Origin of the sequence: Pseudomonas sp. NY15437 (genome assembly GCF_048068435.1) — a bacterium.
Classification (GTDB): domain Bacteria; phylum Pseudomonadota; class Gammaproteobacteria; order Pseudomonadales; family Pseudomonadaceae; genus Pseudomonas; species Pseudomonas nitroreducens_B.
In genome coordinates, this window is the sequence record NZ_JBLUQC010000012.1 from 1 (window position 1) to 110751 (window position 110751).

The window sequence follows — 110751 nt, forward strand, 5'->3', positions numbered from 1 at the left end:
GGAGAGGTCCTGCTGCGGCAGGTAGGCGCGCGTGGTGACGAAGCCGCGGCTCAGGTAGTTGTCGGTGATGCGCTTGAGCAGCTCGTTGAGCTGGTTCACGCCCAGGCACTGGCCTATGTAGGACGCGACGATCTCCCGGCGCGCGTTGGCAGGCAGGTTATCGGCACCACCAATGACGATGGAGTGAATGGTGAAACAACGGCTATCCGGTGCTGTCTGCGGGGTCGCTTCAGAGGGTGCCTTGCCGCGTAGTTGCTGGAGCTCCTCTAGGCGCTGGCGCTGTTCGCGCAGCAATTGTTCCTGGCGCTGGCGCTGAAGGTCGTTGTCACCCGGCGTGGCCAAGGGCGCAGCCAGCGCATCGTTTGCCAGCAGGGCCAGACAGGCAGGCAGCCAGTAATAGCGGAGATGGTGCATCCTTTCGTCTCCCGGATTGGCCTGCGGCCTGGTTTTTGGGGGCGAAATTTGAGCACGGGGGGTAGCAATGGCTTGCAGGAATGCAGCGCCAACTACCGGCGGATAATTCCCAATAATTACGAGAAAATGCGGCAACAAGGGCCACTGCATGGCCTACTGATAGGATCGATCCTAGCCAGGGGAACAGGGCGATGTATTGCTGGAAACACTGGCATGGCGCGCCACTGGGGCCGAAATCTACTGCCTCGACTCTCCCGTTTATTTGCCCACACCCCCCGTCTCTGCTAGTGTCGCGGGGTTTCCGAATACCCCCGCCGAGATGTCCACATGGCCCGCAAGAAAGCTTCCCTCGACTTCGAACAGTCCCTCGCCGAGCTGCAAACGCTGGTGGAGCGCCTGGAAAGCGGCGAGCTGTCGCTGGAGGACTCGCTGGGGGCCTTCGAGCAGGGCATCCGCCTGACCCGCGACTGCCAGGCGGCGCTGACCCAGGCGGAGCAGAAGGTGCAGATCCTGCTGGAGCGCGACGGCGAACTGAGCGAAGCGCCCTTCGATCCGGAAGGCGAAGAGGCATGATCTCGGCCTACCAGGCGCGCTGCCAGGCGCGTGTCGATGCTGCGCTGGAAAAACTCTTCGTCGCCCCCCGTGAAGAACTCACCCGCATCTACGCCGCCATGCGCTACAGCGTGGTCAACGGCGGCAAGCGCGTGCGCCCACTGCTGGCCTATGCAGCCTGCGAAGCCCTCGGCGGTGAGGCCGAGCGCGCCGACGGCGCGGCCTGCGCGGTGGAGCTGATCCACGCCTATTCCCTGGTCCACGACGACCTGCCGGCGATGGACGACGACGCCCTGCGCCGCGGCCAGCCGACCACCCACATCGCGTTCGACGAAGCCTGCGCCATCCTCGCCGGCGACGGCCTGCAGGCGCTGGCCTTCGAGGTGATCGGTAACGCCCAGCTCAACCCGCAGGATGCCCAGACCCGCCTGGACATGCTGCTCGCCCTGACCCGCGCCTCCGGCTCGGCCGGCATGGTCGGCGGCCAGGCCATCGACCTCGAATCGGTGGGCCGCACGATCGACCAGGCGGCGCTGGAAACCATGCACCGGCACAAGACCGGCGCGTTGATCGAAGCCAGCGTGCAGCTCGGCGCACTGGCCAGCGGCCGCGCCGACGCCGCCTCCCTGGAGGCCCTGCGCCGCTATGCCCAGGCCATCGGCCTGGCGTTCCAGGTGCAAGACGACATCCTCGACGTGGAAAGCGATACCGCCACCCTGGGCAAGACCCAGGGCAAGGACCAGGCCCACGACAAGCCGACCTACCCCGCCCTGCTCGGCCTCGACGCCGCCAAGGCCTATGCCCTGACCCTGCGCGACCAGGCGCTGGCGGCGCTGGAACCGTTTGGCGACAGCGCCGAACCGCTGCGCGCCCTGGCCCGTTACATCGTCGAACGCCGCAACTGATTTCCCGGCACGCGCATTGCGTGTGCAACGCCTGCGGTTGCTCCTTTTGCGATGACGCCTTGGCAGTGCTTCACTGCATCGCAGGGATTTCGTATACCATATTCGACAACCCTTCCCTGATCGGACTGCATCGTGCCGCTACGCAACGCCCCCAACCTGGGTATCGTCCCTTCCGCCTCCGAGACCATCGCCAAGCACCTGCGCGAGGCGATCATTTCCGGGCAGATGGCGGAAAACGAGCCGATCCGCCAGGACGACATCGCGCAGATCTTCAACGTCAGCAAGATCCCCGTGCGCGAGGCGCTCAAGCGTCTGGAGGCCGAGGGGCTGGTGGAGTTCCAGCGCAACAAGGGCGCACTGGTCACGAAGATTTCCGAGCCAGAACTGGCGCAGATGTTCGAGGTGCGCGTGGTCCTGGAGGTCCAGGCGCTGCGTTTGGCGATCCCCAACATGAACGCGGAAACCTTCGCCCGGGCCGAGCGCATCTGTGCCGAGTTCGTCGGCGAGGATGACATTGGCCGCTGGGCCGAGCTGAACTGGCAATTGCACGCCTGCCTCTACGAGCCGGCGCAGCGGCCGTACCTGGTCGGGCTGATCCGCTCGATCCACGACAAGGTGGAGCGTTACCTGCGCCTGCAGATGAGCATGTCCGACGGCAAGGAGCGCGCCGACCACGAGCACCACGACATCCTCGACGCCTGCCGCGCCGGTGATGCCGAGCGCGCCGCGCGCCTGCTGGAAGAGCACATCAACGGCGTCTGCCGCACGCTCTACGAGCACCTGCCGAATCGCCTCACGCCCAGTTAAGCGACGTGCCGCGCTGTGCCGATTTCATCATCGGCCCGGCGGAAAACCCTCAAGCTGCAATCCCTGTCCCGCGCCACCCTAGGGTCTACAACAAGACACCCCAGGGGGCAGCATGAAACGCATCCAGGTTCTCGATTCCCACACCGGCGGCGAACCCACGCGCCTGGTGCTCGACGGCTTTCCCGATCTGGGCAAGGGCAGCATGGCCGAGCGCCGCGCGCGGCTGGCGGAGCAGCACGACGACTGGCGCGCGGCGACCGTGCTGGAGCCGCGCGGCAGCGACGTGCTGGTCGGCGCGCTGCTCTGCGAGCCGGTGGACCCGAGCGCCTGTGCCGGGGTGATCTTCTTCAACAACACCGGCTACCTGGGCATGTGCGGCCACGGCACCATCGGCCTGGTGGTCTCGCTGGCACACCTGGGGCGCATCGGCCCCGGCACGCACAGGATCGAGACGCCGGTAGGCACCGTCGAAGCGACCCTGCACGACGACCGCTCGGTGAGCGTGCGCAACGTTTCTTCCTACCGCTACCGCAAGCAGGTGCCGGTGCACGTGCCCGGCCATGGGCGGGTGCACGGCGACATCGCCTGGGGCGGCAACTGGTTCTTCCTGATTGCCGATCACGGCCTGCGCGTGGCCGGCGATAACCTCGACGCGCTGACTGCTTACACCGTCGCCGTGCAGAAGGCGCTGGAAGACCAGGGCATCCGTGGCGAGGACGGCGGGCTGATCGACCACATCGAACTGTTCGCCGACGATCCCGAGGCGGACAGCCGCAACTACGTGCTGTGCCCCGGCAAGGCCTACGACCGCTCGCCCTGCGGCACCGGCACCAGCGCCAAGCTGGCGTGCCTGGCCGCCGACGGCAAGCTCGCCGCCGGCGAGGTCTGGCGCCAGGCCAGCGTGATCGGCAGCCAGTTCGAAGGCCGCTTCGAGTGGGCCGGCGAGCCGTCCGCGGGGCGTATCGTCCCGACCATCCGCGGACGCGCCAATATCAGCGCCGAGGCCACCCTGCTGCTGGAAGAGGACGATCCCTTCGCCTGGGGCATCCGCCCGTGAGCGATGCCGACATCATCGTCATCGGCGCCGGCATCGTCGGCGCCGCCTGCGCCCACGCCCTCGCCCGCCGCGGCCTGGACGTGCTGGTGCTGGACGCGCGCCTGCCCGGCGCCACCGCGGTCGGCATGGGCCACCTGCTGGTGCTCGACGACAACGCTGCCGAGCTGGCGCTGAGTGACTATTCGCTGCAGCGCTGGCGCGAGTGGGGCCACGACATGCCCGCCGAGTGCGCCTACCGCAGCAACGGTACGCTGTGGCTGGCCGCCAACGACGAGGAGATGGCCGAGGCCGAGCGCAAGTTCGCCGTCTTGCGCGAGCACGGCGTAGGCGCGAAGCTGCTGAACAGCGCCGAGCTGCTGCGTGAAGAACCCGAGCTGCGCAAGGACCTGCACGGCGGGCTGGAAATCACCGGCGACGGCATTCTCTACGCGCCGCGGGCCGCCGCCTGGCTGCTGGAATCGGCGCCCAAGCCGATCCGCCAGCGTCAGGCGAAAGTCGTGGAAATCGACGAGCCCCGCGTGCGCCTTGACAACGGCCAATGGCTGAGCGCCAGCGCCGTGGTGCTGGCCAACGGCATCCAGGCCGGCGAGCTGTGCCCCGGCCTGCCCATCGCGCCGAAGAAGGGCCACCTGCTGATCACCGACCGCTACCCCGGCAAGGTGCAACGCACCCTGGTCGAGCTGGGCTACGTGACCAGCGCGCACAACGCCAGCGGCCCATCGGTGGCCTGCAACATCCAGCCGCGCCCCACCGGCCAACTGTTCATCGGCGCCTCGCGGCAGTTCGGCACCACCGACCCGCAGGTGGAAGGCTGGATGCTGGCGAAGATGCTGCGCCGCGCCGTGGATTACATGCCGGGCCTGGCCAACCTCAACGTGATCCGCAGCTGGGCGGGCTTTCGCGCCGCCAGCCCCGACGGCCTGCCACTGGTTGGCGAACATCCGCAGCGCCCCGGCCTGTGGCTCGCGGTCGGCCACGAAGGGCTGGGCGTGACCACCGCCCCCGGCACCGCCGACCTGCTCGCCGCGCAGCTGTGCGATGAGCCGCTGCCGCTGCCGGCCGAAGCCTATTCCCCGCACCGCTTCCTTGGAGCCCATGCCCATGCCTGAGCTGATCCTCGACGGCCGCCCGCTGCGCGTCGCCGCCGGCACCACGGTCGCCGCCGCGCTCGCCCTGGGCGGCGACGGCACCACGCGCACCTCGGTCAGCGGCCAGCGCCGCGCGCCGCTGTGCGGCATGGGCATCTGCCAGGAGTGCCGGGTGACCATCGATGGCCAGCGCCGCCTGGCCTGCCAGACCCTGTGCCACGACGGCATGCAGGTGGAGACCCGCCCATGAACGCCGCGGCCGATATCGTCATCATCGGCGCCGGCCCGGCCGGGCTGTCCGCCGCCCTCGCCGCCGCGCCGAGCGGCGCCAGTATCGTCATCCTCGACGACAATCCGCGGCCGGGCGGGCAGATCTGGCGCGACGGCCCCAACGCGCACCTGCCACGTGCTGCTCTCGAGCTGCGCGAGCGAGTAGCCGCCTGCACCAACATCCAGACTCACAACGGCACGCGCGTGGTCGCCCTGGCCGGCGAGCGCGGCCTGTTGCTGGAAGATGTCGACCGCGGCTGGCGGCTGGATTACCGCACGCTGATCCTCTGCACCGGCGCCCGCGAATTGCTGCTGCCCTTCCCCGGCTGGACGCTGCCCGGCGTCACCGGCGCGGGCGGATTGCAGGCGCTGATCAAAGGCGGCATGCCGGTCGATGGGCAACGCGTGGTGATCGCCGGCAGCGGCCCGCTGCTGCTCGCCAGCGCCGCCACCGCCCGCGCCCATGGCGCGAAGATCGTGCGTATTGCCGAACAAACTTCCTGGCCGGCCCTCGCGCGTTTTGCCCTGAAACTGCCGCGCTGGCCGAACAAGCTGCTGCAGTCCTTCGGCCTGTACGACCCGGCCTACCGCGCCGACAGCCATGTAGTCGCCGCCCTGGGCAGCGGGCACCTGGAAGGCGTGCGCATCCGCCAGGGCGGCAGGCTCACGGAAATCGCCTGCGACCGGCTGGCTTGCGGCTTCGGCCTGGTCTCCAACGTACAGCTCGGCCAGGCGCTGGGCTGCACCGTGGACGACGGTGCGATCCGTGTCGATGCCTGGCAGGCGACCAGCCGCGCGGGTGTCTACGCGGCGGGCGAATGCACGGGTTTCGGCGGGTCGGAAAAGGCCCAGGTGGAAGGCCGCATCGCCGGCCACGCGGCAGTGGGCGAGCATGACCGCGCCCGCGCGCTGTGGCCGCAGCGCCAGCGTTGGCAGGGTTTCGCCGACGCCTTGCGGCGCGACTTCGCCCTCGACCCGCGCCTGAACCAACTGGCCCAGCCGGACACCCTCGTCTGCCGCTGCGAAGACGTGCCCTATTCCGCGCTCGCCGGCAAACCGGACTGGACCGCCGCCAAGCTCGCCAGCCGCTGCGGCATGGGCGCCTGCCAGGGCCGCGTGTGCGGCGCGGCGGCAAGGCAGCTGTTCGGCTGGCAACCGCCGGCACCGCGCCCACCGTTCAGCCCGGCACGGGTGGAAACCCTGTTGCAGCTGGCCGACGACTGACGGATGGCGGATAACGCTTGAGGCGTTATGCGCCCTACGTCTGCCTCACACATCCCCCAAAGCGGCACGCTTTATCCGCCGTATTTGCCGGCGCGTATTGACGATGACGGATAACACCCGAGGCGTCATTCGCCCTACCACGAAAGCCCTTCGCCCCGTATTCTCCATGTTCCGACAGCCGACCTCCTTCCCGATGCACGACCTGATCCCCCAGGGCGCCCGCGACCTGGACAGCCTGCTGCAGACGTTCCGGCAGATCGCCCCGCTGCTCGACGCCATGCCCGGCGTGGTGTTCTTCATCAAGGACACCGCGGCGCGCTACGTGCTGGTCAACCAGACCCTGGCGCGGCGCTGCGGCGTGAAGGATGCCAGCGAGCTGCTCGGGCGCACCGCCGAAGAGGTCTTCCCCTCGCGCTTCGGGCCGATCTACACCGAGCAGGATCGCCGCGTGCTGGAAACCGGCGGCCAACTCAGCGACCAGCTGGAGCTGCATCTCTACCCAGGCCGCCTGCCCGGCTGGTGCCTGACCCACAAGCTGGCGCTGCGCGATGCGAACGGCGCGGTGATCGGCATGGCGGGCATTTCCAGCGACCTGCAGGCGGCGCAGTCCACGCACCCGGCGTACCAGCGCCTGGCGGCGGTGGACGCCTACATCCGCGAGCACTACGACAAGCCGATCAACCTCGGCGAGCTGACCGAGCTGGCCGGGCTGTCGGTCGCCCAGCTGGAGCGCCACTGCAAGCGCATCTTCCAGCTCACTCCGCGGCAGATGATTCACAAGGCGCGCCTCGGCGCGGCCACCCGGCTGCTGGCCGAAGACCTGCCGATCACCGAGATCGCCCTGCGCTGCGGCTACACCGACCACAGCGCCTTCAGCCGGCAGTTCCGCGCGCTCACCGGGCTGTCGCCGACGCAGTACCGCGAATCGCAAGCGGCCTCCGGCTGACGAGCCATCCGTAGGGCGCATGGCGAACCTGGCGTAGGAGCGGACTGCGTCCGCGATCGGTATGGGCCGCCAAAGAGCATCGCGGATGAATCCGCTCCTACGGGGCATGACGGTCCTGCTCCAGCCCAACTCACCGTATAGAAGCGCGCATGCGCGCGATCGCGGGCATGGCCCGCTCCTACAGGAACGGCGGACAGCCAGGGCTAGGCGCTCCCTCGGCCCTACGAAAGCCGGCTCCCTGTAGGAGCGAGCTTGCTCGCGAACGCTCTTCAACCCCAATCAGCAAACACCCGCCAAGTGCTCCCATAAGGGGCAGCGAAACACGCTGGTGCTTCATTCGGTAACAGCATCCGGAACACGCCTACGACTGTTCCGGAAGGCTTCGGATAACCAATCCCCGCAACACCGGGCCCCTGCGACCCATAGGTCACGCACCGAGGCGTTCTGGCACATGCCTTGCTCTAAGAAATATCGTATACGAAATCCATAATACAAAAAACTGCTGCACAACACTGACTCAGAGAGGCCCCCATGAAATTCACCCGAATTGCTCTAGCCCTCACCGCTGTGTTCCTCGCCAGCCAGGCCCAGGCCGACAAGCTCGACGACATCATCGAATCCGGCAAGCTGCGCTGCGCCGTGACGCTGGACTTCCCGCCCATGGGTTCGCGCGATGCGCAGAACAACCCGGTGGGCTTCGACGTGGACTACTGCAACGACCTGGCGAAAGTGCTGGGCGTGACCGCCGAAGTCGTCGAGACCCCGTTCCCGGATCGTATCCCCGCGCTGGTTTCCGGCCGCGCCGACGTGATCGTCGCTTCCACCTCCGACACCCTGGAGCGCGCCAAGACGGTCGCCATGACCATCCCCTACTTCGCCTTCCAGATGGTGGTGCTGACCCGCGAGGACACCGGCATCACGAAATACGACGACCTCAAGGACCGCCCGGTGGGCAACACCAGCGGCACCTATGAAGCCATCGCCCTGGAAAAGGACGTGAAGAAGTGGGCCGGCAAGGGCAGCTTCCGCGCCTACCAGAGCCAGAACGACACCATCCTCGCCGTCGCCCAGGGCCACATCGATGCCACCGTGGTGACCAACACCGTCGCCGCCTCCACCCTCAAGTCCGGCAAGTACAAGGGCCTGAAGGTCGTGGGCAACGCGCCCTACGTGATCGACTACGTCTCGCTGGCGGCCGCGCGCAACGAGTACGGCCTGATCCACTACCTCAACCTCTTCGTCAACCAGCAGGTCCGTACCGGTCGCTATGCCGAGCTGTACGAGAAGTGGGTCGGCGGCACCCCGGTCGATCTCACTGTTCCCCACGTGTACTACTGACGGCGGGGGCGACATGTCTTCGATGCAGGCTTCACGGGTGCGGGACTCACGCCTCACAGGGCGGGTCCTGATAGGGGGCAGCGCCGAAGGGGCGCTGCTGCCCGCCGCCACCGGGCTGAGCTTCTGGGGAGGCGTCGAGCCCTCCAGCGGCGAAATCATCGACCGTCACCACCCGTTGTCGGGCAGCTTCCTGCCCGGCCGGGTGCTGGCGATTCCCAGCGGCCGCGGCTCCTGTACCGGCAGCAGCGTGATGCTGGAACTGCTGCTCAACGGCCACGCGCCGGCAGCCCTGCTGCTGGCCGAGCCGGACGAAATCCTCACCCTCGGCGTGCTGGTGGCGCAGGTGCTGTTCGGCCGCGCCATCCCGGTGCTGTGCCTGGGACGCGAGGGCTTCGAGCAGGTGGCCGCGGGCGGCTGGGCCCGCATCGAAGACGGTCAGGTCACACTCAGCGCCGAGCGCCCTGCCGATGGCTGGCAGGGCGTGATGGCCGCCGATGCCGGCCCGTTGCCGGAAGGCCTGGCACTGACTGCCGGCGACCACGCGCTGCTCGATGGCAAGCACGGCAAGGCCGCCCAGGCGGCGATGCAGATCGTCCTGCGCATGGCCGCGCTGCAAGGCGCGAAAGACCTGCTCGATGTCGCTCAGGCGCACATCGACGGCTGCATCTACACCGGCCCCGCGAGCCTGCGCTTCGCCCGCCAGCTGGCGGACTGGGGCGGCCAGGTGAAGGTGCCGACGACCCTCAACTCCATCTCCGTGGACCACCGCCGCTGGCGCGAGCTGGGCGTCGACACGGCGTTCGGCGAACCCGCCGCCGCGCTGGGCGATGCCTACATGGCGATGGGCGCGCAGCTGAGCTACACCTGCGCGCCCTACCTGCTGCACAGCAAGCCGCGCCTGGGCGAACAGGTGGTGTGGGCCGAGTCCAACGCCGTGGTGTACGCCAACAGCGTGCTCGGCGCGCGCACGCTGAAATACCCGGATTACCTCGACATCTGCATCGCCCTCACCGGCCGCGCCCCGAACGTCGGCAGCCACCGCGACGAAGGCCGGCTGGCCACGCTGCGCATCGATGTCGAGTTGCCGGCCGAACACGACGATTCGCTTTTCCCGCTGCTCGGCTACCACATCGGCGCACTGTGCGGCTCGCGCATCCCGGTGGTCGATGGCCTGCAGCCGCTGGCGCCGGACAGCGACGCGCTGAAAGCCTTCGGCGCGGCCTTTGCCACCACGTCCGCCGCGCCGATGTTCCACATCGCCGGCGTCACCCCGGAAGCGCCGGACGCAGCCACTGCCCTGGGCCGCCAGTTGCCGCTGCAACACCTGCGCGTCACCCCGGCGGACCTCATCGCCTCCTGGCGCGAGCTGGACCACGCCAGCGAACCGACCGTGCAGCTGGTCTCGCTGGGCAACCCGCACTTCTCCGCCAGCGAATGCGCGGACCTGGCGAAACTGGTCGCCGGGCGCCGCAAGCATCCGGATGTTGCGCTGGTCATCGCGCTGGGCCGCGCCGTGCAGGAGAAGGCCCGCGCCGCCGGTGACGTGAAGGTGCTGGAAGACTTTGGCGCGCAACTGCTCAACGACACCTGCTGGTGCATGATCGGCGAACCGGTGATTCCGCCCCACTGCACCACGCTGATGACCAACTCGGCGAAGTACGCCCACTACGGCCCGGGCCTGGCCGGGCGCCAGGTGCATTTCGGCAGCCTTGCCGCGTGCGTCGAGGCGGCCTGCAGCGGCCGAGGCGACGGTGGCGTGCCGCGCTGGCTGAGCGAGGGGGTACGCTGATGTTCAACTACAGCTTCCACTGGCGTTCCGCGTTCAAGGCCCTGCCGGACATGCTCGGCGGCGCCTGGGTGACCCTGGAGACGGCTGCGCTGTCGATGATCCTCGGCGTGCTCATCGCGCTGCTGCTGACCGTCATGCGGCAGATGAAGAACCCGCTGCTCAAGGGCTTCGCCGACACCTGGGTATCCATCGCACGCAACACCCCGTCGCTGTTCCAGATATACATCCTCTACTTCGGCCTGGGCTCCTTCGGCCTGCACGTCAGCTCCTGGGTGGCGCTGCTGGCGGGGATCACCTTCAACAACGCCGGCTACCTCGCGGAGAACTTCCGTGGCGGACTCAAGGCCGTGCCGGACACCCAGATGCGCGCCGCGCGCTCGCTGGGCATGAGCGCATTCCAGGCGTACCGGATGATCATCGTTCCGCAGCTCTTGCGCATCGTCTATTACCCGTTGACGAACCAGATGGTCTGGGCGGTGCTGATGACTTCGCTGGGCGTGGTGGTAGGCCTGAACAACGACCTCACCGGCGTGACCCAAGACTTCAACGTGCGCACCTTCCGCACCTTCGAGTACTTCGCCCTGGCCGCGGTGCTCTATTACCTCATCGCCAAGGTCATCGTGGCGGTCGCCCGCCTGTTGAGCTGGCGGCTGTTCCGCTACTAGGAGAAGCGCGCATGTTTACCACGAGCTTCACCGCAAACGACCTGCTGTTCCTGCTGCAAGGGGCCTGGGTCACCGTCAAGCTGACCCTCGGCGCCATGCTCATCGGCACCCTCGCCGGCATCGTGCTGGGCTGGCTGCGCGCCGCCCTGCCCCGGGCGACCATGCCGGTCGGCTGGTTCCTCGACATCTTCAGAAGCGTGCCGCTGCTGATCCAGTTCGTGCTGTTCAACTCGCTGAAAAGCATCGTCGGCCTGAACTGGAGCGCCTTCACCGTCGGCTGCCTGGTGCTGGGCGTGTACGCGGCGGCGTTCTGCACCGAGATCATCCGCAGCGGCATCCTCGCCGTCGGCCCGAACATCCGCCGCGCCAGCCGCTCGCTGGGCCTGACCTACTGGCAGGACCTGCGTTACATCGTGCTGCCGCTGGCGGCGCGGGTGGCCTTCCCCGGCTGGCTGAACCTGGTGCTGGGGGTGATGAAGGACACCGCGCTGGTCATGTGGATCGGCATCGTCGAACTGCTCCGCGCCTCGCAGACCATCGTGACGCGCATCCAGGAACCCCTGCTGGTGCTGTGCATCGCCGGGGTCATCTATTACCTCATGAGTTGGGTCGTGGCACGCCTCGGCGCCCGGCTGGAACAAAGGTGGCAGGAAAATGATTGAAATCGACAACGTGCACAAAGCCTATGGCGACCTGGAAGTGGTCAAGGGCGTGAGCCTGACCGTGAAGAAAGGCGAAGTGGTCTCGATCATCGGCGGCTCGGGGTCGGGCAAGTCCACCCTGCTGATGTGCATCAACGGCCTGGAGCCGATCCAGCGCGGCAAGATCCGCGTCGACGGCATCGAGGTCCACGCCAGGACCACCGACCTGAACAAGCTGCGGCAGAAGATCGGCATCGTCTTCCAGCAGTGGAACGCCTTCCCGCACCTCACCGTGCTGGAGAACGTCATGCTCGCCCCGCGCAAGGTCCTCGGCCTGTCCAAGGAAGAGGCCGAGGCGATGGCGGTGAAGCAGCTCAGGCACGTCGGCCTGGGCGACAAGCTCAAGGTGTTCCCGCAGAAGCTCTCCGGCGGGCAGCAGCAGCGCATGGCGATCGCCCGTGCGCTGGCCATGTCGCCGGACTACATGCTGTTCGACGAAGCCACCTCGGCGCTCGACCCGCAACTGGTGGGCGAGGTGCTCGACACCATGCGCCTGCTCGCCGAAGAGGGCATGACCATGGTCCTGGTGACCCACGAGATCCGCTTCGCCCGCGACGTGTCCGACCGCGTGGCGTTCTTCCGCGAAGGGTTGGTGCACGAGATCGGCACGCCGGAGCAGGTGATCGGCAACCCGCAGCGGGCGGAGACGGCGGAGTTCCTTCGCTCGGTGAACTGACAGACAAGAGCCCCTCCCCTAACCCTCTCCCGCACGCGGGAGAGGGGCTGATCGGAGCAGGATGAAACCACAGCGTCAGCCGGCACGACCTGCCCCCTCTCCCTCTGGGAGAGGGCTGGGGTGAGGGAAGGCAGGCGGCACAGATCGAGGAGACAGCAATGCGTTCAAGCAAGATCATCCACGTCGTCAGCTGCCATGCCGAGGGCGAGGTCGGCGACGTCATCGTCGGCGGCGTCGCCCCACCGCCGGGCGACACCGTGTGGGCGCAGTCGCGCTTCATCGCCAGCGACAACGTGCTGCGCAACTTCGTCCTCAACGAACCGCGCGGCGGCGTGTTCCGCCACGTGAACCTGCTGGTGCCGCCCAAGGACCCGCGCGCGCAGATGGCCTGGATCATCATGGAGCCGGCCGACGTGCCGCCCATGTCCGGCTCCAACTCGCTGTGCGTCAGCACCGTGCTGCTGGACAGCGGCATCCTGCCGATGCAGGAACCGCAGACCCGCCTGACCCTGGAAGCGCCGGGTGGGCTGATCGAAGTCGTGGCCGACTGCAAGGACGGCAAGGTGCAGCGCGTGGAAGTGCGCAACCTGCCCTCCTTCGCCGACAAGCTCGACGCCTGGATCGAGGTGGAAGGCCTGGGTTCGCTGCAGGTGGATACCGCCTACGGCGGCGACAGCTTCGTCCTTGCCGACGCCCACGCGCTGGGCTTCACCCTGCACGCCTCGGAGGCTGCCGACCTGGTCGCCACGGGCCTGAAGATCACCCAGGCGGCGAACCAGCAGCTGGGCTTCCGCCACCCGGAAAACCACGACTGGGCGCACATCTCCTTCTGCCAGCTGACCGCGCCGGTGGAGCGCATCGACGGCGTGCTGCACGGCCGCAACGCGGTGGTCATCCGCCCCGGCAAGATCGACCGTTCGCCCTGCGGCACCGGCTGCTCGGCGCGCATGGCGGTACTGCACGCCAAGGGCCAGCTGAAGGACGGCGAACGCTTCGTCGGCCACTCGATCATCAACTCCCAGTTCCACTGCCGCATCGACGGGCTCACCCACGTCGGCGACAAGGCGGCGATCCACCCGTGCATCTCCGGTCGGGCCTGGATCACCGGCACCCACCAGCACCTGCTCGACCCGAGCGATCCGTGGCCCGAAGGCTACCGGCTCTCGGATACCTGGCCGAACGGTTACTGACTTCCCCCTGCAACCCTGATTCGCCGCGTAGCGGCACCCGACGACGAAATTTCCCCCGGAAGTTTCGTATACGAAATACGACAATGGAGACAACCATGAGCAAGAAGGTCAATTGGAGTGGCGTTTTCCCCGCGGTGACCACGCAGTTCAACGCCGATTTCTCGGTCAACCTGGAAGCCACCCACCAGGTGATTTCCAACCTGGTGCGCGACGGCGTCTCGGGCCTGGTGGTGTGCGGCAGCGTCGGCGAGAACACCTCGCTGTCCATCGAAGAGAAGATGGCCGTCACCGAAGTCGCCAAGGACGCCTCCGGCGGCCGCGTGCCGGTGATCTGCGGCATCGCCGAGTTCACCAGCCACGGCGCCTCCCAGGTGGCCAAGGCGGTGCAGAAGGTCGGCGTCGACGGCATCATGGTGATGCCCGCGCTGGTCTACTCCTCCAAGCCCCACGAGACCGCCGCGCACTTCCGCAGCGTGGCCACCAGCACCGACCTGCCGGTGATGGTCTACAACAACCCGCCGATCTACAAGAACGACGTCACCCCGGACATCCTCATCTCCCTGGCCGACTGCGAGAACATCGTCTGCTTCAAGGACAGCTCCGGCGACACCCGCCGCTTCATCGACGTGCGCAACGAAGTGGGCGACCGCTTCATCCTCTTCGCCGGCCTCGACGACGTGGTCTTGGAAAGCATTGCGGTGGGCGCCGAAGGCTGGATTTCCGGCATGTCCAACGTCTTCCCGCAGGAAGGCGAGACCATCTTCCGCCTGTGCAAGGCCGGCCGCTTCGCCGAAGCCATGCCGATCTACGAATGGCTGATGCCGATCCTCCACCTCGACGCCCGCCCGGACCTGGTGCAGTGCATCAAGCTCTGCGAAGAGATCGCCGGCCGCGGCACCGCCCTCACCCGCCCGCCGCGCCTGGCGCTGCAGGGGGCTGATAGAGAGCACGTCGAGACGATCATGGCCAAGGCGCTGGCCAATCGGCCGAAGCTGCCGGAGGTGGGGCTCTGAGTCGCCGCCCGTGAGAGGAGCGAACGTCCGTGCGAGGCGAAGCTTCATGATTCGCCTGCACGCTCGCCTCCCTCTCCCTAACCCTGGCTACGCGCCCCGCTCCGAAGGGAGAGGGGACGGGTTCGGCGTGAAGAGGCAACGCGCACTCCACCTGATGCCACCCATGAAGGAGAGCACAGCCGTCCGAGCCACTCGAACACGTCTTTTCCCTTCAAAAAGAGAGGACTGGTTCGGCGCAACGGGAAACAACGTGCTCAGCCTGCCACCCAGGCATCAGGAGAGCACGGCAGCCCGCGCCACTCGGACACTCCCTCTCCCTTCAGGGAGAGGGCTGGGGAGAGGGGCTCTTCGCCGCACCGACATCCAGCACCAGAGAACCCGCCCATGACCATCGCCCAGAACTTCATCGCCGGCCAGCGCGTCGGCTCCGGCACCGTCCGCCTGCAGAGCCTCGACGCCAGCACCGGCGACGCCCTGCCCCGTGAATTCCTCCAGGCCACCGACGCCGAAGTGGACGCCGCCGCGCGCGCCGCCGAAGCCGCCTTCCCGGCCTACAACGCGCTGCCGCCGGAGCGCCGCGCGCAGTTCCTCGACGCCATCGCCGGGGAACTCGAACGCCTCGGTAACGACTTCATCGCCACCGTCTGCCGCGAGACCGCCCTGCCCGCCGCGCGCATCCAGGGCGAGCGCGGTCGCACCGCTAATCAAATGCGCCTGTTCGCCAGGGTCCTGCGCCGGGGCGACTTCCTCGGTGCGCGCATCGACCGCGCGCTTCCCGAGCGCCAACCATTGCCCCGCCCGGACCTGCGCCAGTACCGCACCGGCGTCGGCCCGGTGGCCGTGTTCGGCGCCAGCAACTTCCCGCTGGCCTTCTCCACCGCCGGCGGCGACACCGCCGCCGCGCTGGCCGCCGGCTGCCCGGTGGTGGTCAAGGCCCACAGCGGCCACATGGCCACCGCCGAACTCGTCGGCGAGGCGATCATTCGCGCGGCCGAGTCCACCGGCATGCCGGCCGGGGTGTTCAACATGATCTACGGCGCCGGCGTGGGCGAGCCGCTGGTGAAGCATCCGGCGATCCAGGCGGTCGGCTTCACCGGCTCGCTCAAGGGCGGCCGTGCGCTGTGCGATATCGCCGCCGCGCGCCCGCAGCCGATCCCGGTATTCGCCGAGATGAGCAGCATCAACCCGGTGCTGGTACTGCCCGCCGCCCTGCACGCCCGCGGCGAGACGATCGCCCGTGAGCTGGTGGACTCCGTGGTCCTGGGCTGCGGCCAGTTCTGCACCAACCCCGGCCTGGTGATCGGCATTGCTTCGCCGGCGTTCAGCCTGTTCGTCGCCAACCTGATCGCCGAGATCGGCCAGCGCCCGGCGCAGACCATGCTCAACGCCGGCACCCTGAAGAGCTACGAAAAAGGCGTCGCACGCCTGCTCGCGCATCCCGCCGTACGCCACCTCGCCGGCCAGGCGCAGGAAGGTAGCCAGGCGCTGCCGCAGCTGTTCCAGGCCAATGCCCGCCTGCTGCTGGAGGGCGAGGAGCTGCTGCAGGAAGAAGTCTTCGGGCCGACCACTATCGTCGTCGAAGTGGCCGACGACGCCGAGCTGCGCCGCGCCCTGGACGGCCTGCACGGCCAGCTCACCGCCACGCTGATCGCCGAGCCCGACGACCTGACACGCTTCGCCGCGCTGATGCCGGTGCTGGAGCGCAAGGCCGGGCGCCTGCTGGTCAACGGCTACCCGACCGGCGTGGAAGTCTGCGATGCCATGGTCCACGGCGGCCCCTACCCGGCCACCTCGGATGCGCGCGGCACCTCGGTGGGCAGCCTGGCCATCGACCGCTTCCTGCGCCCGGTGTGCTACCAGAACTACCCCGACGCCCTGCTGCCCGAGGCGCTGAAGGACGCTAACCCTTTGGGCATCGCGCGTCTGGTGGATGGCGAGACGACGCGCAACGCGCTGACCCGCTGAGGGTTCGTCGGCGCGGGGCTGCACTGTCGGCCAGCCCCACGCCGCTGCTCCGCCCCGGCCTTGCGCCGGGGCTTTTTTATGCGCCGCGTTTGCTCTTCGTAGGAGCGAGCTTGCTCGCGAACCGCCCAAGTAGCGGAGCCAAGCTGTTCGCGAGCAAGCTCGCTCCTACGAGGGCGTCTCGCTATTCCAGCAGCCTGCGCAGGTCGGCATGCAACGAATCGCTGATCTCCACGCCTTCGGCGAGGCTGCGCCGGCGGGCCGCGAAGCGCCGCTGGGAGGGCAGGCGCGCGCCCATGTCGACGATGGATTCGAACAGCGTCTCGGCCCGCGCCAGGTGCTGCGCCGCGTCCGCCCCCAGAAAGCGCGTCGGGTCGAGCGCCAGCAGCAACTCGCCATGGTAGGGCGAGGACTTGGTCCCCTCGTCGAACACCGACGACTCGGCACTGGTCAGGTCGCCGATCAGGGGGCCGGCGATCAACTCCACCATGGTCGCCAGCGCCGAGCCCTTGTGCCCGCCGAAGGTCAGCATGGCGCCGTCGAGCACGGCGCTCGGGTCGGTGCTCGGGTTGCCCTGGGCATCGATGCCCCAGCCCAGCGGAATCGCCTTGCCCTCGCGCTCGTGCAGCTGGATTTCCCCGCGCGCCACCACGGTGGTGGCGAAGTCGAACACATAGGGATCCTTGCCCTCACGCGGCCAGCCGAAGGCGATGGGGTTGGTGCCGAACAAGGGCCGGGTGCCGCCGGCCGGCGCCACGTAGGCCTGGGCCGGGGTGACCGCCAGCGCCACCAGACCCTGGGCGGTGATCCGCTCGATCTCCACCCACAGCGCCGAAAAATGCACGCAATGGTTGATCGCCAGTGCCGCCAGGCCCTGGCTGCGTGCCTTCGCCACCAGTGCCGGCAGGCCCAGGTCGAAGGCGCACTGGGAAAAGCCGCCCCGGGCATCCACCCGCACGATGGCCGGGGCCGGCTCGGACAATTCCGGCACGGCGTCGCGAACCACCTTGCCGGCGCACACGGTGTGGATGCAGCCCAGCAGCCGCCACACGCCGTGGGACGTGCAGCCGTCGCGCTCGCCGGCCAGCACGGTGTCGGTCACCGCCTGCACGTGGGGTTCGCTGAAGCCGTGGTGGCGCAGGATCGCCACCGACAGTTCGCGCAGTTCATCCAGGCTCAGTCGGGCCACGCCATTCTCCTCAGGTTGCTGCGAATGCCTGCGGCAAACCGCCGCCGGTCGGTAGTGCCGTCTACCATGGCGTCTCGCGCCGGCGACCGCTTGCGCGCAATCGCCAGTGCCGACGACGATTTCGGCACAGCCCGTGGGCCATTTCCCGACTATCCGGTCGTCCGAAGGATTGGCCCTACGTTGCTTGGGCCATTCCAGCGCATCAGGTAAACTTCCGCATCTTTGCCTTCTCATAACGATCAGCCTGATGCCCACGACGTTTCACGAGATTCCCCGCGAGCGCCCTGCCACGCCCCTGCTCGACCGCGCCAGCACGCCGGTCGAGCTGCGTCGCCTGGGCGAAGCGGAGCTGCTGACCCTCGCTGACGAACTGCGCCAGTACCTGCTGTACAGCGTCGGCCAGACCGGCGGCCACTTCGGTGCAGGCCTGGGCGTGATCGAACTGACGGTCGCCCTGCACTACGTCTTCGATACTCCGGACGACCGTCTGGTGTGGGACGTGGGCCACCAGGCCTACCCGCACAAGATCCTCACCGGCCGCCGCGAGCGCATGGCCAGCCTGCGCCAGAAGGACGGCCTGGCCGCCTTCCCGCGCCGCTCCGAGAGCGAGTACGACACCTTTGGCGTCGGTCACTCCAGCACCTCCATCAGCGCCGCCCTGGGGATGGCCATCGCCGCCCGCATGCAGGGCTCCAGCCGCAAGTCGGTGGCGGTGATCGGCGACGGCGCACTGACCGCCGGCATGGCCTTCGAGGCGCTCAACCACGCGTCGGAGGTCAAGGCCGACATGCTGGTGATCCTCAACGACAACGACATGTCGATCTCCAACAACGTCGGCGGCCTGTCCAACTACCTGGCCAAGATCCTCTCCAGCCGCACCTACAGCAGCATGCGCGAAGGCAGCAAGAAGGTGCTCTCGCGCCTGCCCGGCGCCTGGGAGATCGCCCGCCGCACCGAGGAATACGCCAAGGGCATGCTGGTCCCCGGCACGCTCTTCGAGGAGCTGGGCTGGAACTACATCGGCCCCATCGACGGCCACGACCTGCCGACCCTGATCGCCACCCTGCGCAACATGCGCGACCTCAAGGGCCCGCAGTTCCTCCACGTGGTGACCAAGAAGGGCAAGGGCTTCGCCCCCGCGGAAATCGACCCCATCGGCTACCACGCCATCACCAAGCTCGAACCCGAGGGCGCGCCGGCCCACGCCGTGCCGAAGAAGGCCGGCGGGCCTAAGTACTCCAGCGTGTTCGGCCAGTGGCTGTGCGACATGGCCGCGCAAGACCCGCGCCTGGTCGGCATCACCCCGGCGATGAAGGAAGGCTCCGACCTGGTCGCCTTCGCCGACAAGTTCCCGGACCGCTACTTCGATGTCGCCATCGCCGAGCAGCACGCCGTGACCCTGGCGGCCGGCATGGCCTGCGATGGCGCCAAGCCCGTGGTGGCGATCTACTCCACCTTCCTGCAGCGCGGCTACGACCAGCTGATCCATGACGTCGCGGTGCAGAACCTCGACGTGCTGTTCGCCATCGACCGCGCCGGCCTGGTGGGCGAAGACGGCCCGACCCACGCCGGCAGCTTCGACCTCTCCTACCTGCGCTGCATCCCCGGCATGCTGGTGATGACCCCCAGCGACGAGAACGAACTGCGCAAGCTGCTCACCACCGGCCATCACTTCGAAGGCCCGGCGGCGGTGCGCTACCCGCGCGGCACCGGCCCCAACGCCACCATCGAGGCGGCGCTGGAACCGGTCGAGATCGGCAAGGGCGTGGTGCGCCGCGAAGGCAAGGCCGGCAAGGTCGCCTTCCTGGTGTTCGGCGTGCAGCTGGCCGACGCGCTGAAAGTCGCCGAGCAGTTCGACGCGACGGTCGCCGACATGCGCTTCGTCAAGCCGCTGGACGAGGACCTGGTGCGCCAGCTGGCCGCCAGCCACGAGCTGCTGGTGACCGTCGAGGAGAACGCGGTGATGGGTGGCGCCGGCGCCGCCGTCAGCGAATTCCTCGCCCGCGAGAACCTCCAGCAGCCGATCCTGCACCTGGGCCTGCCGGACTACTACGTCGAGCACGCCAAGCCGGCGCAGATGCTCGCCGAGTGCGGGCTGGACGCCGCCGGCATCGAAGCGGCGGTGAAGGCGCGCCTGGAGGCGCTGGGCAAGCGCTGAGACCGATCGGCGCATCCCTCCCCCGGAGTATTGCCAGTGACGGGCGCACCGACTAAGGTGCGCCCGTTTTCGTTCGAGGTAACGGGAAGCAGGTGAGAGACCTGCGCTGCCCCCGCAACGGTAACCGACGCGCCCCTCGCGGAGCGCAGCATCGCCATGAGCCACTGCACGATTGCGGGAAGGCGGCGATGTGACGTCGGCAGCCCGGAGACCGCCCTCGACACGCCCCGACAGGTGTTGCGGAGGGCCGCACCGTCAAGTGCGGCCCGCCGCCCTTGCCACGCCCTCCTCGAAAGTCATCCGACCGCTTTTGAGGACGCTCCATGAAACTGACCCGACTCGCCCTGGCCACCAGCCTGCTGCCCGGCATGGCCTTCGCCGCTGGCGACATCTACACGCTCTCCGACCAGGTGATCACCTCCGCCCGCCAGGCCCAGCCGCGCGCCGAAGCCACCTCGGCCAACAGCGTGTTCACCCGCGCCGACATCGAACGCCTGCAGGTGCGCAGCGTCCCCGCCCTGCTCGCCCGCGTGCCCGGCGTGCAGATGGGCAGCTCCGGCGGCGTGGTTTCCTACTCTGTGCGCGGCGCCAGCACCGCGCAGACCCTGGTGCTGGTGGACGGCCAGCGCATCGCCTCGGCCAGCAGCGGCATCGCCCGCCTGGACTATCTGAGCATCGACAGCATCGAGCGCGTCGAAGTGACCCGTGGCCCGCGCTCCGCGCTGTACGGCGCCGACGCCATTGGCGGGGTCATCCAGATCTTCACCCGCCGCGGCGAAGCCGGCCTGCACCCGGAAGTACGCTTGGCCGCCGGCAGCCACGGCACCGTCGAACGCAGCCTGAGCCTGTCCGGCGGCGACGAGCAGACCCGCTACAACCTCGGTGGCAGCCTCGACGAAAGCCAGGGCTGGGACCGCACCAGCGACAACGTCGGCGCCGACCGCGACGACGACGCCCAGCGCAACAAGGCCGTGCACCTGAACCTGGATCACCGTTTCAGCGAAGACTGGAAGGCCGGCCTGAACCTCAACGACCAGCGCGGCAAGAACGAATACGACGACGCCTACAACTTCGAACCGGGCTCACCCCGCGACGAATTCCGCGTCAGCAGCTACAGCGCCTACCTCGACGGGCAGATCACGGCGAGGTGGAACAGCCGCCTGGAGCTGGGCCGCAGCTTCGACCGCAACAAGGCCGTGGGCGCCGCCGACAGCTGGAACAACGGCCTGCTGGAAACCACCCGCCACTCGGCGAGCTGGATCAACCGCCTGCAACTGGACGACGCCAACCAGCTGGCCCTGGGCACCGACTGGTACGAGGACAAGGTCGACGGCAGCACCGCTTTCGCCGACGACCAGCGCAGCAACCGCGCCTTCTTCGCACAGCACAGCTTCAAGGGCGAGCGCTTCGGCACCGAACTGGGCATCCGCCACGACAACAACCAGGCCTATGGCAGCCAGAACAGCTGGAACGCCGCCTTCAGCCTGCCGGTGGGCGACAGCCAGACCTGGATCGCCAGCTACGGCGAAGGCTTCCGCGCGCCGACCTTCAGCGACCTTTACTACCCCGGCGCGAGCAACCCGGACCTCAAGGCCGAGACCTCGAAGACCTACGAGCTGCAATGGCGCGGCGACATCGAAGGCACGCACCTGGAGGCCTCGCTGTACCGCACCGAGATCGACGACCTGATCGCCTGGGACAGCACCCGCAACCAGCCGGAGAACATCAACAAGGCGCGCATCGACGGCTTCGAGGCCAGCGTCGCCCGCGACGTCCTGGGCTGGCAGGCCGCGCTCGGCCTGAGCCTGATCGACCCGCGCGACCGCGACACCGGCCACACCCTGCCCTACCGCGCGCGGCGCACCCTGAGCCTGGACCTGGACCGCCAGTTCGGCGCCTTCGGCGTCGGCGGCACCTGGCGCGCGGTCAGCCAGCGCTACGACGACGCGGCCAACACCCGCGAGCTGTCCGGCTATGGCGTACTCGACCTGCGCACCAGCTGGCTGGCCAGCAACGAGATCCGCTTCGACCTGAAGCTGGATAACGCCCTGGACCGCGACTACACCCTGGGCGACTACCTGCGCCCGACCAGCCCGACGGACTACGTCGGCGAAGCCCGCCCGTACCGCGAGCCCGGCCGCACCGCGCTGCTGGCGGTGACCTGGACGCCGGAGCTGTAAGGAAGCGGCCTGACGGCCCCCTCACCCTAACCCTCTCCCGGAGGGAGAGGGGACCGTTCGGCGCAGGATGAAACGACAGCGTCAGCCGGCACAATCTGCTCCCTCTCCCTCGGAAGCGGGGCGCGCAGCCAGGGCTGGGGTGAGGGGGAAACGTCGGCGCAGACTTGCCGGAAAGCAGACAGTTGCTCCTACAGGGAGCCCCGAAGCCCGGAGCCGTTCGCGAGCAAGCTCGCTCCTACGAAGAGCCACGTGGCCAGTGCCGGAATATCGGTGCAGATCGAACCTGTAGGAGCGGGCCATGCCCGCGATCGCGCCTATGGGGCGCTACTACAGGGAGCCCCGAAGCCCGGGGCCGTTCGCGAGCAAGCTCGCTCCTACGAAGAGCCGCGCGGCCAGTGCAGGACTATCGGTGTACAGCGAACCTGTAGGAGCGGGCCATGCCCGCGAACGCGCCTACGGGGCGCTACTACAGGGAGCCCCGAAGCCCGGCGCCGTTCGCGAGCAAGCTCGCCCCTACGAAGAACCGCGCGGCCAGTGCCGGACTGTAGGAGCGAGCTTGCTCGCGAACCCGCACGGCACGGCAGCGGCCTCAGAGCACTCCCGCCAGCCGCCCCAGCTCCGCGCAATCGCGCGCGTGCCAGTCGGTCAGCTCCGGCCAGGGGTTCTCCTGCAGATGGTCCGCCAGGTTCACCAGCGCGCTGTGCGCCCCCGCGGCACGGGCGCACTCGAGGTCGAAACGGTAATCGCCCACCATCAGCATCCGCTGCGGCGCCACGTCCCAGCGCGCGGCCAGGCGTAGCAGGCCGTCCGGGCTGGGCTTGGGATCGGCCTCGCCGCGGCCGAGGACATCCTCGGTGAGGAAGCAATCGTCGATGCCAATCGCCGCCAGCGTGATCAGCGCCAGCTCATGGGCGTTGCGGGTGAGGATACCCAGCCGGTAGCCGGCGCCATGCAGCGCGCGCACCAGCGCCACGGCGCCCGGCGCGGCGGTGGAGGCCACCGCCAGCTCGCGTTCGTGCTCCAGCAGCCAGGCGTGCTTGGCCGCCGCCTCGTCCTCCGGCAGCGCAGCCAGGTGGCTGAGGATGTCGTGCTCCTGGGGAATCCCCAGGGCCCGCTTGATCGCCGGGAAGTCGTGCACCGCCAGGGTCAGGGTGCCGTCCATGTCGAACACCCAATGACGGATCTCGCCCAGGCTCATGGCGGGTGTCATGCCCAGTCCTCGCGGCGGCGGATCAGGCCCTCCTGGGTCGAGGAGGCGACCAACTGGCCGTCACGGTTGAAGATGCTGCCGCGCACGAAGCCGCGGCCGTTGCCGGCCCACGGGCTGTCGATGGCGTAGAGCAGCCACTCGTCCGCGCGCAGGTCGCGGTGGAACCACACGGAATGGTCGATGGTGGCGACCTGCATGTCCTTCTGCCACACCGAGCGGCCGTGGGGCAGCAGCGAGGTGGTGAGGAAGCCGAAGTCCGAGGCGTAGGCGAGGATGTACTTGTGCAGCGCCGGGATGTCCGGCAGCTTGCCGTCGGCGCGCAGCCAGAGGTACTTGATCGGCTCGCCGACGGTGGGTTCGTAAGGGTCGTTCTGGGTGACCGGGCGAATCTCGATGGGCTTGGGGTAGAGCAGCTTGTCGCGGATGCGCTCGGGGAATTTCTCCGCGCCGGCCTTCTTCAGTTCGAGGTCGGTGGGCAGGTTTTCCGGGCCGACCACGTCGGGCATGGCGATCTGGTGCTCGAAGCCTTCCTCGTCGGTCTGGAAGGAGGTGCTCAGGGCGAAGATCGGCTGGCCCTTCTGGATCGCGGTGACGCGGCGGGTGCTGAAGGTGCCGCCGTCGCGCACGCGGTCGACCTGGTAGACGACAGGCTTGCTGGCGTCACCCGGGCGCAGGAAGTAGCCGTGCATCGAGTGCACGTGGCGCTCCGGGTCCACCGTCTGGCTGGCCGCCGACAGCGCCTGGCCGAGCACCTGCCCGCCGTACAGCTGGCGGAACCCGAGGTCCTGGCTCATGCCGCGGAACAGGTTCTCTTCGATCTGTTCCAGGCTCAGCAGAGCCACCAGGTTGTCCAGGATCTGGGTCATGCGCGTTGTTTCCTCAATTGCGGTCTTGCTGAAGTGGGAGTCGGCGTGGCGACGGATAGGCGGGAAGGCTGCTGAGGCGTTCGTCCCACACGGCGCGGCCGATGGTGAAATGATAGAGGCTGACCGGGCAGTCCGGACCGCCGCCGAGCAATTCGTCCAGTGCCGGGTCGAAATAGCAGCCGATGCCGGTGCCCGACAGGCCCGCCGCTTCGGCTTCCAGGTAGAGCAGTTGGCCGACCTGCCCGGCTTCCCAGTACAGGCGCGGATAGGTCCAGGCGCCCTCGCCGAGCGCGGCGTCGAGATCGGCGAGCATGGCGAAGGCCACGCAGCCATCGCTGGCGATGTCCTGCCCGCAGGAGAGGAACGCCGAGAGCCCGCGCGCATCGCCAGCCAGCAGGCGGTAGAGCGGCACGCCGCTGTCCGCCACGCGCTGCCACAGGTAGTCCTCGCGCAACCCGCCCGCCTCGCGGCCGCTGCGGCCGAGCCAGTACAAACCCGGCTCCAGGCCCTGGACGCGGTGGACGAACAGCAGCAGATCGAGGCGCGCCGGCTCGCCGGTGCAGGCGAAGGGCACCGGCGAGTGCTGCGGCATCAGGCGGCGCAGCCAGGCATAGAGCAACTCGGCGTGAATGCCGCTGCGGCCATCCATGGATTGCGCGCTGCGCCGGCGATGGAGGATCGGGCGCAGCGGCAGGCCGGGGTTATCCACAGCCGTCTCGGCTTTCGGTGCCGACCCGTCACGAGCCGGCAACACGGGCGCGCGGCACAGCGAGTGGACACGTTCCAGCTCCGGCCAGTGGCGATAGTCCCGCGACAGGCGATTGGGCGTGCCGGCCAGCGGCAGCTCGGCGAGGCCCTTGAGCAGCGCGTCGGGCAAGGGGACTTCAGTGGGCTGCGGCGGCCCGATCCAGAGCAGCGCGTCGGCAAACTCGTGCTCGCTGAAGCCCTCCCGGTCGAGACCGATCAGCGTATCCAGTCGCGCTTCGGCCACACCCCGCAGCAGGCGCACCTCCCAACCCTGGATCGCCGCGGCGATGCCGAGGCAGGCCAGCGCGTGGCCCGCGTCGTGGTTGCAATAACGGTAGGCACGCTCGCCGTACTTCCAGGCCTCGCGCCAGGGAATGCTGGCCAGCGCCAGCAGGAAGCCGCCGGCGGGCAGTGCGTCGCGGAGCTGTTCGGCCAACGGCGCGGGCAGCTCGGCGCGCACCTCCAGCACGTGCTCGTCCGCGCTGTAGTGCGCCAGCAGCGCTGCGTTATCCACAGCCCCGGCGGGCAGCAGCAGGTAGGCCTCGGTGGGGTGCAGGTTGCCGCTGGAAGGGTTGACTCGCAGCGCCCAGCGGCTGCCGCCGGCGTCTTTCCAGGCCGACAGCGCCAGGCTGTCGTAGAGCAGCTGCGAGACGCTGGCGAGGCTCAGCGGCGCAGGCGCGCCGAGCGGACCCGCGAACACCTCGTCATACCCCGGCGATTCCTCCTGCGGCCGGTGCAGCAGCTCGATGCAGCGCGCCCCGGCATAACGGCGAAAGGCGGCCGGCTGGGTCGCCCAGTCGAGCTGGCCGGGGCCGGGAGCGAAGCGCTCCGGGCGGTGGCTGCTCAGCGCGTGATAGGCGCGCACGCCCTCGATCGGCGTCATGGCCGGCGGATCCGGTAGAGCACGTGGCGGCGCAGCGGATGACCTTGCGGCAGGCGCGGATGCTCGAAGTCGCCAGCCTCGTCACGCTGCATGCCCAGGCGCTGCATCAGCCCCTGGGACGGCAGGTTGGCCGGCACGGTGAAGGCCACCACCTCCTCCAGCTGCAACTGCTCGAAGGCAAAGGTCAGCGCCGCGCGGGCGGCCTCCAGCGCATAGCCCTGGCGCCAGTAGGCGACGTTGAAGCGCCAGCCGATTTCCACCGCCGGGGTGAACGGCGCGTCGAAGGACACGCGGGCCAACCCGAGCACGCCGATGAACGCGTTGTCCTCGCGGCGCTCGACCACCCACTGGCCGAAGCCGTGCTCGTCGAAATGCTGGAGGATGCGCGCGGCCAGCAGGTCGCTGTCCTCGCGGCTCAGGCAGGCGGGGAAGTGCTCCATCACCCGGGCATCGGCATTGAGCGCGGCGAAGGGCGCCAGGTCGTCATGGCGCCACGGTCGCAGCAGCAGGCGCTCGGTGGTCAGGCTGGGAAAATCCATGGGAATCTTCGTAGGTCCTCAAAGGTCACCATGATACCCGGCGACGGGCCTGTAGGAGGCAATCCGTCAGACGAGGCGCAATCGATTCAGCACAGAAGCGCCTTCATCTGGTATTTTTCGCCTACCTTCGCTGTCGGTCACTGCCTTGACCGTGCTCACGCAGACAGCCGCGCCGCCCGGGCGCACTCAAAAAAGACCAAGGAACCTCCATGACCACCTCCACCACCGGACTGCCCCGCAGTACGGCCCTGGTGCTTTTCGCTTTGGCTGTCGGCGGCTTCGCCATCGGCACCACCGAATTCGCCACCATGAGCCTGCTGCCCTACTTCGCCCCGGCGCTGGGCATCGACGCCCCCACCGCCGGCCATGTGATCAGCGCCTACGCCCTCGGCGTGGTGGTCGGTGCGCCGCTGCTGGCGGTGCTCGGCGCACGCCTGCCCAGGCGCACCCTGCTGGTGCTGCTGATGGCGCTGTTCGCCCTGGGCAACGGCCTCAGCGCCCTGGCGCCGACCTACCACTGGATGCTGCTGTTCCGCTTCATCAGCGGCCTGCCCCACGGCGCGTATTTCGGCATCGCCGCGCTGGTCGCCGCGTCCATCGTGCCGCCGCACCGGCGCACCGTGGCGGTCGGGCGGATGTTCCTCGGCCTCACCGTCGCCACCATCATCGGCGTGCCGCTGGCCAACTGGCTGAGCCAGGCGGTGGGCTGGCGCTGGAGCTTCGCCCTGGTGGCAGCGCTGGGCGTACTGACCATGGTCTGCGTGCGCCTGCTGGCGCCCCATTCGCCGGCCGAGCCGGACTCCAGCCCGCTGCGCGAACTGGGTGCGCTCACCCGCGGCCAGGTCTGGCTGACCCTGGGCATCGGCGCCATCGGCTTCGGCGGCCTGTTCGCGGTGTACACCTACCTCGCGGACATCCTCGGCGCGGTGACCCACGTCTCGCCGAGCATCGTGCCGCTGGTGATGGCGGTGTTCGGCATCGGCATGACCCTGGGCAACCTGTTCATCCCGGTGCTCGCCGACCGCGCCGTGATGCCCACCGCCGGCGGCCTGCTGGTGTGGAGCGCGGTGGTGCTGGCGATCTTCCCGTTCACCGCGGGGAACATCTGGACCATCTCCCTCTGCGTGTTCTTCATCGGCTTCGGCGGCGCCCTGGGCACCGTGCTGCAGACCCGCCTGATGGACGTCGCCGAAGACGCCCAGGGCCTGGCCGCAGCGCTCAACCACTCGGCATTCAACTTCGCCAACGCCCTGGGCCCCTACCTCGGCGGCCTGGCCCTGGCGGCCGGCTATGGCTGGACCTCGCCCGGCTGGGTCGGCAGCCTGCTGGCCATCGGCGGCTTCGTGCTGTGGTCCATCTCGCTGGCCACCAGCCGCAGCGCGCGCCGCAACGCCGCCCTGTCCAACGACGGCTGAGTCGGCGGTTACCCTGAGAACGGCCGGCGCACTGCCGGCCCTTTCGTTCATGCACGACCTCGGCGTACCCTGACCCCATGCCACTGCCCCTGGTCTACCACGACGACTACAGTCCGCCCTTCCCGGACAACCACCGTTTCCCCATGGAGAAGTTCCGCCTGCTGCGCGACCACCTGGTGGACAGCGGCCTGGTGGAGGACGCGCAACTGCTGCGCCCGGAACTCTGCCCCACGGACATCCTCGCCCTGGCCCACGACCGCGACTACATCGAGCGCTACTGCAGCGGCGAGATGAGCCGCGAGGAACTGCGCCGCCTCGGCCTGCCCTGGAGCGAAGCCCTGGCACGGCGCACGGTGCGCGCGGTGGGCGGCTCGCTGCTGACCGCGGAGCAGGCCCTGCGGCACGGCCTGGCCTGCCACCTCGCCGGCGGCACGCACCACGCGCACCACGACCATGCCTCGGGCTTCTGCATCTTCAACGACCTGGCGGTGATCAGCCTCTACCTGCTGGAAAGCGGCAAGGCCAATCGGGTGCTGATCTTCGACTGCGACGTGCACCAGGGCGACGGCACCGCGCGCATCCTGGAGAACGTGCCGGACGCGGTGACCGTGTCACTGCATTGCGAGAAGAACTTCCCCGCCCGCAAGGCGCACAGCGACTGGGACATTCCCCTGCCGCTGCACCTGGGCGATGTGGAGTACCTGAAGGTGGTGCAGCAGGCGCTGGACTACCTGCTGCCGCTGTACCAGCCGGACATCGTGCTCTACGACGCCGGCGTGGACGTGCACAAGGACGACGCCCTGGGCTACCTGCAACTCACCGACGCGGGGCTGGCGGCGCGTGACGAGCACGTGATCCGCCGCTGCCTGGCCAGCGACATTCCGGTGGTCGGCGTGATCGGCGGCGGCTACGACAAGGACCGCCTCGCCCTGGCGCGCCGCCATGGCATCCTCCACCACAGCGCCGCGCGGGTGGCGGCGGAGTTTCAGTTGGCGCGGTAGCGCGAGTTGTTGGTATCCATGCGCGACGGCAGGCGCTGCTGTTCCCAACGCATCATCTCGTGCTCGGAGAAACCCAGCAGCGCGGCGGCACGGGACCGGTAGTCCGCCGCGTAGTGCTTCTCGCAGAAGCGCGTCACCTGCTCCGGCACGTGGTGCTGCAGCAGTTCCTGGGCGCGCAGCGGCCCCGCGTACTGCAGGTAGCGCGGCAGCAGGCGGCTCCAGTTGGTGAACACGTAGAGGTTGTGCAGCGCGATCTGGATCGACAGCAACTCCAGCACCCGCTGCTCGAACTTCACCTTCGAACCGGTGAGGTTCTTGTTCAGGCGCACCACCATGTGGGCCACTGCCTCGTTGAGCAGCGTGCGGATTTCCTCGCTGGGGAGGCTGCGAATGACAATATCGAGGCCATTCACCCGGACACGGGTGTCGCTGCCTTCCCCCCAAAGGTGGGCCTCGTGGGAGCGCAGGTAATCACGGACTTTCATCGACAGTTGGACCGGAGTTGCAAGAGGCCCGCATGCTGATGGATTCACAAAAGCACCAACATCGGCGGAATCTCGATCCGCTGTAAGAATTATCGCATCCCCCGGCTGGCGAGGGCTTCAGACGTGGCCTGCGCGCCAGAGGCGAACCATCGCGGCGACCCCGAAGTTGTCCACCCTGGGCTGGAACGGCCTGTGGATAAGCCGCGGGCGAGCGCCTGTCGTCCCCGGCAACCCGCCCGCCGCACCCGGGACGGAAAATCAGCAACCGGCGCCAGGCGCCGCTGCGCTAGAATTGCGCCCTTTCCGCACTCCTTCGCCTGGCCTTTCGCATGACCGACTCCCGCCCGCTCGCCTCCCGCACCGCCATCGTCATCGGCGGCGGCCCCGCCGGCCTGATGGCGGCCGACGTACTGGCCGGCGCCGGCGTGCAGGTGCAACTGTTCGATGCCATGCCCTCGGTGGGGCGCAAGTTCCTGCTGGCCGGCGTGGGCGGGATGAACATCACCCATTCCGAGCCGCGCGCGCCGTTCCTCGCGCGCTACGGCCAGCGCGCGCACACCCTCGCGCCGCTGATCGACGCCTTCGACAACCAGGCGTTGTGCGCCTGGATTCACGGCCTGGGCATCCAGACCTTCGTCGGCACCTCCGGCCGCGTGTTCCCCACCGACATGAAGGCGGCGCCGCTGCTGCGCGCCTGGCTCAAGCGCCTGCGCGAGGCCGGCGTGGTCATCCACACCCGCCACCGCTGGCAGGGCTGGGACGACCAGGGCGCGCTGCTCATCGACGGGCCGGACGGCCAGCGCCGCCTCGTCGCCGACACCAACGTGCTGGCCCTGGGCGGCGGCAGCTGGCAGCGCCTGGGCTCGGACGGCGCCTGGGTGCCGCTGCTGGCCGAACGCGCGGTGGCTGTCTCGCCGCTGCGCCCGGCCAACTGCGGCTTCGAGGTGGCGGGTTGGAGCGAGTTCTTCCGCGACAAGTTCGCCGGCGCGCCGGTCAAGCCGGTGGCGCTCTCGCTGGCCGGCTGCACGCCGCGCCAGGGCGAGTTCGTCGTTACCGCCGGCGGCATCGAAGGCAGCCTGGTCTATGCGCTGTCCGCCGCCATTCGCGAACGCATCGAGCAGACCGGCAGCGCCACGGTGCTCCTGGACCTGCTGCCCAACCGCAGCCTTGAGCAGGTCGCCAAGGCCCTCGCCCAGCCGCGCGGCTCCAAATCCATGGCCAACCACCTGCGCGGTCGCCTGGGGCTGGACGGCGTGCGCGCCGGGCTGCTCCGCGAGTTATCCACTGCCGCCGACTATGCCGACCCGCAGCGTCTGGCCCAGCTGATCAAGGCGTTGCCGCTGACCGTGGTGCGTACCCGCCCACTGGACGAAGCCATCAGCAGCGCCGGCGGCGTGACCTTCGAGGCGCTGGACGCCCAGCTGATGCTCAAGGCCCTGCCGGGGGTGTTCTGCGCCGGCGAAATGCTCGACTGGGAAGCGCCCACCGGCGGCTACCTGCTCACCGCCTGCTTCGCCAGCGGTCGCGCCGCCGGGCTTGGCGCACTGAAGTGGCTGCAAGCGCAACGCTGACCACTGCTTTTTATGGAACCATGGTGCTAGATTGCCGATTCCCACCCAGGAGTCGCCTGCATGCCGCTGACCTTCCGCCGTGCCCGCCCCGCCGATGTCGATGCCGCCGTCCCGCTGATCTACAGCTCCGGCCCCGACGCCTTCGACTACGCCTTCGCCCGCCCCGGCCGCAACAGCGCCCAGGACTTCCTGCGCTACGCCTTTCTCCAGGGTGGCGGCCAGTTCGGCTGGCGCCAGCACTGGGTCGGCGAGCACGACGGCCAGGTCGTCGCGGCCGGCACGGTCTTCGGCGGCGAAGCGAACCTGGGCTACCTGCTGGCGGCCACGCGGCAGATTCTTGGCTTCTTCGGGCTCGGGGCAGTCGGCGTGATGCGCCGCGGCCTGCAACTGGAACGGATCATCTGCCCGCCGCCGCGCAAGACCCTGTACCTGGCGCACCTGGGCGTGGCGCCGACGCTGCGCGGCGAGGGGCTGGGCAGCCAGTTGATCGATCACTTCCTGCAGCTTGGCCGCAGCAGCGGCCTGCCCATGGCGGCGCTGGATGTCTCCACGGCCAACCCCAAGGCCCAGGCGCTGTATGAACGACTGGGCTTCAGCGTGCAGGTGGAACGCCGCTCGACGCTGCCGGGCGTCGCCGGCAGTCGCTACATGCAGCGCCAGCTCTGAGGTAGACTCGCGGCCAGCCGCCCGGCAGAGGCGGCCTGCCGTTTGCCGTCGTGAATGCCTGCTCACGCACGAACCAGGAAGGTTGCCCATGAGCACTGCCAGCATCGAACTGAAAGTCTTCGTCCCCGCCCGCGATTTCGCGCTCTCCCAGCAGTTCTACAAGGACCTGGGGTTTCTCAGCCCCTGGCAGTCCGAGGAGCTTGCCTACTTCCGTCATGGCGAGCACTGCGCCTTTTTGCTGCAGAACTACTACGTCAAGGAATTCGCCGAGAACCTGATGCTGCACCTGCTGGTGGAAGACGCCGACGCCTGGTACGCCCGGGTGCGCGAGGCTGGAATGGCCGAGCGCTACGGCGTGCGCCTCGGCGCGCCGCAAGACCAGCCATGGAAGATGCGCGACTTCACCCTGCACGACCCCAGCGGTGTGCTCTGGCGGATCGGGCATAACCTCGATTGAGGCGCTCGCTCAGGTGGTTCGTGTAAGAGCGGATTCATCCGCGATCCGGCCGCGAAGCCGGCCGGTAACCATCGCGGACGAAGTCCGCTCCTACACCACGGGAGATACAGGTGCCGACCTGTCGAGCGCGCCAGGCGCGCGGTCGCGGGCATGGCCCGCTCCTACAACGCAAGCTCGCCGCCCCGCAGGGGCGGACCTTGTCCGCGAAATCCGAGTCTGGCCTGACCTGTAGGAGCGAGCTTGCTCGCGAACAGGGGTGGCACGGCGCGGCCTGAAACGCCGCTCGTTCCTACCCTAACGGCCGCATTGCTTATTTCAGGTACCAGCCCCACGGCTGGTCCGAGATGTACTCGGTCACCTGCTTCACCTCCAGGTAGTTCTCCAGCCCCCACACGCCCAGTTCGCGGCCGATGCCGCTGTGCTTCATGCCGCCCCAGGGCGCCTGGGTGAAGGTCGGCTGCGAGCAGTTGACCCAGACGATGCCCGCGCGCAGCCCATCGGCCACCCGCGCGGCGCGCTGCGGGTCGCCGGACATCACCGCGCCGGCCAGGCCGAAGCGGCTGTCGTTGGCCAGGCGCAGGGCCTCGGCCTCGGTCTTGAAGCGCTTTACGCAGAGCACCGGGCCGAAGATCTCCTCGCGCCAGATCAGCGCGTCCTCGGCGGGCTCGTCGAAGATCGCCGGCTCGATGAACCAGCCCTCCTCCCGCCCCGCCGGCCGCTTGCCGCCAGTGAGCAGCCGCGCACCGCCAGCCCGGCCACGCTCGACGAAGCCGAGCACCTTCTCATGCTGCCCCTGGCTGACCAGCGGCCCGAGCAGCACGCCCGGCTCCAGGCCATTGCCGATGGTGATGGCGCGGGTCGCCTCCACCAGCCGCTCGATCAGGCGCGGGGCGATGCCCTCCTGCACCAGCAGGCGCGAGGTGGCGCTGCACACCTGGCCCTGGTTCCAGAAGATGCCGAAGAGGATCCACTCCACCGCCGCCTCCACGTCGCTGTCGTCGAAGACGATGAAGGCCGACTTGCCGCCCAGCTCCAGGCTGACGTTCTTGATGTCCTGGGCCGCCGCCGACATGATCCGCGAGCCGGTCGGCACGCTGCCGGTGAAGGCCAGCTTGTCCACGCCCGGATGCTGGCTCAGCGGCCCGCCGGCCTCCGCACCGAGGCCGGGCAGCACGTTGAGCACGCCGGCGGGCAGGCCGATGGCGTCCGCCGCGGCAGCCAGCTCCAGCGCACTCAGCGGCGTCAGCTCGGAGGGCTTGAGCACACAGGTGGCGCCCGCCGCCAGGGCCGGCGCGACCTTCCACGCGGCCATTAGCAGCGGGTAGTTCCAGGGGATGATCTGCCCGGCCACGCCCACCGGCTCCTGGCGGATGCGGCAGCGGAAACGCTCGTCGGGCAGCGGCAGCACCTGGTCCTGGCGCTCGTCCAGCTCCCGCGCCAGGTCAGCGTAATAGCGGAAGCAGCCGATGGCGTCGGCCACGTCCCACTGCGCCTCGGGCAGCGGCTTGCCGTTGTCACGCACTTCCAGTTCGGCAAGGGCGTCCTGGTTGCGCTCCAGTTCGCCGGCCAGCGCCACCAGCCATTCGGCGCGCTCGGCGCCGCGGCTCTGCCCCCAGCCGCGATTGAACGCGGTGCGCGCCGCGCGCACCGCATGGTCGACGTCTTCCTCGGTGGCCGCCGGCACCTCGCGCAGGGGCTGGCCGGTGGCCGGGTCGAAGCTGGTGAAGCGGCCGCCCAGGTCCGGCCTGACCCACTGCCCGTTGATGTAGAGCTGGTCGCGCATCCTTCAGTCTCCTTGAAGTCGGCCCTCAGGCGGCCTGAACGCCGGTGCGGCGGTTCTGCAGGTAGCGGGAGGTGAACAGCAGCGCCAGCGAGGCGCAGATGATCACCGTGGAGATGGCGTTGATCTCCGGCGTGATGCCCCGGCGGATCGACGAGAAGATGTAGATCGGCAGCGTGGTCTCGGAGCCGGCGACGAAGAAGGCGATGATGAAATCGTCGAAGCTGAAGGTGAACGCCAGCAGGAAGCCGGCGAGGATGGCCGGGGCGATTTGCGGCAGGGTCACGCGCCAGAAGGTATCCAGGGGCGGTGCGTAGAGGTCGGCGGACGCCTCCAGCAGCGACTTGTCCATGGCCTCGACGCGGGTGCGGACGATCACCATCACCAGCGCCATGGTGAACAGCGAATGCGCCGCCACCACGGTGCCGAAGCCCATGTTGAGTTTCGGCAGGCCAATGTCCAGCAGCGCCAGCAACGGGTTGAGCACGTCGAACAGGGTGATGAAGGCGATCAGTGTGGCGATGCCGATGACGATCCCCGGCACGATGATCGCGCAGTAGGTCAGCGCGTCAAACAGCAGGCGCACGCGCTTGCCAACCCGCTGCAGGCCGAACACCGCGAGGGTGCCGAACAGCGTGGCGATCAGCGCCGAGGACAACGCGATCAGCGCGCTGTTGCCCAGCGCCTCCATGATGAACGGGTTGTCGAAGGCGCGGCCGAACCATTGCACCGAGCAGCACTGGAAGCTCAGCCCGCTGCGCCCGGCGTTGAAGGCGAAGAGCATGATCAGCGCGATGGGCGCGTAGAGGAACAGGTAGACCGAGGTGGAGTAACTGCGCAGCCACATGTCAGAGCACTCCGTCGTTGCGCGAGCCGCCGTAGCGGGCCACGAGTTTCAGGTAGACGCCGATGATCGCCAGCATCATCGCCACCAGGGTCATCGCCACCGCGCTGCCGAACGCCCAGTTGCGCGATTGCAGGAACAGGTCGACCAGCGCGTTGCCGACGAAGAACACCTTGCCGCCGCCGAGGATCGCCGGGATCAGGAACTCGCCCATGAGCAGGATGAACACCAGCATCACGCCGGTGATCACCCCCGGGGCGGACAGCGGCAGGGTGACCCGGCGGAAGGTCTCGAAGGCGCTCGCGCCGAGGTCGCCGGAAGCCTCCAGCAGGCGTTTGTCGAGCTTCTCCAGGGTCACGTAGATGGGGAACACCATCAGCGGCAGGTAGCCGTAGACGATGCCGATCAGCACCGCGTAGGGCGTGTTGATCAGGCGCACGTCGGCGATGCCGAAGGTCTCCAGCAGCGCCGGGATGCCGCGGCCGCTGAGCAGGAAGATCCAGGCGTAGGTGCGGATCAGGAAGCTGGTCCAGAACGGCACGATGACCAGCGTGAGCAGCAGCGACTTGTTGCGCCGCACCTTCACCGCGAGGAAGTAGGCCAGCGGGTAAGCCGCCAGCAGGCACGCCAGGGTGCCCAGCGGCGCGAGGGTCAGGGTGTTCCAGAAGGCCTGGGCGCGGGAGCCGAGGTTCAGGTAGTTCGCAAGCGTCAGCCCGCCGCCGTAGCCGCCGACGGCGCTGCGCTCGCCGACGCTGAAGACCAGGATGATCACCAGCGGCATCAACAGCAGCAGCAGGAACCACAGGGTGGACGGCAACAGCAGCAGAAGCGTGACGCGCCGGCCGAGGCTTTTCGCGCGCGAGGGTGCCGGCGTTGCCTGGGTCTGCGGCAACGGGGCGCTGACAGCGATGTTCATGTTCGATTCCCTACGCATGGGATGGCACGGACCTGTAGGAGCGAGCTTGCTCGCGAATGAGTTTCCCGGCAGCTCGGGAGCTGGACGGGTTCGCGAGCAAGCTCGCTCCTACACGAAGACCCGATCAGGCGGCCTTGAAGCGCGCCATCAGTTCGGCGCGCGCCGGGCTGGTGAGGGTCGCCGCGGCGCCGAACTCCAGCGGCGACAGGCGCTCGGCTGCCGGGTACATGATCGGGTCGTCGAGCATTTCCTTGGAGAGCAGCGCATCGACGCGCTTGTCCCCGCTCGGGTAGCCGTGGGAGAGCACCTCCAGCTTGTTGTGCTGCGGGTCGAGCAGATAGTTGATGAACGCATAGGCGGCATCGCGGTGCTCGGCGCTCTTGGGAATGGCGAAGAAGTCGCTCCAGATCTCGCCGCCTTCCTTGCCCAGCACGAAGGTCATGTCCGGGTTGTCGCGGTGCAGCTGGGAGGCGTCGCCGGTCCAGGCCATGGCCATCCAGGCGTCGCCGTTGCGCAGCGAGGGCTGGATGTCGGAGTTGATCGCAAACAGGTGCGGCTTGGCCTGGATCAGCAGCTTCTCGGCCTCGGCCAGCTCCTTCGGGTCCAGCGAGTTGAAGCTGTAGCCATAGTACTTGAGGGCGTTGCCGATGGCGGTGAGCTGGTAGTCGTGGACGATGGTGCGACCCGAGGCGCTGGTGAGGGTCAGGTCCCAGAACTGCTTCCAGGAATCCGGGCTGCCCTTCACGCGGCTGGCGTCATAGACGATGCCGGTGGTGCCCCAGTTCTTCGGCACCGCGTAGACCTTGCCGTCCACGGTGCCCTGGGCCATGAAGCGCTCCTCGAAGGCCTTGGGGTCGAAGTTGGGGATGCGCGAGAGGTCCAGCGGTTCGATCAGGCCGAGCTGCACGTAGGTGCTGATGGTGTAGTTGGTCGGCACGAAGACGTCCCAGCCGCTGCCACCAGCCTGCAGCTTGGCGAGCATCTCCTCGTTGGAGCCGAACACGTTCATCTGCACCCGCGCGCCGGTGGCCTTGGCGAAGGCGTCGAAGTTCTCCTGGCTGTGGTAGTTCGGCCAGGTGGCCAGGGCCAGACGATCGCCGATGTTGCTGCCTTCGGCCGCGTAGGCCTTGCCGCTGAGCAGGCCGGGAGTGTTGGCGGCGACCACTGCCATCGCCAGCCCGAGACCGGTCTTGCCGAGAAAGTCGCGCCGCGTGATGGAGCCGTTTTCCCAGCTGCGCATCGTCTTGATGAAACTCTTCTTGTCCATCGTCACTCCCCGCCTGTGTGCTGATTTTTCTGGTTAGGGTTGGATCGTTTTCACAGCGCCATCGCCAGGCCGCTGGCCTGGTTCCAGCCGACCTGCACCGGCGCGCCATGCTCGAAGCCCTGGTCGGTGCCGCCGGCCTGGCGCGGCACGCGCACGCAGACGATGCCGAAGGCGTCGGTGCGCACGCGGTATTCGGTGAGGTTGCCCAGGTAGATGCGGTCTTCCACGCGGCCCTTCAGGCGGACCTCGCGCGGCAGCTCCGTATCGGCGGCGGCGATGCCGACCAGCTCGGGGCGCACCGCGATGCAGCCCTCGGCCTGGGGCGCCAGCGCGGGGCCGGTGGGCGTCGGCGGGCTGCTCAGTTCCAGCCCGGCCGGGGTGCCCAGCACCACGCGGCCGGAGTCGAGACGGCGCACGGTGCCGGAGAACAGGTTGGATTCGCCGATGAAGTCGGCCACGTAGCGGCTCGCCGGGGTCTCGTAGAGCGCTTCGGGGGTGGCGGTCTGGATGATCAGGCCGTCCTTCATGATGCTGATGCTGTCGCTCATCGACAGCGCTTCTTCCTGGTCGTGGGTGACCAGCACGAAGGTGATGCCGACCTCGCGCTGCAGGCGCAGCAGTTCCGACTGCATCTCCTTGCGCAGCTTGCGGTCGAGCGCGGCCAGCGGCTCGTCGAGCAGCAGCACGGTGGGCTTGTTGACCAAGGCGCGGGCCAGCGCCACGCGCTGCTGCTGGCCGCCGGAAAGCTCGTGGGGCTTGCGCGTGCCGAAGCCGGACAGGCGCACCATCTCCAGCGCCTCGTCGGCCATGCGGCGCTGCTGCGCGCGGTCCGGACGCGGCGTGCGGTAGCGCAGGCCGTAGGCGATGTTCTCGGCCACGCTCAGGTGCGGGAACAGCGCGTAATGCTGGAACACCATGTTCACCGGGCGCTGGTGCGCCGGCACCCCGGCCACCGCCTGGCCGGCCAGCAGCACCTCGCCTTCGCTGGGCTGCTCGAAGCCGGCGATCATCCGCAGGGTGGTGGTCTTGCCGCAGCCGGAGCTGCCAAGGAAGGAATGGAAGGCGCCGCGCTTCACCTTGAAACTCAGCCCATTGACCGCCGGCACGCTGCCGTAGCGCTTGACCACGTTACGGAATTCGATATCGAAGTCCTGACCGCTCTCCATCACCGCGCGCTCCCGCTTTGTTCTTGTTGGGACTTACGCTAGCAACGGGGCTTTCGGGGTGTATATATCCCTCGGGGGATAGATGCCGGGATTGGGGTTCCACATGATCGGGAGCCCCTCTGCCTTTGCAGAAGGAAAAGACAGCAGCACGGACCTGTAGGAGCGGGCCATGCCCGCGATCGCGGACAAAGTCCGCTCCTACACGGGGCGCCGGAGCCGGGGGACTGTAGGAGCGAGCTTGCTCGCGAACAGCGTTACCCGGCGACTCCGGCGTTGGGCAGTTCGCGAGCAAGCTCGCTCCTACGAATAGCCGACGTTACAGGTCGAAACCATGCATCAGCCGGGACGGACTGGCTGCATGCGGGACGTCGTGTGACTCACGCCCGCGATGACGGCGCTCCCTGTAGGAGCGGGCCATGCCCGCGATCGCGGACAAAGTCCGCTCCTACAATGGGCCCCGGAGCTGAGGGGGATGGTAGGAGCGAGCTTGCTCGCGAACAGAATTCCCCGGCGACTCCAGCGCTGGGCGGTTCGCGAGCAAGCTCGCCCCTGCGAATAGCCGACGTTACAGGTCGAACCATGCCTCAGCCGGGACGGACTGGCTGCATGCGAGACGCCGTGTGACTCACGCCCGGGATGGCGGCGCCCCCTGTAGGAGCGCGCCATGCGCGCGATCGCGGGCATGGCCCGCTCCTACAATGGGTACCCGGAGCTGAGGGTGATGGTAGGAGCGAGCTTGCTCGCGAACAGAATTCCCCGGCGGCTCCAGCGTTGGGCGGTTCGCGAGCAAGCTCGCTCCTACGAACAGCCCGCAGCCATCAGCCGGCTGCGCGCATTCCGCCCGTGCCGTCGCGCCCCGCCAGTTCGCGGATGAACAGGCCGAGCAACTCCGACTGGCTGCCGATGCCGAGCTTGGCGTAGAGATTCTTGCGGTGGATCTTCACCGTGCCGGGGCTGATGTCCAATTGCTCGGCCACCGAGGCGCTGGAGTGGCCGCGCAGCAGCAGCTGGACGATCTCCTGCTCGCGGGGCGTGAGCAACTGCGCACCGAACTGGTCGAAGGCCTCGCGGATCTGGTAGTCCAGGTCCTGCGCCGGTCGCGGTTGCCCGCGGCGCAGCTCCCAGGCCTCGCGCACCACCTGCTCGACCACTGGCCGGGCGCACTCCAGCAACTGCATCTCGTCGCGACTGAAGGCCGGGCTGGATGTCTTGCGCATCAGCGACAGCACGGCGGTGGCGCCATCGGCGAGGTCGATGAAGAAGGCGATTTCCTCGGTCAGGCCGGTCTGCTGGTAATAGGTCTGGTAGTACTCGCCCAGGTAGAAGTGGTCCGGCGCGAACTGCCGCAGGCGCCACAAGCCCGGCGCCTGTTGGCGGGTGCAGGCGAGGTAGAAGGGATCGAGCAGATAGGGACCGACCTGGTAGTCCTCCACGTAGACATGGCGGATGTCGGCCGGAAAGGTGTCGAACAGGTCCAGCGGGCGGTGGTTGCCCTCGTAGACGAAGAGCACGAAGTTATCCACCGAGCAGATCTGCTGCAGCCACTGGCTGAGGCCGAGCAGGCGCGGGCGACCGGGGGCCAGCGGGAGCAGATGGGCGACTCCGCCGGTCCAGGCTTTGAGTTCCTTGTGGCGCATGGGCTGTCGTTCTTGTTGTGTGCGCAATGGACACACTATAGGCGTTCGGGATTCCACACGGAAATGCAGCTTTTGCGCCACACCCCGCCAGACCCCGTCGCGCCTGGGGACAGCCGCCGATTCAGCCTCCGGCGCGCACCGCGATGAGGCAGGCGCGCGCCTTAACGGCTCAGGGGCGCCGGCCGCCCTTGCCGCCCGGCTTACCGGCTGGCTTGCCCGCAGGCTTGCCACCCATCGGTTTGCCGCCCAGGCCAAAGCCCGGCGCCTTGCGCACCGCCTTGACCTGCGGCGTGTCGTCCAGCAGCGAGCCGAGGTGCACCTTGCCCGGCTTGCCTTCCGGCACCTTGGGTTGCTTGGGCTTCTTCGGCTTCTTCAGCACCTGGCCACCGGCCGTGGTGGCAGGCACCCGGTGCTCCGCCTCGAAACCGTCTTCTTCCTTGCGCTGCAGGGTCTGGCCGATCAGCGTCTCGATGGCCGCCAGTTGCTGCACCTCGTCGGCGCAGACCAGCGAGATCGCCTGGCCGCTGGCGCCGGCACGGCCGGTGCGGCCGATGCGGTGCACGTAGTCCTCGGGAACGATGGGCAGGTCGAAGTTGACGACCAGGGGCATCTCCTCGATGTCCAGGCCGCGCGCGGCGACGTCGGTGGCGACGAGGAAGTCCACCTCGCCGGCCTTGAACCGCGCCAGGGCGCGCAGGCGCGCGGGCTGCGGCTTGTCGCCGTGGATCGAGTCGGCGCGGATGCCTTCGTGCTGCAGCAGCCCGACCAGTTCATCGACGCCCTTGCGGGTCTTGGCGAACACCAGCGCCTGGCCCCAGCCCTGCTCGCGCAGCAGGTGCAGGAAGAGTTCGGCCTTGCGCTTCTTGTCCACGGTCACTAGGTGCTGCTTCACCGATTTCGCCGCCGTGTTGCGCGGCGCGACGTCGATGGTCAGCGGGTCGCGCAGCAGGCCGCGGGCCATCTGGCGGATGGCGTCGGAGAAGGTCGCGGAGAACAGCAGCGTCTGCCGGCGTTTGGGCAGCGCCGCGAAGACCTCGTCCAGCTCGCGGGCAAAGCCCAGGTCGAGCATGCGGTCGGCCTCGTCCAGCACCAGGACCTGCAGCTGGGTGAACTTCAGCGCGTTCTGCCGATACAGGTCGAGCAGGCGGCCCGGGGTGGCCACCAGCACGTCGACGCCCTTGCGCAGCTTCATCATCTGCGGGTTGATGCTGACCCCGCCGTACGCCACGGCAGTGCGCAGCGGCACGTGCTGGCCGTAGGCGCGAAAGCTCTCGTGCACCTGCTCGGCCAGCTCGCGGGTCGGCACCAGCACCAGCGCGCGGATGGAGTTGGCGGCCACCTGCGGGCCTTCCTGCAGCAGCCGCTGCAGCAGCGGCAGGGCGAAGCCGGCGGTCTTGCCGGTGCCGGTCTGGGCAGCGGCGAGCAGGTCGCGGCCCTTGAGCACCGCCGGGATGGCCTGGGCCTGGACCGCCGTCGGGTTCTGGTAGCCAAGCCCGTCGAGGGCGCGCAGGAGGGGATCGATCAGGCCAAGGGTGGCGAAAGTCATGGAGCGCTCGCGAAAACGGATCGGAATGGGCGGCATTGTAGCCGCAAGGGTCAGGAACGCAGCAGCAGCGCGCCTTCGATGGGCACGTAGCGGCTGGCCGCGCGGATCAGCGCCTGGGCGGTGAGGCCCGGCACGCCGTAGGCGGTGGCATCGGTGCCGCCGGCGCGGACGCGGTCGAGCAGCAGGTCGAAATCGCCATCGCCGGAGGCCAGGACGATCTCGTCCACCTGGGGCGCGGCATCGAGGATGTCGATGGTGATGCCGACGTCCCAGTCACCCTTGGCCGAACCGTCGGCGCGCTGGATGTAGGGCTTGAGCTTCACGGTGAAGCCCAGCTTGCGCAGGATCTGCTGGAACTGCTGCTGCTTCGCGTCGCCCCGGTCGATGGCGTAGGCATAGGCCTGGACGATCGTGCCCTGGGCGCTCAGCTCGGCCCACAGGGCGGCATAGTTGAAGTGGCAGCCGTAGGCCTGACGCACGGTGTAGTAGAGGTTCTGCACGTCGGCGAACAGGGCGATGGTCTTCAACGAATACTCCGGGACACGAACAGCGGGGGCGCATTATCGGCACAGCGCGCAGCCCCCGCCAGCCCCGGCGGACGGGATGACCTGATGCCGGGCTCAGCTGAACAGGTCGCTGTCGTCGTCGCCGAAGAAGCTCGAATCGTCGCCGAAGCTGTTGCTGTCGTCGTAACTCGTATCGGCAAAGCCATTGTCGGCGTAGCGATCGCCGCCCAGGGAGTCATCGCCGTGCCCGTCATCGAAGCTCGACGGCTCCGGTTGCAGCGGCTGCTCCTGGATTACCTCGACGATCTCCTGCGGCTGGCTGTGGTGGAACATGCTGGTCAGCAGGTCCGCCACCATCACCCCGCCGGCCACGCCAGCGGCCGTCTGCAGGGCCCCGCGCATGAAGCCGCCGCCCTGGGGCGCGGCAGGCGCCGCCTGTGCCGGGCGGAAGTCGTTCGGGTTGCTGGCGCCGGGGTTGTTGGCGTAGGCCGCGCCGCCAGGCTGCGAGAAGCGCGTCTGGCCCCAGCCGTCGGGGCGCTGCTGCGCTGGCGCCGGGCGCGGCTCCTGGCTCTGCCCGCCGCCGAACAGCCCGGCGAGGAAGCCGCCGCTGCTGGGACGCTGCTCCTGCGCCCGCGCCTGCTCCGCCTCCAGCTCCTTGACGCGCTGGTCCAGGCGCTTGATCGCCGCTTCCTGGATCAGCATCGCCTGGGCCATGTAGTATGGCGCGGCCGGCTGCTGCACCAGGTGCTTGTTGATCTGCGCCTCGGCCTGGGCATCGCGCGGCGCGGTCTGCGCCTCGGCGTCGCGCAGGCGGGTGAACAGACCATCGATCAGGGATTGCTCTTCGGAATTCATGACAGGCCTCGGATGGATCGCTGCGGGTGGATCATTGCTGACTGAGATTGGAACGAGTCGGAAAAAAACAAGTTCCACGCGCAGAATTCTGGCGCCTTCAGCTGAGGGTTTGCTTAAGTTAGAGTCGAAGCCCTCGGACAGTATCGGGTTACTGATGAATCCCCTTTCCATCCTCCGCGACACCTGGTTTTTCTTCTCCCGTCATCTGGGCACCCTGGTGCCGCTGTGCCTGCCCTGGATCGTCATCGAGACGCTGGTGCAGCAGCAGATCAACGTCGCCGCCGGCTCGCAGAACTTCGCCCCCTGGGGCATGGCTGCCGGCCTGGTGTTCTACCCGATCTACACCGCCAGCCTGATCCTGTTCATGATCGACGCCGGCGAGGGCGTGGAGCGCGGCGTGCGCGAACTGTGGAGCGCCGCCCTGCGCCTGTGGCCGGCCTTCGCCCTGCTCTCGGCGATCACCTCGCTGCTGATCGTGCTCGGCCTGTCGCTAATGGTGCTGCCGGGCATCTTCGTGATGATCAAGCTGGCCTTCGCCGAATTCCTCCTGGTGCAGCGCGGCCGCGCGCCCATCGACGCGATGCGCGAGAGCTTCGCCCTGACCACCGGGCATTTCTTCCTGCTGCTGATGACCTCCCTGGCGATTCTCGCCCCGGTGTGGATCGCCGAGGGCTGGATCACCGAGGCCGGCCAGGATGCGCCGGTGCTCAGCGTCGCGCTGCATTCGCTGAGCGGGTTCTTCCAGCTGCTGCTGACGGTGGCGGCCTACCGCATCTTCATCCTGCTGGAGCGCCAGACCGCCTGAGCGGCATCACGTCGCAACACATCCCCCGGCACGACCCGCGCCGGGGTTCTACGCTGGAGTCTCCTATTTCGAGTATGGAGACTCGCCATGAACGACTTCCCGCCCAGCTGCCTGTCGCACATTTCCATCGGCACCAACGACTTCCCGCGCGCCCAGGCGTTCTACGACGCGGTGCTGCCGACCCTGGGTTGCCAGCCGATCATGCAACACCCCGGCGCGGTGGCCTATGGGCGCCTGTTCCCCGAGTTCTGGGTGCAAACGCCCATCGACGGGCGCCCGGCCAACGTCGGCAATGGCACGCACATCGGCTTCCTGGCCAATTCCCGCGAGGAAGTGGACGCCTTCTACCGCGCCGCGATTGCCGCCGGCGCGACCGACGAGGGCGCACCGGGGCCGCGCCCGCAGTATGGCGAGCCTTACTACGGCTGCTTCGTCCGCGACCTGGACGGGCACAAGATCGAGGCATCGTTCTGGGACATGGCGCTGGCCGGCGGTGGGTTCGATACGCACTCGCACTAACCTCGACCTGTAGGAGCGGGCCATGCCCGCGATCTGCAAGAGCGACGTGAGCGCCGCTCACGGGTCGCGGGCATGGCCCGCTACCACCTGAAAAATCGCAGCGGGGCGCGCCCTCTCCCCCGCCCTCTCCCTGAAGGGAGAGGGAGCCATCCGAGCCGGCTGACGCCACAGTTTTAGCCGGCGCCGATCCAGTCCCCTCTCCCTTCAGGGAGAGGGTTAGGGAGAGGGAAATCGCCGCTACGGAGGTTCAGTTAAAGACAGTTGCTCCTACAATTGTCCCGAGTTTTACCTCGGGCCGGCTCAGTGCCCCGGCCTGAGCCCCGACATCTTCGGCACCAGCAGCTTCTCGAACAGCCGCGGGAAGAAGCGCGCCAGTATCCGCGCCCGCCAGTTGACGTTGGACAGCACCAGCAAGCGCCGACGCTTCAGCGCGCCCTGGTAGATCGCCTCCGCCACGTCCCGCGGCGACGCCACTTCCGCCCCCAGCACCACGGCCGGCTGGCGGATCACCGAGCCATCGCCCACCAGCGCATTCTTGCGCAGGTCGGTGGCGGTGAAGCCCGGGCACGCCAGGGTGATGGCCACGCCGGTGCCGTCCAGCTCCATGCGCAGCGTGTCGAACAAGCCGTGCAACGCATGCTTGCTGGCGTTGTACGCGCTGCGATAGAGCAGCGGGGCGAAACCGGTGAGCGAGCTGAGCACGACGATCTGCCCGTGCCGCGCCAGCAGGCTGGGCAACGCCGCCTGGGTGCAATGCAGCGCGCCGTAGAAGTTCACCGCCATCACCCGCCGGAAAACCGCCAGCTCGGTCTCGATGAACAGGCTGCGATGGGTGATGCCGGCGTTGTTCACCAGCACGTCGATGCCGCCGAAGCGCTCGATGGCCAGCGCCACCGCGCGCTGCACCGCCTCCGCCTCGGCGATGTCGCAGCGCAGGCCCAGCGCCTCGACATTCAGGTGCTCGCGCAGGTGCTGCACCAGGCTGTCCAGCGCCGCCTGGTCCAGATCGAGGATCACCGGATGGGCACCGGCCCGGGCGAAGCGCAGCACCAGGGCACGACCAATACCGGAACAACCGCCGCTGACCAGCACCACCTTGTGGCGGTAGGTCGACGGAGAGAACGGAGTGCGGGGCATGACGGTCTCCTGAGGCACGCAGGGCGTGATGTCGACGTCTTGCGAACTACATCTCACATGGTTTCAGGATAATTCCCACAACAAACACGGAGGTGAAATACAAAGTCGCAGCCACTATCCTCTGGACCAACAAGCATAGCCCCTGGTCACCCATGAGCCTCTCGCTTCGCCGCCGCGTCCTGTTCCTGCTGTTCATCGTCCTGCTGCTCGCCGTCACCGCTGCCGCCTGGCTGCTGGCCTGGCACCCCGCCGAGCGCGAGGCCGTCACCGCCCAGTGCCGTGGCCCGGCGCCGCAATTGCAGCCTGGGCAGGCGCTGAAGGTGATGACCTGGAACGTCCAGTACCTGGCCGGCAAACGCTACATCTTCTGGGACGACCTGCCGGACACCACCGGCCCGGACGACAGCCCCAGCCCCGAGGACATCGCCTACAGCCTCGACGAAGTGGTGCGGGTGATCCGCGACGAAGCGCCGGACGTCGTGCTGCTGCAGGAGGTGGACGACGGCGCCGCTGCCACCGGCAAGCAGGACCAGCAGGCGCTGATCGGCGACCGCCTCACCGACCTCTACCCCTGCTCCACCGCCGCCTTCGACTGGAAGGCACGCTTCGATCCCAACCCCCACGTCTTTGGTAGCGCCGGGCGCAAGCTGGTGACCTTCAGCCGCTTCCAGATCACCCGTGGCGAGCGCATCGCACTGCCGCAGCGCTCCTCCATCCCGCTGCTGCACCTGTTCGCCCCGCAGCCGGCGATGCTGCAGAGCGATTTGCCGATACGCGGAGGCGGCCAGCTCAGCGTGATCAATACCCGCCTGGAACGGCCCAACGGCGATGACACCCCGCAGCGCCAGGTGGAAGCGCTCGAAGCCCACCTCAACGCCCTGCAGGCGTCCGGCCGCCCCTGGCTGCTGGGCGGCGACCTCGGCCTGCTGCCGCTGGGCCAGTACCCCTACCTGCCGGAGGTGCTGCGCGCACCGTACCGCGCCAACAGCGAGTTGAACCTGCTGGCGGCGCGCTTCCCGGTCATCCCGGCGGTGGAGGAGTCCAGCGGCGCCGACCAGGCCACCTGGTACACCCACTTCCCCAACGACCCGCGCGTGCACAAGCCCGACCGCACCCTCGACTACCTGTTCCACAGCCCCAGCCTCAACCGTCTGCAGGCCGGCGTGCGCAGTCATGACACGCTGCGCATCTCCAACCACCTGCCGCTGTCCGCGCGCCTGCTGCTGCCCCACTGAGCGCTGCGGCACATCGCCGCCGGGCCACGCTGGACAAGCACGGCGCGGCGGCCCCATGCTCGGCCGGCGCCGCATAACAACGACAACATGCCCCCGGTTCTCCATGCACTTTCGCCGCCTGATCGGATTGATCGTCGCCCTGCTCTGCCTCAACGCGCTCGCCGTCGACCGGCCCACACTGGCCGACCGGCTACCGCATCCGCTGCCGACGCTGAGCGTGGGGTATTATGAATTCCCGCCCTACACCTACACCGCCGCGGACGGCACCGCCCAGGGCAGCGGCACCGAGATGGTCCGGCTGATCCTGCGCAAGGCCGGCTACCGCGCGGACTTCCGCCCGCTGCCCAGCGCCCGTTTGTACCTCGGCCTGCAGGACGGCAGCGTGCAACTCTGGGCCGGCGCGCCGGGCAAGCCCGAACTGGCGGGCAGCACACTGGAATGCGAGCGCGTACTCGGCCACGTGGAGCTGAACCTCTATCGCCTGGCCTCGCGCCCCTCCCCGTCCCTGCCCGCGGGGCTGGCCGGCAGCCGGGTGATCCTGATCAGCGGCTACAGCTACTGGCGGCCGATCACGCAGATGCTCGAGGACCCGCGGCTGAAGCTGGAAGTGCACCGCACCAGCACCCACACGGCCGCCCTGCAGATGCTCGAACGCGGCCGCGGCGATTACCTGATCGACTACCAGACGCCGGTGGAACAGGCGCGCCGCGAGCTGAACATGCCGCCGCTGGCCTTCGACAACCTGTACAGCGTACCGACCAAGCTCATCGTCTCCCGCCACGCCCCCGACGCCGAAGGCCTGCGCGCACGGCTGGACCACGCCTACGACGAACTGCAGGCGGCCGGCTACGAGATGAAATTGCCCTGAGCGACAGGGCCGGGTCGCCCCCCCTGTAGGAGCGAGCAAGCTCGCTCCTACGAAAAGCGGTCGCCCTTCGAAACCGTGCGGAGCCTGATCCAGGGGTAGGAGCGGACTCTGTCCGCGATTGGCCACCTGCCACTCCCGACCATCACGGATGAATCGCTCTTACAGAATCGCCACCCGTTTCTCCCACTGAGGGCCGGCTCCACCTGTAGGAGCGCGCCATGCGCGCGATCGCGGGCATGGCCCGCTCCTACAGGAGGAACACCACTTCCTCCGCCGGTACGATCTCCCCTCCCCGCGCCAAACTATCCCTTGCGCGGCTTCGCCCGCGCCGTCGGCTCGGCGATCAGCGGGTCGTCCGGCCAGTAGTGCTTGGGGTAGCGGCCCTTCAGGTCCTTTTTCACCTCGGCGTAGGTGCTGCGCCAGAAGTTCGCCAGGTCCTGGGTCACCTGTACCGGGCGCTGGGCCGGGGACAGCAGGTGCAGCTTCACCGCCACCCGCCCACCGGCGATGCGCGGCGTATCGGCCAGGCCGAACAGTTCCTGCAGGCGCACGGCCAGTACCGGCGGAAACTCGCTGTAGTCCAGGCGGATATTCGAGCCAGAGGGCACCTGCAACGTGCGCGGCGCCAGCTCGTCCAGGCGTTGCGGCAGCGGCCAGGGGAGCAGCCCGTGGAGAATCCCGCTCAACTCCAGGTTGGCGAAGTGCGACAGCCGCGACACCTTGCCCAGGTAGGGCAGCAGCCAATCCTCCAGCGAAGCCAGCAGCGCGGCGTCACTGACGTCCGGCCACTCGCTGGTGCCCTTGCTTTCGCTCTCCAACCGGCGCAGCAAGGCGATGCGCGCCTGCCATTGGCGCAGCTCCGGCGTCCACGGCAGCAGCTCCAGGCCCTTGCGCCGCACCAGCCCGAGCAGCGCACGACTGCGGGCCTCGGCGTCGAGGTTGGGCAGCGCCTCGGTGGACAGCACCAGCTCGCCGACCTTGCGCTGACGCTCGGCACGCAGCACGCCCTCGCGTTCATCCCATTCCAGCTCGTCGTGGACGCTGACCTGCTCGGCCAGGATGCTGTCGAACAGCGTCGGCTCCAGCGCCGCCGCCAGGTAGATGCGCTCCTCGCGCTGGCCCTGGCGGCTGCCCAGGTCGGCGATCACCAGCCAGGCTTCCTTCATCAGGGCGTCCGGCTCGCCGAACAGCGCGGCGCGGCCGTTGGCCAGGCGGTATTCACCGCCGCCGGCGCGTCGCTGGCGGGCGATGCGGTCCGGGTAGGCGAAGGCCAGCAGGCCGCCCAGCCAGCGCGGATGATCCGGGTCGGCGACCGGCTCGCGGGCCGGGCCGCGCAGGTAGCCCTTGAACTGCCGCGCCAGCTGGCGCACCCGCTGTACCGCGCCGCGACTGGCCCGCGGGCCGCCCTGCTCACCGGCCAGCAAGGCGATGCGGTGATGCAGATCGGCGTCGTTGCCGCGCAGGATGTCGCGCTCGCCGAGCAAGGCGGCCAGGTCACAGGCCAGCGGCCCCAGCCCCAGCGCATGACCCCGCAGCAGCAGGTGGGCGATGCGCGGGTGCGCCGGCACCTCGGCCATGGCCTGGCCGTGGGGCGTGAGGCTGCCGCCACCAGCACGGGAGGCCAACGCGCCGAGGCGTTCCAGCAGGTCCTGGGCCTGTGCATACGCGGCAGCGGGCGGAAGGTCGAGCCACGCCAGCTCCTGCGGGGCGACGCCCCAGCGCGCCAGTTGCAGGGCCAGCCCGGCGAGGTCGGCCTGGAGGATTTCCGCCGCACCATAGGCCGGCAACTGGTCGTGCTGCGCCTCCGACCACAGGCGGTAGCAGGCGCCCGGCTCCAGGCGCCCGGCACGGCCGGCGCGCTGGGTGGCGGAGGCGCGGGAGATGCGCTGGGTTTCCAGGCGCGTCATGCCGCTGCCCGGGTCGAAGCGCGGCACCCGCGCCAGCCCCGCGTCCACCACCACGCGCACGCCGTCGATGGTCAGGCTGGTCTCGGCGATGTTGGTCGCCAGCACCACCTTGCGCGTGCCCGTCGGCGCGGGTTCGATGGCGGCGCGCTGGGCGTCGAGGTCGAGTTCGCCGTGCAGCGGGCACACAAGAATGTCCGAACGGCCGGCCAGCGCCTCGCCCAGTTGCTCGGCCACCCGGCGAATCTCCGCCTGGCCGGGCAGGAATACCAGCAGGCTGCCGGGTTCGTCGGCCAGCGCCTGCTGCACTGCCTGCACCACGCGGGGTTCGATGAACTCGCCGGCCTGCCAGGGCCGGCCCCAGCGGATATCCACCGGGAACATGCGCCCCTCGCTGCGCACCACCGGCGCATCGTCCAGCAGCGCGGAAAGCCGCTCGCCCTCCAGCGTCGCCGACATCACCAGCACCTTCAGCGGCGGTTCGTCGCGCAGCAGCGCGCGGCCGTTGAGGGTCAGCGCCAGCGCCAGGTCGGCATCGAGGCTGCGCTCGTGGAACTCGTCGAAGATCACCAGGCCCACGCCATCCAGCGCCGGGTCGTCCTGCAGGCGGCGGGCGAGAATGCCCTCGGTGACCACTTCGATGCGCGTCGCGGGGCCGAGCCGGCTGTCGAGGCGGATGCGGTAGCCGACGGTTTCGCCGACCTTCTCGCCCAACTCCGCCGCCAGCCGCTCGGCAGCGGCGCGGGCGGCGAGCCGGCGCGGCTCCAGCATCAGGATCGTCTGCCCGGCCAGCCACGGCTCCTCCAGCAGCGCCAGCGGCACGCGGGTGGTCTTGCCGGCGCCGGGGGGCGCCTCCAGCACCACTTCGTGGCGCGCAGCCAGTGCCTGGCGCAGGGCGGGAAGGACGCTGTCGATGGGAAGGGCGTTCATGCCGGCTCCTGGAACTCGAATGTCGATGGCGGTCACCCGGTCTTCACGGGGGGCGGCGATTATAGCGGGCGAACCGCAATGCCAACCGGACGGTCATAGGAGCAACGAGCGCGCTGCCTAATGCGAAACTGCCAGCAGCGGTTCAGAACTCGTTGTTATAGTTATCCGCATCGTCCTCCCGGAGGTTATTTCATGCGTCTTGCCACCCGAGTCTCCTGTGCAGTTCTGAGCGCCGCCCTGTTCAGCCAGCTGACGGCTTGCGGCACCCTGTTCTACCCCGACCGCCGCGGCCAGATCGACGGCCGCGTCGACCCGGCCATCGTGGCCTTCGACGCCATCGGTCTGTTGTTCTACATCATCCCGGGGCTGATCGCCTTCGGCGTAGACTTCGCCACCGGCGCGATCTACCTGCCCGACGCGAAATACTCGGTCGCCCCGGAAAAACTCAAGGATGCGGTGAGTGAAGACGGCAGCGTCGACAAGGCTAAACTCAAGGCGATCCTCGAGCGTGAAACCGGCCGCAGCCTGCCCCTGGACGACCCGCGTCTGATCCAGCGCAGCGGCAGCCTCCAACAACTCGCCAGCCTGGGCCTGCGCCCGGAGGCCTGACATGCACGGCGCTCTCGCTTCACACCTTCAGCAACTCCTGGCGTACCACCAGTGGGCCTATGCGCGCATCCTGGAGGCCGTCGCGCCCCTGGATGAAGAGGCCTACCGCGCACCGCGCGGGCTGTTCTTCGGCAGCCTGCACGGCACGCTCAACCACCTTGCGGTGGTCGACCGCATATGGTTCGCCCGTGTGCAGCGAGAGCCCTGGCAATTCGAACGACTCGACACCGAGGCCGCGCCGGATCGCGCCGGCCTCGCCGACTTCCTCAATGACGGCGTCGGTGCCTGGCGCCTGTGGCTGAGCAAGCAGAGCGACGCCACCCTCGGCACCCAGCTGGACTACCGCAACATGGCCGGGCAGGAACATCGCCAGAGCCTGGCGAACATCGTCCAGCACCTGGTCAACCACGGCACCCACCACCGCGGGCAGATGAGCGCCGCGCTCACCGCGCTGGGCCAGAAGGCGCCGCTGCTGGACTACATCTACTTCCTGCCCGATCGCCTGGATACCTGATGCTCAAATATGCCAGCCACGCCCACTTGATGAGGCTGGCGACGTTCGCCTCGCTCGGCGTGGCCACCACCCTGATCGTGGCCAAGGCCATCGCCTGGTGGCTCAGCGGCTCGGTCAGCCTGCTGGCCGGCCTCACCGACTCCCTGCTCGACGGCGCCGCCTCCTTCCTCAACCTGCTGGCGGTGCATTACGCCATCCGCCCCGCGGACGACGATCACCGCTACGGCCACGGCAAGGCGGAATCCCTGTCGGGGCTGGCGCAGGCGCTGTTCATCGCGGTCAGTGCGCTGCTGGTGGGCGCGCAGGCCTTCGACCGCCTGCAACACCCGGCGCCCGTAGAAGCGGTCGGCTGGGGTATCGGGGTGATGATCCTGTCGCTGGTGCTCACCGCCGGCCTGCTGGTGCTGCAAGGCCACGTGGTGAAGATCACCGGTTCCAACGCCATCCGCGCCGACTCCCTGCATTACCGCTCGGACATGCTGCTCAACAGCAGCATCCTCGTGGCCCTGCTGCTGGCAGAGTTCGGCTGGCAGCAGATGGACGCCCTGTTCGGTCTGGGCATCGCACTGTACATCCTCTGGAGCTCCTTCCAGATCGCCCGCGAATCCGTCGCCGTGCTGATGGACGAGGAACTGCCGGCGGACGTCAGCACGCGCATGCTCGAACTGGTGAAGGAGGTGCCCGGCGTGCTCGGCGCCCACGACCTGCGCACGCGGATTTCCGGCACCCACTGGTTCGTCCAGCTGCACCTGGAGCTGCCCGGCGAGCTGCCCTTGTCGAAGGCGCATCAGCTGTGCGACGAGGCGGTGCTGGCGATCCACAAGGAATTCCCGCGGGCCGAGGTGCTGGTGCACGCCGACCCGCAGGAAGTGGTGGGCAAGGAAACGATCAGTTGACGCTGTAGCCGCGCCCGCTCAGGCAGGCGCCCAGCGCGCGGCGGTAGTTGTCGGCGACGTAGGCCGGCGGCGCATAGCTCGCCAGCGCCGGGTCGAAGCCGCTCTGGTCGGCCGCCCAGCGGTGGCACTCGTAGCGGTCGCGGTTCTGCTGGTCCGGGCCCTGGTTGTACATCGGGTAGGCCATCACGTCGTAGGCCGACTGCGCCACCGCGACCGGCGCCTGCTGCGGCGGCTCCACCACCTGGTAATCCTGGGTGCTGGCCTGCCACAGGTAGTAGGTACCGGCAGCCAGGAAATAGCCGATGCTGCCGATCCACACCTGCTCGGCATAGGACGGCAGGTAGCGCACGCGTACGCCGTAGGGCGGCGTCACCACCACGTAGCGCGAGCCATACGGGCGATACCAGTAGCCGTCATTGAAGTAGTAGTCGCTGCCGCGGTACGGCACGCGGTAGTGCCCGCTCGGCATGCTGTCCACCACATAGCCTGGCCGCCAGTAGGACGGATGGGGGCCCCAGTTGCCGTGGGAAGCCGGCGGGCGACCCTGCCAGCCCGCCGACGGGGGACGCGCGCCGCCCTGCCAACCGGGGCTGCCGTGGTCATTGCCCGGCTGGCGGCCCTGCCATTGCCCGGCATTGCCGCCCTGCCACTGGCCAGACGTACTGCCCGGCGGGCGACCCTGCCATTGGCCGCCGTCATTGCCCTGGGGACGGCCTTGCCATTGCCCATTGGCGTTGCCCTGCGGACGATCATGCTCCTGGCCGCCGTTGTTTCCCTGCGGACGACCCTGCCATTGCCCGCCATTGCTACCTTGCGGACGGCCCTGCCACTGCCCGCCGTTGTTGCCTTGCGGATGCCCCTGCCACTGGCCGCCAGCATTGCCCTGCGGGCGACCGTGCTCCTGCCCGCCATTGTTGCCCTGCGGGCGCCCCTGGGGCTGACCGCCACCACCGTTCGCCGGCGGGCGGCCTTGCGGATCGGGGCCATCGGCCGCCAGCGCCTGGACCGCGACGGCCAGTGAAAGCACAACGAACGAGGCGCACCGCGCGAAACCCGACTTCATGGAATCCTCACTTCGGCGACGGCCGAAAACAGTGATGTGACATTGCCATAGACCACGCTGCAAAGCCGGCATTGCGGGGCGCTGGGTAAAGTCAGGGTAAAGATGGCGGGGTAAATCACAGGCAAGAAAAAAGGGAGGCTCGTCAGCCTCCCTTCCGGAATCTCGTCCTGCTCGTCGCTGTTGGCGCCGGCTCACCTCGCTCCGCCTTCTGGGCAGTGCGTAGCCCGGTGGCCGGCGCGATCCTGTAGGGTCGGCGGGCCGCGAAGCGCCTGATTGGGCGGATCGCAGGGGGACGTTATGTCCGGGCTGTGAATCTGGAAGAAATAGTACGGCGACAGAGCGGGGAAATGATTGCTAAGATTGCTCATACAGGCACAACCTGAGCAATAACTCACTAAAAATTACGCCACAAGCGCAATTCACTCGAAATACGAGGATTTCATGGACAAGCTGGACCGTTACGATCTGCGAATTCTCGCCGAACTGCAGCGCGATGCTCGCATCTCCAATCAGGAGTTGGCCGAACGCATCGGCCTGTCGCCTTCGCCCTGCTCGCGGCGGGTCAAGCAGCTCGAGGACGACGGCTACATCGTCCGCCAGGTCGCCCTGCTGGACAGCCGCAAGCTCGGCCTGAGCCTCACCGCCTTCGTGCTGATCGGCATGGACCGCCACACGCCGGAGCGGTTCGAGCACTTCCAGCAGATCATCGGCAAATGCCCCGAGGTGCTGGAGTGCAGCCTGGTGACCGGCATGGACGCGGACTACCAGCTCAAGGTGATGGTGCCGGACATGGACCATTACCAGCAGTTCCTGCTGGGTACCGTGACTCGCATCGAGGGCGTCACCAGCGTGCGGTCGAGCTTCGTGCTGCGCAACGTGCTGGCGAGCACCGAGCTGCCGCTGGATCACCTGCGGGTCTGAGCCGGGAGTTTTTTTTGTAGGAGCGGAGCTTCTCCGCGATGCTTTTGGCTTGGGTGTTATGCGCCGCTTCGGCGTCCGCGCGGACTCCGTGTTTCACCCCCTCGGGCGACCTCCTTTGGCAAACGCCCCAAAGGAGGCAAAAGTCTCGCCCCTGCCATCCGGCTTTTCGCTTCGCGAAAAGTACCCTCGGTTCTTCGGAGTTCCAGGGGCCCGCCGCGACATCCATGTCGCTCAACCCCTGAAACTCCGATCACCTTCGGCCTCCTGAAAGGAGCACTCCGGAGCGTGCGGATATTTCCCTGGAAGACCTCAAAGCACAGCGTCAAAGCCGGCAGCGTGCGTAGGACGCATACCCCGGAACGGGTTATCCGCCGATATCTCGACGACAGATAACGCCGGCGCCTTATGCGCCCAACGAACTGTTCGCGAGCAAGCTCGCTCCTACAGTCCAGTCAAACTCCGGAGCGCTTTTCGTAGGAGCGAGCTTGCTCGCGAACCGCTTCACACCGAACTCCCTCGCCGGAACGGGCCACGCCCACCGTCCGCCGGACAAGCCGCCCCTGCGACACAGCACCGCACCCCGCCTCCCGCAGAATCAAATCAATACCGCAGATTTCCCCACCAGCCGCGCCAGGGTGGGGAATTGCCCGGCATTCCACCCGTCCCACAGCAGGAACTGATCATTTTATGAACGGCTCTGAACACCAAAGCGCCGCATGCGTATAATGCGCGCCTTCTTCACCACCACCGTGCCCCGGCGTCCCTCGGACACCTTCCGCACCGGGCAGGAGCTGCAATGAACGAAAGTTTCGAAGACTGGATGATGTATGGCCTGGTGACCGGCCTGATCCTGTTCATGGCCTTCATCGTCTGGGACCTCGCCAAGAAGTCCAAGGCCGGCCGCATGGGCACCATGGTGCTGTTCTTCGCCCTGGGCCTGGGCGTGCTTGGCTTCCTGATCAAGTCCGTGGTCGTCGCCGGCCTCGAAGGCGGCTTCTGACGCGCGCCTCGCCCTGAGCCTCACAGCTCGGGGCTGACTTCCCGCCACTGTCCCGGCTGCAGCCCTTCCAGCTGCCACGGCCCGATGCGCACGCGCACCAGGCGCAGGGTGGGCAGGCCGACCGCCGCCGTCATCCGCCGCACCTGGCGGTTGCGTCCCTCGCGGATCACCAGTTCCAGCCAGGCGGTGGGCACCGACTTGCGGAAACGCACCGGCGGGTCGCGCTCCCACAGCTGCGGCTCTTCCAGGCGCCGCGCCTCGGCCGGCAGGGTCGGGCCATCGTTGAGCTGCACGCCCTGGCGCAACTGGTCGAGCTGCTCGTCGCTCGGCTCGCCCTCCACCTGCACCCAATACGTCTTCGGCAGCTTGTGCCTGGGGTCGGCGATGCGCGCCTGCAGGCGGCCGTCATTGGTCAGCAGCAACAGGCCTTCGCTGTCGCGGTCCAGGCGCCCGGCGGGGTAGACGCCCGGTACATCGACGAAATCCTTCAGCGTCGCGCGGCCTTCGCTGTCGTTGAATTGCGTCAGCACGTCGAACGGTTTGTTCAGCAGGATCAGCTTGGGCTGCGCCGGCGGCGCCTTGGCCACGCGGCGAGGCGCGGGACGGGCGGCGGGACGGCGATTGGCAGGGCGCGGAGCACGGGGCATGGCGAAAAGACTGGTAACCGAGGTAGGCGTACGGCGAATTCCCGGCATGCTAGGTTGTGCCGAGTCCCCACTGCAATAGCAGGCACGAGCACGCCCATGAGCCACCCCACCTGGCTGATCACCTTGCAGAACCTCAGCGGCCGTCTCGGCGCACGCTATCGCGGCCCGCGCAGCGCGCACTTCGACGGGCAGCGCTTCCACAACCTCGACCGCCAGCCGCACCACGGCTTGCGCGCCTTCCTCAAGTGGCAGCGCGAGCGCGGCCGCCAGGCGGCGTGGGTCGTCCAGCCCGGCCCGCAGACCCGCCCGGAAACCCCGGCGCGCGTCGAAGGCGACGAACTGCGCGTCACCTACATCAACCACGCCACCCTGCTGATCCAGCACCGCGGCCTGAACATCCTCACCGACCCGCTGTGGTGCGAGCGCACCAGCCCGTTCAGCTTCGCCGGGCCCAAGCGCGTGCATCCGCCGGGCCTGGCGCTGGACGAGCTGCCGCCGATCAACCTGATCCTGGTCAGCCACAACCACTACGACCACCTGGATATCCACAGCCTGCGCGAGCTGGCCCGGCGTTTTCCGGCGGCCAGGGTCGTGACCGGCCTGGGCAACGGCGAACTGATCCGCGCGTGCGGCTTCCATGACGTGGCGGAGCTGGACTGGTGGCAGAGCCTGCCGATGCCCGAGGGCCTGCTGCTCACCGGCGTGCCGGCGCAACACTGGTCGGCGCGGTCGCGGCGCGACACCAACCGCACGCTATGGATGGGCTTCGTGCTGGAGTCGCCGGACGGCCCGCTGCTGTTCCCCGGCGATACCGGGCTGGGCGAGGAATTCCGGCTGATGCACGAGCGCTTCGGCCCCATGCGCTTCGCCGCCCTGCCCATCGGCGCCTACGAGCCGCGCTGGTTCATGCGCCACCACCATATGAACCCGGACGACGCGGTGCAGGCGCACCAGCACCTCGATTCGCAATGCAGCATGGCCATTCACTTCGGCACCTTCCGCCTCAGCGACGAAGGCCAGTTCACGCCGGTCAGCGACCTGGCGGCGGCCCTGCAGCAACGCGGCGTGGCGCCGGAGCGCTTCCGCGCGCCGAAGCCGGGTGAGCAGTGGCTCGTTCCCCCGATGCCGGATGCGTCACTGTAGGAGCGCGCCAGGCGCGCGATCGCGGGCGTGGCCCGCTCCTACAAGGAAACACCAGCGCTTGCCGGCTGGCGTAGGAGCGGACTCCGTCCGCGATAGATTGCCGGCAGCGCTGAGCCGGCCCGTGGCACATCGCGGACAAACTGCGCTCCTGCCTGAAATATCGCGCCACTGCCTGCCCTCTGCCTCCCCCCTGACTGCGCTCCCCGCTCCGAATGGAGAGGCAGTTGTCGGTGCCGGCTGACACTTCGGCTCCAACTTGCACCAAACAGTCCCCTCTCCCTTCAGGGAGAGGGTTAGGGAGAGGGGAGGCCCTCGCGCAGGAGTTCCGGACGGCGCTTCAAGAGATCGCGAGCAAGCTCGCTCCTACGACGAGCAGCCTCAGTTCTCCCGTACCCGTCGGCTGCAGCAATTGCGATAGCGCTTGCCGCTGTGGCACGGGCACGGCTTGTCGCCCCGGCCGCCCAGCTCCAGCCAGCTTTCCAGGCGCTGGCGCATGGACTCGCGGACCTCCCGACGCTCGTCGTCCAGGTGCGGCTTGCCCAGCTCGCGACTGAGCCACAGGTAGTCCTCCAGCAGCTCGTCCCGCGCCAGGGCGTGCAGTTGCTCGGCCAGCGGCACACCTTCGTAGCGGCGCGCCGGGTCGGGCAGGAAGGCAATCGCCTCGCCACCCGGCAGCACGTTCCACAGGCGGCCCTGGCCGTCGCGCCAGCAGGCGCTGAAGCGCGCGCGCAAGGCCAGCCCCGGCCACTCCTCCAGGCACCAGCCATCCACCCGTTCCCCGCCCAGGCCCTCCACCGCCTTGCCCACGGAGAACCAGGGTTCGCCAGCGATGCTATCGGGCAGCGGGAGCGGCGCGGCGACTTCCGGCGTGGCGTTTTCCACCAGGCGACGGGCGAAGCGACGCAGCGGGTTGGTGAGGTGCGAGGGGGCGCGGAACGGCATCGGATCACCAGCGGAAGAGGTCGGCGAAGGTCCGACCGGAGGGACGCGCCACGGTTCCCCGTGGCGCGAAAGGCGAGCATTCTAGGCCCGCGGGGAGCGGCGTCAACGCGGGCCGATCAATAGTCCCGCGTGGAGACCGGCCGCGCCTGCCCGCTGAGCTCGCGCAGCAGATCGTCGAGCAGTGCGGACGCCCCGAAACGCAGGTGTTCCGGCTGGATCCAGCCCGCGCCGAAGCGCTCTTCCACCAGCGTCACATAGACCTGCGCGTCGGCCAGCGTGCGCAGGCCGCCGGAGACTTTCAGGCCGACCTTGCCGCCCGCCTCCGCAAGGCATTCGAGCATGACCTTCACGGCCTCCGGCGTGGCATTCAGCGTCGCCTTGCCGGTGCTGGTCTTGAGAAAGTCGGCGCCGCCGGCGATGGCTTCGCGGCAGGCCGTGCGGATCAGTTCGGGGGCGGCCAGCTCGCCGGCTTCGAGGATCACCTTGAGCCGGTGATACGGCCCGCACAGCGTCTTGCAGGTGCGGATCAAGTCCACCGCGCCGGTCGCACGGCCGGCCCTGAGCGCGCGCCAGGGGTACACCAGGTCGATCTCGTCGGCGCCCTCGGCGAGGGTCTTGCGCACCTCCTCCACCACCTCGGCCAGCGGCGCATCGCCGGCGGGGAAGTTGCACACACTGGCAACCCGCACACCGCGCCCGCCCAGGGTATTGAGCGTGCGCCGGGCCACATGCACCAGCTTGGGCGACACGCACACCGCCGCCACTTCGCCGTAGGGCGTCAAGGCCCGGCGGCAGAGGTCCACGGTGCTTTGCAGGTCATCGCCGGGGTTCAGCGACGTCAGGTCCAGCAGGGCGAGCACGCGGCCCGCCGGGGTCTTGCGAGGATCGGTCATCGGCAACGCTCTCCATCGGCTCTTTTCCGCACCGCAGGGCGCACAACCTGAAACGGGTTATCCGCCGCGACCTGCACGGCGGATAACGCTGGCGCGTGACGTCCTGCGCTGCGTCCTTGATGCAGCTGAGGCGACCACCATCGCTCCGGAGGCCACCCCGTGTGCTGCCGCAGATCAGCGGAACGGCGGCTCGTCGAAGCTGCGCAGCTTGCGCGAGTGCAACGAGTTGAGCTGGGTGCGCAGCAGGTCCACGGCCGCGATGCCAATGGACAGATGCTGGCTCACCGCGCGCTGGTAAAAGGCCGTCGCGGCGCCGGGCAGCTTGATCTCGCTGTGCAGCGGCTTGTCCGACACGCACAGCAGCGTGCCGTAGGGCACCCGCAGGCGGTAGCCCTGGGCGGCGATGGTGCCGCTTTCCATGTCCACCGCAATCGCCCGCGCCAGGTTGATCAACGGGCGCTCCTGGGCCCAGTGCAGCTCCCAGTTGCGGTCGTCGTAGGTGAGCACGGTGCCGGTGCGCAAGCGGCGCTTGAGCTGGTCGCCGCGTTCGCCGGTCACCAGCGCGGCGGCCTCCTGCAGCGCCAGTTGCACTTCGGCCAGCGCCGGAATCGGGATGTGCGGCGGCAGCACGCGGTCGAGGATGCCATCGCGGCGCATGTAGGCGTGGGCCAGCACGTAGTCGCCGATGGTCTGGGACTGGCGCAGGCCGCCGCAGTGGCCGACCATCAGCCAGCAGTGCGGGCGCAGCACGGCCAGGTGGTCGGTGATGTTCTTCGCATTGGACGGGCCGACGCCGATGTTCACCAGGGTCACGCCGTCGCCGTCTTCGGCGATCAGGTGATAGGCCGGCATCTGGAAGCGGTGCCACTCGACGCTGGCGACGATGGCGTTGGCCTCGCCTTCGTCCGTGCCGCGTTCGATGATCACGTTGCCCGGCAGCACCATGCGCACGAAGCGCGGGTCATCGCGCAGGCGCTCCAGGCCCAGGTGGATGAACTGGTCGACGTAGCGGTGGTAGTTGGTCAGCAGGATCCACGGCTGCACATGGCGCCAGTCGCTGCCGGTGTAATGCACCATGCGGCGCAGGGAGAAGTCGGTCCGCGCGGCGTCGAACAGCGCCAGCGGCATCGGGTCGGCGTTCTCCCATTCGTACAGGCCGTCCGCCACGCCGTCGGAGGTCGCCGACAGATCGGTGCTGGGGAACACCCGCGCCAGCTCGGCGGCGGTCACGCCAGAGCCGCCCAGCTCGTCGCCGCCTTCCACCACGTAGGGGTAGGGAATGTTCTGCTGGCTGACGCCGACCTCCACCCGCACAGTGAAGTCTTCCATCAGCGGTCGCAGCTGCTCCAGCAGGTATTTGCGGAAGGCCTTGGGCTGGGTGATGGTCACCGCGTAGGTGCCGGGCACCTGGACCTTGGCGTAGGCGCGGGTCGTGGAGGGCACTTCGCCCTGGCACAGGTAGGTCACCCGCAGCAGCGGGTAGCGGAATTGTTCGCGCTGCTGCGCGTCGGGGACTTCGCGGTCCTTGAGGTATCGCTTGAGCGCCTGGTTCAGGGCGCCGGTGGCGCGCTCGTGAAGCAAGGCCAGTTGATCGACGGCCTCCTCGGCCGTCTGCGCGACGAAGAACTCGTCGCCAGTCGTAAGACTCATGGTGGGCATCCTGTCTGAACGATCAGCTCCATCTTGCCTGCTTCCGGCGCGGAAAGGGATGACAGATTTCGCCCTTGATCTTCAGCCTGACCAGCGACACCATAGGCAAATCGGACTTTATAAAGTCTTTATTCGATCCTCACCACAGGTGGTCATCGTGCGCTATTCCAGCCAGGTCAAACCCATCAGCTACCTGAAATCCAACGCCGCCGAAGTGCTCAAGCAACTGGCCGAACAACAGGAGCCCCTGATCATCACCCAGAATGGCGAAGCCAAAGCGGTGATTCAGGACGTGCGGTCCTATGAGGAAACCCAGGAAACGCTGGCGCTCCTGAAAATTCTCGCGTTGGGTAATCAGGAAATTGCCACTGGCCAGACCAGCACGCTAGGTGATGTCACGGAGCGCTTGCGCAAGCGTCGCCTGCAACCGTGAGCGACGTGACCTATGAGGTTCTGATCACGCGCGGCGCAGAGCGGGACCTGGAAGGGATCTATGACTACATCGCCGATTTCGACTGCCGCGAGAACGCCGACTACGTGCTCGACCAATTGCTGCGAACCATTGCCGAACTGGTCCAACAACCCCAGCGCGGCGGTCACCTGCGGGAATTGATGAAGCTGGGCATCCAGGAGTACCGCCAGGTCTTCTTCAAGCCATACCGTGTCATCTACCGGATCAGCGACAAGACCGTCCATGTCCATCTGGTCATCGATGGGCGGCGCGATTTCCAGCAATTGCTGAGCAAACGCCTGCTCAGCTGAAAGCGGGGCAACATCGCCCCGCTCTCCCACCTCACGCCAGATGCGGCGTCGCCCGCGCCACCAGCGCTTCCACATCCACCCCGCGCGGCAGGGTGCCGTAGACGCGGCCGCCGTCGTCCAGGCGGCTGGCGATGAAGGCGTCGGAGACCACTGAGTTGCCCGCCTCCAGCAGCAGCTTGGCCTGCAGGGCGATGGCGACGTTCTCGGTGAGCTGGCGGGCGCGGTACTGGATGTCCTGGGTGTCGGCGAAGGAGGCCTTGAGGTTGCCGATGAACGAGGCCAGGCGCGCGTCCCCGTGGCCGTCGCCCAGTTCGGTGAACAGCGCGTCGAGCACGCCCGGCTCCTTCGACAGCGCGCGCAACACGTCCAGGCACTGGACGTTGCCCGAGCCTTCCCAGGTGGAGTTCACCGGCGCCTCGCGGTACAGGCGTGGGAGAATGGTGTCCTCGACGTAGCCAGCGCCACCCAGGCATTCGGCGGCTTCGTTGATCATCGCGGGGGCGCGTTTGCAGATCCAGTACTTGCCCACGGCGGTGACCAGGCGGGCGAACTTGTCCTCCTGCTCATCGTGCAGGTGATCCAGCGCGCGGCCCATGCGCATCGTCAGCGCCAGCGCGGCTTCGCTTTCCAGCGCGAGGTCGGCCAGGACGTTCTGCATCAGCGGCTGCTCGGCCAGCACGCGGCCGCCGACCTGGCGGTAGGCGCAGTGGTGCGCGGCCTGGGTCAGTGCCTGGCGCATCAGCGAGCTGGAGCCGACCATGCAGTCGAAGCGGGTCATGGCGACCATCTCGATGATGGTGGGCACGCCGCGGCCTTCTTCACCGACCATCCAGGCCAGCGCGCCGCGGTATTCCACCTCGCTGGAGGCGTTGGACCAGTTGCCCAGCTTGTTCTTCAGGCGCTGGATGTAGAACTCGTTGCGACTGCCGTCCGGCCGGTGGCGCGGCAGCAGGAAGCAGGTCAGGCCCTTGTCGGTGTAGGCCAGGGTGAGGAAGGCGTCGCACATCGGCGCCGAGCAGAACCACTTGTGGCCGACCAGTTCGTAGGCCTGTCCCGGTCCCGGAATGCCCACCGGGTAGGCGCGGGTGGTGTTGGCCCGTACATCGGTGCCGCCCTGCTTCTCGGTCATGGCCATGCCGATGGTGGCGCCGGCCTTCTGCCCGATGGGCAGGTTGCGCGGGTCGTATTCGGTGGAGAGGATCTTCGGCAGCCACTGCTCGGCGAGGTCCGGTTGCAGGCGCAGGGCCGGCACACTGGCGAAGGTCATGGTCAGCGGGCAGCCGCTGCCGGCCTCGGCCTGGCTGTGCAGGTAGCTCATCCCGGCGCGGGCGACGTGGGCGCCGGCGCGCGGGTCGGTCCAGGGCATGGACGGGAGGCCGGCTTCGATGGCCGCGCGCATCAGCTCATGGTAGGCCGGGTGGAATTCCACCAGGTCGACGCGGTGGCCGAAGCGGTCGTGGGACTTGAACACCGGCTTGTTCTCGTTGGCGAGGAAGCCCGCCGCCATCAGCGGCCCGCCGGCCAGCGCACCATAGGCATCGAGCTTCTGCTCGGCCCAGCCGCCGCCGTAGCGGCGTACCCATTCCTGCAACGGGACGTCGACGCGATAGAGGTTGGCGCCGTCCAGCGGCGGTACCTGGTTGGTCACTTCGTGGGTTTCGGCGTACTGGTGCGGGATCATGGCGGGCCCTCCGTAACAGGCGTGGCAGACGTGTGCGCCCCGACGGCGCGCAGGCAGAAGCTGGCGAGGGCGTCGCTGACGTCCTCCAGGGATGCGCTGGGTTGCCCGGCATCCCGCGCGGCGCGGGCCGGCGGCGATAGCGGGCCAACAAGGGCCTCGGCGATAGCGCCCACCAGGCAGGCGGCGGTGAGTTGCACCGGCTGGGGCTGGAACTCGCCGGCGGCGATGCCCTGCTCCAGCAGGGTGACGAACAGCGCGGCGTAGGCTTCGCGGTAGATCAGGCGCTGCTCGTCCACTTCCGGGTCGACCGGTTCGGCAATCAGGGCAAAGGCCAGCCGGCGGCTGCCCCAGGCGCGCGCGGCGAACTGGTGCAGGCCGCGCCGCAGGCGCTCGGCGGGGCTGCCGGGCGCCTGCAGGAGCGCTCCGAGGGTATCGACCTCGCGCTGGCTGGCGCGGGCGAAGACCTCGGCAGCCAGCTCGCCCTTGCCGCTGAAGTGCCGGTAAAGGCTGCCGGTGGCGATGCCGGCGTCGTCGGCCAGGCTCTGCATGGTCAGCGCGGCGAAACCACCGTCGGCCACCCGTGCCAGCGCCAGCCTGAGGATGCGCTCGCGCAGTTCGCCGTCCTTCTGCAACCGCGCCGGGGAATGTCGGTAGGCCATGGTCTGAATCCGAATTCACTGCATGAAAATCAGTGAATCATGCTTCAGACCTTGGCTAAAAGGGGCAAAAGCGCCAGCGGCAGGGCCAATCAGGACAACGCGGCGCACCACCCGCGGGCGCGTGTCGCTCGTTTCTCCAGACGACTGATGGCAGCGATATTCGCAGGCAGGCCCCACAGCCGCGAATATCGCCGGTATCATGGCAAGTCTTGATGGAGTCCTGGCGGTGACCATCCCGCGGAGAACGCCGTTCCCGCCGCGCCACCCAATCGCTAGTCGATTCGGGCAGCCCGCCGCCAGAGCCCGCCAAACCCTCTGCCCGGATGCTCGCCTGCCTTGCTCGGCGCGCGGCAACCGCAGGTAATCCCATTGAATTGAGGCAACCATGGAACAGAAAGACATCGATTGGGGCACGCTCGGATTCGATTACATCAAGACCGACTTCCGTTACATCTCCCACTGGCGCGATGGTCTGTGGGACGACGGCAAGCTGACCGAAGACAACACCCTGCACATCAGTGAGGGCTCCTCGGCCCTGCACTACGGCCAGCAGTGCTTCGAAGGCCTGAAGGCCTACCGCTGCAAGGACGGCTCGATCAACCTGTTCCGCCCGGACCAGAACGCCGCGCGCATGGCCCGCAGCTGCGCCCGCGTGCTGATGCCGCAGGTGTCCGAACAGCAGTTCATCGATGCCTGCAAGCAGGTCGTGCGCGCCAACGAGCGCTTCATTCCGCCGTACGGCTCCGGCGGCGCGCTGTACCTGCGCCCGTTCGTGATCGGCGTCGGCGACAACATCGGCGTGCGCCCGGCCCCGGAGTTCATCTTCTCGGTGTTCTGCATCCCGGTCGGCGCCTACTTCAAGGGCGGCATGAAGCCCCATGACTTCGTGATTTCCACCTACGACCGCGCCGCGCCCAACGGCACCGGCGCCGCCAAGGTCGGCGGCAACTACGCCGCCAGCCTGATGCCGGGCGCCCAGGCCAAGAAAGACGGCTTCGCCGACTGCATCTACCTCGACCCGGCCACCCACAGCCGCATCGAGGAAGTGGGCTCGGCCAACTTCTTCGCCATCACGCACGACAACGAGTTCGTCACCCCGCGCTCCAGTTCCGTGCTGCCGGGCATCACCCGCCTGTCGCTGATGCAACTGGCCGAGCAGCGCCTGGGCCTGAAGGTGATCGAAGGCGACGTGCAGATCGACGACCTGGCCCGCTTCAAGGAGGCCGGCGCCTGCGGCACCGCGGCGGTGATCACGCCGATCGGCGGCATCCAGTACAAGGACAACCTGCACGTGTTCTTCAGCCGCGAAGACGTCGGCCCCGTGACCCGTCGCCTGTACGAAGAGCTGACCGGCATCCAGAAGGGCGATGTGGAAGGCCCGGAAGGCTGGGTGGTCAAGGTCGACTGAGACTGACAGCCCGCTCAGAGAAACGCCGCGCTACCGCAAGGTACCGCGGCGTTTTTCATGGGCTCACAGCCGTAGGAGCGAACTTCGCCGGTGATGGTGTCCAGCGCGCAGCGTGGCCAAGCGCGGACAGAGTCCACTCCTGCGACTCGGCAGGCGTGGTGCAACACTGTGGGAGCGCGCCATGCGCGCGATCGCGGGCATGGCCCGCTCCTACAGGGGTAAGCCGCTGCCGCCTGCCGGCCCTAAGACCTGTTCGCGAGCAAGCTCGCTCCTACAGGTCTGCTCCGGCGCGCTCTTCGTAGGAGCGAGCTTGCTCGCGAACAGAACGGCATGGATTCCGCGGCACATGCAGGCGGCCTGGCGCGTTTCCGGTCAGGCCTGGCTCGGCAACGCCGGCTGGCACAGCAGCCAGTCGTGCAGCAGCGTCTGCAGCTCCTCGAACTTCACCGGCTTGGCCATGTAGTCGCTCATCCCGGCGGCCAGGCAGCGCTCGCGGTCGCCGCTGTGGCTATGGGCGGTGATGGCCAATACGGGCAGGTCCGTACAGCCCGGCAGGGTGCGGATCGCGCGGCAGGTGGCGAAGCCGTCCATCACCGGCATCTGGCAGTCCAGCAGCACGGTGTCGATGGTCTCCCGGCGCAGCAGCTCGATGGCTTCGGCGCCGTTGTCGGCGGTGCGCACGCGGTAGCCGAGCTTGAGCAGCATGCCGCGGATCACCAGCTGGTTGATGGCGTTGTCTTCCACCACCAGCACGGTGCACTGGTCCGGGCTGCGCAGCGCCTGGCCACCGGCGCGGCGCGGCGGCGGGGCAATGCTCTGGGCCGGCTGGCCGACCTGCAGTTCCAGCGCGAAGCGGCTGCCCTGCCCCGGCACGGACTCGTGGCTCAGGGTGCCACCCAGCAGCGCCACCAGCTTGCGGCACAGCGCCAGGCCAATGCCGAGGCCGCCGTACTCGCGGGTGAGTGAGCCGTCGAGCTGGAAGAAGCGCTGATACAGCGCACCGTCCGACGGCGTCGAGAAGCCGATGCCGCTGTCCTGCACCTCGACGCGCAGCGCCAGCCCTTCGGCATTCGTCGTTCCCCCCACGCGCAGGTGCACGCCACCCTGGTGGGTGAACTTGATGGCGTTGTCGATCAGGTAGCCCAGCGCCTGGGCCAGCTTGCCGGCGTCGCCTTCGAGGGTGTCGGGCAGGCTCTCATCCAGTTGCAGGACGAAGCGCAGCCCGCGTTCCTCGGCGCGCGGCGCGTACTGCGCGCGCAGCCCGTCGCACAGCCCGCGCAGGCTGAACGGCTCGCGGCGCGGGTAGAGCTTGCCGGCCTGCAGCTCGATCAGCGCGAGGATGTCGTTGACCATGCGCATCATGTCCCGCGCCGAACCGCTGGCGGTCTTGTGGTACTGGGTCAGCTCGATATCCATCGGCACCGTCTGCATCAGTTCCAGCGAACCGATGACGCCGCTCATCGGCGTGCGCAGCTCGTGGGTGACGGTGGCGAGGAATTCGTCCTTGAGGCGGTTGCTGCTGGCCAGTTCCAGGTTCAGTTGTTCCAGCTTGCGGCTGGTTTCCTGGAGGATGCGCGTGCGTTCCTCCTTCATGGCGTTGATGCGATCCGCCAGCGCCAGGGACAGCAGGCCGACCTCCAGCGCCGAGCCGATCTGGCTGGCGTACATGGTGAGGAAGACGTTGGGCAGCAGGCCCAGCACCATCAGCGTGTTGATGATCCCGCCGAGCAGGAAGGCGCTCCAGGCGAAGATGAAATAGCGCGCCACGCGCATGCCGCGCAGCCAGGCGACGATGCCGGCGGTGAAGATCACCACGGTGAAGGCCAGCGCCAGGTAGGTGGCCAGGCGCAGGGCGATGGCGTAGCTCACGGTCAGCGCCAGCACCATCACCAGCGCACCGACGCCCATCAGCACCCGCAGGATGCGGTCGATCCACAGGCTGTGCTCGCGGGTGTGCAGGAAGCTGCGGGCGAACTGGCAGCCGAACAGCCCGGCCGAGCCGATCAGGAAGGGCGTGGAGGCGTTGGCCCACCAGGGGTTGTTCGGCCAGAAGTACTCGATGCCCGCGCCGTTGACCGAGATCTGGTAGAAGCCGAACGAGGCTATATAAAGGATGTAGTAGAGGTAGCTGGTGTCGCGGACGCTGAGGAAGATGAACAGGTTGTAGATCATCATCACCAGCAGCACGCCATAGATGATGCCCAGCACGTAGATGCGTCCCGGCTGTTCTTCCAGGTACGCCTTGGGCGACCAGAGCGTCAGCGGTGCCTGGATCGAGCCCTGGCTTTCCAGGCGCAGGTAGACGCGCAGCGGTTGGTTCGGCTCGAGCTTGAGGTCGAACAGGTAGTTGTTCTGGCGAATCGGCCGGCTGTCGAATGGCAGGGTGTCGCCGGTGCGCTGGGCCAGCGCGAAGCCGCCGCGGCCGTCGGGCAGGTACAGGTCGAGCTTGTCCAGCGGCGGGTAGGCCAGCTCCAGCAGCCAGTTGGCCGGGTCACTGGAAGCCTTGGGCTGATAGTCCAGGTCCAGGCGCAGCCAGAACACCGAGCGCGAATAACCAGCGTTGAGCACGTCGCGCTCATGGCGACGGAAACTGGCGGCCAGCGCCGGCGAGCTGATCTCGGCGATGTCGGCCGTGCCGCGCACGTCCTCGAAGACATCCATCGCCCGCCCCAGGGGCAGTTGCCCGACGTGCTCGTCGAAGCTGATGGCGCTCGCCACTGGCGAGAGGATGAAAAGGATCAGGAAGATCAGCCAGTGCCGCATGGTGCCCCGCAGTGCCGCCGACAGCCACGCCGGAGATCCCCATCTCCCGCTTTGGCGCACCGTGGTGGCGTTGTGTTGGAATCGGCGAACTCTAGCACAGCCCTTGTGGCCCGTGGCATTCGACGATTCGCGCAGAGCGCGGCACGGTGATTGCCGTGGACCGTTCGGTCAGCTCAGCGGCGCGTTTTGGTGATAAGCTCCCGCGCCATGAAAACACCTGCCTCCCGTCCCGTAGTGCTCTGCCTGTCCGGCCACGATCCCAGTGGCGGTGCCGGCCTGCAGGCCGATATCGAAGCCCTGATCGCCCAAGGCTGCCACGCGGCGCCTACCGTCACCGCACTGACCGTTCAGGATACCGTCAACGTTTCCGACTTCCGCGTGCTCGACCGCGATTGGGTGCTGGCCCAGGCCAACGCCGTGATCGCCGACCTGCCGGTGGCCGCGGTCAAGCTGGGCATGCTCGGCTCGGTGCAGATGGTCGACACGGTGGTCGAGATCATGCAGTCGCTGCCGGGCATCCCGCTGGTCTGCGATCCGGTGCTGCGCGCCGGCGGCGGCGGCTCGCTGGGCAAGGACGACGTCGGCTATGCCATGCGCGAGCGCCTGCTACCGATCGCCGCCGTGGCGACGCCGAACCTGCCGGAGGCGCGCATCCTCGCCGAGTTGCCCGAAGGCAGCGCGGACGAGTGCGCCGAGAAGCTGCTGCCGTTCATCCAGACCCTGCTGATCACCGGCGGCCACGGCGACGAATCCGAGGTGCACAATCGCCTGTACACCCGTGACGGCCAGCGCCACACCTTTACCTGCCAGCGCCTGCCGGGCAGCTACCACGGCTCGGGCTGCACCCTGGCCAGCACCCTCGCCGGCCGCCTGGCCCTGGGCGAAGAACTGGTGAGCGCGGTGCGCAGCGCCCTGGACTACACCTGGCGCACCCTGCGCGACGCGGAAGCCCCCGGCCATGGCCAGTACGTGCCACGCCGCCTGCCGCTGGACTACTGCAACTGATCTGATTGAGGCCCTGATGAAACTGCGCGGACTCTACGCCATCACCGACAGCCAGCTGCTCGACGGCGGCCGCCTGCTGCCCTACGTCGAAGCCGCGCTCAAGGGCGGCGCCAGGCTGCTGCAGTACCGCGACAAGTCCGACGACGCCTCGCGCCGCCTGCGCGAAGCCGAGGCCCTGCGCGAGCTCTGTGCGCGCTACGGCGCCACGCTGCTGATCAATGACGACGCCGAACTGGCCGCCCGCCTGGGCGTCAGTGTGCACCTGGGGCAAACCGACGGCTCGCTGGCCGCCGCCCGCGCCCTGCTGGGCCGTCAGGCGGTAATCGGCGGCACCTGCCACGCCAGCCTCGAACTGGCCGAGAAGGCCATCGCCGAAGGCGCCAGCTACGTCGCCTTCGGCCGCTTCTTCGCCTCCCAGACCAAGCCCGGCGCCTCCGCCGCCAGCGTCGAGCTGCTGGAGCAGGCCAAGGCCCGCTTCAACGTGCCACTGGTGGCCATCGGCGGCGTCACCCTGGACAACGCGCCCGAGCTGATCGCCCGCGGCGCCGACATGATCGCCGTGATCCACGCCCTGTTCGCCGCCGACTCCCCGGCCGAAGTCGAACAGCGCGCGCGCGCCTTCAGTCAACTCTTCGAAACCCGCTGAGCGCCTGCGCGCCCAGCCCTTCACAGCTTCGCGAGGTACACCATGTCCCGTTCCGAAACGCTTTTCGCCAATGCCCAGAAACACATCCCCGGTGGCGTGAACTCGCCGGTGCGAGCGTTCAAGAGCGTCGGCGGCACCCCGCTGTTCTTCAAGCACGCGGAAGGCGCCTATGTGGTGGACGAGGATGACAAGCGCTACGTCGACTACGTCGGCTCCTGGGGCCCGATGATCCTCGGCCACAGCCACCCGGACGTGCTCGACGCCGTGCGCCAGCAGCTCGACCACGGCCTGTCCTACGGCGCGCCGACCGCGCTGGAAGTGGAAATGGCCGACCTGGTCTGCTCCCTGGTGCCGTCCATGGACATGGTGCGCATGGTCAGCTCCGGCACCGAAGCGACCATGAGCGCCATCCGCCTGGCCCGTGGCTATACCGGCCGCGACAGCATCATCAAGTTCGAAGGCTGCTACCACGGCCACTCCGACAGCCTGCTGGTGAAAGCCGGCTCCGGGGCCCTGACCTTCGGCGTGCCGAATTCCCCGGGCGTGCCGGCGGCCTTCGCCAAGCACACCCTGACCCTGCCCTACAACGACATCGCCGCGGTGGAGAAGACCCTGGGCGAAGTCGGCAAGGACGTGGCCTGCATCATCGTCGAGCCGGTGGCCGGCAACATGAACTGCGTGCCGCCGGCGCCGGGCTTCCTCGAAGGCCTGCGCAGCCTGTGCGACCAGCACGGCGTGGTGCTGATCTTCGACGAAGTGATGACCGGCTTCCGCGTGGCCCTGGGCGGCGCCCAGGCGCACTACGGCATCACCCCGGACCTGTCGACCTTCGGCAAGATCATCGGCGGCGGCATGCCGGTCGGCGCCTTTGGCGGCAAGCGCCAGATCATGGAGCAGATTTCCCCGCTCGGCCCGGTCTACCAGGCCGGCACCCTGTCGGGCAACCCGCTGGCCATGGCCGCCGGCCTGACCACCCTGCGCCTGATCAGCCGCCCCGGCTTCCACGACGAGCTGAACAGCTACACCACCCGCATGCTGCAAGGCCTGCAGGACCGCGCCGACGCCGCGGGCGTGCCCTTCGTGACCACCCAGGCGGGCGCCGCGATGTTCGGCCTGTACTTCAGCGGCGCGGACGACATCGTCACCTTCGAGGACGTGATGGGCAGCGACGTGGAACGCTTCAAGCGCTTCTTCCACCTGATGCTGGACGCTGGCGTCTACCTGGCGCCGAGCGCCTTCGAGGCCGGCTTCACCTCCATCGCCCACGGCGAAACCGAGCTGAAACTGACCCTGGACGCCGCCGAGCGCGCCTTCGCCGCGCTCAAGTAAGCCCTTCTCGCCAAGGCGCCCGACCGGGCGCCTTGCGTTGGGTTCCGCGGCTTCCGGGACTTTATCCCCGCGTTACGCCCACCCCGCCCCAGTTGCCGTTTCCAGCAAAAAAACAGAAAAGAAGGTAAAGACTTTGTAAGGAAGCGCCCGCTTATTTCATAATGTGAAGGCTGGCGCATTTCGCTGGCCGGGTTTTACCCGCCCCGATCCTGGAGGCCGTTTCTCCCCATGTACCGTTCCGGTCGCACCCTGCTGGGTTGCCTGTTGCTCGCACTGCCCCTGTTCACTCAGGCGGGCGGCAACTCGCTGCTGATTCCAGCCACCGGACGCTGCACCCTGAACACCGTGCCCGAACAGCTGCAACAGGCCCTGGCCAGTTGCCAGCAGGCCGCCAATGCCGGCGACGCCCAGGCACAGTTCGAACTGGGGGAATTCTTCTATACCGGCGAACGCGCCCCGCGCGACTTCCAGGCAGCCCTGCACTGGTACGAGAAGGCCTCGCTGCAAGGCCACGCCGATGCGCAGCTGCGCCTGGGCACCATGTTCTTCCGCGGCGAAGGCGTGAAGGCCAATAACGTGCAGGCTTACATCGTGCTGAAGATGGCGGCGGTCAACGGCGCCGAAGACGCCATGGACAGCGCCGACCTGGTCGCCGAGCAGATGAACAAGGACGAGCTGGACATCGCCACCAAGGTCCTCGGGCAAATCTTCCGCAACTACCTGATCGAACTGCAGACCGCCGGCAACTCGCCGTTCTCGCCGCTGCCGTAGCGGCCAGAGGCCGCAGCTGCAAGCTGCAAGCTGCAAGCTGCAAGCTGCAAGCACTATCCTGCCGCTACTTGTCGCTTTTCGCTTGCCGCTTTCAGCTGTTCTTATCCGGCATCGGCATGGGGAACGGCATCACGTTGCCGCTGGGCTTGGCCTCGCTGATCTTGGCAGTGCCCAGGCGCTCCACCTCGTCGATGCGGATGATCGAGTGCAGCGGCACGAAGCTGCGGATGACGCCGTCGAATTGCGCCTTGAGCTTCTCCTCGCTGGGGTCCACCACCACCTGGGTGCGCTCGCCGAAGACGAACTCCTCGATCTCCAGGAAGCCCCACAGATCGCTCTGGTAGATCTGTTTGGCGTACATCTCGTACACCTGGCCCTGGTTGAGGAAGACCACCTTGTAGATCGGGTTCTCGCGCTTGCTCATGAACGAAGGATGACAGCCGTACAAAAAGGGCACGCAGCATAGCACAGACAGCCGCCCCTCATGCGCCGCCGCTGGTAGACACCGGCGTCGAGGCATATAATGCGCGGTCATTTTTTAACCAGCTCAAGACAGATTCCATGGCCAAGAAGCTTTTCATCCAGACCCACGGTTGCCAGATGAACGAGTACGACAGCTCGCGCATGGCCGATCTGCTGGGTGAACACCAGGCCCTGGAGATCACCGAGAAGGCCGAAGAAGCCGACGTCATCCTGCTCAATACCTGCTCGATCCGCGAGAAGGCCCAGGAGAAGGTGTTCTCCGAGCTGGGCGCCTGGCGCGTGCTCAAGCAGCAGAACCCGGACCTGGTGATCGGCGTCGGCGGCTGCGTGGCCAGCCAGGAAGGCGCGGCGATCCGCGAGCGCGCGCCCTACGTCGACGTGGTGTTCGGCCCGCAGACCCTGCACCGCCTGCCGGAGATGATCGACGCCGCCCGCGCCACCCGCAAACCGCAGGTGGACGTGTCCTTCCCGGAAATCGAAAAGTTCGACCGCCTGCCCGAGCCCCGCGTCGACGGCCCCACCGCCTTCGTCTCGGTGATGGAAGGCTGCAGCAAGTACTGCACCTTCTGCGTGGTGCCCTATACCCGTGGCGAGGAAGTCAGCCGCCCGTTCGACGACGTGCTGGCCGAGGTGATCCACCTGGCCGAGAACGGCGTCAAGGAGGTCACCCTGCTGGGCCAGAACGTCAACGGCTACCGTGGCCAGACCCACGACGGCCGCCTCGCCGACTTCGCCGAGCTGATCCGCGTGGTCGCCGAGGTCGATGGCATCGAGCGCATCCGCTACACCACTTCGCACCCGCTGGAATTTTCCGACTCGCTGATCGCCGCCCACGCCGAAGTGCCGCAGTTGGTGAAGTTCGTCCACCTGCCGGTGCAGGCCGGTTCCGACCGCATCCTGGCCGCGATGAAGCGCAACCACACCGCGCTGGAATACAAGTCGCGCATCCGCAAGCTGAAGGCCGCCGTGCCGGACATCTGCATCAGTTCGGACTTCATCGTCGGCTTCCCCGGCGAGACCGAGAAGGACTTCGAACAGACCATGAAGCTGGTGGAAGACGTCGGTTTCGACTTCTCCTTCTCCTTCATCTACAGCTCGCGCCCGGGCACCCCGGCCGCCGACCTGGTCGACGACACCCCGGACGAGGTGAAGAAGCAGCGTCTGCTGATCCTCAACAGCCGCCTGAACCAGCAGGGCTTCGAGATCAGCCGACGGATGGTCGGCAGCATCCAGCGCATCCTCGTCACCGACTACGCCAAGCGCGACCCCGGCCAGTTGCAGGGGCGCACCGAGAACAACCGCGTGGTCAACTTCCGCTGCGACAACCCGCGCCTGATCGGCCAGTTCGTCGACGTGGAAATCTACGAGGCGCTGCCCAATTCCCTGCGCGCGACCCTGGTGGACACACGTCACTGACACCCCACCGATGACGACTCCGATGGCGGCCGAACTTTCGTACTCAGTCGCCTGGGGTTATTCTTCGACCATCTCCCTTTGCAGCACGGCGACTTAGACAGCCCTTGAACGCCCCCCTGGATATCCATCGTTTCATGCTCGAGCCCTTCGAGGCCCGCAGCTTCGCCAACCTGTGCGGCCAGTTCGACGAACACCTGCACCAGATCGAGAAGCGCCTCGGCATCGAGATCCGCAACCGCGGCAACCAGTTCGAACTGGTCGGTGAGCCCGAGCGCACCCAAGCGGCCGAGAACCTCCTGCAGCGCCTCTACCGTGAAGTGCAGAACGGCACCGAGCTGACGCCCGACATGGTCCACCTGTTCCTGCAGGAATCCGGCCTGGAAGACCTGGCCAGCGAGCCGGCCGCCCCGCTGGTGACGCTCAAGACCCGCAAGGCGCACATCCGCCCGCGCGGCGCCAACCAGCAGCGCTACGTCAAGGCGATCCTCGACCACGACATCAACTTCGGCATCGGCCCGGCCGGCACCGGCAAGACCTATCTCGCCGTGGCCTGCGCCGTGGACGCCCTGGAGCGCGAGCAGATCCGTCGCATCCTGCTGGTACGCCCGGCGGTGGAAGCCGGCGAGAAACTCGGCTTCCTGCCCGGCGACCTGTCGCAGAAGATCGACCCCTACCTGCGCCCGCTGTACGACGCCCTGTACGAGATGCTCGGCTTCGAGACCGTGGCCAAGCTGATCGAACGCCAGGTGATCGAGGTCGCGCCGCTGGCCTACATGCGCGGCCGCACGCTGAACAACAGCTTCATCATCCTCGACGAAAGCCAGAACACCACGATGGAACAGATGAAGATGTTCCTCACCCGCATCGGCTTCGGCTCCACCGCGGTGATCACCGGCGACGTCACCCAGGTCGACCTGCCCAAAGGCACGCGCTCGGGTCTCAAGCACGTGATGGAAGTGCTGCGCGACGTTCCCGGCATCAGCTTCACCCACTTCAAGTCCAAGGACGTGGTGCGCCACCCGCTGGTGCAGCGCATCGTCGATGCCTACGACGCCTACGAGAATCGCCTGACCGGCGCGGAAGGCCAGGGCAACAAACATGCTTGAACTAGACCTGCAGGTCGCCTCGCAAGCGCCTGGCCTGCCGAGCGAGGCGCAGTTCCGTCACTGGTGCGAACTGGCCCTGCGCCAGCGCCAGAACGATTCTGAACTCACCATCCGCCTGGTGGACGAAGCCGAAGGGCGCGAACTGAACAAGACCTGGCGACACAAGGACTACGCCACCAACGTACTGTCCTTCCCCGCCGACGTTCCCGATGAGCTGCTGGACATCCCGCTGCTCGGCGACCTGGTGATCTGCGCCCCCGTGGTCACCCGCGAGGCCGCCGAACAGGGCAAGTCCGCCGAGGCCCACTGGGCCCACCTGGTCATCCACGGCTGCCTCCACCTGCTCGGCCACGATCACATCGACGATGCCGAAGCCGAGGAAATGGAAGGCCTGGAACGGGAATTGCTGGCCGAACTGGGTCACCCCGACCCGTACGCGGCCGATGAAGAATAAAAGCCACCGAGCAAGGAAAAGATGAGCGAAGACCGATCGAGCAATGGGCACAAGTCATGGTTGGACAAGATCACCCAGGCTTTTGCCCATGAGCCGAGAAACCGCCAGGAGCTGCTTGAGCTGCTGCGCGAAGCCCACGACAACAAGCTGCTGGACAGCGAAGCGCTGTCCATCGTCGAAGGTGCGATCCAGGTGGCGGACCTCCAGGTTCGCGACATCATGATCCCGCGTTCGCAGATGATCTCCATCAAGTCGACGCAGAAACCTGCGGATTTCCTGCCGGCCATCATCGAAGCGGCGCACTCGCGCTACCCGGTGATCGGCGAGAGCCTGGACGACATCATGGGCGTCCTGCTGGCCAAGGACCTGCTGCCGCTGATCCTTCACGACCAGAACCACGCCTTCAACATCAAGGACCTGCTGCGCCCGGCCACCTTCGTGCCCGAGTCCAAGCGCCTGAACGTGCTGCTGCGCGAGTTCCGCGCCAACCGCAATCACATGGCCATCGTCATCGACGAATACGGCGGCGTGGCCGGGCTGGTGACCATCGAGGACGTGCTGGAGCAGATCGTCGGCGACATCGAGGATGAGCACGACGTCGAGGAAGACAGCTACATCAAGCCGCTGCCCAGCGGTGACTTCATCGTCAAGGCACTGACCCCGGTGGAAGCCTTCAACGATTTCTTCGGGGCGGAATTCTCCGACGAGGAATTCGACACCGTCGGCGGCGTGGTGATGAGCGCCTTCGGCCACCTGCCCAAGCGCAACGAAACCACCGAACTGGGCGGTTTCCGCTTCCGCGTGCTGAACGCGGACAGCCGCCGGCTGCACCTGCTGCGCCTCACCCCGCTGCAGGACTGAAACAAGGCGCACCTGTAGGAGCGGGCCATGCCCGCGATCGCGGACGAAGTCCGCTCCTACAGGATCTCGCCAATCCACCCAGCTCATTTCCTACAGACATACCATCTCCGTCCTGCAACATCCCGCCGCAGTCAGCTCATGGCTTTTGGCTTTCATCCCCATAGCCTACCGTTCGTCTCTCCATTACTCTTGCGCATCGCTTAACCGCCACAAGGATTCCCGATGCGCTGGATCACCCGCCCCGGCCTGCCAGGCCATCTGCTCGCCCTGGCCGCTGGCGCGCTCACCCCGCTGACCCTGGCTCCGTTCGGCTACTGGCCGCTGGCGGTGTTGTCACTGGCCCTGTTCTACCTCGGCCTGCGCGGCACCACGCCCGGCTCGGCGCTCTGGCGCGGCTGGTGGTACGGCTTCGGCGCCTTCATCGCCGGCACCAGCTGGATCTACTTCAGCATCCACAACTTCGGTGGCGCCTCCGGCCCCCTGGCCGGCTTCCTGGTCGGCGGTTTCAGCGCCGGCGTCGCCTTCTTCTTCGCCTTGCCCGCCTGGGTCTGGGCAAAGTTCTTCCGCCGCAACAACGCGCCGGTCAGCGATGCGCTGGCCTTCGCCGCGCTGTGGGTGGTGCTGGAGCTGTTCCGCAGCTGGTTCCTCACCGGCTTCCCCTGGCTCTACGCGGGCTACAGCCAGCTGGACGGCCCGCTGGCCGGCCTCGCCCCGCTGGGCGGCGTATGGCTGGTGTCCTTCGCCATCGCCCTGACCGGCGCACTGATCATCAATATCCCGGCCCTGACCCAACGCCCCTCGCGCCTGGTCACCGGGCTGATCCTGCTGATCGCGCCCTGGGCCGCTGGCCTGGGCTACAAGGGCCACGCCTGGACTACCCCGGCCGGCGCGCCGCTGAAGGTCGCCGCTCTGCAAGGCAACATCGCCCAGGAAATGAAGTGGGACCCGAAGGCCATCACCCACCAGCTGGAGCTGTACCGCGACCTGACCGCCGAGCAGAACGGCGTGGACCTGATCGTCTGGCCGGAAACCGCCGTGCCGGTGCTCAAGGACCAGGCCACCGGCTACCTGGAGATGATCAACGGCGTCGCCACCGCCAAGAAAGCCGCGCTGATCACCGGCGTGCCGGTGCGCGAGAAGACCGCCGAGGGCATTCGCTACTACAACGGCATCACCGTGCTCGGCGAAGGCAGCGGCAACTACCTGAAGCAGAAGCTGGTGCCCTTCGGTGAATACGTCCCGCTGCAGGACCTGCTGCGCGGCCTGATCGCCTTCTTCGACCTGCCCATGTCCGACTTCGCCCGCGGCCCGGCCGACCAGCCACTGCTCAAGGCCAAGGGTTACGCGGTGGCACCGTACATCTGCTACGAAGTGGTCTATCCGGAGTTCGCGGCCGAACTGGCGGCGCAAAGCCAGCTGCTGCTGACCATCAGCAACGACGCCTGGTTCGGCACCTCCATCGGCCCGCTGCAACACCTGCAGATGGCGCAGATGCGCGCCCTGGAAGCCGGGCGCTGGATGGTGCGCGGCACCAACAACGGCGTGACCGCGCTGATCGACCCGTTCGGCAAGCTGGCGGTGCAGATTCCGCAGTTCCAGCAAGGCGTGCTGCGCGGCGAAGTCGTGCCGATGCAGGGCCTGACGCCCTACCTGCAATGGCGCGTCTGGCCGCTGGCGATTCTCAGCGCGGTGCTGCTGGTGTGGGCGCTGGTGCGCCGCCGCACCCACCCGGAAGAGCGCCGGTTGTTCGGCTGACTCCGACGAAAAAGGGCCTCATTGAGAGGCCCTTTTTCATTTGCCGCTATCGGGTTCACGAGCAAGCTCGCTCCTACAGGAGCTTTCTCGCTCTGGCAGATCGTAGGTATTCCTGTAGGAGCGGACTTCGTCCGCGATAGGCCGCATCGCGCCGGAAACAATCGCGGACAGAGTCCGCTCCTACAAGAACCTGCTAGCGATAGAACAACCGATACCCGACCAACCCGATCGCCTCGTTGAGCAACTGCCCGCTCTGCCAGATCGCTCGTCCTTCGGGCAGCCAGCCGCCCAGGGGCACCTCGTCATCCGTGCCGAGATAGCCCGCCGGCGCCGGCACCACCTGCAGGCCGGCCTTCTCGAAACTCCAGATCGAACGGGGCATGTGGATGGCGCTGGTGACCAGCACCACCCGCTGGATCCCTGCCTCGCGCAGCATCTGCGCGCTGAACTGGGCGTTCTCCCAGGTCGTGCGGCTGCGGCCTTCTTCCCAGCGCACCGGCACGCCGTAATCGTCCAGCAGGCTCTGCGCCATGATCCGCGCCTCGGAAGGCGGCGTGCCGTAATGCAGCCCGCCGGAGGTCAGCACGGGCAGCCCGCTGGCCTTGGCCAGGCGGGCTGCGTAGCGAATGCGCTCGCGGGCCATGAGGCCGGGCTGGTCGTCCTGCCACGCCCGATCCCCGCGCACCCGGCCGGCGCCCAGCACCACAATGGCGTCGGCGCGCTGCGCCAGCCCCGCCCAGTCCGCCTGCCTGAGCGGTGCCTGCTGTTCCAGCTGGCGCGCGCCCCACTCCACCGTCACCGGCAGGCTCATCAGCAGCAGGCCGAAGAAACCGGAAAAGAAGCACACCGCCGACACGCGCGGGTAGCGCCGACGCAGCAGGAAACCCAGCAGCAGCAACAGGAGCAGCAGCCCCGGCGGCATGAAAATCTGTTTGAGGATGAAGCGGATAGGCATTGGCGACTCCTTGTCGAGCGCCAAGCCTAACGGATCGGGAAGTTCTCAGCGTGCCTTGGCGTTGCGGAACAGCTGCGATCCGCACGACGTGCACGGCAGCACGCCCTGATGGCGACTCCAGGCCACCGGCGAGCCGCACAGCGCGCACTGCAATTGCTGCGGGCGCGGCACCAGACGCGGCCGGCTGGGCGGCACCGGGTGGCGCACATGGCGCGGCGCACGGGCCGGCGCGCGCTCCAGCAGGGCGAGTTCCTCCGCCGCGGCATGCCAGCCGCGCAGCCAATTCACATCCTGGTCCAGATACGCCCTGATCAACTCCATCTCGGCACTGCTCAAACCGCGCAACTCCAGTTCCACGGGGCATTCGTCACGTAGTCGCTCTGCGGTGTCGGCCTCATCCAGGGCCAGCGCGAGCCGTTGCAACAACCGTTCATACAGACCGGAACCCGACGCACTTGCGCGATGCAGCTCAGCCATCAGTCACCTCAAGACAGGCGGAAACCTCCCGCCCTCAGGCAAAGCTTAGCGGCACACCCCGCGCCACACCGAGCGTGCGACAAACGGCGCGGGCTACCGGCTCGGGTGGGGGTCATGTATGCTACGAGGCTTTCTGTAGCCGCCCGACCCAGGTCTTCTCAGGGGTCGGTTCAGCGGAGGGCCACTCGACCTCCCCGGCTGCACACTTCTTTTCCGTACAGGTTCAAATCGCGCCATGCACGAGCAATATCAGCCCCTCGAGATCGAATCCCAGGCCCAGAAATTCTGGAACGAACACAACTCCTTCCGCGTCGACGAAGTCGCCGGCAAGGAGAAGTTCTACTGCCTGTCGATGTTCCCGTATCCGAGCGGCAAGCTACACATGGGGCACGTGCGCAACTACACCATCGGTGACGTGATCAGCCGCTACCACCGCATGCAGGGCAAGAACGTCCTGCAGCCGATGGGCTGGGATGCGTTCGGCATGCCGGCGGAAAACGCCGCGATGAAGAACAACGTCGCACCGGCGGCCTGGACCTACGACAACATCGCCTACATGAAGTCCCAGCTCAACAGCCTGGGCCTGGCGATCGACTGGTCCCGCGAGGTCACCACCTGCAAGCCGGACTACTACCGCTGGGAGCAGTGGCTGTTCACCCGCCTGTTCGAAAAGGGCGTGATCTACCGCAAGAACGGCACCGTGAACTGGGACCCGGTGGACCAGACCGTACTGGCCAACGAGCAGGTCATCGACGGCCGCGGCTGGCGCTCGGGCGCGCTGATCGAGAAGCGCGAAATCCCGATGTACTACTTCAAGATCACCGCCTACGCCGACGAGCTGCTGTCCAGCCTCGACGACCTGCCGGGCTGGCCGGAACAGGTCAAGACCATGCAGCGCAACTGGATCGGCAAGTCCCGCGGCATGGAGATCGCCTTCCCCTATGACCAGGCTTCCATCGGCGAAGCGGGCCAGTTGAAGGTCTTCACCACCCGTCCGGACACCCTGATGGGCGCCACCTACGTCGCCGTGGCCGCCGAGCACCCGCTGGCCACCCTGGCCGCCGAGCGCGATCCGTCGCTGCAGGCGTTCATCGACGAGTGCAAGCGCGGCGGCGTCGCCGAAGCCGACATCGCCACCCAGGAGAAGAAAGGCGTCGCCACTTCCCTGTTCGTCGAGCACCCGCTGACCGGCGACAAGCTGCCGGTGTGGATCGCCAACTACGTCCTGATGACCTACGGCGAAGGCGCCGTGATGGCCGTTCCGGGCCACGACGAGCGCGACTTCGAGTTCGCCAACAAGTACGCCCTGCCGATCCAGCAGGTGATTGCCCAGGTCGGCGCCGACAACGACTTCGAGCCGACCACCTGGAAAGAGTGGTACGGCCTGAAGGACGACAGTGTCATCACCGTCAACTCCGGCAAGTACGACGGCCTGGGCTACCAGGCAGCCTTCGACGCCATCGGCGCCGACCTCGCCGCCAAGGGCTTGGGCCAGCAGCGCACCCAGTTCCGCCTGCGCGACTGGGGCATCAGCCGCCAGCGCTACTGGGGCTGCCCGATCCCGATCATCCACTGCGACGCCTGTGGCGACGTGCCGGTCCCGGCCGACCAGCTGCCGGTGGTCCTGCCCGAGGACGTGGTGCCGGACGGCGCCGGTTCGCCCCTGGCCAAGCTGCCGTCGTTCTACGAGTGCAGCTGCCCGAAATGCGGCCAGCCGGCCAAGCGCGAAACCGACACCATGGACACCTTCGTGGAGTCCTCCTGGTACTTCGCCCGCTACGCCTGCCCGCAGTTCGAAGACGGCATGCTGGACAAGAAGGCCGCCAACTACTGGCTGCCGGTCGATCAGTACATCGGCGGCATCGAGCACGCCATCCTCCACCTGCTCTACGCGCGCTTCTTCCACAAGCTGATGCGCGACGAAGGCCTGATCGACTCCGACGAGCCGTTCAAGAACCTGCTGACCCAGGGCATGGTGGTCGCCGAGACCTACTACCGCACCAACCCGAACGGCAGCAAGGACTGGTTCAACCCCGCCGATGTCGAAGTCGAGCGCGATGCCAAGGCCAAGGTCATCGGCGCGCGCCTGAAGACCGACGGCCTGCCGGTGGAAATCGGCGGCACCGAGAAGATGTCCAAGTCCAAGAACAACGGCGTGGACCCGCAGGCCATGATCGATGCCTACGGCGCCGACACCTGCCGCCTGTTCATGATGTTCGCCTCGCCGCCGGACATGAGCCTGGAGTGGTCCGACTCCGGCGTCGAAGGCGCGAGCCGCTTCCTGCGCCGCGTCTGGCGCCTGGCCCAGAGCCACGTCAACGCAGGCCCCGCCGGCAGCGTCGACAAGTCCGCCCTGGACGACGCGCAGAAGGCCATCCACCGCGCCATCCACCTGGCCATCCGCCAGGCCAGCCAGGACGTGGGCCAGCACCACAAGTTCAACACCGCCATCGCCGCCGTGATGACCCTGATGAACGTGCTGGAGAAAGCCCCGGCCGAATCCGCCACCGACCGCGCCCTGCTCCAGGAAGGCCTGGAAACCGTCACCCTGCTGCTCGCTCCGATCACCCCGCACATCTGCCACGTGATCTGGCAGGAGCTGGGCAAGGACGGCGCCGTGATCGACGCCAGCTGGCCGCAGGTCGACGAAGCCGCCCTGGTGCAGGACAGCCTGCAACTGGTGGTACAGGTCAACGGCAAGCTGCGCGGCCACATCGAAATGCCCGCCAGCGCCAGCCGCGAGGACGTCGAAGCGGCCGCCCGCGCCAACGAGAACGTGCTGCGCTTCACCGACGGCCTGACCATCCGCAAGGTCATCGTGGTGCCGGGCAAGCTGGTCAATATCGTCGCCAACTAAAGCAACGCTGGAAAAGACCCATTCGCCCGTGGCACCTTCGCCACGGGCATACCGGATCAACAGGAGTGAGGGAAGCTTGATGAAACGTATCCTGACCAGCCTCGCGCTGATCGGCCTGGCCAGCGTGCTGAGCGCCTGCGGTTTCCAACTGCGCGGCCTGGGCGATACGAACTTTGCGCTCAAGGAAATCGACGTGAGCGCGCGCAATGCCTATGGCGAAACCGTCACACAGCTCAAGCAGGTGCTTGAAGGCAGCGGCGTGAAAGTCGTCTCCCGCGCGCCGTATCACCTGATCCTCGCCCGTGAAGAAACCACCAGCCGCTCGGTGAGCTACACCAGCTCCGCGCGCAGTGCGGAAAACGAGCTGACCAACACCCTGAGCTACGAGATCCGCGGCAGTGACAACCTGCTGCTGCTCGCCAACCAGGTGCAGGTGCGCAAGGTCTACGTGCAGGACGAGAACAACCTGATCGGCTCCGACCAGGAAGCCCAGCAGATCCGCAACGAGATGCGCCGCGACCTGGTCCAGCAGATGGTCACCCGCCTGCAGCTGATCACCCCGGCCCAGCTCGACGACCTGCAAGCCAAGGCGGAAGCCAAGGCCAAGGCCGAAGCCGAGGCGCTCAAGGCCGCGGACGAGGCTGCCAAGTCTCAGCCGCAGCAGTCGCCGATCGAATTCCCGAAAGCACAGTAAGCGACAAGGGGCCGGCCAACCGGCCCCTTTCTCATTATGAAGCTCAATCCCGGACAACTCGCCAAGCACCTGCAAGGCAACCTCGCGCCCGTCTACGTGGTCAGCGGCGACGAACCGTTGCTCTGCCAGGAAGCCTGCGACGCCATCCGCGCCGCCTGCCGCCAGCGTGATTTCGGCGAACGCCAGGTGTTCAACGCCGAAGCCAACTTCGACTGGGGCCAACTGCTCGAAGCCGGTGCCAGCCTCTCGCTGTTCGCCGAAAAGCGCCTCATCGAACTGCGCCTGCCCTCGGGCAAGCCCGGTGACAAGGGCGCGGCGATCCTCCAGGAATACCTGCAGCGCCCGCCGGAGGACACCGTCCTGCTGGTCAGCCTGCCCAAGCTCGACGGCAGCACGCAGAAGACCAAGTGGGCCAAGGCCCTGATCGACGGCGATGCCGCGCAGTTCATCCAGATCTGGCCGATCGACGTGCACCAGCTGCCGCAGTGGATTCGCCAGCGCCTGTCCCAGGCGGGCCTTGCCGCCAGCCAGGACGCGGTGGACCTGATCGCCGCACGGGTCGAAGGCAACCTGCTGGCTGCCGCCCAGGAAATCGAGAAACTCAAGCTGCTCGCCGACGGCCAGCAGATCGACGCCGACACCGTGCAGGCCGCCGTGGCTGACAGTGCGCGCTTCGATGTATTCGGCCTGATCGACGCGGCCCTCAACGGCGAAGCCGCCCACTGCCTGCGCATGCTCGAAGGCCTGCGCGGCGAAGGGGTAGAACCGCCGGTGATCCTCTGGGCCCTGGCCCGGGAGATCCGCGTGCTGGCCAGCCTCGCCCAGCAGTTCAGCCAGGGCGTCCCGCTGGACAAGGCCTTCAGCCAGGCCCGCCCGCCCATCTGGGACAAGCGCCGACCGCTGATGAGCAAGGCCCTGCAACGCCACACCGCGCCCCGCTGGAACCAGATGCTGCAGGATGCCCAGCTGATCGACGCACAGATCAAGGGCCAGGCGGCGGGCAACGTCTGGAACAGCCTCGCCCGCCTCGCGCTGCTGGTGGCCGGTCAGCGCATCAGCCTGCCGTCAGCCTGACACCGACGCGCCCGCGGCCCCTGCACGGGCCGCCGGCTGGTCACGGCCGCGCCGGCTGCGCCCGATGGGTTTGTCCTTCCCCGCGGTCCAGCGCTACCCCGCGCGTATCCCGCCCGGTGCTGATCAACGCGCAGATGAGCACCGCCACCACGCCGGCCACGATGGCCATCGCCGTGCCATAGCTGTAGCTCTTGGCGATCTCCGCCTGCAACGGCGCATTGACCGAGGCGATCAGGTTACCCAACTGATAGACGAACCCCGGCAGCACCGCGCGGGTGCCCACCGGTGCCAGTTCGTTGAGGTAGGCGGGAATCACGCCCCAGGCGCCCTGCACCATGAACTGCATCAGAAATGCGCCGATGCCCAGCGCCACTGCACCGTGACTGAAGGCCCAGAGCGGCAGCACCGGCAACGCCAGCAGCGCGCCGCAAATGATCGCCTTCTTCCGTCCGATCCGTTCGGACAAGCTGCCGAACAGGATGCCGCCGAGGATCGCGGCGATGTTGTACGTCACCGCGATCAGGCTGACGGTGTGCGTGTCGAAGCCATGCTGCACCTTCAGAAAGGTCGGGTAGAGATCCTGCGTGCCATGGCTGAAGAAGTTGAAACAGGCCATCAGCAGCACCGCGTAGAGGCACAGCTTCCACTGACTGCGCAGCACCGGCCACAACGGCGTCGACTCCTTGCGCTCGCGCGCCGCCTGCCAGATCGGCGACTCCGGCACCTTGAACCAGATGAACGCCACCAGCACGACCGGCAGGCAACCGACGATGAACATTCCGCGCCAGCCGAGCACCTCGAACAACAGGCCGTAGACGATCGAAGCGATCAGGTAGCCCGCCGGGTAACCGGCCTGGAACAGCCCGGAGACCATGCCACGGGACCGCTCGGGGATGGTCTCCATCGCCAGCGAGGACGCCACGCCCCAGATGCCGCCCATGGCCACGCCGTAGACTACCCGCAGGACCAGGAAGGTCGTCAGGTTCGGCGAGAACGCCGAGGCCAGTTCCAGCAGGGAATAGATCAGGATATTGATCATCAGCACCGGCCGCCGGCCATAGCGCTCTGCCGCGCGGCCGAACAGCAGCGCGCCGATCGGGCGCACGGCCAGGGTCAGGAGGATCGCCAGGGACACCTGCGGCAGGTCCACATGGAATGTCTGCGCGATATCCGTGAGGACGAAGACCAGGAGGAAGAAATCGAAGGCATCCAGCGTCCAGGCGAGCACCGAAGCGATCACCACATTGCGTTGGGTAGGGGACCATTGCTGCATCACACATCTCCAGCCGGGGCGTCGCCGTCGCTGTACACCGAGGCACTCGTGAGTCAGCTATCACGCTAACCGAGCCCGGAAGCCAACCACAGCCGCGCGCCTGAAAAGATCTGTTACAGAAATAGCGACAATCCGCCACAGGCCCGGGTTCGATCAGATGCGACCGAGGCATGAGCGCATGCCCCTTGGCGAGACATTCGGCATCCCCCTGTAGGAGCGGGCCATGCCCGCGATCGCGCGCATGGCGCGCTCCTACCTGGAAAATCCTGCGCTGGCCCCAGCCCTCTCCCTGAAGGGCGAGGGAGCTGTCCGTGCCGGCTGATGCTTAGGTTTTATCCTGCACCGTACGGTCCCCTCTCCCTTCGGAGCGGGGCGCGCAGCCAGGGTTAGGGAGAGGGAAAATACACGCACATATTTTCAGATGAAGACAGTTGCCCATACAGGGGAGCGACTTCTTTCTTGCCAGCCCGATCACTCCCACTCCCGCACCTGGCGCACCTCCACGCAGCCCAGCCGCCCCGGCGGAATCTTCGCGGCGATGCGCTCGGCCTCGTCCAGGCTCTGCGCCTCGATCAGGTAGAAACCGCCCAGCTGTTCCCGCGTCTCGGCAAACGGCCCGTCGGTCACGGTGAGTTTGTCGCCCTGGCCGCGCAACGTGCGCCCGGTAGGCGTCGGCAGCAGGGCATTGGCCGCGATGTAATGGCCGCTGCGCCGCAGTTGCTCGCTGTAGGTCATGCACTCGTCGACGATGCCGCGCAACTCGGCCTCGGGCAGTTCCGCCGCCTTGCGCTCGTCGAAATAGATCATGCAGAGAAATTTCATCGCCTTCTTCCTCGTTATTGTCCGGGGTGTCGGAAAGATTCGTCGCCCCAGCGTAGCCCCGATTGCCGCGCGGTGACCTTGGCCCGCCCGGCGGTGACCAACGGCATGGACAAACGTCCCAGATAGGCAGAAGATGCGCGCGCCGGCAACGGCGCCGGCCTCAACGAGGAAAGACACATGGTGAAGAAATCCAAACGGCCGAACAAGGCCAAGTCCCTGGTCGCTCAACCGCTGTTCCGCAGCCGCCAGGAACAGCCGCTCAAAGGCAAAGGCAGCTACCGCCGCGAAGCCTCCCGAAATTGGGAGGCTTCTTCGCTTCTGGCGGCCTGAAAACCTCAGAAAACCTGAACCACCCCCGCCCTTTTGCTTTCAACCGGACAACCCTGCCTTGGAGGTCCGCCATGAAAGCGCCGCTCATTCTCGCCATCCTCGCCCTGCCCTTCAGCCTGTCCGCCCATGCGTTCTGCTCCGACCAGGAGGCCGAAGCCAAGGGCAAGCAAGTGGCCGCCAAAGTCACCGAAGTGACGCGCAGCGATCCGCAACGTGCACAGAAGCTCAACGAAAAGCTCGCCGAGATGAAGAAGTCCCGCTCCAGCGAACAGCGCCCGGACGACTGCGCGGCGTACGACGACATGCTCAAGGAACTGAACCAGAGCGCGCCCAAGGTCGACCAGGAAACCGGCAGCCAGCCCAAGCAATAGCGGCGCCGCGCGTCTCGTAGCCGGTACGGCGGAGCTCCCACCGGGACATCCTGCGCGTGCTTCGCCCGCCCTCTGAAAGGAGTAGTAAGCCCGGCACCTATAGGCCTGCCAGCCGATGTGCCACTCGACGGGTATCCAGGCGGAAGGGGAATTTTCCCCTGCCCGCGACATCGAATCTGCAAACCCGTCATCCGCGCCCGACGCAGACGCGTCACAGAGGCCATGCTAAGGTGGCCCCTCGCCTGCCCGTTCCCGAGGAGAGCAATGCGCAAGCCCGTTTCACCTGTTGTCGGCCAACGCTGCCTGCTCGTCGCCGCCTTGTCCCTGGCCAGCTTCGGCCTGCTGACCTCCTGCACCGAGCCGCCGCCCAAGGGGGCCGCCGCGGAACACGCGCGCCCCACGCAGAGCTTCGCCCAATGGCGTGACGGTTTCCGCGTGCAGGCCCTGGCCGCCGGCATCACCGCGCAGACCTTTGACCGCGCCTTCGCGGGCATCGAACCGGATGACTCGGTGGTGACCGCCGACCGCAGCCAGCCCGAATTCACCCGCCCCGTCTGGCAATACCTGGACAGCGCCGTGTCGGCCGCGCGCGTGCGCAATGGCCAGGATCGCGCGCTGGAAAACGCCGACGTACTGCAACGCATCGAGGCCACCTATGGCGTCGACCGCGAGGCGGTGGTGGCGATCTGGGGCATGGAAAGCAATTTCGGCCAGCAGATGGGCAGCAAGAACGTTATCCGTTCCCTCGCCACCCTCGGCTACGAAGGCCGCCGCCCGGACTTCGGCCGCGAGCAGTTGATCGCCGCGCTGCAGATCATCCAGCACGGTGATGTGCCGGCCAGCAACATGATCGGCTCCTGGGCCGGCGCCATGGGGCAGACGCAGTTCATCCCCACCACGTACAACCGCTACGCCGTGGACTTCGACGGCGACGGCCGGCGCGATATCTGGGGTTCCTCCAGCGATGCGCTGGCCTCCACCGCCAACTACCTGAAGAGCTCCGGCTGGCGGCGTGGCCAGAGCTGGGGCTTCGAAGTCCGCCTGCCGCAGGGCTTCGACTATGCCCAGGCGGACATGGACATCCGCAAACCGATGAGCGAATGGCTGCGCCAGGGCGTCAGGGTAGCCAGCGGCAACCTGCCGAGCGACCCGCAAGCCAGCGTCTCGCTGCTGCTGCCCGCCGGGTACCGTGGGCCGGCTTTCCTGATCACCGACAATTTCCGCACCATCCTCAGCTACAACAATTCCACCTCCTATGCGCTGGCGGTGGGCTTGCTGGCGGACAGCTTCAAGGGCGGCGGACAGCTGGCCGGCAGTTGGCCGGTGAGTGACACGCCGCTGAGCCGCTCCGAGCGCATCGAGCTGCAGCAGTTGCTCGCCACCCGCGGATACCAGCCCGGCACGGCGGACGGCATCATCGGTGCCAATACGCGCAAGGCGATCCGTTCGTTCCAGCAGTCCATCGGCGTGCCCGCCGACGGCTACGCCTCCACGCAGCTGCTGTCCCGCTTGCGCGCCACCTGAATCAGGGCAGCGCCGCGGGCAACCACAAACAAAAAGGCCGCTTCCTGCGAAGCGGCCTTTTTGCGAGTGCGGTAGCGGCGGCGGATCAGCCGATCTTGCTGCCGTGCGCCTGTTGGTCGGCGTGGTACGAGGAGCGCACCAGCGGGCCGGAGGCGACGTTCTTGAAGCCCATCTTCTCGCCTTCCTCGGCGAACCAGGCGAAGGTGTCCGGGTGGACGAAGCGCTGCACCGGCAGGTGGTTGCGCGAGGGCTGCAGGTACTGGCCGAGGGTCAGCATGTCGATGTCGTGCTCGCGCATGCGGTGCATGACTTCGATGACTTCCTCATCGGTCTCGCCCAGGCCGAGCATCAGGCCGGACTTGGTCGGTACGTGCGGGACCATCTGCTTGAACTTCTGCAGCAGGTCCAGCGACCACTCGAAGTCGGACCCCGGACGGGAGGACTTGTACAGGCGCGGCACGGTTTCCAGGTTGTGGTTGAACACGTCCGGCGGCTCGTTGGCGGTGATTTCCAGGGCGATATCCATGCGGCCGCGGTAGTCCGGGACCAGGGTTTCCAGCTGGATGCCCGGGGACAGCTTGCGGATCTCGCGCAGGCAGTCGGCGAAGTGCTGGGCGCCGCCGTCACGCAGGTCGTCGCGGTCCACCGAGGTGATCACCACGTACTTCAGGCGCAGGTCAGCGATGGCGATGGCGAGGTTGGTCGGCTCGTCGACATCCAGCGGCTTCGGCCGGCCGTGGCCGACGTCGCAGAACGGGCAGCGACGGGTGCAGATGTCGCCCATGATCATGAAGGTCGCGGTGCCGCCGGAGAAGCACTCGCCCAGGTTCGGGCAGGACGCTTCCTCGCAGACGCTGTGCAGCTTGTGCTTGCGCAGCAGTTGCTTGATGCGATCGACCTCGGGGGAAACCGGGATGCGCACGCGAATCCAGTCGGGCTTCTTCGGCAGTTCCTCGGTGGGAATGATCTTCACCGGAATGCGCGCGACCTTCTCTGCGCCGCGCAGCTTGACGCCGACTTCCACCTTGCCCGGCTTGGCGGCCGGGGCGGCCTGGCCGGAATTCTCCACAACAGTGCTCATCTAGGTTAGATCCCGCCCGTTAGGGTCTTCTGTGCCGCGTAGCCAAGGCGTTCGACGAGTTCGCCACGCAGGCGCTCGCGCACATCGGCCAATGCGATGGGGCCGGCCAGCTGACTCAGCTGGGTCATGGCCATGCCTGCGTAACCGCAGGGATTGATGCGTCGAAAGGGTTCCAGGTCCATGTCCACGTTCAGTGCCAGGCCATGGAAGGAACGGCCGTTGCGGATGCGCAGGCCGAGGGATGCGATCTTCGCGCCGTCCACATAGACGCCCGGCGCATCGGGTTTGGACACAGCGGTCACGCCGTAGCTGGCGAGCAGGCCGATCAGGCTCTGCTCGATGCGCGAGACCAGGTCGCGCACACCGATGCCGGAGCGGCGCACATCGAGCAACAGGTAGGCCACCAGTTGGCCGGGGCCGTGGTAGGTCACCTGGCCGCCGCGGTCCACCTGCACCACCGGGATGTCGCCGGGGAACAGCACGTGCTCGGCCTTGCCGGCCTGGCCCTGGGTGAATACGCGCTCGTGTTCGAGCAGCCAGACTTCATCGGGCGTAACGGCGTCGCGCTCGGCGGTGAAGCGCTGCATGGCGTGCCAGGTCGGCTCGTAAGGAAGGATTCCCAGCTCACGAAAGCCCAGCGTTTCGCCCATCAGAGCACCATGTGGACGCGGCCGGTGGCGCGCAGGTCTTTATGGATGTTCTGCAGTTGGTCGACGCCGGTGGCGGTGATCAGCACCTGCACGGACAGGAAGCGGCCGTTGCGGCTGTCGCGGGTGACCAGAGTGGTGATGTCCAGGTCCGGCGCGTGGCGCTGGATGACTTCGATCACCAGGTCGGAGAAGCCTTCGCCAGCATCGCCGATGACCTTGATCGGGTAGCGTTCGCAGGGGAACTCGATCTTCGGCGCGGGCTGTTCGTTCTCGGTCTTGAGAGGATCGACGGTATCAGGGGTATCAGTCATGGCTCTCGCGGGCGGGTGGCCCGCCTCCGCATGAGCGTCCGGGATGGGGACGCTCCGGGTGGATCGGACGACGAATGCCGGGCCACGCAAGGGCCGGGCAGTCGCAGGCGGGCATTTTACCCGAGTTTGCGACCGCGCGGGCAGGTCAATCCCGGTCTTGTATACAAAAGTGCAAGACCGGGACGGACGGTCAGTTGAACAGACCGTAGAAGAACAGGCGGATGCTGTCCCAGACGCGGCGGAAGAAGCCGCCTTCTTCCACGGCGTTCAGCGCGACCAGGTCGGAGGTGCGCACGACCTTGTCACCCAGCTTGACCTCGACCTTGCCGATCACCTGGCCCTGCTGGATCGGCGCCATCAGGTTGGGCTCGACCACCATGTTGGCCTGCAGCTGCTTGAGCTGGCCGCGCGGCACGGTCATGGTCAGGTCCTCGGACAGGCCGGCTTTGACTTCGTGATCGGAGCCTTTCCAGACCATGGCCTTGGTCAGCTCAGCGCCCTTCTTGTAGAAGGTCTGCGACTCGAAGAAGCGGAAGCCGTAGGTCAGCAGCTTCTGGGTCTCGGCGGCGCGGGCCTGCTCGCTGTTGGTGCCGAACACCACGGCGATCATGCGCTGGCCGTCACGCACGGCAGACGCCACCAGGCAGTAGCCGGCTTCGTCGGTGTGGCCGGTCTTCAGGCCGTCGACGGTCTTGTCGCGCCACAGCAGCAGGTTGCGGTTGGGCTGCTTGATGTTGTTCCAGAAGAACTCTTTCTGCGCGTAGATCGCGTAGTGGGTCGGCTCGCCGTAGATGATCGCGCGGGCCAGGGTCGCCATGTCCTTGGCGGAGGAGTAGTGCTCCGGATTGGGCAGGCCGGTGGCGTCCATGAAGTGGGAATTGGTCATGCCCAGCTTCTGCGCGGTGGTGTTCATCATGTCGGCGAAGGCGTCTTCGCTGCCGGCGATGTGCTCGGCCAGGGCGACGGAGGCGTCGTTGCCGGACTGGATGATGATGCCGTGCAGCAGGTCGCTGACCGAGACCTGGGAGCCGAGCTTGATGAACATGCGCGAGCCGCCGGTGCGCCAGGCGTGCTCGCTGACGGTGACCAGGTCGGATTCGGCAATGCGGCCGCCTTCGATTTCCTTGGTGGCGATGTAGGCGGTCATCAGTTTGGTCAGGCTGGCGGGCGGCAGGCGCTCGTCACCGTTGTTCTCGACCAGGATGTTGCCGCTGGCGCCGTCCATCAGCACCCAGGCCTTGGCCGCGAGCTGCGGGGCGGCGGGAACGACTTCCGCTGCCCAGCTGGCCACGGGGGCGCTGAACAGCACGAGCAAGGACAGGCGTTTGGCGAAGTTGAAGATGTTCATCCGTCTCTCTGGGGTTCACTAATGGTCAAACAATCCCCTTGGGGGGAACTCGGGTGCTGCGGCCTCTGCCGGGCCGCTGCGGCACGTGCGGTGGAATCTCAGTCCAGGCGCACGAGCTTGGGTTGGCCAAGGTTGGCCACGCGGATGCTGTCCTGCATCCGGCTTGCTTCATCCTGCGTTCCGATCGGCCCCAGGCGTACCCGGTACAAGGTCTGCTGGTTGACCACGACCGAGCTGATAAAGGATTTCGCCCCCGTCAGGCCGCCGACCTTCTCCTTGAGAAGCTCCGCAGCGTCCGGGTTGGCGAAGGCACCCACCTGGAGATACAGGCCATCGGCTGGTAATGAAGCGTTTTTTTTTGAGTCGATCTGTACCGGCGCCACGGGCACGGCGTGCTGCGCGGGCGGCGGGGTGTAGGTTTCGATGGGCTGGGCCATGGCGACCGCCTGCGGCTGCGCGGCGGCGGGCTGGGCGGCCATCTTCGGCAGGGCCATGATCATCGGCGGTTGCTTGCCCTGGGCGGCCCACCAGCGGTCGGGGTCGATGCCCTCGACCTTGACGTGGGCGGTGCCGGTCTCGGCGTAGCCGAGCTTCTTGGCGGCGGCGAAGGACAGGTCGATCACCCGGTCGGAGTAGAACGGGCCGCGGTCGTTGACGCGGACGATGACGCTCTTGCCGTTGTCCAGGTTGGTCACGCGCACGTAGCTGGGCAGCGGCAGGGTCTTGTGCGCGGCGGTCATGCCGTACAGGTCGTACTGCTCGCCGTTGGCGGTGGCCTGGCCGTGGAACTTGGTGCCGTACCAGGAAGCGGTGCCCACCACGCTGTAGGCGCTCGCGTTGTTGAGCGGGTAGTAGGTCTTGCCCAGGACGGTGTAGGGGTTGTTCTTGAACGGCCCGTTGTGCGGCATCGGCACGGCATCGGGGATGCGCGAGACGTCCACGTCCCACCAGGGCGCGCCGTCGCGGTGCGGACGGTTGTAGTCATACGGCCCGGAAATCCCGCTGCTGGCCACCGGCTGCTGCGGCTGCGGCGTGCGGTTGCCGGTGCAGCTGGCGAGGAACACGGTGCTCAGGCCAACGCAGGCGGCCAGCGACCAGAGGCCGGGACTTGCGATTCGCTTGCTCAATGGACACCTCTCGCCTTGGCGATCTCGCCAGCCAGCTGATGCACCGCCATAGCGTACATGGCGCTACGGTTGTAACGGGTAATCACGTAAAAGTTCGGCAGGCCGACCCAGTACTCGGTGCCCTGGGCGCCTTCCAGGCGCATGGCGGTCACCATCAGGTCGTCGCGGATCACGTCATGGGTGCGCCAGCCCTGGGAGCGTAGCTGGCCAAGGTTCAGCTGCGGCTCCAGGCCCTGGGTGAGCGCGTCTTCGGCGGTGGAGGTGGCGATTTCCGCCTGCGACACCACCGGCTCGCCGGTGTGCCAGCCGTGCTGCTTGAAGTAGTTGGCGACGCTGCCGATGGCATCGGTGGGGTCGCTCCAGATATTGATGTGGCCGTCGCCGTCGAAGTCCACGGCGTAGGCGCGGAAGCTGCTCGGCATGAACTGCGGCAGACCCATGGCGCCGGCGTAGGAGCCGGTCAGGCTGAGCGGGTCGACCTGCTGCTCGCGGGCCAGCAGGAGGAACTGCTTGAGTTCCTTGCGGAAGAAGTCGGCGCGCGGCGGGTAGTCGAAGCCCAGGGTGGACAGCGCGTCCATCACCTTGAAATTGCCGGTGTTGCGGCCGAAGAAGGTCTCGACGCCGATGATGGCGACGATGTACTGGGCCGGCACGCCGTATTCCTGCTCGGCGCGGGCCAGGGCCTCGGCGTTCTGGTTCCAGAAGTCCACGCCGCGGTTGATGCGCGCGTCGGTGACGAAGATCGGGCGGTATTCCTTCCAGGTCTTCACCCGTTCGGCCGGGCGGGAGATGGCGTCGAGGATGGACTGCTTGCGCTCCACGTCGTGGAAGAGGGCCATGAGCTGTTCGCCGGCGAAGCCGTAGTCGCGGGTCATCTCGCTGACGAACTCGGCGACCTGGGGCGAACCATCGTAGTCGCCCGCGTGGGCCGCGCCGGACATGCCGATCGCCCCCGCGATTCCGACCCAATGCACCCCCCTGGCAGCCCAGGCGCGCAGTACTTGCATTCCTTTCTTCACTCTTGTCATCAAACCTGGGCGATCCACTTGCGATGGGTGTGGATCGACATCAAAACGCCGAACCCTGACATCAGGGTCACCAGCGAAGTTCCACCGTAACTAATGAAGGGCAGCGGCACCCCCACCACTGGCAACAACCCGCTGACCATACCAATGTTGACGAACACATACACGAAGAAGGTCATGGTGATGCTGCCGGCCAGCAATTTGCCGAACAGCGTCTGCGCCTGCGCCGTGATCACCAGCCCCCGGTAGATCACCAGCAGGTACAGCACCAGCAGCAGGCACACGCCGACCAGGCCGAACTCTTCGCCGAGCACGGCAATGATAAAGTCCGTGTGGCTTTCCGGCAAAAAATCCAGATGGGATTGCGTGCCCAGCAGCCAGCCCTTGCCGAACACGCCGCCCGAACCGATGGCCGCTTTTGACTGGATGATGTTCCAGCCGCTGCCCAGCGGGTCGCTTTCCGGATCGAGGAAGGTCAGCACGCGCTGCTTCTGGTAGTCGTGCATGACGAAGTACCACATGCCCACCGCCACCGGCACCGCGGCCGACACGGCCATGATGATCCAGCGCCAGCGCAGGCCGCCGACGAACAGCACGAAGGCACCGGAGGCCAGCACCAGCATGGCCGTGCCCAGGTCCGGCTGCTTGAGGATCAGCACGAAGGGCACCACGATCAGCGCCAGGCCGACCACGCTGTGCTTGAAGCCGGGCGGCAGGGCGCGCTTGGACAGGTACCAGGCGATGGTCATGGGCATCAGCAGCTTCATGAACTCCGCCGGCTGGAAGCGGATCACCCCGGGGATGTTGATCCAGCGGGTGGCGCCCATGGCGTTGTGGCCCATCACATCCACCACCACCAGCAGCGCCACGCCGATCAGGTAGCCCAGCGGCACCCAGCGGGCGAGGAAGCGCGGTTCGATCTGCGCCAGCACGAACATCGCGCCCAGGCCCATGCCGAAGGACGATGCCTGCTTGATCAGCAGGTCCCAGCTCTTGCCGCTGGCGGAATACAGGACGAACAGGCCGACCGAGCCGAGGGTCAGCAGCAGGAGCAGCAGCAAGCCGTCGATGTGCAGGCGCTGGAGCAGCGTGGAACGCCGCTTCATCACGTCTTCGCTGGACAGCGTGCGGTCGAAGTTACCGTTCATGGTCATGGTTTGGGCGCCTCCGCCGTCGCCTGCGGTGCGTATTCGGGCTTGAGCCTGCCACTCTCGTCGAGCAACCAGGCATCGGTCACGGCCTTGAGCACGGGGGCAGCGACGCCGGAGCCGGACTCGCCGTTCTCCACCATCACCGCCACGGCGATCTGCGGGTTGTCGGCCGGCGCGAAGCCGACGAACAGTGCGTGGTCGCGGTGGCGTTCGAGCAGCTTGGAGCGGTTGTACTTCTCGCCCTGCTTGATCGCCACCACCTGCGCGGTACCGGACTTGCCGGCGATGCGGTAGACCGAGGTGGCGCCGACCTTGTGCGCGGTACCGCGGGCGCCGTGCACCACCTGCTGCATGCCGTAGTCCACCAGGTTCCAGTTGTTGGGGTCCTTGAGGACGATATCGGGCATCGGCTCCCCGTCGACCGGCGGCTTGCCGTCGATGGTCTTGGCCAGGTGCGGGCGGATCCACTTGCCACGGTTGGCGATCAGCGCGGTCATCTGCGCCAGCTGCAGCGGCGTGGCCTGCATGTAGCCCTGGCCGATGCCCAGGATCAGGGTTTCGCCGGGGAACCAGGCCTGCCGGCGCAGGGCGCGCTTCCACTGGCGAGACGGCATCAGGCCCTCGGCCTCGCCGTACATGTCCAGGGCGACGCGCTGGCCGAAGCCGAACTCGCTCATGTAGTCGTGCAGACGGTCGATCCCCAGCTTATGCGCCAGGTCGTAGAAGTAGGTGTCGTTGGAGCGCATGATCGCGGTCTCCAGGGTCACCCAGCCGTCGCCCGTGCGGTTCCAGTTGCGGTACTTGTGGTCGTAGTTCGGCAACTGGTAGTAGCCGGGGTCGAACACGCGGCTGGTGGGCGTCACCACGCCGGCATCGAGACCGGCGATGGCCACCGCCGGCTTCACCGTCGAACCCGGCGGGTACAGGCCGCGCAGCACGCGGTTGTACAGCGGGCGATCCTCGGAATCGCGCAGCGCGGCGTAATCCTTGAAGCTGATGCCGGTGACGAACAGGTTGGGGTCATAGCTTGGCTGGCTGACCATGGCCAGCACGTCGCCGGTGGACGGCTGGATCGCCACGATGGCGCCGCGCCGCCCGGCCAGCGCCGCTTCGGCGGCGGCCTGCAGCTTGCTGTCGATGCTCAGCACGATGTCGCGGCCCGACACCGGCTCGGTGCGCTTGAGCACGCGCAGGACGCGGCCACGGGCGTTGGTCTCGACTTCCTCGTAGCCCACGGTGCCGTGCAGCGCATCCTCGTAGAATTTTTCCACGCCGGTCTTGCCGATGTGGTGGGTGCCCGAATAGGCCACCGGGTCGAGCTTCTTCAGCTCCGCCTCGTTGATCCGCCCGACGTAGCCGACCGAGTGGGCGAAGTGCTCGCCCAGCGGGTAATGGCGGACGAATTGCGCGGTCACGTCGACGCCGGGCAGGCGGTACTGGTTCACCGCGATGCGGGCGATCTGCTCTTCGGACAGCTCGAACATGATCGGCACCGGCTCGAACGGCCGGCGCCCCTGCTTCATGCGCTTCTCGAAGATGGCCTTGTCTTCCTCGGTCAGGCCGAGGATGTCCACCAGCGCCTTGAGCGTGTCCTGCAGGTTCTCGGTGCGCTCGCGGGTGATGGTCAGGCTGAAGCTGGGACGGTTGTCGGCGATGATCACCCCGTTGCGGTCGAAGATCAGCCCGCGATTGGGCGGAATCGGCTGCACGTGGACGCGGTTGTTCTCCGACAGCGTCGAGTGGTAGTCGTACTGCGTCACCTGCAGGTGATACATGCGCGCCACCAGCACCAGGGCGAGCAGGAAGATCGCCACCCCGCCGACGATGACGCGGGCGCGGACCAGACGGGCGTCCTTCTCGTGGTCCTTGAGCTGTATCGGCTGCGGCATCGAAAACGGCTACGACTACTTGTGGTAGGGGTGCCCGGACAGAACCGTCCAGGCGCGGTAGATCTGCTCGCCGACCAGGATCCGCACCAGCGGGTGCGGCAGGGTCAGCGGCGACAGCGACCAGCGCTGCTCGCTGCGCGCGCAGACCTCCGGCGCCAGGCCTTCCGGCCCGCCGACCATGAGGTTGACGGTGCGCGCGTCCAGGCGCCAGCGGTCGAGTTCCTGCGCCAGCTGGGGGGTGCTCCAGGGCTTGCCTTCGACTTCCAGGGTGACGATGCGTTCCCCAGGCTGGACCTTGCTCAGCATGGCCTCGCCTTCCTGGCGGATCAGCCGCGCCACGTCGGCGTTCTTGCCGCGCGTGTTCAGCGGGATTTCCACCAGCTCCAGGGACAGCTCCGAGGGCAGCCGCTTGACGTACTCGGCCCAGCCCTCTTCCACCCAGCGCGGCATGCGCGAGCCGACCGCGATCAGACGCAGACGCACGACAGACTTACTCGGCGCTGTGCTGGGCGCGGCTCTGCTCGGCGCCCTGCCACAGGCGCTCGAGGTCGTAGAACTGGCGGGTGGCCGGCTGCATGACATGGACCACGACGTTGGCGAGGTCGATCAGGACCCACTCGCCGCCTTCCTGGCCTTCGCTGCCGATCGGGCGCACGCCCTGTTCCTTGACCTTCTCCAGGACGTTGTCGGCCAGCGATTTGACCTGACGGCTGGAGGCGCCGGTGGCGATGACCATGGCGTCGGTGATGCTGGTTTTCTCGCGCACGTCGATGACGACGATGTCCTGCGCCTTGAGATCTTCCAGAGCGGCGATGGCCAGCTCGACCAGTTGTTCGGTTTGCATTGAATGACTCTCTGACTCGTTCAGTGGGGCGCCTGGTACAGGCCGTGCGCCTCGATATAGTTCAATACCGCGTCCGGCACCAGGTAGCGCACCGAGCGCCCCTGCGACAGGAGTTGGCGGATCTGGGTGGCCGAAACCGCCAGCGGCGTCTGCCAGACGAAGGTGATCTGCCCGGCGGGGCCGGTCATCGCCTTCGGGTCGGCAACACTGCGCGCCGCCAGCAGGTCGCGCAGGTCTTCCGGCGGCTCGCTGTCGGCATCCGGGCGCTGCAGCACGACGATATGACAGTGCTCCAGCAGCGCTTCCCAGCGATGCCAGGTCGGCAGGCCGCAGAATGCGTCCCAGCCAACCAGCAGGAACAACTGGTCCTGCTCATCCAGCTCCCCACGCAGCGACTCCAGGGTGTCGATGGTGTAGGAGGGTTTGTCGCGCTTCAGCTCGCGGTCGTCGACCACCAGCGGGGCCACACCGGCTACTGCCAGTTCGACCATCGCCAGCCGCTGCGCCGGTTTCACCTGCGGGGTGTCACGGTGCGGCGGGCGGAAGTTGGGGATCAGGCGCAGTTCGTCGAACTCGAACTGCTCGGCCATCTCCAGCGCACTGCGCAGATGGCCGATGTGCACCGGGTCGAAGGTGCCGCCGAACAGACCGACCCGACGGGAACGCGCCTTGTTCATCAGGTCCGCACGTGCCCATCGCCGAACACCACGTACTTCTCGCTGGTCAGGCCTTCGAGGCCGACCGGGCCGCGGGCGTGCAGCTTGTCGGTGGAGATGCCGATCTCCGCGCCCAGGCCGTACTCGAAGCCATCGGCGAAACGGGTGGAGGCATTGACCATGACCGAGGCCGAGTCCACTTCGGTGAGGAAGCGCCGGGCGTCGGTGAAGCTCTCGGTGACGATCGCGTCGGTGTGCTGCGAGCCATAGGTGTTGATGTGCTCGATGGCGGCGTCGAGGCCGTCGACGATGCGGATCGACAGGATCGGCGCGTTGTACTCGGTGCGCCAGTCCTGCTCGGTGGCTTCCAGCACGTCGGCGCCCAGCAGCGCGCGGGTGGCGGCGTCGCCGCGCAGCTCCACGCCCTTGTCGCGGTAGATGGCGGCCAGCGGCGGCAGCACGCGGTCGGCGATGCCGGCATGCACCAGCAGCGTTTCCATGGTGTTGCACGGCGCGTAGCGCTGGGTCTTGGCGTTGTCGGCGACGCGGATTGCCTTGTCCAGGTCGGCGGCGACGTCGATGTAGACGTGGCAGATGCCGTCCAGGTGCTTGATCACCGGGACCTTGGCGTCGCGGCTGATGCGCTCGATCAGGCCCTTGCCGCCGCGCGGAACGATGACGTCCACGTACTCGGGCATGGTGATCAGCGCGCCGACGGCGGCGCGGTCGGTGGTTTCCACCACCTGCACGGCGCTGGCCGGCAGGCCGGCTTCGGCCAGGCCCTTCTGGATGCACGCAGCGATGGCCTGGTTGGAATGGATCGCCTCGGAACCGCCACGCAGGATGGTCGCGTTGCCGGACTTCAGGCACAGGCTGGCGGCGTCGATGGTCACGTTCGGACGGGATTCGTAGATGATCCCCACCACGCCCAGCGGCACGCGCATCTTGCCCAGCTGGATACCGGACGGCACGTAGCGCATGTCGCGGATTTCACCGATCGGGTCCGGCAACGAGGCGACCTGGCGCAGGCCTTCGATCATGTCGTCGATGCGCGCCGGGGTCAGGGCCAGGCGGTCGAGCATGGCTGGCTCCAGACCGTTGGCACGGCCATTGGCCAGATCCTGTTCGTTGGCGTCGGCCAGCTGGGCGCGGGCGGCGTCCAGGGCATCGGCGGCGGCCAGCAGGGCTTTGTTCTTCTGCGCGGTCGTGGCGCGCGCGACAACGCGCGACGCTTCACGGGCGGCGCGGCCCAGGCGGCTCATATAGTCGAGAACGGACTCGGTCATGATCTAACGCGTCTGCGTGAGGGAAATGCGCAAGTATAGCGGGAGCGCCCCCTCAGCGGCCAGCCACAGCAGCCGGCCGGTCGGCGACGCGCTTCACGTAACGCTGCCGCCCGCCATCCCCCGCCACCGGTTACACCCGGCCCTCCCCGCCCCTCTCTGCCGCCCGAAGGTTGGGTAAACAATTTCGTATCGGCTGGTTACCTTGCTCGGGGGCCGTTGCCACTTTTCCTTGGCCATGCACCACGAGCAACGGACCGCGCGGCCAGCTGCCCCCGCAGCGCTCGCATGCCAGGGACTCACGCCAGGGAAGAACAACAAGAGGCGGCCCACCGCCGGAGAACTGCCATGCGCTATCGCACCGATTACAGCGCCCAGTCCCTGACCGCCGCCCCGGCGGTGCTGGAACTGGACGGTTGGCAACTGCACTACCAGGCCTTTTCGTCGCGCGAGGATGACAACCGCCCGCCGGTCCTGCTGCTGGGCGGCGCGTTCCAGAGCTTCCGCTCCTTCGCCAGCGAGGTCTCGGAGCTGCTCGCCGGGCACCCGGTGATCCTGCTCGACCTGCCCAGCCAGGGCGGCAACCTGCAACTGGCGCCGCAGCTGAGCCTGGAAGACCTGGCCGACCTGATCGCCGCCTTCGCCGAGACCCTGCAACTGCCGCCGCTGATGCCCATCGGGCTGTCCTATGGCTCGGCCCTGGCCGCGCTGTTCGCCGCCCGGCACCCGGCGCGCTGCGGTCGCCTGCTGCTGGCCGGCATCACCGCCTTCGGCCGCCCCGGCGCCCGCGCCCTGCTGGTGGAAGCCCTGGCGCGGCTGGAACTGGGCGAGCAGACGCCGTTCGCCCACGGCGTGCTCACCGGGCTGATCAATCCGCTGCGCCTGGCCGATACCGGCGTCTCCCCGGTGTTCCGCAAGGCCCTGCTGCGTCAGTTGCAGCGGCTGACCCCGGCGGAAATCGAGCGCTACCGGCAGAACAGCCAGCGCCTGCTGGCCTTTGGCGGCTTCGACCGCCATCCGCAATGCCCGACCCTGGTGCTGGCCGGCGAGTACGACCATTTCACCCAGCCCTGGGAACACGCCGAATTCGCCCATGCCTGCGCGAACGCCGAGTTCGCGCTGATCCACAACGCCGACCACCTGGCCCAGTTCGAACGCCGAGATGCCTGCGCGCGGCTGTACAACCCCTTCCTGCGTGGCGAAGCACTGCCGCGCAGCGCTGCCGGCAGCACGCGCTTCCAGCGCCAGCAACTGCTGCACCTGGAACGCCGCTTCGAACCGCGCCTGGCCCCGGCCGACAGCCGAGCGGTGCTGCGCAACGGTGACGGTGGCCAATGGCGCTGCGAACTGACGGAGCTGGGCTATTTCGGCGGGCTGCTGCGCGTCGAGCTGCCGGCCGAGCGCCCGGCGCGCGGCTGGAAACTGAGCGCCGCCGGCCTGCCGGAGCTGGACATCCTGCCGCTGTGCTACAGCGGCGAAGGCCTGGCGTTCATCTTCGCCCACGGCGACCCGCAGGCCAGCGCGGCGCTGGCGGCGCTGGTGGTGCCGATGCAGCGAGGGGCGTGGGCGGCGTGATCGGTTGATCATCGGGGCCCTGCGCTCGGGCTGCCCCTCACCCCAACCCTCTCCCATGGGGAGAGGGGGCCATTCGGTGCGGGATGAAACAGCAGCATCAGCCGGCAGGGACAGCGCCCTCTCACTTCACGGAGAGGGCGGGGGGAGAGGGAATCCCCGGAACCTTCATGCAGACATGAAGCCCGACTGTTCGCGAGCAAGCTCGCTCCTACAGGTGCCCGCACTCGCCGAAGCCGCCTCGTGTAGGAGCGAGCTTGCTCGCGAACCGCCCAGCCACCTAGCTCAGGCCCTGCACCCGCGCCTCGATCACCCGCACCAGGCTCGGCATCCGCCCCTTGGGCAAGCCCAGCCCCGCGCCGTCCACCTGCGGATCGAGCACCTCCACCCGGCCAAACCCGCAGCCCGTGAAGGCCTGTTCGATCTCCGCCGCGCTGCGGTAGTGCAGCGGATAGCCGCCGCGGGTCAGCCGGCCGATCAGCCCGACGCCCCAGCGGATCTGCCGGTACCGCGGGTGCTCGCGCAAGTCCGGGTAAAGCTCGGTCAGGTAGGTCGCCTCCGGGAACATGCGCAAGGCCGAGGCCAGCCGGCGCCAGAAATCCTCGATCACCGGGCGCTGGAAGTAGTTCACCAGCCCTTCCGTGATCACCACCACGGGGCGATCCGGGTCCAGCTCCGACAGCAGCGCCGCCAGGCTCTGTTCGCCCTGCTCGGCGAGGATATCCACCGCCCGCACGCGGTGCTTGCCGTCCAGCCAGCCCTGTTCCTGCAGCAGTGCGGACTTGCGCGCGGCCATCGGCGGCAGGTCGGCCTCCAGGTAGGTCAGGTGTGGATAGCGCTCGCGGAAGCGCCGGCCGCGAGGCGACAGCCCGCAGGCGATCTCCACCACCTGGGCGACGCCGAGCAACTCGATGGCCTGGGTCAGCCGGGCATCGATGAGCAGGTGACGTTGTAACAGGAAGTCTTCGATATTCAGGCCGAAACCGATCCGCGCGCCCCAGTTGATCGGCGCCACGCAGCCGTGCACCCAGCGCCCGAACGCCGTGGCGAAGGCTGGGTCGGCCAGCTGGTGCCGGTACCAGACGTAGCCGGTATAGTGCGCGCTGGGGGTGATGTGGGCGCTGTCGGCCCGGATCCGTTCAGCCATGCTTAAGAATCTTGTTGTTATGATTCCCCAGCCTAAGACCGGCCCGAGAACCGCGACAATCCAATGCCCGCCGAACCCAACCTAAGTTTGCCCTGGCCCGAGGCCAACCCGCTGCCGGACGCCTTCTTCAACCGCGACGCGCTGACCGTCGCCCGCGAGCTGCTGGGCAAGGTGATCCGCCACCGCGTCGGCGACCTCTGGCTGTCGGCACGGATCATCGAAACCGAGGCCTACTACCTGGACGAAAAGGGCAGCCACGCCTCCCTCGGCTACACCGAGAAGCGCAAGGCGCTGTTCCTCGATGGCGGCCACATCTATATGTATTACGCCCGCGGCGGCGACTCGCTGAACTTCAGCGCCGGCGGGCCGGGCAATGCGGTGCTGATCAAATCCGGCCACCCCTGGCTGGACCGCATCTCCGGCGACGCCGCCCTGGCCCGCATGCGCCAGCTCAACCCGGCGGCGGACGGCAGCGAACGCGCGCCGGGCAAGCTGTGCGCCGGCCAGACCCTGCTCTGCCGCGCCCTGGGCCTGAAGGTGCCGGAGTGGGACGCCCACCGTTTCGACCCGCAGCGCCTGTTCGTCGACGATATCGGCGAACGCCCCTCGCAGGTCATCCAGGCCGCGCGCCTGGGGATTCCCCACGGCCGCGACGAACACCTGATGTACCGCTTCGTCGACGCCGCCTTCGCGCCCTTCTGCACGCGCAACCCCTTGCGCCGCGGGCAGGTCGAAGGTCATGACTACTATCTGCTCGAACCCCAGGACGACTCCCGCCGATGATCGATCTCGCCGCCTTTAACGCCTGGATGGCGACCCACCCACAATGGCTCGCCCTGGTCCTGTTCCTGGTCGCCTTCCTCGAATGCGCCGCCGTCATCGGCATCATCCTGCCCGGCGTGGTGATGCTCTTCGCCATCGCCGTGCTGGCCGGCAGCGGCGCCCTGGGGCTGGGGGAAACGCTGGCGCTGGCGTTCTTCGGCGGGCTGCTGGGCGACCTGTCGTCGTACTGGATCGGCCGCCACTTCCACCAGGACATCCGCCGCCTGCCGGTGCTGCGCCACCATCCGGAATGGATGGCCAGCGCCGAAGGCTTCTTCCACCGCTACGGCGTCGCCAGCCTGCTGGTCGGCCGCTTCATCGGCGCGCTGCGGCCGTTCCTGCCGATGATCGCCGGCATGCTCGACATGCCCTTCGGGCGCTTCCTGGCGGTCTCCATCGTCGCCGCCGCCGGCTGGTCGATCGCTTACCTGGTGCCCGGTTGGGCCACCGGCGCGGCCATGCGCCTGCCGCTGCCGGATGGTTTCTGGCCGGAGGCCGGGGTGGTCGCCGCCTGTATCGCCGCGGTGTTCGCCCTGATCATCCACGCCGAACTGAGCAAGGAGCGCAACGCCCCGCTGATCGGCGCCGTGGGCTGTTTCGCCCTGCTGATCGCCCTGCTGGTCGGCTGGCCGCACCTCGATGCGCTGGACAAGGGTCTGATGGCCCTGGTGCAGGAACATCGCCAAGCCTGGCTGGACCACGTGGCGGTGGCCGTGACCCGGGTCGGCGACTTCCGCACCCAGTTCATTGCCGGCGCGCTGCTGGCGGTGCTGCTGGCCGCACTGCGGCTGTGGCGCCATGCCATCTTCGCCGCCGGCACCATGGTCGGCACCGCGCTGCTCAACACCACGCTCAAGCACCTGTTCAGCCGCGCCCGCCCGGAGGTAATCGCCGACCCGCTGTCCGCCTTCAGCATGCCCAGCGGCCACGCCTCCGCGTCCTTCGCGTTCTTCCTGGTGCTCGGCGTGCTGGCCAGCCGGGAGAAATCCCCGCGCGTGCGCCTGGCCTGGATGCTGCTGGCGGTCATCCCCGCCGCCTGCATCGCCCTGTCCCGCGTGTACCTGGGCGCGCACTGGCCCAGCGACGTCATCGCCGGCGCGCTGCTCGGCGCCTCGGTGTGCGCTGCCAGCCTGTGGATAAGTCAGCGCCGCCGCGAGTTGCCGGCCCTGGCGCCGCGCATCTGGTGGAGCCTGCTGCCGACCGCCATGGTGCTGCTGGCAGTGGCCAGCGCCTGGGGCCTGTCGGCGGCGATTCACCGCTACACGCCGCTCTGAATCAGGCCCAGGGGCAGCCGCGCATGTGCTCGGCGCAGCGCAGCTGGACGAACTTGCGCAGCTGCGTCACCGCCCGGCTGAGCTGGGCGCGGTGGGTGCAGAACAGGTTCATCGGGGTGGCCTCGCCCAGGTAATCCGCCAGCGCCACCTCCAGCCGGCCGGCGCGCACGTCGGCCGCCACGTCCAGCCAGGACTTGTACACCAGCCCCTGCCCCGCCACGGCCCAGCGCCGCACCACGTCGGCATCGTCGCAAAGGCGGTCGCCGCTCACCGTCACCTCGTGCTGCTTGCGGCTGTCGCTGAAGCGCCAGCGTTCGTGGGCGCGGCCGCCGAGCATGTACAGTAGGCAGTTGTGCCGTTGCAGGTCGTCCGGGTGCGTGGGCTTGCCGTGGCGGGCGAAATACTCCGGCGCGGCGCACAGCACCCGGCGGTTGTCCGGCGCCAGCGGCAGCGCCACCAGGTTCGAGTCGCCCGGCAGGCCGAGGCGAAAGGCCACGTCCACCGGCTGGCGGTAGAGATCGACCTGGCGATCGCTGATCAGCAGGCGCAGGTTCATCCGCGGGTGCAGCGCCTGGAATTCGTCGAGCCAGGGCAGCAGCACATTGCGGCCGAAATCCGACGGCGCCGAGACCTGGAAATTCCCGGCGATCTCGCTCTTGCCACCGGCGAGCAACTGGCGCCCATCGTCCAGGCTCTGCAACGCGGCCCGGGCGTGGGCCAGGTACAGCTCGCCCTCGGCGGTCAGGCGCAGGCTGCGGGTGGAGCGGGCGAACAGGCGCACATCCAGCTCGCTTTCCAGGCGCTTGAGCGCCGCGCTGGCCACGGCTGGCGACAGCTCCAGCTCGCGGGCAGCCGCCGAGAGGCTGCCGCGCTCGGCGGTGCGGACGAAGATCTGCAGGTCGTCGAAACGCAGCATTTTCAAAAATCCTTTGAAAGAGACTCTCTATTTACGCGGTTTTTCTTGCCAGCGAAAGAGAGCAGCATGCCCTCACCTTCCCCGCCTCACCTGGAGATACACGGATGAGCCTGACCCTGATTGCCATCATTCGCGCCAAACCCGGCCGCGCCGACAGCCTGCAGGAGCGCCTGCACGGCCTGCTCGCACCGTCCCGCGCCGAGGCCGGCTGCCTGCAGTACGACCTGCACCGCGACCTCAAGGACGCCGACCTGATCTACATGATCGAGCAATGGCGCGACGAGGAGGCCCTGGCCGAGCACGAGGCCACGCCGCATTTCCAGGCCTTCGTGAAGGCCGCCGAAGCGGACCTGGCGGAACTCGACATCCGCCTGATGAACCGCATCGACTGATCGTTTCCACCCCATAGGAACACGCCCATGAAAGCCATCGGCTACACCCAGAGCCTGCCCAGCAGCGACGCCAACTCGCTGATCGACATCCAGCTGCCCGAGCCCACGCCCGGCCCGCGCGACCTGCTGGTGGAAGTCCGCGCCATCTCCGTCAACCCGGTGGACACCAAGGTCCGCCAGCGCGCCCAGCCCGCCGAGGGCCAGTACAAGGTGCTCGGCTGGGACGCCGCCGGCGTGGTCCGCGCGGTGGGCAGCGAGGTCAGCCTGTTCAAGCCCGGCGACAAGGTCTGGTACGCCGGCGACCTGACCCGCCCCGGCAGCAACGCCGAGCTGCAGCGGGTGGACGAGCGCATCGTCGGCCCGATGCCGAAGAGCCTGGACTTCGCCCACGCCGCCGCCCTGCCGCTGACCACCATCACCGCCTGGGAACTGCTGTTCGACCGCCTGCAGGTGGCCGAGGGCCAGGCCAGCGCCGGGCAGAGCCTGCTGATCGTCGGCGCCGCCGGCGGGGTCGGCTCGATCCTGACCCAGCTGGCACGCCAGCTCACCGGCATGACCGTGATCGGCACCGCGTCGCGCCCGGAAACCCAGGAGTGGGTCCGCAACCTCGGCGCGCACCATGTGATCGACCACCGCAAGCCGCTCAGCGAAGAACTCAAGCGCATCGGCGTCGGCGAAGTCACCCACGTGGCCAGCCTGAACCAGACCGAGCAACACCTGCCTGAAATCGTCGCCAGCCTGCGCCCGCAAGGCCGCCTGGCGCTGATCGACGATCCGGACAACCTCGACGTGCGCCTGCTCAAGCAGAAGAGCCTGTCGCTGCACTGGGAGTTCATGTACACCCGCTCGATGTTCCACACCGACGACATGATCGAGCAGCACAACCTGCTGCAGCGCGTGGCCGGGCTGATCGACAGCGGCGTGCTGAAAACCACCCTGGGCGAGCACTTCGGCAAGATCGACGCCGCCAACCTGCGCCGCGCCCATGCGCTGCTGGAAAGCAACACGGCCAAGGGCAAGATCGTGCTGGAAGGGTTCTGACCCGCCGCTGCCTGTAGGAGCGGGCCATGCCCGCGATGGCGCCCACGGGCGCTCCTACCGGGGGCACCTGTGTAGAGGGCCGTTCGCGAGCAAGCTCGCTCCTACGAAGAGCCACGTCGGCGTTTACGGCAAATTGTAGGAGCGAGCTTGCTCGCGAACCCCGGCCCGCTCAGTTGCCGGCCTTGGCCCCCGCCAGCAACCGGCAGAGCTTTTCCGTGGCGTCGAGCATCGCGAAGCTCGGTCTCTCCAGGTTGCGATCCGGCACCACCCAGAGCTGCTTCAGCCGTGTGGCGCGAAGTTGCTGCATGCTGGCCCAGCCCCGCAGCTGGTCGTCACTGGCCGCCAGGATCACCGGCGGGTCGCGCGCCAACACGGCCTCCTGGCCAACCTGAGGCGCCGGCAGGTCGAGATCGGCGAACAGGTTGCGGCCACCGCAAACCTCCAGCGCCTCGCTGATGATCTGCCGCCCACCGACCGTGTACAGCGGGCGATCCCACACCTGGTAGAACACCTTGAGCGGCGGCTCGCGGCGGTACTGCGCGCGCAGCTGCGCCACGCGTGCATCGAAGGCCTGCGCCAGCTCACGGCCCTTCTCCGCCTGGCCCAGGCGCTCGCCCAGTTCGAGCAATTGCCGGGAGATATCCTGCAGATGGTGCGGGTCGGCCACAAAGAGCGGAATGCCGACGCCCTTCAGGCGCTGCAGCTGTGCCTCGGGCACGGCGCCGGGCCAGACCAGCAGCAGGTCGGGTTGCAGGGCGAGGATCTGTTCAAGGTTGACCTGACCGTAGCGACCGACGGACGGCAGGGCCTGCAGGGAATCCGGACGCGGGGCGCCATCCAGAAGGCCGACCAGCCGGTCGGCGGCGCCCAGTTCGAGGACCATGTCGGTGAGCGAGGGCGCCAGGCTGACCACCCGCTCCGCCGCCGCAGCGGGAAGGCCGGCGAGCAGCAGGAGCAGGCAGAGGAGACGGCGCATCAGGCCAGTTGGCGCGGCAGGCGGTACAGCCAGAGGATGATCAGGCTGGCGAAGCCCAGCAGCAGGACCGGCACGCCATGCAGGTCGACCAGCACCGCCAGCGCGCCGATCCAGGCCGGCAGGCTGCCGACCAGCGCACCGCGGCGCTGCGCGCTACCCAGCGCCTGCCAGGCGGCGGGCTCGTCGGCGCCGTCGCGGGCCTTGCCGGTGGCAATCAGCGCATGCTTGTAGCGGCGGAACAGCGGCAGGGTGAGGAACATCGACAGCAGGCCGACGACGAACACCGGCGTGGCGAGGGATTCTGGCCCGGGCGCATCGCCCACCAGCGCCAGCATCAATTGCTGCGGCGCCAGCGCGAGGGCCAGCAGCAGCCACCAGAGCAGGTTCAAGCGGCGCCGGGCGGCGGCGCGGTTCACGACGCGGAGACCTCGGCCTCGGCTTCGCCCTGGTGCATGTTGCCCAGCATGTGGCCCAGCTTGCCGGCCTTGGTCTGCAGGTAGCGCTTGTTGTGCGGGTTCAGGCCCTTCTGCAGCGGTACGCGCTCGGCGACGGTCAGGCCGTAGCCTTCCAGCGCCTTCACCTTGCGCGGGTTGTTGGTCATCAGCTTGAGCGAGCAGACGCCCAGGTGCTGGAGCATCGGCAGGCACATGGCATAGTCGCGCTGGTCGGCGCCAAAGCCCAGAGCCAGGTTGGCTTCCACTGTGTCGGCGCCTTCATCCTGCAGGGCGTAAGCGCGGATCTTGTTGAGCAGGCCGATGCCACGGCCTTCCTGGCGCAGGTACAGCAGCACGCCGCGGCCTTCGTTGGCGATGGCCGAGAGCGCGCCCTCGAGCTGGAAGCCACAGTCGCAGCGCAGGCTGAACAGCGCATCGCCGGTGAGGCACTCGGAATGCAGACGCCCCAGCACCGGCTGGCCGTCGTCGAGCGTGCCCATGGTCAGGGCGACGTGTTCCTTGCCGGTTTCCTCGTCGAGGAAGCCATGCATGGTGAATTCGCCGAAGGGAGTGGGCAGCTTGGAGGCGGCGACGAAAACGACAGACACCGGAAACTCCTGAAAGATTTATCTAAGGAAGGAGGACCGGCATTGTAACAGCAGCACCGGCCGCGCCGTCATTGCGAATTCTGCAAGATAAGCATCGACGCGGTTGATAGAAACCGCGCGGTCATTGCTTGGCCTGGATGTACATGATGCCCTGCTCTTCACGCCAGCCCACGCGGTTGAGGTAACTCATGCCCAGCAGGATGTCGGTGGGGAACTCGCCTTCGAGCACCACCGCCTCGACACCCAGGACCTCGACGCCGCCGAGCTTGACGCTGTTGAGCGTCACCCGCCAGCCCTTGGCCGTGCCGCTGGCGGTAGACGCCATCATCGGCGTGCCGCTGGCGCGGTAGTCCAGGCCAAGGCGGCGGGCCTGGCCTTCGTTCATCGCCACCGAGGTGGCGCCGGTATCCACCAGAAACTGCGCGCTCTGGTTGTTGATGGTGCCCGCCACCCAGTAGTGGCCGCCGGTGCCGCGGGCGATGCTCATCTGGGTGCGCGCGGCCGGCGCGGCATAGCCCTCGGTGTTGTATTCGCGGCTCAGCTCGTAGGTCTGCTCGACGCCACCCACGCGCAGCACCGCCTTGTGGCTGTCGGCGCTGACCACCTGGATGCCTTCCGGCCCCGTCTGCCCGACCTTCACCAGCTTGCGCTGGCCGTCGACGCTGAGTACCGCGGCGCCGGGAAACAGACCGACCACCTGCACCTGGGGCGCCGCCACGGCGGCGAGGGAGCAGAGGGACAGGCAGATCAGGGCAGACAGGCGCATGCGATCACTCCTTGGGCGGCAGCAACGGTTTCAGCGGGGCGTAGGGCCAGTGCCAGCGGGCGAAGAGGCGCTCCAGCTCGCCGCTGCGGTAGAGGGCCTGCATGCGCGAATCGTAGAGTTTCGCCAGCGCACGCCCACGGTCATTGTTGGCGAAACCAAGATACAGCGGAATCGAGCCGACATCGGTGATGCGGTACGCGCTGGCGTCGACACCCGTCGCCGCGATCATCTCCTCCAGCTCCGGCCGCGCATCGATGAAGTAGTCGATGCGGTGGCCGTCGAGCATGGGCAGCGCGGAGCTGCGGCGTTGCAGTTCGTTGCGCTGCTTGAGATGGTCCAGGTAGCGATCGAAGGCGTAGCCGCGCATCCACGCCAGGCGGTAGCGGTCCAGCGTGGCCAGAGTCGGGGCGGCCGACGTCTTCAGGCCCAGCGCGCCGATGGGGTCGACGTCATAGGGCCAGTGCGGATAGATGACGTGGTCGATTTCATTGCGGTAGGAGCCGACCCAGGCGTCCGCTTCGCCGCGCTGCACCAGCCCGACCGAGCGCACGTAAGGTTCGCTGCGCAGGCTCAGGCGGACGCCCGCGGGCTCGTAGATCGCCCGCAGCAGGTCCCAGGCCAGGCCACGGCCGTCGGCCTGGCTGTAGTTGATCCAGACCTCGCTGACCACGCGGATCTCCGCCGGCAGCCCGGCGGGGGTTTCGGCGGCCAGGGCCGAGGGGGTGGAAAGCGCCGGCAGCCAGCACAGGCAGAGGAGCAGGCACAGCAGTCGGCGCATCGCTCGTCCTCAGATCAGCCAGTGGGCCCAACCCCATGTCAGGCCTTGCATCACCAGCCAGGCGAAGACACCGGCCAGCACGTCATCGAGCATGATGCCGACGCCGCCGTGGACGTTGCGGTCGATCCAGCTGATCGGCCAGGGCTTGGCGATGTCGACGATGCGGAACACCACGAAACCCACCAGCAACCACCACCAGCCTTCCGGCACCAGCCAGAGGGTGATCCACATGCCGACCATTTCGTCCCAGACGATGCCTTCATGGTCGTGCACGCGCAGATCGTCGGCGACCTTGCCGCACAGCCAGAAGCCGAACAGCATGGTGACGCCCAGCATCAGCCAGTAACCCCAGTCCGGCAGCATCTGCCACAGTGGTATGAAGGGTAGCGCAACGAGCGAACCCCAGGTGCCTGGCGCCTTGGGCAAGGTGCCCGAGCCGAAGCCGAAGGCCAGGAAGTGCCAGGGATTGCGCCATACCGAATGGGGCACGGGTTGGGCCGGGGCCTGATCGGGGTGTTCTGTCACGGTCACTCCATGAAATGCAGATAGCCGCCCTGACGCGGCGTGATGTCGGCGCCAGCGCCATCGAGCACGCGCACGCCCGAACCGGCTTCCACCCTACCGACCACGCGCAGGGCCGGCCAGTTCGCCGAAAGCGCCGGCAGGTGCTCGGCGGGCAGGGTAAAGGCCAGCACGTAATCGTCGCCGGCGCCCAGCTTGAGTTGCAGCGCGCGTTCCGCGCCGAGCAGGGCGTGCAGCGCCGGGCTTTCCGGCAGCCTGTCGGCCTCCACCACGAGCGCCACGCCGGAGGCGCGGGCGATATGGCCGCAGTCGGCCAGCAGCCCGTCGGAAATATCCAGCGCCGCCGTGGCCTTGCCGCGCAATGCCTGGCCGAAGTCCAGTTGCGGCTGCGGCGACCAGTAGCGCGCCAGCAGCGGCTCGGCAATCCAGGGCTCGGCGCTCATCTCGCCCAGCACCAGCGGCAACGCCCCGCCCGCCTCGCCCAGCGGGCCGCCGACACAGAGCA

General features: G+C 67.8%; 108 protein-coding genes and 1 riboswitch (1 of these 109 only partly in view). Of the genes, 56 read left to right on the top strand and 52 right to left on the bottom strand.

The window, feature by feature from the left end; genetic code table 11:
- On the bottom strand, positions 1-414 hold a 414-nt coding region (locus tag ACNFIA_RS23315; protein WP_416789094.1), incomplete at its 3' end, for a POTRA domain-containing protein.
- Positions 415-741: 327 nt separating this feature from the next.
- On the opposite strand from ACNFIA_RS23315, the gene ACNFIA_RS23320 reads away from it, so the two are divergent.
- The 16 genes from ACNFIA_RS23320 (at position 742) to ACNFIA_RS23395 (ending at position 16600) form a co-directional block, all read left to right on the top strand.
- Positions 742-987, top strand: coding sequence for an exodeoxyribonuclease VII small subunit (locus tag ACNFIA_RS23320; protein ID WP_259759178.1), 246 nt, complete (start codon positions 742-744; stop codon positions 985-987).
- Positions 984-1871: a (2E,6E)-farnesyl diphosphate synthase gene (gene ispA, locus ACNFIA_RS23325; protein ID WP_416789097.1), complete on the top strand. Its 888-nt coding sequence runs from the start codon at positions 984-986 to the stop codon at positions 1869-1871. Before ACNFIA_RS23320 ends, ispA begins: the two co-directional genes overlap by 4 nt.
- Before the next feature lie 132 nt (positions 1872-2003).
- Positions 2004-2678, top strand: coding sequence for a GntR family transcriptional regulator (locus tag ACNFIA_RS23330; RefSeq protein ID WP_259759176.1), 675 nt, complete (start codon positions 2004-2006; stop codon positions 2676-2678).
- A gap of 112 nt (positions 2679-2790) precedes the next feature.
- Positions 2791-3735: a 4-hydroxyproline epimerase gene (locus ACNFIA_RS23335; RefSeq protein ID WP_416789101.1), complete on the top strand. Its 945-nt coding sequence runs from the start codon at positions 2791-2793 to the stop codon at positions 3733-3735.
- Positions 3732-4844, top strand: coding sequence for an NAD(P)/FAD-dependent oxidoreductase (locus ACNFIA_RS23340; protein WP_416789104.1), 1113 nt, complete (start codon positions 3732-3734; stop codon positions 4842-4844). Before ACNFIA_RS23335 ends, ACNFIA_RS23340 begins: the two co-directional genes overlap by 4 nt.
- On the top strand, positions 4837-5073 hold the full coding sequence (locus ACNFIA_RS23345; protein ID WP_416789106.1) for a 2Fe-2S iron-sulfur cluster-binding protein: 237 nt from the start codon (positions 4837-4839) through the stop codon (positions 5071-5073). The genes ACNFIA_RS23340 and ACNFIA_RS23345 overlap by 8 nt, the downstream gene beginning before the upstream one ends.
- Positions 5070-6317, top strand: coding sequence for an FAD-dependent oxidoreductase (locus ACNFIA_RS23350; protein ID WP_416789109.1), 1248 nt, complete (start codon positions 5070-5072; stop codon positions 6315-6317). Before ACNFIA_RS23345 ends, ACNFIA_RS23350 begins: the two co-directional genes overlap by 4 nt.
- A gap of 166 nt (positions 6318-6483) precedes the next feature.
- Positions 6484-7263 carry a helix-turn-helix domain-containing protein gene (locus tag ACNFIA_RS23355; protein WP_416789112.1) on the top strand — a complete coding sequence of 260 codons (780 nt, stop codon included), beginning with the start codon at positions 6484-6486 and terminating at the stop codon, positions 7261-7263.
- Positions 7264-7794: 531 nt separating this feature from the next.
- Complete coding sequence (locus ACNFIA_RS23360) at positions 7795-8601, top strand: transporter substrate-binding domain-containing protein (RefSeq protein ID WP_416789115.1); 807 nt, start codon at positions 7795-7797, stop codon at positions 8599-8601.
- 13 nt (positions 8602-8614) lie between these two features.
- Positions 8615-10390 carry an aconitase X gene (locus ACNFIA_RS23365; protein WP_416789118.1) on the top strand — a complete coding sequence of 592 codons (1776 nt, stop codon included), beginning with the start codon at positions 8615-8617 and terminating at the stop codon, positions 10388-10390.
- Positions 10390-11055, top strand: coding sequence for an amino acid ABC transporter permease (locus ACNFIA_RS23370; protein ID WP_017521732.1), 666 nt, complete (start codon positions 10390-10392; stop codon positions 11053-11055). The genes ACNFIA_RS23365 and ACNFIA_RS23370 overlap by 1 nt, the downstream gene beginning before the upstream one ends.
- A gap of 11 nt (positions 11056-11066) precedes the next feature.
- Positions 11067-11717, top strand: coding sequence for an amino acid ABC transporter permease (locus ACNFIA_RS23375; protein WP_259759167.1), 651 nt, complete (start codon positions 11067-11069; stop codon positions 11715-11717).
- On the top strand, positions 11710-12432 hold the full coding sequence (locus tag ACNFIA_RS23380) for an amino acid ABC transporter ATP-binding protein (RefSeq protein ID WP_259759166.1): 723 nt from the start codon (positions 11710-11712) through the stop codon (positions 12430-12432). Before ACNFIA_RS23375 ends, ACNFIA_RS23380 begins: the two co-directional genes overlap by 8 nt.
- A 158-nt stretch (positions 12433-12590) precedes the next feature.
- Positions 12591-13622 (top strand): trans-3-hydroxy-L-proline dehydratase, encoded by a 1032-nt coding sequence (locus ACNFIA_RS23385; protein WP_416789123.1) that lies wholly within the window; start codon positions 12591-12593, stop codon positions 13620-13622.
- A 95-nt stretch (positions 13623-13717) separates the two neighbouring features.
- The gene (locus ACNFIA_RS23390; RefSeq protein ID WP_416789126.1) at positions 13718-14635 is read left to right on the top strand and encodes a dihydrodipicolinate synthase family protein; all 918 of its coding nucleotides are present in this window, start codon (positions 13718-13720) and stop codon (positions 14633-14635) included.
- Between the two features lie 384 nt (positions 14636-15019).
- Entirely contained in the window at positions 15020-16600 is a 1581-nt protein-coding gene (locus ACNFIA_RS23395; protein ID WP_416789128.1) for an aldehyde dehydrogenase (NADP(+)), read from the top strand.
- A 181-nt stretch (positions 16601-16781) separates the two neighbouring features.
- On the opposite strand, the gene ACNFIA_RS23400 is transcribed toward ACNFIA_RS23395, so the two are convergent.
- Positions 16782-17786 carry an Ldh family oxidoreductase gene (locus ACNFIA_RS23400; protein WP_416789131.1) on the bottom strand — a complete coding sequence of 335 codons (1005 nt, stop codon included), beginning with the start codon at positions 17784-17786 and terminating at the stop codon, positions 16782-16784.
- A 247-nt stretch (positions 17787-18033) separates the two neighbouring features.
- Between ACNFIA_RS23400 and dxs the strand changes: the two genes are divergently transcribed.
- Both dxs and ACNFIA_RS23410 read left to right on the top strand, forming a co-directional pair.
- Positions 18034-19944 (top strand): 1-deoxy-D-xylulose-5-phosphate synthase, encoded by a 1911-nt coding sequence (dxs, locus tag ACNFIA_RS23405; protein WP_416789134.1) that lies wholly within the window; start codon positions 18034-18036, stop codon positions 19942-19944.
- 37 nt (positions 19945-19981) lie between these two features.
- A riboswitch (cobalamin riboswitch) is annotated at positions 19982-20179 on the top strand.
- A gap of 88 nt (positions 20180-20267) precedes the next feature.
- Positions 20268-22124 carry a TonB-dependent receptor domain-containing protein gene (locus ACNFIA_RS23410; RefSeq protein WP_416789136.1) on the top strand — a complete coding sequence of 619 codons (1857 nt, stop codon included), beginning with the start codon at positions 20268-20270 and terminating at the stop codon, positions 22122-22124.
- Between the two features lie 589 nt (positions 22125-22713).
- Here ACNFIA_RS23410 and ACNFIA_RS23415 read toward each other — a convergent pair.
- From ACNFIA_RS23415 to ACNFIA_RS23430, 4 genes are read right to left on the bottom strand one after another with little or no spacing between them, the layout of a single operon-like run.
- Positions 22714-23322: an HAD family hydrolase gene (locus tag ACNFIA_RS23415; RefSeq protein WP_416789384.1), complete on the bottom strand. Its 609-nt coding sequence runs from the start codon at positions 23320-23322 to the stop codon at positions 22714-22716.
- Between the two features lie 8 nt (positions 23323-23330).
- Complete coding sequence (tesB, locus tag ACNFIA_RS23420) at positions 23331-24200, bottom strand: acyl-CoA thioesterase II (protein ID WP_259759159.1); 870 nt, start codon at positions 24198-24200, stop codon at positions 23331-23333.
- A 13-nt stretch (positions 24201-24213) separates the two neighbouring features.
- A complete protein-coding gene (locus tag ACNFIA_RS23425; RefSeq protein ID WP_416789139.1) occupies positions 24214-25830 on the bottom strand; it encodes a nitroreductase family protein in 1617 nt (538 codons plus the stop codon).
- Entirely contained in the window at positions 25827-26369 is a 543-nt protein-coding gene (locus ACNFIA_RS23430; protein WP_416789142.1) for a GNAT family N-acetyltransferase, read from the bottom strand. The genes ACNFIA_RS23425 and ACNFIA_RS23430 overlap by 4 nt, the downstream gene beginning before the upstream one ends.
- A 209-nt stretch (positions 26370-26578) precedes the next feature.
- Between ACNFIA_RS23430 and ACNFIA_RS23435 the strand changes: the two genes are divergently transcribed.
- On the top strand, positions 26579-27784 hold the full coding sequence (locus ACNFIA_RS23435) for an MFS transporter (protein ID WP_416789144.1): 1206 nt from the start codon (positions 26579-26581) through the stop codon (positions 27782-27784).
- 77 nt (positions 27785-27861) lie between these two features.
- Entirely contained in the window at positions 27862-28785 is a 924-nt protein-coding gene (locus ACNFIA_RS23440; protein WP_259759155.1) for a histone deacetylase, read from the top strand.
- On the opposite strand, the gene ACNFIA_RS23445 is transcribed toward ACNFIA_RS23440, so the two are convergent.
- Positions 28770-29270, bottom strand: a complete 501-nt coding sequence (locus ACNFIA_RS23445) for a hypothetical protein (protein ID WP_416789146.1) — start codon at positions 29268-29270, stop codon at positions 28770-28772. The genes ACNFIA_RS23440 and ACNFIA_RS23445 overlap by 16 nt on opposite strands.
- A gap of 329 nt (positions 29271-29599) precedes the next feature.
- Here ACNFIA_RS23445 and ACNFIA_RS23450 point away from each other — a divergent pair, with 329 nt between their 5' ends.
- The 3 genes from ACNFIA_RS23450 (at position 29600) to ACNFIA_RS23460 (ending at position 31964) form a co-directional block, all read left to right on the top strand.
- Positions 29600-30841 (top strand): TIGR03862 family flavoprotein, encoded by a 1242-nt coding sequence (locus tag ACNFIA_RS23450; RefSeq protein ID WP_416789149.1) that lies wholly within the window; start codon positions 29600-29602, stop codon positions 30839-30841.
- A gap of 60 nt (positions 30842-30901) precedes the next feature.
- Positions 30902-31507 (top strand): GNAT family N-acetyltransferase, encoded by a 606-nt coding sequence (locus tag ACNFIA_RS23455; RefSeq protein WP_416789151.1) that lies wholly within the window; start codon positions 30902-30904, stop codon positions 31505-31507.
- Positions 31508-31595: 88 nt separating this feature from the next.
- Positions 31596-31964 (top strand): VOC family protein, encoded by a 369-nt coding sequence (locus tag ACNFIA_RS23460; RefSeq protein WP_416789154.1) that lies wholly within the window; start codon positions 31596-31598, stop codon positions 31962-31964.
- Between the two features lie 310 nt (positions 31965-32274).
- Here the strand turns inward: ACNFIA_RS23460 and ACNFIA_RS23465 are convergent, their stop codons facing one another.
- From ACNFIA_RS23465 to ACNFIA_RS23505, 9 genes are all read right to left on the bottom strand, one after another.
- Positions 32275-33747: an aldehyde dehydrogenase family protein gene (locus ACNFIA_RS23465; protein WP_416789157.1), complete on the bottom strand. Its 1473-nt coding sequence runs from the start codon at positions 33745-33747 to the stop codon at positions 32275-32277.
- Between the two features lie 25 nt (positions 33748-33772).
- The gene (locus ACNFIA_RS23470) at positions 33773-34591 is read right to left on the bottom strand and encodes an ABC transporter permease (protein WP_259759149.1); all 819 of its coding nucleotides are present in this window, start codon (positions 34589-34591) and stop codon (positions 33773-33775) included.
- A gap of 1 nt (position 34592) precedes the next feature.
- A complete protein-coding gene (locus tag ACNFIA_RS23475; RefSeq protein ID WP_416789160.1) occupies positions 34593-35504 on the bottom strand; it encodes an ABC transporter permease in 912 nt (303 codons plus the stop codon).
- Positions 35505-35628: 124 nt separating this feature from the next.
- Positions 35629-36771, bottom strand: coding sequence for an ABC transporter substrate-binding protein (locus ACNFIA_RS23480; protein WP_081517208.1), 1143 nt, complete (start codon positions 36769-36771; stop codon positions 35629-35631).
- Between the two features lie 50 nt (positions 36772-36821).
- Positions 36822-37937: an ABC transporter ATP-binding protein gene (locus ACNFIA_RS23485; protein WP_416789164.1), complete on the bottom strand. Its 1116-nt coding sequence runs from the start codon at positions 37935-37937 to the stop codon at positions 36822-36824.
- 818 nt (positions 37938-38755) lie between these two features.
- A complete protein-coding gene (locus ACNFIA_RS23490) occupies positions 38756-39574 on the bottom strand; it encodes a response regulator transcription factor (RefSeq protein ID WP_416789166.1) in 819 nt (272 codons plus the stop codon).
- 169 nt (positions 39575-39743) lie between these two features.
- Positions 39744-41120 (bottom strand): DEAD/DEAH box helicase, encoded by a 1377-nt coding sequence (locus ACNFIA_RS23495; RefSeq protein ID WP_416789168.1) that lies wholly within the window; start codon positions 41118-41120, stop codon positions 39744-39746.
- A gap of 50 nt (positions 41121-41170) precedes the next feature.
- Positions 41171-41647 carry an NYN domain-containing protein gene (locus ACNFIA_RS23500; RefSeq protein ID WP_259759143.1) on the bottom strand — a complete coding sequence of 159 codons (477 nt, stop codon included), beginning with the start codon at positions 41645-41647 and terminating at the stop codon, positions 41171-41173.
- Between the two features lie 93 nt (positions 41648-41740).
- Entirely contained in the window at positions 41741-42481 is a 741-nt protein-coding gene (locus ACNFIA_RS23505; protein WP_416789171.1) for a DUF2076 domain-containing protein, read from the bottom strand.
- Between the two features lie 154 nt (positions 42482-42635).
- Between ACNFIA_RS23505 and ACNFIA_RS23510 the strand changes: the two genes are divergently transcribed.
- On the top strand, positions 42636-43286 hold the full coding sequence (locus ACNFIA_RS23510) for a YciC family protein (protein WP_259759141.1): 651 nt from the start codon (positions 42636-42638) through the stop codon (positions 43284-43286).
- Positions 43287-43373: 87 nt separating this feature from the next.
- Positions 43374-43805, top strand: coding sequence for a VOC family protein (locus ACNFIA_RS23515; RefSeq protein WP_259759140.1), 432 nt, complete (start codon positions 43374-43376; stop codon positions 43803-43805).
- A gap of 300 nt (positions 43806-44105) precedes the next feature.
- On the opposite strand, the gene ACNFIA_RS23520 is transcribed toward ACNFIA_RS23515, so the two are convergent.
- Positions 44106-44942 carry an SDR family oxidoreductase gene (locus tag ACNFIA_RS23520; protein ID WP_416789173.1) on the bottom strand — a complete coding sequence of 279 codons (837 nt, stop codon included), beginning with the start codon at positions 44940-44942 and terminating at the stop codon, positions 44106-44108.
- Between the two features lie 152 nt (positions 44943-45094).
- Between ACNFIA_RS23520 and ACNFIA_RS23525 the strand changes: the two genes are divergently transcribed.
- A complete protein-coding gene (locus tag ACNFIA_RS23525) occupies positions 45095-46177 on the top strand; it encodes an endonuclease/exonuclease/phosphatase family protein (protein ID WP_416789175.1) in 1083 nt (360 codons plus the stop codon).
- A gap of 103 nt (positions 46178-46280) precedes the next feature.
- Positions 46281-47045 carry a substrate-binding periplasmic protein gene (locus ACNFIA_RS23530; protein WP_259759137.1) on the top strand — a complete coding sequence of 255 codons (765 nt, stop codon included), beginning with the start codon at positions 46281-46283 and terminating at the stop codon, positions 47043-47045.
- A gap of 302 nt (positions 47046-47347) precedes the next feature.
- On the opposite strand, the gene hrpB is transcribed toward ACNFIA_RS23530, so the two are convergent.
- Positions 47348-49879: an ATP-dependent helicase HrpB gene (gene hrpB / locus ACNFIA_RS23535; RefSeq protein WP_416789177.1), complete on the bottom strand. Its 2532-nt coding sequence runs from the start codon at positions 49877-49879 to the stop codon at positions 47348-47350.
- Between the two features lie 192 nt (positions 49880-50071).
- Between hrpB and ACNFIA_RS23540 the strand changes: the two genes are divergently transcribed.
- From ACNFIA_RS23540 to ACNFIA_RS23550, 3 genes are read left to right on the top strand one after another with little or no spacing between them, the layout of a single operon-like run.
- A complete protein-coding gene (locus tag ACNFIA_RS23540) occupies positions 50072-50488 on the top strand; it encodes a polyribonucleotide nucleotidyltransferase (RefSeq protein WP_259759135.1) in 417 nt (138 codons plus the stop codon).
- A gap of 1 nt (position 50489) precedes the next feature.
- Complete coding sequence (locus ACNFIA_RS23545) at positions 50490-51002, top strand: DinB family protein (RefSeq protein ID WP_416789179.1); 513 nt, start codon at positions 50490-50492, stop codon at positions 51000-51002.
- Positions 51002-51898, top strand: a complete 897-nt coding sequence (locus ACNFIA_RS23550; protein ID WP_259759133.1) for a cation diffusion facilitator family transporter — start codon at positions 51002-51004, stop codon at positions 51896-51898. Before ACNFIA_RS23545 ends, ACNFIA_RS23550 begins: the two co-directional genes overlap by 1 nt.
- Here ACNFIA_RS23550 and ACNFIA_RS23555 read toward each other — a convergent pair.
- A complete protein-coding gene (locus ACNFIA_RS23555; RefSeq protein WP_416789182.1) occupies positions 51891-52961 on the bottom strand; it encodes a DUF6515 family protein in 1071 nt (356 codons plus the stop codon). The two genes, ACNFIA_RS23550 and ACNFIA_RS23555, sit on opposite strands and share 8 nt — an antisense overlap.
- A 441-nt stretch (positions 52962-53402) precedes the next feature.
- On the opposite strand from ACNFIA_RS23555, the gene ACNFIA_RS23560 reads away from it, so the two are divergent.
- Complete coding sequence (locus tag ACNFIA_RS23560; protein WP_259759131.1) at positions 53403-53882, top strand: Lrp/AsnC family transcriptional regulator; 480 nt, start codon at positions 53403-53405, stop codon at positions 53880-53882.
- A gap of 796 nt (positions 53883-54678) precedes the next feature.
- Positions 54679-54882 carry a DUF2788 domain-containing protein gene (locus tag ACNFIA_RS23565; RefSeq protein ID WP_015475469.1) on the top strand — a complete coding sequence of 68 codons (204 nt, stop codon included), beginning with the start codon at positions 54679-54681 and terminating at the stop codon, positions 54880-54882.
- Positions 54883-54902: 20 nt separating this feature from the next.
- Here ACNFIA_RS23565 and ACNFIA_RS23570 read toward each other — a convergent pair whose 3' ends face one another.
- Positions 54903-55469 (bottom strand): pseudouridine synthase, encoded by a 567-nt coding sequence (locus ACNFIA_RS23570; RefSeq protein WP_416789387.1) that lies wholly within the window; start codon positions 55467-55469, stop codon positions 54903-54905.
- Positions 55470-55625: 156 nt separating this feature from the next.
- Between ACNFIA_RS23570 and ACNFIA_RS23575 the strand changes: the two genes are divergently transcribed.
- Positions 55626-56672, top strand: a complete 1047-nt coding sequence (locus ACNFIA_RS23575) for an MBL fold metallo-hydrolase (RefSeq protein WP_416789184.1) — start codon at positions 55626-55628, stop codon at positions 56670-56672.
- A gap of 378 nt (positions 56673-57050) precedes the next feature.
- On the opposite strand, the gene ACNFIA_RS23580 is transcribed toward ACNFIA_RS23575, so the two are convergent.
- The 3 genes from ACNFIA_RS23580 to amn form a co-directional block, all read right to left on the bottom strand.
- Positions 57051-57614, bottom strand: a complete 564-nt coding sequence (locus tag ACNFIA_RS23580; protein ID WP_416789186.1) for an SEC-C metal-binding domain-containing protein — start codon at positions 57612-57614, stop codon at positions 57051-57053.
- A 116-nt stretch (positions 57615-57730) separates the two neighbouring features.
- Positions 57731-58507, bottom strand: a complete 777-nt coding sequence (gene deoC, locus ACNFIA_RS23585; protein ID WP_416789188.1) for a deoxyribose-phosphate aldolase — start codon at positions 58505-58507, stop codon at positions 57731-57733.
- A 174-nt stretch (positions 58508-58681) separates the two neighbouring features.
- Positions 58682-60166: an AMP nucleosidase gene (gene amn / locus ACNFIA_RS23590; RefSeq protein WP_416789190.1), complete on the bottom strand. Its 1485-nt coding sequence runs from the start codon at positions 60164-60166 to the stop codon at positions 58682-58684.
- A 148-nt stretch (positions 60167-60314) separates the two neighbouring features.
- Between amn and ACNFIA_RS23595 the strand changes: the two genes are divergently transcribed.
- Together ACNFIA_RS23595 and ACNFIA_RS23600 are read left to right on the top strand one after the other, a co-directional pair.
- On the top strand, positions 60315-60590 hold the full coding sequence (locus ACNFIA_RS23595) for a type II toxin-antitoxin system Phd/YefM family antitoxin (RefSeq protein WP_259759540.1): 276 nt from the start codon (positions 60315-60317) through the stop codon (positions 60588-60590).
- Entirely contained in the window at positions 60587-60919 is a 333-nt protein-coding gene (locus ACNFIA_RS23600; RefSeq protein ID WP_259759126.1) for a type II toxin-antitoxin system RelE/ParE family toxin, read from the top strand. Before ACNFIA_RS23595 ends, ACNFIA_RS23600 begins: the two co-directional genes overlap by 4 nt.
- 31 nt (positions 60920-60950) lie before the next feature.
- Here the strand turns inward: ACNFIA_RS23600 and ACNFIA_RS23605 are convergent, their stop codons facing one another.
- Positions 60951-62600 (bottom strand): acyl-CoA dehydrogenase family protein, encoded by a 1650-nt coding sequence (locus ACNFIA_RS23605; RefSeq protein ID WP_416789193.1) that lies wholly within the window; start codon positions 62598-62600, stop codon positions 60951-60953.
- Complete coding sequence (locus tag ACNFIA_RS23610; RefSeq protein ID WP_416789195.1) at positions 62597-63259, bottom strand: TetR/AcrR family transcriptional regulator; 663 nt, start codon at positions 63257-63259, stop codon at positions 62597-62599. Before ACNFIA_RS23610 ends, ACNFIA_RS23605 begins: the two co-directional genes overlap by 4 nt.
- 385 nt (positions 63260-63644) lie before the next feature.
- On the opposite strand from ACNFIA_RS23610, the gene ACNFIA_RS23615 reads away from it, so the two are divergent.
- Entirely contained in the window at positions 63645-64667 is a 1023-nt protein-coding gene (locus ACNFIA_RS23615) for a branched-chain amino acid aminotransferase (protein WP_017521793.1), read from the top strand.
- Between the two features lie 372 nt (positions 64668-65039).
- On the opposite strand, the gene ACNFIA_RS23620 is transcribed toward ACNFIA_RS23615, so the two are convergent.
- A complete protein-coding gene (locus ACNFIA_RS23620) occupies positions 65040-67430 on the bottom strand; it encodes a 7TM diverse intracellular signaling domain-containing protein (RefSeq protein ID WP_416789197.1) in 2391 nt (796 codons plus the stop codon).
- A gap of 207 nt (positions 67431-67637) precedes the next feature.
- Here ACNFIA_RS23620 and ACNFIA_RS23625 point away from each other — a divergent pair, with 207 nt between their 5' ends.
- From ACNFIA_RS23625 to ACNFIA_RS23640, 4 genes are all read left to right on the top strand, one after another.
- Complete coding sequence (locus ACNFIA_RS23625) at positions 67638-68435, top strand: hydroxymethylpyrimidine/phosphomethylpyrimidine kinase (RefSeq protein WP_416789199.1); 798 nt, start codon at positions 67638-67640, stop codon at positions 68433-68435.
- Positions 68436-68451: 16 nt separating this feature from the next.
- Positions 68452-69081 (top strand): thiamine phosphate synthase, encoded by a 630-nt coding sequence (gene thiE, locus ACNFIA_RS23630; RefSeq protein WP_259759121.1) that lies wholly within the window; start codon positions 68452-68454, stop codon positions 69079-69081.
- Positions 69082-69123: 42 nt separating this feature from the next.
- A complete protein-coding gene (hemL, locus tag ACNFIA_RS23635; protein ID WP_416789201.1) occupies positions 69124-70410 on the top strand; it encodes a glutamate-1-semialdehyde 2,1-aminomutase in 1287 nt (428 codons plus the stop codon).
- 228 nt (positions 70411-70638) lie between these two features.
- Positions 70639-71181: a tetratricopeptide repeat protein gene (locus ACNFIA_RS23640; RefSeq protein WP_017521798.1), complete on the top strand. Its 543-nt coding sequence runs from the start codon at positions 70639-70641 to the stop codon at positions 71179-71181.
- A gap of 91 nt (positions 71182-71272) precedes the next feature.
- Here the strand turns inward: ACNFIA_RS23640 and ACNFIA_RS23645 are convergent, their stop codons facing one another.
- On the bottom strand, positions 71273-71605 hold the full coding sequence (locus ACNFIA_RS23645) for a DUF1820 family protein (protein WP_416789203.1): 333 nt from the start codon (positions 71603-71605) through the stop codon (positions 71273-71275).
- Between the two features lie 137 nt (positions 71606-71742).
- On the opposite strand from ACNFIA_RS23645, the gene miaB reads away from it, so the two are divergent.
- The 5 genes from miaB to lnt all read left to right on the top strand — a co-directional run bounded on the left by miaB (position 71743) and on the right by lnt (position 77256).
- Positions 71743-73080 carry a tRNA (N6-isopentenyl adenosine(37)-C2)-methylthiotransferase MiaB gene (gene miaB, locus ACNFIA_RS23650; protein ID WP_416789205.1) on the top strand — a complete coding sequence of 446 codons (1338 nt, stop codon included), beginning with the start codon at positions 71743-71745 and terminating at the stop codon, positions 73078-73080.
- 104 nt (positions 73081-73184) lie between these two features.
- Positions 73185-74186, top strand: coding sequence for a PhoH family protein (locus ACNFIA_RS23655; RefSeq protein ID WP_416789207.1), 1002 nt, complete (start codon positions 73185-73187; stop codon positions 74184-74186).
- Positions 74179-74640: an rRNA maturation RNase YbeY gene (gene ybeY, locus ACNFIA_RS23660; protein ID WP_416789209.1), complete on the top strand. Its 462-nt coding sequence runs from the start codon at positions 74179-74181 to the stop codon at positions 74638-74640. The genes ACNFIA_RS23655 and ybeY overlap by 8 nt, the downstream gene beginning before the upstream one ends.
- 21 nt (positions 74641-74661) lie before the next feature.
- Positions 74662-75501, top strand: coding sequence for an HlyC/CorC family transporter (locus tag ACNFIA_RS23665; protein WP_015475436.1), 840 nt, complete (start codon positions 74662-74664; stop codon positions 75499-75501).
- A gap of 222 nt (positions 75502-75723) precedes the next feature.
- On the top strand, positions 75724-77256 hold the full coding sequence (lnt, locus tag ACNFIA_RS23670) for an apolipoprotein N-acyltransferase (protein ID WP_259759116.1): 1533 nt from the start codon (positions 75724-75726) through the stop codon (positions 77254-77256).
- 193 nt (positions 77257-77449) lie between these two features.
- On the opposite strand, the gene ACNFIA_RS23675 is transcribed toward lnt, so the two are convergent.
- The gene (locus ACNFIA_RS23675) at positions 77450-78211 is read right to left on the bottom strand and encodes a YdcF family protein (RefSeq protein ID WP_416789212.1); all 762 of its coding nucleotides are present in this window, start codon (positions 78209-78211) and stop codon (positions 77450-77452) included.
- 45 nt (positions 78212-78256) lie between these two features.
- On the bottom strand, positions 78257-78688 hold the full coding sequence (locus tag ACNFIA_RS23680) for a hypothetical protein (protein ID WP_259759114.1): 432 nt from the start codon (positions 78686-78688) through the stop codon (positions 78257-78259).
- 235 nt (positions 78689-78923) lie between these two features.
- Here ACNFIA_RS23680 and leuS point away from each other — a divergent pair, with 235 nt between their 5' ends.
- The 3 genes from leuS (at position 78924) to holA (ending at position 83313) form a co-directional block, all read left to right on the top strand.
- Positions 78924-81545, top strand: a complete 2622-nt coding sequence (gene leuS / locus ACNFIA_RS23685) for a leucine--tRNA ligase (RefSeq protein ID WP_416789214.1) — start codon at positions 78924-78926, stop codon at positions 81543-81545.
- A 79-nt stretch (positions 81546-81624) separates the two neighbouring features.
- Positions 81625-82239 (top strand): LPS assembly lipoprotein LptE, encoded by a 615-nt coding sequence (lptE, locus tag ACNFIA_RS23690; RefSeq protein ID WP_259759112.1) that lies wholly within the window; start codon positions 81625-81627, stop codon positions 82237-82239.
- Between the two features lie 36 nt (positions 82240-82275).
- Complete coding sequence (gene holA / locus ACNFIA_RS23695; RefSeq protein WP_416789216.1) at positions 82276-83313, top strand: DNA polymerase III subunit delta; 1038 nt, start codon at positions 82276-82278, stop codon at positions 83311-83313.
- Between the two features lie 40 nt (positions 83314-83353).
- Here the strand turns inward: holA and ACNFIA_RS23700 are convergent, their stop codons facing one another.
- Positions 83354-84586, bottom strand: a complete 1233-nt coding sequence (locus ACNFIA_RS23700; protein ID WP_416789218.1) for an MFS transporter — start codon at positions 84584-84586, stop codon at positions 83354-83356.
- A 471-nt stretch (positions 84587-85057) separates the two neighbouring features.
- Complete coding sequence (locus ACNFIA_RS23705; protein ID WP_259759109.1) at positions 85058-85408, bottom strand: YciI family protein; 351 nt, start codon at positions 85406-85408, stop codon at positions 85058-85060.
- A gap of 177 nt (positions 85409-85585) precedes the next feature.
- Here ACNFIA_RS23705 and arfA point away from each other — a divergent pair, with 177 nt between their 5' ends.
- The 3 genes from arfA to ACNFIA_RS23720 all read left to right on the top strand — a co-directional run bounded on the left by arfA (position 85586) and on the right by ACNFIA_RS23720 (position 87633).
- Positions 85586-85738, top strand: coding sequence for an alternative ribosome rescue factor ArfA (arfA, locus tag ACNFIA_RS23710; protein WP_416789220.1), 153 nt, complete (start codon positions 85586-85588; stop codon positions 85736-85738).
- A 71-nt stretch (positions 85739-85809) separates the two neighbouring features.
- On the top strand, positions 85810-86109 hold the full coding sequence (locus ACNFIA_RS23715) for a hypothetical protein (protein ID WP_259759108.1): 300 nt from the start codon (positions 85810-85812) through the stop codon (positions 86107-86109).
- Positions 86110-86373: 264 nt separating this feature from the next.
- The gene (locus ACNFIA_RS23720) at positions 86374-87633 is read left to right on the top strand and encodes a lytic murein transglycosylase (protein ID WP_416789223.1); all 1260 of its coding nucleotides are present in this window, start codon (positions 86374-86376) and stop codon (positions 87631-87633) included.
- Positions 87634-87718: 85 nt separating this feature from the next.
- Here ACNFIA_RS23720 and lipA read toward each other — a convergent pair whose 3' ends face one another.
- The 12 genes from lipA to ACNFIA_RS23780 form a co-directional block, all read right to left on the bottom strand.
- Positions 87719-88714: a lipoyl synthase gene (gene lipA / locus ACNFIA_RS23725; protein ID WP_259759106.1), complete on the bottom strand. Its 996-nt coding sequence runs from the start codon at positions 88712-88714 to the stop codon at positions 87719-87721.
- Between the two features lie 5 nt (positions 88715-88719).
- On the bottom strand, positions 88720-89364 hold the full coding sequence (lipB, locus tag ACNFIA_RS23730; RefSeq protein WP_416789226.1) for a lipoyl(octanoyl) transferase LipB: 645 nt from the start codon (positions 89362-89364) through the stop codon (positions 88720-88722).
- A complete protein-coding gene (locus ACNFIA_RS23735; protein WP_259759104.1) occupies positions 89364-89675 on the bottom strand; it encodes a DUF493 domain-containing protein in 312 nt (103 codons plus the stop codon). Before ACNFIA_RS23735 ends, lipB begins: the two co-directional genes overlap by 1 nt.
- A gap of 190 nt (positions 89676-89865) precedes the next feature.
- Entirely contained in the window at positions 89866-91023 is a 1158-nt protein-coding gene (locus ACNFIA_RS23740; protein ID WP_259759103.1) for a D-alanyl-D-alanine carboxypeptidase family protein, read from the bottom strand.
- Between the two features lie 98 nt (positions 91024-91121).
- Positions 91122-92150, bottom strand: a complete 1029-nt coding sequence (locus tag ACNFIA_RS23745) for a septal ring lytic transglycosylase RlpA family protein (protein ID WP_416789229.1) — start codon at positions 92148-92150, stop codon at positions 91122-91124.
- Entirely contained in the window at positions 92147-93169 is a 1023-nt protein-coding gene (mltB, locus tag ACNFIA_RS23750) for a lytic murein transglycosylase B (protein WP_416789231.1), read from the bottom strand. Before mltB ends, ACNFIA_RS23745 begins: the two co-directional genes overlap by 4 nt.
- Positions 93170-93177: 8 nt before the next feature.
- A complete protein-coding gene (gene rodA / locus ACNFIA_RS23755) occupies positions 93178-94281 on the bottom strand; it encodes a rod shape-determining protein RodA (RefSeq protein ID WP_259759539.1) in 1104 nt (367 codons plus the stop codon).
- Positions 94282-94325: 44 nt separating this feature from the next.
- Positions 94326-96215, bottom strand: coding sequence for a penicillin-binding protein 2 (mrdA, locus tag ACNFIA_RS23760; protein ID WP_416789233.1), 1890 nt, complete (start codon positions 96213-96215; stop codon positions 94326-94328).
- Positions 96216-96230: 15 nt separating this feature from the next.
- On the bottom strand, positions 96231-96698 hold the full coding sequence (gene rlmH, locus ACNFIA_RS23765) for a 23S rRNA (pseudouridine(1915)-N(3))-methyltransferase RlmH (RefSeq protein WP_015475414.1): 468 nt from the start codon (positions 96696-96698) through the stop codon (positions 96231-96233).
- Between the two features lie 7 nt (positions 96699-96705).
- Positions 96706-97059: a ribosome silencing factor gene (gene rsfS, locus ACNFIA_RS23770; RefSeq protein ID WP_259759099.1), complete on the bottom strand. Its 354-nt coding sequence runs from the start codon at positions 97057-97059 to the stop codon at positions 96706-96708.
- Positions 97060-97079: 20 nt separating this feature from the next.
- Positions 97080-97736 carry a nicotinate-nucleotide adenylyltransferase gene (nadD, locus tag ACNFIA_RS23775; RefSeq protein ID WP_259759098.1) on the bottom strand — a complete coding sequence of 219 codons (657 nt, stop codon included), beginning with the start codon at positions 97734-97736 and terminating at the stop codon, positions 97080-97082.
- A complete protein-coding gene (locus tag ACNFIA_RS23780; RefSeq protein ID WP_416789236.1) occupies positions 97736-99001 on the bottom strand; it encodes a glutamate-5-semialdehyde dehydrogenase in 1266 nt (421 codons plus the stop codon). The genes nadD and ACNFIA_RS23780 overlap by 1 nt, the downstream gene beginning before the upstream one ends.
- 345 nt (positions 99002-99346) lie before the next feature.
- On the opposite strand from ACNFIA_RS23780, the gene ACNFIA_RS23785 reads away from it, so the two are divergent.
- Positions 99347-100573 (top strand): alpha/beta fold hydrolase, encoded by a 1227-nt coding sequence (locus ACNFIA_RS23785; RefSeq protein ID WP_416789238.1) that lies wholly within the window; start codon positions 99347-99349, stop codon positions 100571-100573.
- Between the two features lie 277 nt (positions 100574-100850).
- Here the strand turns inward: ACNFIA_RS23785 and ACNFIA_RS23790 are convergent, their stop codons facing one another.
- Complete coding sequence (locus tag ACNFIA_RS23790; RefSeq protein ID WP_416789240.1) at positions 100851-101717, bottom strand: class I SAM-dependent methyltransferase; 867 nt, start codon at positions 101715-101717, stop codon at positions 100851-100853.
- A 63-nt stretch (positions 101718-101780) separates the two neighbouring features.
- Between ACNFIA_RS23790 and ACNFIA_RS23795 the strand changes: the two genes are divergently transcribed.
- Entirely contained in the window at positions 101781-102500 is a 720-nt protein-coding gene (locus ACNFIA_RS23795) for a DNA-3-methyladenine glycosylase (RefSeq protein WP_416789242.1), read from the top strand.
- Positions 102500-103813: a bifunctional DedA family/phosphatase PAP2 family protein gene (locus tag ACNFIA_RS23800; protein ID WP_416789391.1), complete on the top strand. Its 1314-nt coding sequence runs from the start codon at positions 102500-102502 to the stop codon at positions 103811-103813. Before ACNFIA_RS23795 ends, ACNFIA_RS23800 begins: the two co-directional genes overlap by 1 nt.
- Position 103814: 1 nt before the next feature.
- Here the strand turns inward: ACNFIA_RS23800 and ACNFIA_RS23805 are convergent, their stop codons facing one another.
- Complete coding sequence (locus tag ACNFIA_RS23805; RefSeq protein ID WP_416789244.1) at positions 103815-104729, bottom strand: LysR family transcriptional regulator; 915 nt, start codon at positions 104727-104729, stop codon at positions 103815-103817.
- A 104-nt stretch (positions 104730-104833) separates the two neighbouring features.
- Between ACNFIA_RS23805 and ACNFIA_RS23810 the strand changes: the two genes are divergently transcribed.
- Together ACNFIA_RS23810 and ACNFIA_RS23815 are read left to right on the top strand one after the other, a co-directional pair.
- Complete coding sequence (locus ACNFIA_RS23810; RefSeq protein ID WP_259759091.1) at positions 104834-105121, top strand: putative quinol monooxygenase; 288 nt, start codon at positions 104834-104836, stop codon at positions 105119-105121.
- 27 nt (positions 105122-105148) lie between these two features.
- Complete coding sequence (locus ACNFIA_RS23815) at positions 105149-106162, top strand: zinc-binding alcohol dehydrogenase family protein (RefSeq protein ID WP_416789247.1); 1014 nt, start codon at positions 105149-105151, stop codon at positions 106160-106162.
- A 169-nt stretch (positions 106163-106331) separates the two neighbouring features.
- On the opposite strand, the gene ACNFIA_RS23820 is transcribed toward ACNFIA_RS23815, so the two are convergent.
- The 7 genes from ACNFIA_RS23820 to thiL all read right to left on the bottom strand — a co-directional run.
- Complete coding sequence (locus tag ACNFIA_RS23820) at positions 106332-107138, bottom strand: cobalamin-binding protein (protein WP_416789250.1); 807 nt, start codon at positions 107136-107138, stop codon at positions 106332-106334.
- Positions 107138-107554 (bottom strand): MFS transporter, encoded by a 417-nt coding sequence (locus tag ACNFIA_RS23825; RefSeq protein WP_416789253.1) that lies wholly within the window; start codon positions 107552-107554, stop codon positions 107138-107140. Before ACNFIA_RS23825 ends, ACNFIA_RS23820 begins: the two co-directional genes overlap by 1 nt.
- Positions 107551-108180: a GTP cyclohydrolase II gene (gene ribA / locus ACNFIA_RS23830; RefSeq protein ID WP_259759087.1), complete on the bottom strand. Its 630-nt coding sequence runs from the start codon at positions 108178-108180 to the stop codon at positions 107551-107553. Before ribA ends, ACNFIA_RS23825 begins: the two co-directional genes overlap by 4 nt.
- Positions 108181-108301: 121 nt before the next feature.
- Positions 108302-108946 carry a retropepsin-like aspartic protease family protein gene (locus tag ACNFIA_RS23835; RefSeq protein ID WP_259759086.1) on the bottom strand — a complete coding sequence of 215 codons (645 nt, stop codon included), beginning with the start codon at positions 108944-108946 and terminating at the stop codon, positions 108302-108304.
- Positions 108947-108950: 4 nt separating this feature from the next.
- Positions 108951-109724, bottom strand: a complete 774-nt coding sequence (locus ACNFIA_RS23840; RefSeq protein WP_259759085.1) for a substrate-binding periplasmic protein — start codon at positions 109722-109724, stop codon at positions 108951-108953.
- A 9-nt stretch (positions 109725-109733) separates the two neighbouring features.
- Positions 109734-110249, bottom strand: a complete 516-nt coding sequence (locus ACNFIA_RS23845; protein WP_259759084.1) for a phosphatidylglycerophosphatase A — start codon at positions 110247-110249, stop codon at positions 109734-109736.
- 2 nt (positions 110250-110251) lie between these two features.
- On the bottom strand, positions 110252-110751 hold the 3' portion of the coding sequence (gene thiL / locus ACNFIA_RS23850; protein ID WP_416789259.1) for a thiamine-phosphate kinase. 460 nt of this gene lie beyond the right edge of the window; only the last 500 of its 960 coding nucleotides appear in the window; the start codon falls outside the window, past its right edge; the stop codon is at positions 110252-110254.

Excerpts from the sequence above, each read along its gene's own strand:
- ACNFIA_RS23320 (WP_259759178.1), top strand. The coding sequence starts at position 742 with ATGGCCCGCAAGAAAGCTTCCCTCGACTTCGAACAGTCCCTCGCCGAG.
- ispA (WP_416789097.1), top strand. The coding sequence starts at position 984 with ATGATCTCGGCCTACCAGGCGCGCTGCCAGGCGCGTGTCGATGCTGCG.
- ACNFIA_RS23335 (WP_416789101.1), top strand. The coding sequence starts at position 2,791 with ATGAAACGCATCCAGGTTCTCGATTCCCACACCGGCGGCGAACCCACG.
- ACNFIA_RS23345 (WP_416789106.1), top strand. The coding sequence starts at position 4,837 with ATGCCTGAGCTGATCCTCGACGGCCGCCCGCTGCGCGTCGCCGCCGGC.
- ACNFIA_RS23350 (WP_416789109.1), top strand. The coding sequence starts at position 5,070 with ATGAACGCCGCGGCCGATATCGTCATCATCGGCGCCGGCCCGGCCGGG.
- ACNFIA_RS23355 (WP_416789112.1), top strand. The coding sequence starts at position 6,484 with ATGTTCCGACAGCCGACCTCCTTCCCGATGCACGACCTGATCCCCCAG.
- ACNFIA_RS23360 (WP_416789115.1), top strand. The coding sequence starts at position 7,795 with ATGAAATTCACCCGAATTGCTCTAGCCCTCACCGCTGTGTTCCTCGCC.
- ACNFIA_RS23365 (WP_416789118.1), top strand. The coding sequence starts at position 8,615 with ATGTCTTCGATGCAGGCTTCACGGGTGCGGGACTCACGCCTCACAGGG.
- ACNFIA_RS23370 (WP_017521732.1), top strand. The coding sequence starts at position 10,390 with ATGTTCAACTACAGCTTCCACTGGCGTTCCGCGTTCAAGGCCCTGCCG.
- ACNFIA_RS23375 (WP_259759167.1), top strand. The coding sequence starts at position 11,067 with ATGTTTACCACGAGCTTCACCGCAAACGACCTGCTGTTCCTGCTGCAA.
- ACNFIA_RS23380 (WP_259759166.1), top strand. The coding sequence starts at position 11,710 with ATGATTGAAATCGACAACGTGCACAAAGCCTATGGCGACCTGGAAGTG.
- ACNFIA_RS23385 (WP_416789123.1), top strand. The coding sequence starts at position 12,591 with ATGCGTTCAAGCAAGATCATCCACGTCGTCAGCTGCCATGCCGAGGGC.
- ACNFIA_RS23390 (WP_416789126.1), top strand. The coding sequence starts at position 13,718 with ATGAGCAAGAAGGTCAATTGGAGTGGCGTTTTCCCCGCGGTGACCACG.
- ACNFIA_RS23395 (WP_416789128.1), top strand. The coding sequence starts at position 15,020 with ATGACCATCGCCCAGAACTTCATCGCCGGCCAGCGCGTCGGCTCCGGC.
- dxs (WP_416789134.1), top strand. The coding sequence starts at position 18,034 with ATGCCCACGACGTTTCACGAGATTCCCCGCGAGCGCCCTGCCACGCCC.
- ACNFIA_RS23410 (WP_416789136.1), top strand. The coding sequence starts at position 20,268 with ATGAAACTGACCCGACTCGCCCTGGCCACCAGCCTGCTGCCCGGCATG.
- ACNFIA_RS23415 (WP_416789384.1), bottom strand. The coding sequence starts at position 23,322 with ATGAGCCTGGGCGAGATCCGTCATTGGGTGTTCGACATGGACGGCACC.
- tesB (WP_259759159.1), bottom strand. The coding sequence starts at position 24,200 with ATGACCCAGATCCTGGACAACCTGGTGGCTCTGCTGAGCCTGGAACAG.
- ACNFIA_RS23425 (WP_416789139.1), bottom strand. The coding sequence starts at position 25,830 with ATGACGCCGATCGAGGGCGTGCGCGCCTATCACGCGCTGAGCAGCCAC.
- ACNFIA_RS23430 (WP_416789142.1), bottom strand. The coding sequence starts at position 26,369 with ATGGATTTTCCCAGCCTGACCACCGAGCGCCTGCTGCTGCGACCGTGG.
- ACNFIA_RS23435 (WP_416789144.1), top strand. The coding sequence starts at position 26,579 with ATGACCACCTCCACCACCGGACTGCCCCGCAGTACGGCCCTGGTGCTT.
- ACNFIA_RS23440 (WP_259759155.1), top strand. The coding sequence starts at position 27,862 with ATGCCACTGCCCCTGGTCTACCACGACGACTACAGTCCGCCCTTCCCG.
- ACNFIA_RS23445 (WP_416789146.1), bottom strand. The coding sequence starts at position 29,270 with ATGAAAGTCCGTGATTACCTGCGCTCCCACGAGGCCCACCTTTGGGGG.
- ACNFIA_RS23450 (WP_416789149.1), top strand. The coding sequence starts at position 29,600 with ATGACCGACTCCCGCCCGCTCGCCTCCCGCACCGCCATCGTCATCGGC.
- ACNFIA_RS23455 (WP_416789151.1), top strand. The coding sequence starts at position 30,902 with ATGCCGCTGACCTTCCGCCGTGCCCGCCCCGCCGATGTCGATGCCGCC.
- ACNFIA_RS23460 (WP_416789154.1), top strand. The coding sequence starts at position 31,596 with ATGAGCACTGCCAGCATCGAACTGAAAGTCTTCGTCCCCGCCCGCGAT.
- ACNFIA_RS23465 (WP_416789157.1), bottom strand. The coding sequence starts at position 33,747 with ATGCGCGACCAGCTCTACATCAACGGGCAGTGGGTCAGGCCGGACCTG.
- ACNFIA_RS23470 (WP_259759149.1), bottom strand. The coding sequence starts at position 34,591 with ATGTGGCTGCGCAGTTACTCCACCTCGGTCTACCTGTTCCTCTACGCG.
- ACNFIA_RS23475 (WP_416789160.1), bottom strand. The coding sequence starts at position 35,504 with ATGAACATCGCTGTCAGCGCCCCGTTGCCGCAGACCCAGGCAACGCCG.
- ACNFIA_RS23480 (WP_081517208.1), bottom strand. The coding sequence starts at position 36,771 with ATGGACAAGAAGAGTTTCATCAAGACGATGCGCAGCTGGGAAAACGGC.
- ACNFIA_RS23485 (WP_416789164.1), bottom strand. The coding sequence starts at position 37,937 with ATGGAGAGCGGTCAGGACTTCGATATCGAATTCCGTAACGTGGTCAAG.
- ACNFIA_RS23490 (WP_416789166.1), bottom strand. The coding sequence starts at position 39,574 with ATGCGCCACAAGGAACTCAAAGCCTGGACCGGCGGAGTCGCCCATCTG.
- ACNFIA_RS23495 (WP_416789168.1), bottom strand. The coding sequence starts at position 41,120 with ATGACTTTCGCCACCCTTGGCCTGATCGATCCCCTCCTGCGCGCCCTC.
- ACNFIA_RS23505 (WP_416789171.1), bottom strand. The coding sequence starts at position 42,481 with ATGAATTCCGAAGAGCAATCCCTGATCGATGGTCTGTTCACCCGCCTG.
- ACNFIA_RS23510 (WP_259759141.1), top strand. The coding sequence starts at position 42,636 with ATGAATCCCCTTTCCATCCTCCGCGACACCTGGTTTTTCTTCTCCCGT.
- ACNFIA_RS23515 (WP_259759140.1), top strand. The coding sequence starts at position 43,374 with ATGAACGACTTCCCGCCCAGCTGCCTGTCGCACATTTCCATCGGCACC.
- ACNFIA_RS23520 (WP_416789173.1), bottom strand. The coding sequence starts at position 44,942 with ATGCCCCGCACTCCGTTCTCTCCGTCGACCTACCGCCACAAGGTGGTG.
- ACNFIA_RS23525 (WP_416789175.1), top strand. The coding sequence starts at position 45,095 with ATGAGCCTCTCGCTTCGCCGCCGCGTCCTGTTCCTGCTGTTCATCGTC.
- ACNFIA_RS23530 (WP_259759137.1), top strand. The coding sequence starts at position 46,281 with ATGCACTTTCGCCGCCTGATCGGATTGATCGTCGCCCTGCTCTGCCTC.
- hrpB (WP_416789177.1), bottom strand. The coding sequence starts at position 49,879 with ATGAACGCCCTTCCCATCGACAGCGTCCTTCCCGCCCTGCGCCAGGCA.
- ACNFIA_RS23540 (WP_259759135.1), top strand. The coding sequence starts at position 50,072 with ATGCGTCTTGCCACCCGAGTCTCCTGTGCAGTTCTGAGCGCCGCCCTG.
- ACNFIA_RS23545 (WP_416789179.1), top strand. The coding sequence starts at position 50,490 with ATGCACGGCGCTCTCGCTTCACACCTTCAGCAACTCCTGGCGTACCAC.
- ACNFIA_RS23550 (WP_259759133.1), top strand. The coding sequence starts at position 51,002 with ATGCTCAAATATGCCAGCCACGCCCACTTGATGAGGCTGGCGACGTTC.
- ACNFIA_RS23555 (WP_416789182.1), bottom strand. The coding sequence starts at position 52,961 with ATGAAGTCGGGTTTCGCGCGGTGCGCCTCGTTCGTTGTGCTTTCACTG.
- ACNFIA_RS23560 (WP_259759131.1), top strand. The coding sequence starts at position 53,403 with ATGGACAAGCTGGACCGTTACGATCTGCGAATTCTCGCCGAACTGCAG.
- ACNFIA_RS23565 (WP_015475469.1), top strand. The coding sequence starts at position 54,679 with ATGAACGAAAGTTTCGAAGACTGGATGATGTATGGCCTGGTGACCGGC.
- ACNFIA_RS23575 (WP_416789184.1), top strand. The coding sequence starts at position 55,626 with ATGAGCCACCCCACCTGGCTGATCACCTTGCAGAACCTCAGCGGCCGT.
- ACNFIA_RS23580 (WP_416789186.1), bottom strand. The coding sequence starts at position 57,614 with ATGCCGTTCCGCGCCCCCTCGCACCTCACCAACCCGCTGCGTCGCTTC.
- deoC (WP_416789188.1), bottom strand. The coding sequence starts at position 58,507 with ATGACCGATCCTCGCAAGACCCCGGCGGGCCGCGTGCTCGCCCTGCTG.
- amn (WP_416789190.1), bottom strand. The coding sequence starts at position 60,166 with ATGCCCACCATGAGTCTTACGACTGGCGACGAGTTCTTCGTCGCGCAG.
- ACNFIA_RS23605 (WP_416789193.1), bottom strand. The coding sequence starts at position 62,600 with ATGATCCCGCACCAGTACGCCGAAACCCACGAAGTGACCAACCAGGTA.
- ACNFIA_RS23610 (WP_416789195.1), bottom strand. The coding sequence starts at position 63,259 with ATGGCCTACCGACATTCCCCGGCGCGGTTGCAGAAGGACGGCGAACTG.
- ACNFIA_RS23615 (WP_017521793.1), top strand. The coding sequence starts at position 63,645 with ATGGAACAGAAAGACATCGATTGGGGCACGCTCGGATTCGATTACATC.
- ACNFIA_RS23620 (WP_416789197.1), bottom strand. The coding sequence starts at position 67,430 with ATGCGGCACTGGCTGATCTTCCTGATCCTTTTCATCCTCTCGCCAGTG.
- ACNFIA_RS23625 (WP_416789199.1), top strand. The coding sequence starts at position 67,638 with ATGAAAACACCTGCCTCCCGTCCCGTAGTGCTCTGCCTGTCCGGCCAC.
- thiE (WP_259759121.1), top strand. The coding sequence starts at position 68,452 with ATGAAACTGCGCGGACTCTACGCCATCACCGACAGCCAGCTGCTCGAC.
- hemL (WP_416789201.1), top strand. The coding sequence starts at position 69,124 with ATGTCCCGTTCCGAAACGCTTTTCGCCAATGCCCAGAAACACATCCCC.
- ACNFIA_RS23640 (WP_017521798.1), top strand. The coding sequence starts at position 70,639 with ATGTACCGTTCCGGTCGCACCCTGCTGGGTTGCCTGTTGCTCGCACTG.
- ACNFIA_RS23645 (WP_416789203.1), bottom strand. The coding sequence starts at position 71,605 with ATGAGCAAGCGCGAGAACCCGATCTACAAGGTGGTCTTCCTCAACCAG.
- miaB (WP_416789205.1), top strand. The coding sequence starts at position 71,743 with ATGGCCAAGAAGCTTTTCATCCAGACCCACGGTTGCCAGATGAACGAG.
- ybeY (WP_416789209.1), top strand. The coding sequence starts at position 74,179 with ATGCTTGAACTAGACCTGCAGGTCGCCTCGCAAGCGCCTGGCCTGCCG.
- ACNFIA_RS23665 (WP_015475436.1), top strand. The coding sequence starts at position 74,662 with ATGAGCGAAGACCGATCGAGCAATGGGCACAAGTCATGGTTGGACAAG.
- lnt (WP_259759116.1), top strand. The coding sequence starts at position 75,724 with ATGCGCTGGATCACCCGCCCCGGCCTGCCAGGCCATCTGCTCGCCCTG.
- ACNFIA_RS23675 (WP_416789212.1), bottom strand. The coding sequence starts at position 78,211 with ATGCCTATCCGCTTCATCCTCAAACAGATTTTCATGCCGCCGGGGCTG.
- ACNFIA_RS23680 (WP_259759114.1), bottom strand. The coding sequence starts at position 78,688 with ATGGCTGAGCTGCATCGCGCAAGTGCGTCGGGTTCCGGTCTGTATGAA.
- leuS (WP_416789214.1), top strand. The coding sequence starts at position 78,924 with ATGCACGAGCAATATCAGCCCCTCGAGATCGAATCCCAGGCCCAGAAA.
- lptE (WP_259759112.1), top strand. The coding sequence starts at position 81,625 with ATGAAACGTATCCTGACCAGCCTCGCGCTGATCGGCCTGGCCAGCGTG.
- holA (WP_416789216.1), top strand. The coding sequence starts at position 82,276 with ATGAAGCTCAATCCCGGACAACTCGCCAAGCACCTGCAAGGCAACCTC.
- ACNFIA_RS23700 (WP_416789218.1), bottom strand. The coding sequence starts at position 84,586 with ATGCAGCAATGGTCCCCTACCCAACGCAATGTGGTGATCGCTTCGGTG.
- ACNFIA_RS23705 (WP_259759109.1), bottom strand. The coding sequence starts at position 85,408 with ATGAAATTTCTCTGCATGATCTATTTCGACGAGCGCAAGGCGGCGGAA.
- arfA (WP_416789220.1), top strand. The coding sequence starts at position 85,586 with ATGGTGAAGAAATCCAAACGGCCGAACAAGGCCAAGTCCCTGGTCGCT.
- ACNFIA_RS23715 (WP_259759108.1), top strand. The coding sequence starts at position 85,810 with ATGAAAGCGCCGCTCATTCTCGCCATCCTCGCCCTGCCCTTCAGCCTG.
- ACNFIA_RS23720 (WP_416789223.1), top strand. The coding sequence starts at position 86,374 with ATGCGCAAGCCCGTTTCACCTGTTGTCGGCCAACGCTGCCTGCTCGTC.
- lipA (WP_259759106.1), bottom strand. The coding sequence starts at position 88,714 with ATGAGCACTGTTGTGGAGAATTCCGGCCAGGCCGCCCCGGCCGCCAAG.
- lipB (WP_416789226.1), bottom strand. The coding sequence starts at position 89,364 with ATGGGCGAAACGCTGGGCTTTCGTGAGCTGGGAATCCTTCCTTACGAG.
- ACNFIA_RS23735 (WP_259759104.1), bottom strand. The coding sequence starts at position 89,675 with ATGACTGATACCCCTGATACCGTCGATCCTCTCAAGACCGAGAACGAA.
- ACNFIA_RS23740 (WP_259759103.1), bottom strand. The coding sequence starts at position 91,023 with ATGAACATCTTCAACTTCGCCAAACGCCTGTCCTTGCTCGTGCTGTTC.
- rodA (WP_259759539.1), bottom strand. The coding sequence starts at position 94,281 with ATGAAGCGGCGTTCCACGCTGCTCCAGCGCCTGCACATCGACGGCTTG.
- mrdA (WP_416789233.1), bottom strand. The coding sequence starts at position 96,215 with ATGCCGCAGCCGATACAGCTCAAGGACCACGAGAAGGACGCCCGTCTG.
- rsfS (WP_259759099.1), bottom strand. The coding sequence starts at position 97,059 with ATGCAAACCGAACAACTGGTCGAGCTGGCCATCGCCGCTCTGGAAGAT.
- nadD (WP_259759098.1), bottom strand. The coding sequence starts at position 97,736 with ATGAACAAGGCGCGTTCCCGTCGGGTCGGTCTGTTCGGCGGCACCTTC.
- ACNFIA_RS23780 (WP_416789236.1), bottom strand. The coding sequence starts at position 99,001 with ATGACCGAGTCCGTTCTCGACTATATGAGCCGCCTGGGCCGCGCCGCC.
- ACNFIA_RS23785 (WP_416789238.1), top strand. The coding sequence starts at position 99,347 with ATGCGCTATCGCACCGATTACAGCGCCCAGTCCCTGACCGCCGCCCCG.
- ACNFIA_RS23790 (WP_416789240.1), bottom strand. The coding sequence starts at position 101,717 with ATGGCTGAACGGATCCGGGCCGACAGCGCCCACATCACCCCCAGCGCG.
- ACNFIA_RS23795 (WP_416789242.1), top strand. The coding sequence starts at position 101,781 with ATGCCCGCCGAACCCAACCTAAGTTTGCCCTGGCCCGAGGCCAACCCG.
- ACNFIA_RS23805 (WP_416789244.1), bottom strand. The coding sequence starts at position 104,729 with ATGCTGCGTTTCGACGACCTGCAGATCTTCGTCCGCACCGCCGAGCGC.
- ACNFIA_RS23810 (WP_259759091.1), top strand. The coding sequence starts at position 104,834 with ATGAGCCTGACCCTGATTGCCATCATTCGCGCCAAACCCGGCCGCGCC.
- ACNFIA_RS23815 (WP_416789247.1), top strand. The coding sequence starts at position 105,149 with ATGAAAGCCATCGGCTACACCCAGAGCCTGCCCAGCAGCGACGCCAAC.
- ACNFIA_RS23820 (WP_416789250.1), bottom strand. The coding sequence starts at position 107,138 with ATGCGCCGTCTCCTCTGCCTGCTCCTGCTGCTCGCCGGCCTTCCCGCT.
- ACNFIA_RS23835 (WP_259759086.1), bottom strand. The coding sequence starts at position 108,946 with ATGCGCCTGTCTGCCCTGATCTGCCTGTCCCTCTGCTCCCTCGCCGCC.
- ACNFIA_RS23840 (WP_259759085.1), bottom strand. The coding sequence starts at position 109,724 with ATGCGCCGACTGCTGTGCCTGCTCCTCTGCCTGTGCTGGCTGCCGGCG.